Source organism: Paenibacillus sp. J31P13 (genome assembly GCF_056269295.1).
In genome coordinates this window covers 346028-461370 of sequence record NZ_JBWDNR010000005.1, presented here as the reverse complement: position 1 = coordinate 461370, position 115343 = coordinate 346028, and the positions used below count along the sequence as shown (strand labels likewise).

The 115343-nt window shown below is 45.1% G+C and carries 105 protein-coding genes, 1 tRNA gene and 2 other annotated features (2 of these 108 running past the window's edge); of the genes, 13 read left to right on the top strand and 93 right to left on the bottom strand.

Features of this window, described 5'->3' with window-relative positions; genetic code table 11:
- Positions 1 to 813, bottom strand: partial view of a polysaccharide deacetylase family protein gene (locus AC0YOD_RS19350; RefSeq protein WP_475800962.1) — the 5' portion only. It extends 591 nt beyond the left edge of the window; only the first 813 of its 1404 coding nucleotides appear in the window; its start codon is at positions 811 to 813; its stop codon lies beyond the left edge, outside the window.
- A gap of 164 nt (positions 814 to 977) precedes the next feature.
- On the opposite strand from AC0YOD_RS19350, the gene AC0YOD_RS19345 reads away from it, so the two are divergent.
- The gene (locus tag AC0YOD_RS19345; protein WP_475800961.1) at positions 978 to 2141 is read left to right on the top strand and encodes an AI-2E family transporter; all 1164 of its coding nucleotides are present in this window, start codon (positions 978 to 980) and stop codon (positions 2139 to 2141) included.
- Between the two features lie 63 nt (positions 2142 to 2204).
- Here the strand turns inward: AC0YOD_RS19345 and AC0YOD_RS19340 are convergent, their stop codons facing one another.
- The 15 genes from AC0YOD_RS19340 to cymR all read right to left on the bottom strand — a co-directional run bounded on the left by AC0YOD_RS19340 (position 2205) and on the right by cymR (position 18298).
- A complete protein-coding gene (locus AC0YOD_RS19340; protein WP_475800960.1) occupies positions 2205 to 4259 on the bottom strand; it encodes a peptidoglycan D,D-transpeptidase FtsI family protein in 2055 nt (684 codons plus the stop codon).
- A 176-nt stretch (positions 4260 to 4435) separates the two neighbouring features.
- Entirely contained in the window at positions 4436 to 6640 is a 2205-nt protein-coding gene (locus tag AC0YOD_RS19335) for a methyl-accepting chemotaxis protein (RefSeq protein ID WP_475800959.1), read from the bottom strand.
- Between the two features lie 185 nt (positions 6641 to 6825).
- Positions 6826 to 8088, bottom strand: a complete 1263-nt coding sequence (locus tag AC0YOD_RS19330; protein ID WP_475800958.1) for a peptidase U32 family protein — start codon at positions 8086 to 8088, stop codon at positions 6826 to 6828.
- Positions 8089 to 8110: 22 nt separating this feature from the next.
- A complete protein-coding gene (locus AC0YOD_RS19325; protein ID WP_475800957.1) occupies positions 8111 to 9043 on the bottom strand; it encodes a peptidase U32 family protein in 933 nt (310 codons plus the stop codon).
- A 41-nt stretch (positions 9044 to 9084) separates the two neighbouring features.
- Positions 9085 to 10188: an endolytic transglycosylase MltG gene (mltG, locus tag AC0YOD_RS19320; RefSeq protein ID WP_475800956.1), complete on the bottom strand. Its 1104-nt coding sequence runs from the start codon at positions 10186 to 10188 to the stop codon at positions 9085 to 9087.
- A gap of 177 nt (positions 10189 to 10365) precedes the next feature.
- Complete coding sequence (locus tag AC0YOD_RS19315) at positions 10366 to 10677, bottom strand: DUF1292 domain-containing protein (protein ID WP_475800955.1); 312 nt, start codon at positions 10675 to 10677, stop codon at positions 10366 to 10368.
- On the bottom strand, positions 10677 to 10973 hold the full coding sequence (locus AC0YOD_RS19310) for a DUF1292 domain-containing protein (protein WP_475800954.1): 297 nt from the start codon (positions 10971 to 10973) through the stop codon (positions 10677 to 10679). The genes AC0YOD_RS19315 and AC0YOD_RS19310 overlap by 1 nt, the downstream gene beginning before the upstream one ends.
- A gap of 8 nt (positions 10974 to 10981) precedes the next feature.
- On the bottom strand, positions 10982 to 11398 hold the full coding sequence (gene ruvX / locus AC0YOD_RS19305; RefSeq protein WP_475800953.1) for a Holliday junction resolvase RuvX: 417 nt from the start codon (positions 11396 to 11398) through the stop codon (positions 10982 to 10984).
- Positions 11399 to 11424: 26 nt separating this feature from the next.
- Positions 11425 to 11685: an IreB family regulatory phosphoprotein gene (locus AC0YOD_RS19300; RefSeq protein WP_053377682.1), complete on the bottom strand. Its 261-nt coding sequence runs from the start codon at positions 11683 to 11685 to the stop codon at positions 11425 to 11427.
- A gap of 38 nt (positions 11686 to 11723) precedes the next feature.
- Positions 11724 to 14357 (bottom strand): alanine--tRNA ligase, encoded by a 2634-nt coding sequence (alaS, locus tag AC0YOD_RS19295; protein ID WP_475800952.1) that lies wholly within the window; start codon positions 14355 to 14357, stop codon positions 11724 to 11726.
- 350 nt (positions 14358 to 14707) lie between these two features.
- Complete coding sequence (locus AC0YOD_RS19290; RefSeq protein ID WP_475800951.1) at positions 14708 to 15778, bottom strand: AI-2E family transporter; 1071 nt, start codon at positions 15776 to 15778, stop codon at positions 14708 to 14710.
- Between the two features lie 158 nt (positions 15779 to 15936).
- Positions 15937 to 16143, bottom strand: coding sequence for a hypothetical protein (locus tag AC0YOD_RS19285; RefSeq protein WP_475800950.1), 207 nt, complete (start codon positions 16141 to 16143; stop codon positions 15937 to 15939).
- Positions 16144 to 16156: 13 nt separating this feature from the next.
- On the bottom strand, positions 16157 to 16693 hold the full coding sequence (locus AC0YOD_RS19280; RefSeq protein ID WP_475800949.1) for a PRC-barrel domain-containing protein: 537 nt from the start codon (positions 16691 to 16693) through the stop codon (positions 16157 to 16159).
- A gap of 17 nt (positions 16694 to 16710) precedes the next feature.
- Entirely contained in the window at positions 16711 to 17865 is a 1155-nt protein-coding gene (locus tag AC0YOD_RS19275; protein ID WP_475800948.1) for a cysteine desulfurase family protein, read from the bottom strand.
- A gap of 13 nt (positions 17866 to 17878) precedes the next feature.
- The gene (gene cymR / locus AC0YOD_RS19270) at positions 17879 to 18298 is read right to left on the bottom strand and encodes a cysteine metabolism transcriptional regulator CymR (protein ID WP_475800947.1); all 420 of its coding nucleotides are present in this window, start codon (positions 18296 to 18298) and stop codon (positions 17879 to 17881) included.
- Positions 18299 to 18494: 196 nt separating this feature from the next.
- Here cymR and mnmA point away from each other — a divergent pair, with 196 nt between their 5' ends.
- A complete protein-coding gene (gene mnmA, locus AC0YOD_RS19265) occupies positions 18495 to 19628 on the top strand; it encodes a tRNA 2-thiouridine(34) synthase MnmA (RefSeq protein WP_475800946.1) in 1134 nt (377 codons plus the stop codon).
- Between the two features lie 97 nt (positions 19629 to 19725).
- Here mnmA and AC0YOD_RS19260 read toward each other — a convergent pair whose 3' ends face one another.
- Entirely contained in the window at positions 19726 to 21090 is a 1365-nt protein-coding gene (locus AC0YOD_RS19260; RefSeq protein WP_475800945.1) for a hemolysin family protein, read from the bottom strand.
- Between the two features lie 394 nt (positions 21091 to 21484).
- On the opposite strand from AC0YOD_RS19260, the gene AC0YOD_RS19255 reads away from it, so the two are divergent.
- Together AC0YOD_RS19255 and AC0YOD_RS19250 are read left to right on the top strand one after the other, a co-directional pair.
- Positions 21485 to 22066, top strand: a complete 582-nt coding sequence (locus AC0YOD_RS19255; protein ID WP_475800944.1) for a copper resistance CopC family protein — start codon at positions 21485 to 21487, stop codon at positions 22064 to 22066.
- A complete protein-coding gene (locus AC0YOD_RS19250; RefSeq protein ID WP_475800943.1) occupies positions 22066 to 23154 on the top strand; it encodes a copper resistance D family protein in 1089 nt (362 codons plus the stop codon). The genes AC0YOD_RS19255 and AC0YOD_RS19250 overlap by 1 nt, the downstream gene beginning before the upstream one ends.
- Positions 23155 to 23234: 80 nt before the next feature.
- Here the strand turns inward: AC0YOD_RS19250 and AC0YOD_RS19245 are convergent, their stop codons facing one another.
- Complete coding sequence (locus AC0YOD_RS19245) at positions 23235 to 24545, bottom strand: replication-associated recombination protein A (RefSeq protein WP_475800942.1); 1311 nt, start codon at positions 24543 to 24545, stop codon at positions 23235 to 23237.
- Positions 24546 to 24761: 216 nt separating this feature from the next.
- Here AC0YOD_RS19245 and AC0YOD_RS19240 point away from each other — a divergent pair, with 216 nt between their 5' ends.
- Positions 24762 to 25295, top strand: a complete 534-nt coding sequence (locus AC0YOD_RS19240) for a GNAT family N-acetyltransferase (protein WP_475800941.1) — start codon at positions 24762 to 24764, stop codon at positions 25293 to 25295.
- A gap of 132 nt (positions 25296 to 25427) precedes the next feature.
- Here AC0YOD_RS19240 and AC0YOD_RS19235 read toward each other — a convergent pair whose 3' ends face one another.
- The 12 genes from AC0YOD_RS19235 to AC0YOD_RS19180 all read right to left on the bottom strand — a co-directional run bounded on the left by AC0YOD_RS19235 (position 25428) and on the right by AC0YOD_RS19180 (position 39373).
- Positions 25428 to 26183: a tRNA threonylcarbamoyladenosine dehydratase gene (locus AC0YOD_RS19235; RefSeq protein ID WP_475800940.1), complete on the bottom strand. Its 756-nt coding sequence runs from the start codon at positions 26181 to 26183 to the stop codon at positions 25428 to 25430.
- A 29-nt stretch (positions 26184 to 26212) separates the two neighbouring features.
- A complete protein-coding gene (gene aspS / locus AC0YOD_RS19230) occupies positions 26213 to 28033 on the bottom strand; it encodes an aspartate--tRNA ligase (RefSeq protein ID WP_475800939.1) in 1821 nt (606 codons plus the stop codon).
- Between the two features lie 27 nt (positions 28034 to 28060).
- Positions 28061 to 29326 carry a histidine--tRNA ligase gene (hisS, locus tag AC0YOD_RS19225; protein WP_475800938.1) on the bottom strand — a complete coding sequence of 422 codons (1266 nt, stop codon included), beginning with the start codon at positions 29324 to 29326 and terminating at the stop codon, positions 28061 to 28063.
- 691 nt (positions 29327 to 30017) lie between these two features.
- The gene (locus AC0YOD_RS19220) at positions 30018 to 30188 is read right to left on the bottom strand and encodes a hypothetical protein (RefSeq protein ID WP_475800937.1); all 171 of its coding nucleotides are present in this window, start codon (positions 30186 to 30188) and stop codon (positions 30018 to 30020) included.
- A gap of 92 nt (positions 30189 to 30280) precedes the next feature.
- Entirely contained in the window at positions 30281 to 30724 is a 444-nt protein-coding gene (gene dtd, locus AC0YOD_RS19215) for a D-aminoacyl-tRNA deacylase (protein WP_475800936.1), read from the bottom strand.
- Positions 30725 to 30797: 73 nt separating this feature from the next.
- Positions 30798 to 32978: a RelA/SpoT family protein gene (locus AC0YOD_RS19210; RefSeq protein WP_475800935.1), complete on the bottom strand. Its 2181-nt coding sequence runs from the start codon at positions 32976 to 32978 to the stop codon at positions 30798 to 30800.
- Between the two features lie 199 nt (positions 32979 to 33177).
- On the bottom strand, positions 33178 to 33708 hold the full coding sequence (locus AC0YOD_RS19205; protein WP_475800934.1) for an adenine phosphoribosyltransferase: 531 nt from the start codon (positions 33706 to 33708) through the stop codon (positions 33178 to 33180).
- 50 nt (positions 33709 to 33758) lie between these two features.
- A complete protein-coding gene (gene recJ / locus AC0YOD_RS19200; protein ID WP_475800933.1) occupies positions 33759 to 35774 on the bottom strand; it encodes a single-stranded-DNA-specific exonuclease RecJ in 2016 nt (671 codons plus the stop codon).
- 32 nt (positions 35775 to 35806) lie between these two features.
- The gene (locus tag AC0YOD_RS19195; RefSeq protein ID WP_475800932.1) at positions 35807 to 36724 is read right to left on the bottom strand and encodes a cation diffusion facilitator family transporter; all 918 of its coding nucleotides are present in this window, start codon (positions 36722 to 36724) and stop codon (positions 35807 to 35809) included.
- A gap of 99 nt (positions 36725 to 36823) precedes the next feature.
- Entirely contained in the window at positions 36824 to 37747 is a 924-nt protein-coding gene (gene secF, locus AC0YOD_RS19190; protein ID WP_475800931.1) for a protein translocase subunit SecF, read from the bottom strand.
- Entirely contained in the window at positions 37737 to 38969 is a 1233-nt protein-coding gene (secD, locus tag AC0YOD_RS19185; RefSeq protein ID WP_475800930.1) for a protein translocase subunit SecD, read from the bottom strand. The genes secF and secD overlap by 11 nt, the downstream gene beginning before the upstream one ends.
- 158 nt (positions 38970 to 39127) lie before the next feature.
- The gene (locus AC0YOD_RS19180) at positions 39128 to 39373 is read right to left on the bottom strand and encodes a post-transcriptional regulator (protein WP_475800929.1); all 246 of its coding nucleotides are present in this window, start codon (positions 39371 to 39373) and stop codon (positions 39128 to 39130) included.
- A gap of 228 nt (positions 39374 to 39601) precedes the next feature.
- On the opposite strand from AC0YOD_RS19180, the gene spoVB reads away from it, so the two are divergent.
- Positions 39602 to 41164: a stage V sporulation protein B gene (spoVB, locus tag AC0YOD_RS19175; protein ID WP_475801033.1), complete on the top strand. Its 1563-nt coding sequence runs from the start codon at positions 39602 to 39604 to the stop codon at positions 41162 to 41164.
- 57 nt (positions 41165 to 41221) lie between these two features.
- Here spoVB and AC0YOD_RS19170 read toward each other — a convergent pair whose 3' ends face one another.
- Complete coding sequence (locus AC0YOD_RS19170) at positions 41222 to 41992, bottom strand: YetF domain-containing protein (protein WP_475800928.1); 771 nt, start codon at positions 41990 to 41992, stop codon at positions 41222 to 41224.
- 221 nt (positions 41993 to 42213) lie between these two features.
- Here AC0YOD_RS19170 and AC0YOD_RS19165 point away from each other — a divergent pair, with 221 nt between their 5' ends.
- Positions 42214 to 42612, top strand: coding sequence for a TIGR04086 family membrane protein (locus AC0YOD_RS19165; RefSeq protein ID WP_475800927.1), 399 nt, complete (start codon positions 42214 to 42216; stop codon positions 42610 to 42612).
- Positions 42613 to 42687: 75 nt separating this feature from the next.
- On the opposite strand, the gene yajC is transcribed toward AC0YOD_RS19165, so the two are convergent.
- The 54 genes from yajC to AC0YOD_RS18895 form a co-directional block, all read right to left on the bottom strand.
- Positions 42688 to 43002 carry a preprotein translocase subunit YajC gene (gene yajC / locus AC0YOD_RS19160; protein ID WP_475800926.1) on the bottom strand — a complete coding sequence of 105 codons (315 nt, stop codon included), beginning with the start codon at positions 43000 to 43002 and terminating at the stop codon, positions 42688 to 42690.
- Positions 43003 to 43016: 14 nt separating this feature from the next.
- A complete protein-coding gene (gene tgt / locus AC0YOD_RS19155) occupies positions 43017 to 44150 on the bottom strand; it encodes a tRNA guanosine(34) transglycosylase Tgt (RefSeq protein WP_475800925.1) in 1134 nt (377 codons plus the stop codon).
- Positions 44151 to 44171: 21 nt separating this feature from the next.
- Positions 44172 to 45218, bottom strand: a complete 1047-nt coding sequence (gene queA, locus AC0YOD_RS19150) for a tRNA preQ1(34) S-adenosylmethionine ribosyltransferase-isomerase QueA (RefSeq protein WP_475800924.1) — start codon at positions 45216 to 45218, stop codon at positions 44172 to 44174.
- 10 nt (positions 45219 to 45228) lie between these two features.
- On the bottom strand, positions 45229 to 47340 hold the full coding sequence (locus tag AC0YOD_RS19145) for a SpoIID/LytB domain-containing protein (RefSeq protein WP_475801032.1): 2112 nt from the start codon (positions 47338 to 47340) through the stop codon (positions 45229 to 45231).
- An 89-nt stretch (positions 47341 to 47429) separates the two neighbouring features.
- Positions 47430 to 48431 carry a Holliday junction branch migration DNA helicase RuvB gene (gene ruvB, locus AC0YOD_RS19140; protein ID WP_475800923.1) on the bottom strand — a complete coding sequence of 334 codons (1002 nt, stop codon included), beginning with the start codon at positions 48429 to 48431 and terminating at the stop codon, positions 47430 to 47432.
- A gap of 20 nt (positions 48432 to 48451) precedes the next feature.
- A complete protein-coding gene (ruvA, locus tag AC0YOD_RS19135; protein ID WP_475800922.1) occupies positions 48452 to 49087 on the bottom strand; it encodes a Holliday junction branch migration protein RuvA in 636 nt (211 codons plus the stop codon).
- Between the two features lies 1 nt (position 49088).
- Entirely contained in the window at positions 49089 to 49586 is a 498-nt protein-coding gene (ruvC, locus tag AC0YOD_RS19130) for a crossover junction endodeoxyribonuclease RuvC (RefSeq protein ID WP_475800921.1), read from the bottom strand.
- 193 nt (positions 49587 to 49779) lie between these two features.
- Positions 49780 to 50418, bottom strand: coding sequence for a BofC C-terminal domain-containing protein (locus AC0YOD_RS19125; RefSeq protein WP_475800920.1), 639 nt, complete (start codon positions 50416 to 50418; stop codon positions 49780 to 49782).
- A gap of 157 nt (positions 50419 to 50575) precedes the next feature.
- Complete coding sequence (locus AC0YOD_RS19120) at positions 50576 to 52675, bottom strand: LysM peptidoglycan-binding domain-containing protein (protein ID WP_475800919.1); 2100 nt, start codon at positions 52673 to 52675, stop codon at positions 50576 to 50578.
- Between the two features lie 171 nt (positions 52676 to 52846).
- A complete protein-coding gene (gene pheA / locus AC0YOD_RS19115) occupies positions 52847 to 53719 on the bottom strand; it encodes a prephenate dehydratase (protein WP_475800918.1) in 873 nt (290 codons plus the stop codon).
- A complete protein-coding gene (gene thrB, locus AC0YOD_RS19110; RefSeq protein ID WP_475800917.1) occupies positions 53716 to 54693 on the bottom strand; it encodes a homoserine kinase in 978 nt (325 codons plus the stop codon). The genes pheA and thrB overlap by 4 nt, the downstream gene beginning before the upstream one ends.
- A gap of 5 nt (positions 54694 to 54698) precedes the next feature.
- Entirely contained in the window at positions 54699 to 55985 is a 1287-nt protein-coding gene (locus tag AC0YOD_RS19105; RefSeq protein ID WP_475800916.1) for a homoserine dehydrogenase, read from the bottom strand.
- 27 nt (positions 55986 to 56012) lie between these two features.
- Positions 56013 to 56450 (bottom strand): ACT domain-containing protein, encoded by a 438-nt coding sequence (locus tag AC0YOD_RS19100; RefSeq protein ID WP_475800915.1) that lies wholly within the window; start codon positions 56448 to 56450, stop codon positions 56013 to 56015.
- Between the two features lie 132 nt (positions 56451 to 56582).
- The gene (gene obgE / locus AC0YOD_RS19095; RefSeq protein ID WP_475800914.1) at positions 56583 to 57908 is read right to left on the bottom strand and encodes a GTPase ObgE; all 1326 of its coding nucleotides are present in this window, start codon (positions 57906 to 57908) and stop codon (positions 56583 to 56585) included.
- A 13-nt stretch (positions 57909 to 57921) separates the two neighbouring features.
- Positions 57922 to 58659, bottom strand: coding sequence for a Spo0B domain-containing protein (locus tag AC0YOD_RS19090; protein ID WP_475800913.1), 738 nt, complete (start codon positions 58657 to 58659; stop codon positions 57922 to 57924).
- Between the two features lie 134 nt (positions 58660 to 58793).
- Positions 58794 to 59105, bottom strand: coding sequence for a 50S ribosomal protein L27 (gene rpmA / locus AC0YOD_RS19085; RefSeq protein ID WP_475800912.1), 312 nt, complete (start codon positions 59103 to 59105; stop codon positions 58794 to 58796).
- Positions 59106 to 59237: 132 nt separating this feature from the next.
- Complete coding sequence (locus tag AC0YOD_RS19080; protein WP_475800911.1) at positions 59238 to 59573, bottom strand: ribosomal-processing cysteine protease Prp; 336 nt, start codon at positions 59571 to 59573, stop codon at positions 59238 to 59240.
- Between the two features lie 11 nt (positions 59574 to 59584).
- Positions 59585 to 59896: a 50S ribosomal protein L21 gene (rplU, locus tag AC0YOD_RS19075; RefSeq protein ID WP_102713660.1), complete on the bottom strand. Its 312-nt coding sequence runs from the start codon at positions 59894 to 59896 to the stop codon at positions 59585 to 59587.
- A gap of 15 nt (positions 59897 to 59911) precedes the next feature.
- Positions 59912 to 60000: a sequence feature (ribosomal protein L21 leader region), on the bottom strand.
- Positions 60001 to 60084: 84 nt separating this feature from the next.
- Positions 60085 to 61335, bottom strand: coding sequence for an Rne/Rng family ribonuclease (locus AC0YOD_RS19070; protein ID WP_475800910.1), 1251 nt, complete (start codon positions 61333 to 61335; stop codon positions 60085 to 60087).
- Between the two features lie 37 nt (positions 61336 to 61372).
- Complete coding sequence (locus AC0YOD_RS19065) at positions 61373 to 62254, bottom strand: M50 family metallopeptidase (RefSeq protein WP_475800909.1); 882 nt, start codon at positions 62252 to 62254, stop codon at positions 61373 to 61375.
- Positions 62247 to 63206 (bottom strand): peptidoglycan DD-metalloendopeptidase family protein, encoded by a 960-nt coding sequence (locus AC0YOD_RS19060; protein WP_475800908.1) that lies wholly within the window; start codon positions 63204 to 63206, stop codon positions 62247 to 62249. The genes AC0YOD_RS19065 and AC0YOD_RS19060 overlap by 8 nt, the downstream gene beginning before the upstream one ends.
- Positions 63207 to 63366: 160 nt before the next feature.
- The gene (locus AC0YOD_RS19055) at positions 63367 to 64512 is read right to left on the bottom strand and encodes an FtsW/RodA/SpoVE family cell cycle protein (protein WP_475800907.1); all 1146 of its coding nucleotides are present in this window, start codon (positions 64510 to 64512) and stop codon (positions 63367 to 63369) included.
- Between the two features lie 7 nt (positions 64513 to 64519).
- Complete coding sequence (gene minD / locus AC0YOD_RS19050) at positions 64520 to 65311, bottom strand: septum site-determining protein MinD (RefSeq protein ID WP_475800906.1); 792 nt, start codon at positions 65309 to 65311, stop codon at positions 64520 to 64522.
- A gap of 3 nt (positions 65312 to 65314) precedes the next feature.
- Positions 65315 to 65980 (bottom strand): septum site-determining protein MinC, encoded by a 666-nt coding sequence (locus tag AC0YOD_RS19045; protein ID WP_475800905.1) that lies wholly within the window; start codon positions 65978 to 65980, stop codon positions 65315 to 65317.
- A 66-nt stretch (positions 65981 to 66046) separates the two neighbouring features.
- Positions 66047 to 66571 carry a rod shape-determining protein MreD gene (gene mreD / locus AC0YOD_RS19040; protein ID WP_475800904.1) on the bottom strand — a complete coding sequence of 175 codons (525 nt, stop codon included), beginning with the start codon at positions 66569 to 66571 and terminating at the stop codon, positions 66047 to 66049.
- On the bottom strand, positions 66568 to 67431 hold the full coding sequence (gene mreC, locus AC0YOD_RS19035; RefSeq protein WP_475800903.1) for a rod shape-determining protein MreC: 864 nt from the start codon (positions 67429 to 67431) through the stop codon (positions 66568 to 66570). The genes mreD and mreC overlap by 4 nt, the downstream gene beginning before the upstream one ends.
- A gap of 53 nt (positions 67432 to 67484) precedes the next feature.
- Complete coding sequence (locus tag AC0YOD_RS19030; protein WP_475800902.1) at positions 67485 to 68513, bottom strand: rod shape-determining protein; 1029 nt, start codon at positions 68511 to 68513, stop codon at positions 67485 to 67487.
- Positions 68514 to 68555: 42 nt separating this feature from the next.
- Positions 68556 to 69245: a RadC family protein gene (radC, locus tag AC0YOD_RS19025; RefSeq protein WP_475800901.1), complete on the bottom strand. Its 690-nt coding sequence runs from the start codon at positions 69243 to 69245 to the stop codon at positions 68556 to 68558.
- 53 nt (positions 69246 to 69298) lie between these two features.
- Complete coding sequence (locus AC0YOD_RS19020; RefSeq protein WP_475800900.1) at positions 69299 to 69928, bottom strand: Maf family protein; 630 nt, start codon at positions 69926 to 69928, stop codon at positions 69299 to 69301.
- 59 nt (positions 69929 to 69987) lie between these two features.
- Complete coding sequence (locus tag AC0YOD_RS19015; RefSeq protein ID WP_475800899.1) at positions 69988 to 70230, bottom strand: DUF4321 domain-containing protein; 243 nt, start codon at positions 70228 to 70230, stop codon at positions 69988 to 69990.
- A 61-nt stretch (positions 70231 to 70291) separates the two neighbouring features.
- Positions 70292 to 71743, bottom strand: coding sequence for an SPOR domain-containing protein (locus AC0YOD_RS19010; protein WP_475800898.1), 1452 nt, complete (start codon positions 71741 to 71743; stop codon positions 70292 to 70294).
- Positions 71744 to 73369: 1626 nt separating this feature from the next.
- Positions 73370 to 74764 (bottom strand): UDP-N-acetylmuramate--L-alanine ligase, encoded by a 1395-nt coding sequence (gene murC, locus AC0YOD_RS19005; RefSeq protein ID WP_475800897.1) that lies wholly within the window; start codon positions 74762 to 74764, stop codon positions 73370 to 73372.
- Between the two features lie 7 nt (positions 74765 to 74771).
- Positions 74772 to 76157 carry a bifunctional folylpolyglutamate synthase/dihydrofolate synthase gene (locus tag AC0YOD_RS19000; RefSeq protein ID WP_475800896.1) on the bottom strand — a complete coding sequence of 462 codons (1386 nt, stop codon included), beginning with the start codon at positions 76155 to 76157 and terminating at the stop codon, positions 74772 to 74774.
- Positions 76158 to 76188: 31 nt separating this feature from the next.
- The gene (locus tag AC0YOD_RS18995) at positions 76189 to 78831 is read right to left on the bottom strand and encodes a valine--tRNA ligase (RefSeq protein ID WP_475800895.1); all 2643 of its coding nucleotides are present in this window, start codon (positions 78829 to 78831) and stop codon (positions 76189 to 76191) included.
- 57 nt (positions 78832 to 78888) lie between these two features.
- Positions 78889 to 79129, bottom strand: a binding site (T-box leader).
- Between the two features lie 225 nt (positions 79130 to 79354).
- Positions 79355 to 80749 (bottom strand): LysM peptidoglycan-binding domain-containing protein, encoded by a 1395-nt coding sequence (locus tag AC0YOD_RS18990; RefSeq protein ID WP_475800894.1) that lies wholly within the window; start codon positions 80747 to 80749, stop codon positions 79355 to 79357.
- 90 nt (positions 80750 to 80839) lie between these two features.
- Positions 80840 to 81844 (bottom strand): RluA family pseudouridine synthase, encoded by a 1005-nt coding sequence (locus tag AC0YOD_RS18985; RefSeq protein WP_475800893.1) that lies wholly within the window; start codon positions 81842 to 81844, stop codon positions 80840 to 80842.
- A 14-nt stretch (positions 81845 to 81858) separates the two neighbouring features.
- Complete coding sequence (hemL, locus tag AC0YOD_RS18980; RefSeq protein ID WP_475800892.1) at positions 81859 to 83160, bottom strand: glutamate-1-semialdehyde 2,1-aminomutase; 1302 nt, start codon at positions 83158 to 83160, stop codon at positions 81859 to 81861.
- A gap of 4 nt (positions 83161 to 83164) precedes the next feature.
- A complete protein-coding gene (gene hemB, locus AC0YOD_RS18975) occupies positions 83165 to 84163 on the bottom strand; it encodes a porphobilinogen synthase (RefSeq protein WP_475800891.1) in 999 nt (332 codons plus the stop codon).
- Between the two features lie 17 nt (positions 84164 to 84180).
- Positions 84181 to 85734 (bottom strand): uroporphyrinogen-III C-methyltransferase, encoded by a 1554-nt coding sequence (gene cobA / locus AC0YOD_RS18970; RefSeq protein ID WP_475800890.1) that lies wholly within the window; start codon positions 85732 to 85734, stop codon positions 84181 to 84183.
- A gap of 4 nt (positions 85735 to 85738) precedes the next feature.
- Entirely contained in the window at positions 85739 to 86713 is a 975-nt protein-coding gene (gene hemC / locus AC0YOD_RS18965; protein WP_475800889.1) for a hydroxymethylbilane synthase, read from the bottom strand.
- Positions 86713 to 87357: a precorrin-2 dehydrogenase/sirohydrochlorin ferrochelatase family protein gene (locus AC0YOD_RS18960; protein ID WP_475800888.1), complete on the bottom strand. Its 645-nt coding sequence runs from the start codon at positions 87355 to 87357 to the stop codon at positions 86713 to 86715. The genes hemC and AC0YOD_RS18960 overlap by 1 nt, the downstream gene beginning before the upstream one ends.
- Before the next feature lie 36 nt (positions 87358 to 87393).
- Complete coding sequence (locus AC0YOD_RS18955; protein WP_475800887.1) at positions 87394 to 88200, bottom strand: cytochrome C assembly family protein; 807 nt, start codon at positions 88198 to 88200, stop codon at positions 87394 to 87396.
- Between the two features lie 27 nt (positions 88201 to 88227).
- A complete protein-coding gene (gene hemA, locus AC0YOD_RS18950) occupies positions 88228 to 89610 on the bottom strand; it encodes a glutamyl-tRNA reductase (RefSeq protein ID WP_475800886.1) in 1383 nt (460 codons plus the stop codon).
- Between the two features lie 199 nt (positions 89611 to 89809).
- Positions 89810 to 90208, bottom strand: a complete 399-nt coding sequence (gene speD, locus AC0YOD_RS18945) for an adenosylmethionine decarboxylase (RefSeq protein ID WP_076339082.1) — start codon at positions 90206 to 90208, stop codon at positions 89810 to 89812.
- Positions 90209 to 90534: 326 nt separating this feature from the next.
- Complete coding sequence (locus AC0YOD_RS18940; RefSeq protein WP_475800885.1) at positions 90535 to 91203, bottom strand: YjgB family protein; 669 nt, start codon at positions 91201 to 91203, stop codon at positions 90535 to 90537.
- A 188-nt stretch (positions 91204 to 91391) separates the two neighbouring features.
- On the bottom strand, positions 91392 to 91982 hold the full coding sequence (locus AC0YOD_RS18935) for a non-ribosomal peptide synthetase module (protein WP_475800884.1): 591 nt from the start codon (positions 91980 to 91982) through the stop codon (positions 91392 to 91394).
- A gap of 272 nt (positions 91983 to 92254) precedes the next feature.
- Positions 92255 to 92842 carry a ribosome biogenesis GTP-binding protein YihA/YsxC gene (gene yihA, locus AC0YOD_RS18930; protein WP_475800883.1) on the bottom strand — a complete coding sequence of 196 codons (588 nt, stop codon included), beginning with the start codon at positions 92840 to 92842 and terminating at the stop codon, positions 92255 to 92257.
- A gap of 23 nt (positions 92843 to 92865) precedes the next feature.
- Positions 92866 to 95208, bottom strand: coding sequence for an endopeptidase La (gene lon / locus AC0YOD_RS18925; protein WP_475800882.1), 2343 nt, complete (start codon positions 95206 to 95208; stop codon positions 92866 to 92868).
- 37 nt (positions 95209 to 95245) lie between these two features.
- Entirely contained in the window at positions 95246 to 96949 is a 1704-nt protein-coding gene (gene lonB, locus AC0YOD_RS18920; RefSeq protein ID WP_475800881.1) for an ATP-dependent protease LonB, read from the bottom strand.
- Positions 96950 to 97240: 291 nt separating this feature from the next.
- A complete protein-coding gene (ispG, locus tag AC0YOD_RS18915) occupies positions 97241 to 98350 on the bottom strand; it encodes a flavodoxin-dependent (E)-4-hydroxy-3-methylbut-2-enyl-diphosphate synthase (protein WP_475800880.1) in 1110 nt (369 codons plus the stop codon).
- A gap of 141 nt (positions 98351 to 98491) precedes the next feature.
- Positions 98492 to 99748, bottom strand: a complete 1257-nt coding sequence (clpX, locus tag AC0YOD_RS18910) for an ATP-dependent protease ATP-binding subunit ClpX (RefSeq protein WP_102713723.1) — start codon at positions 99746 to 99748, stop codon at positions 98492 to 98494.
- 16 nt (positions 99749 to 99764) lie between these two features.
- A complete protein-coding gene (clpP, locus tag AC0YOD_RS18905) occupies positions 99765 to 100358 on the bottom strand; it encodes an ATP-dependent Clp endopeptidase proteolytic subunit ClpP (RefSeq protein ID WP_475800879.1) in 594 nt (197 codons plus the stop codon).
- A gap of 251 nt (positions 100359 to 100609) precedes the next feature.
- Positions 100610 to 101899: a trigger factor gene (gene tig / locus AC0YOD_RS18900; RefSeq protein ID WP_475800878.1), complete on the bottom strand. Its 1290-nt coding sequence runs from the start codon at positions 101897 to 101899 to the stop codon at positions 100610 to 100612.
- 89 nt (positions 101900 to 101988) lie between these two features.
- Positions 101989 to 102882, bottom strand: a complete 894-nt coding sequence (locus AC0YOD_RS18895; protein ID WP_475800877.1) for a hypothetical protein — start codon at positions 102880 to 102882, stop codon at positions 101989 to 101991.
- Positions 102883 to 103130: 248 nt separating this feature from the next.
- Between AC0YOD_RS18895 and AC0YOD_RS18890 the strand changes: the two genes are divergently transcribed.
- Positions 103131 to 103207 (top strand) — tRNA-Arg (locus AC0YOD_RS18890).
- Between the two features lie 166 nt (positions 103208 to 103373).
- Here the strand turns inward: AC0YOD_RS18890 and AC0YOD_RS18885 are convergent.
- Together AC0YOD_RS18885 and AC0YOD_RS18880 are read right to left on the bottom strand one after the other, a co-directional pair.
- On the bottom strand, positions 103374 to 103655 hold the full coding sequence (locus AC0YOD_RS18885; RefSeq protein WP_475800876.1) for a hypothetical protein: 282 nt from the start codon (positions 103653 to 103655) through the stop codon (positions 103374 to 103376).
- A gap of 219 nt (positions 103656 to 103874) precedes the next feature.
- Positions 103875 to 104345 carry an HPP family protein gene (locus AC0YOD_RS18880; RefSeq protein WP_475800875.1) on the bottom strand — a complete coding sequence of 157 codons (471 nt, stop codon included), beginning with the start codon at positions 104343 to 104345 and terminating at the stop codon, positions 103875 to 103877.
- Positions 104346 to 104461: 116 nt separating this feature from the next.
- Between AC0YOD_RS18880 and AC0YOD_RS18875 the strand changes: the two genes are divergently transcribed.
- Complete coding sequence (locus AC0YOD_RS18875) at positions 104462 to 105352, top strand: LysR family transcriptional regulator (RefSeq protein WP_475800874.1); 891 nt, start codon at positions 104462 to 104464, stop codon at positions 105350 to 105352.
- Between the two features lie 53 nt (positions 105353 to 105405).
- Here AC0YOD_RS18875 and AC0YOD_RS18870 read toward each other — a convergent pair whose 3' ends face one another.
- Positions 105406 to 106014, bottom strand: a complete 609-nt coding sequence (locus tag AC0YOD_RS18870; protein WP_475800873.1) for a P-loop nucleotide/nucleoside kinase family protein — start codon at positions 106012 to 106014, stop codon at positions 105406 to 105408.
- A gap of 203 nt (positions 106015 to 106217) precedes the next feature.
- Between AC0YOD_RS18870 and AC0YOD_RS18865 the strand changes: the two genes are divergently transcribed.
- Entirely contained in the window at positions 106218 to 107747 is a 1530-nt protein-coding gene (locus AC0YOD_RS18865; protein ID WP_475800872.1) for a methyl-accepting chemotaxis protein, read from the top strand.
- A gap of 75 nt (positions 107748 to 107822) precedes the next feature.
- Here AC0YOD_RS18865 and AC0YOD_RS18860 read toward each other — a convergent pair whose 3' ends face one another.
- Positions 107823 to 108155: a hypothetical protein gene (locus AC0YOD_RS18860; protein WP_475800871.1), complete on the bottom strand. Its 333-nt coding sequence runs from the start codon at positions 108153 to 108155 to the stop codon at positions 107823 to 107825.
- A gap of 141 nt (positions 108156 to 108296) precedes the next feature.
- On the opposite strand from AC0YOD_RS18860, the gene asnB reads away from it, so the two are divergent.
- Positions 108297 to 110141, top strand: coding sequence for an asparagine synthase (glutamine-hydrolyzing) (gene asnB / locus AC0YOD_RS18855; protein WP_475800870.1), 1845 nt, complete (start codon positions 108297 to 108299; stop codon positions 110139 to 110141).
- Positions 110142 to 110276: 135 nt separating this feature from the next.
- Here the strand turns inward: asnB and rdgB are convergent, their stop codons facing one another.
- From rdgB to AC0YOD_RS18840, 3 genes are all read right to left on the bottom strand, one after another.
- The gene (gene rdgB, locus AC0YOD_RS18850; protein ID WP_475800869.1) at positions 110277 to 110939 is read right to left on the bottom strand and encodes an RdgB/HAM1 family non-canonical purine NTP pyrophosphatase; all 663 of its coding nucleotides are present in this window, start codon (positions 110937 to 110939) and stop codon (positions 110277 to 110279) included.
- A 4-nt stretch (positions 110940 to 110943) separates the two neighbouring features.
- Positions 110944 to 111681: a ribonuclease PH gene (gene rph, locus AC0YOD_RS18845; protein ID WP_475800868.1), complete on the bottom strand. Its 738-nt coding sequence runs from the start codon at positions 111679 to 111681 to the stop codon at positions 110944 to 110946.
- A gap of 249 nt (positions 111682 to 111930) precedes the next feature.
- Complete coding sequence (locus tag AC0YOD_RS18840) at positions 111931 to 112986, bottom strand: GerMN domain-containing protein (RefSeq protein ID WP_475800867.1); 1056 nt, start codon at positions 112984 to 112986, stop codon at positions 111931 to 111933.
- Between the two features lie 131 nt (positions 112987 to 113117).
- Between AC0YOD_RS18840 and AC0YOD_RS18835 the strand changes: the two genes are divergently transcribed.
- Together AC0YOD_RS18835 and AC0YOD_RS18830 are read left to right on the top strand one after the other, a co-directional pair.
- Positions 113118 to 113657, top strand: a complete 540-nt coding sequence (locus tag AC0YOD_RS18835) for a phosphatidylglycerophosphatase A family protein (protein WP_475800866.1) — start codon at positions 113118 to 113120, stop codon at positions 113655 to 113657.
- 41 nt (positions 113658 to 113698) lie between these two features.
- Positions 113699 to 114379 carry a TIGR00266 family protein gene (locus AC0YOD_RS18830; RefSeq protein ID WP_475800865.1) on the top strand — a complete coding sequence of 227 codons (681 nt, stop codon included), beginning with the start codon at positions 113699 to 113701 and terminating at the stop codon, positions 114377 to 114379.
- Positions 114380 to 114523: 144 nt separating this feature from the next.
- Here AC0YOD_RS18830 and glpX read toward each other — a convergent pair whose 3' ends face one another.
- On the bottom strand, positions 114524 to 115343 hold the 3' portion of the coding sequence (gene glpX, locus AC0YOD_RS18825) for a class II fructose-bisphosphatase (protein WP_475800864.1). It continues 152 nt past the right edge of the window; only the last 820 of its 972 coding nucleotides appear in the window; its start codon lies beyond the right edge, outside the window — the gene reads right to left on this strand; it ends in the stop codon at positions 114524 to 114526.

Below are 115343 nucleotides of genomic sequence, written 5' to 3'. Positions count from 1 at the left end.
GGAATCACCAACTGTTTTTAATCGGAAAGCGACATGGAAGGCTTTTTCCCACAACAACCAAAGTGAAATCATTCCCCGCTTCCATATTGGTGTATGGAGAGCTTTTGCAGCATCGGTAAGTTTGAGCATTTCATCAATACCGATAAAACGGTAACCGCGTTTCGTTCCTTCTTCTAAGTAAGCCTCTAATGCTATAAGCATATTTTTGGGTGCGTCCATATCAGCTCCAAGCGTATTGCCGCAGTCATGCAGCAGCAATACTTCGCCTGGCTTAAGCTTCTTGAACATCCTTTTCTTAAGCCGCTCCGCACCTACACGAATCCGCCAATCGCTAAACATGGCAGACCATAAAATAATTTGCAAATAACCTAAGTTCGCATAATCGAATACGTTTACGATACCCCAAGGCGGCCGATAATAAGTTGAGCGTTCGCCTGTAGCATTTTCAATAATATCGATCGTGCGCTCTATTTGACGTTTAACCGTCCGGGGACGCATAACCCAATTGGATTTATGAACGTAATTATGAACGCCAATTATGTGTCCTTCCGCCTTCATTCGCTGCAGTATTTCAGGCTGCGCCTCGGCATGTATGCCCACGACAAAAAAGGTCGCTTTCGCGTTGTAGCGAGCGAGTAAATCAAGCAGCTGCGGCGTATAAACAGGATCCGGTCCATCATCGAAGGTCAGACAAATCTCATTGTCTACGCGGCCTTTTTTGAAAACACGGAAACCAAAGGTGCGGCTAATAAGACCAGGGAGAAAGGCATAAAACGTAACGACATAAAGTCCCCACATCAGTAAATTTTCCATTTTGTTTTCCCCACCGTATATGATTTATTCGACGATTAAATAGCGGTACAAAACAACAACGATAACTCTAATTGTAACATATCATAATAAAAAATAGGCATCTTTTTAAAAACTATAGTACAATCTTTATGGAAATATGATTATGGAAATAGAAGGAGTATGACATGCTGCCATTTTACAAAAAATATTGGAGAACCGCATTCGACATCGCGCTAATTGCACTCACTGTATACTTAATTATGTTTGCTTTCAGCTATGTGTACCGAATTGCAACCCCCATATTCTTTTCATTCGTCATTTTTTTATGTATCGAGCCATTGGCAAGACGATTGAATAAATGGGGAATAAAAAAATCAATTGCTTCCGGCATATCAGTTCTTCTATTTACACTGCTTATTCTTGCTGCATTTTCGGGAGCGGCTTACCTTCTTACAAAACAAGGAAAAGAACTAATAACCAACTTCCCAGTCTACCAAGATATGCTTGCGATACAAATTGCGAACATTACGGAACAGTTTCAGCAGCGCTTTGACTCTGTCCCTTCTGACTTAGAGCTGGTCGAACGCGCTCAGGATCTTATCCAAGGAGCTGGAGCCACCATTCAAGTCTTTGCGAAATCGGTGCTGATGAACCTAGTAGGCTATGTCTCCTCTTTCTCCACGTTCGTCATCAATTTTGCAATCGGAATTATACTAGCTTATTTCTTAAGTATTGAAATTACGACATGGAAACAAACAGCCGAGGACAAAACACCAAGAACATTTAAAACGGCGTTCTTTTTCCTTCGCAATAATGTTTTTAAAGGTATAGCTATTTACATAAAGGCTCAAGCTAAAATGATCAGTATTACGTTTGTCGTAATATTAATCGCTCTATTGCTGCTTCGGGTAGAAAATGCTTTTGTCATAGCAGTCGTGTCAGCTATATTCGATATTTTGCCGTTGCTGGGCGTAGGAACTGTGTTTATCCCTTGGATCATTTATTTGATTATTGTTGGAAAAATATCACTCGCGATCTGGCTGTCCGCATTGTTCCTAGTCGTCGTGCTCACACGTCAAATTCTCGAGCCGAAAATAACAGGTGATTCCTTAGGCGTATCCGCCTTCACCATGCTGGCTTTTATGATTATCTCATTATCGCTGTTCGGTATTGCCGGCGTAATCTTATCGCCAATCCTTATCATCCTGATTAAAGCGTTGTATGACCAAGGCTACTTCCATCGCTGGATTCATGCTCCGCTAGGCGAGTTCGATACGCCAGTTAGTAGTCCGCCGGCGAGTACTCCTGCCGGGGGTACTGTTCATCCAGACAGCAGCAAGGTGGATTAAAAAAGCAGACCATCTAAAGCAAAATAGTCCCATAAGGTACTCATGTACCTTATGGGACTATTTTTATTTGGATTTCCCTGCGGCGATATCCATAACGCCGCGAAAGAGCTTGGTCGCCTGATTCGCACTTCCAGGCGGCTGATTTTCGACGAGTACCGCAATAGCATAGCGAGGCTGCTTCACCGGGCCGTAGCCGGCAAACCACTGGTGGTTGCGGGCGATTCCGGCCCGCATCGTTTCGGCCGTGCCGGATTTCCCGGCAACCGGCCACAGCCCTTGGCGGATCGATCGACCAGTACCATGGTCGACGACCGCCTCCATGCCGCGCAGCAGCGCATGCGCAGTGGCCGGCTTGATCCGGCCACTGCTGACTTGCGCGCGCTGCGCGGGCAGCTTCGCCATCCGCTGGCCGTTGGCATAGCGGATTTCACTGACCAGGCGCGGCTCCATCACGCGCCCATTGTTCAGCAGCGTTACAATGAGATTTGCCGCCTGAAGCGGCGACATCCTGACATCACGCTGCCCAATTCCGCTCTGCGCGAGCACGCCGCCATCCACGGCTGCAAGGGCAGCCGCTCGCTCGCGCTGCTCCCGCAGGAGCGCTTCCTTGCCTCGCTGCTTCGCGCTCACTCCTTGCTCCGCACCGCCTCCTGCTCCTTCCCCAGTCTGCGCTTCCTTCCCTCGTTGCTTCCCGCTCACTCTTTGCTCCGCACCGCCTCCTGCTGTTCCTCCTGCCTGCACTTCCTTCCCTCGCTGCTTCGCGCTCTGTCCGTGCTCTGCACCCTCTTCAGCTGCTTTTACAGATGCGAATACTCTCCCTGCCTCTTCTTCCTCCAGCAGCCTTAGAGGGGCTGTAAACGGACCGAAGGCACTCTCGCGATGCCAGCCGATCCTTTGTCCTATACCAAGTGCTTCCGCCGTCCGTTGGAGCTGTGAAGCCTTTAGCCGCTCTGCAATCGTTGCAAACACGATATTGCATGATTGAGCCAGCCCCTCCTGCAAGGTCAACAGACCATGCCCTCCTTCCTTCCAGCAGGACAAGCCATATTTGCCATACTCGCCATCGCAAAAAAAAGTTTCGCGCCGATCCGCGACGCCCGCTTCCAATGCTGCTGCTTCGGTAACAAGCTTGAACACCGAGCCGGGAGCGACCGCCTTCAAAGCATGATTAGCCCATTCTGTACCGTCAGCAGATTGAAATTGTCCAATCTTCAGCTTCGGGCGAGAGACCATCGCGACAATATCCGCATTTTTGGCATCGAGCACAACAATCGCGCCTTCTTTCATCCCCATTCGATCCGCATAAGCCTCTATTTCATTTTGCAGCTCTAAATCCATAGTCGTCATAGTCTGCAAGGGATAGTACTTATTGCTAGGCTGTGTAATTCGCATATCCAGACCATGCAGGGGAGCATTCTGCCCATCAATAAAATAGGACACTGAAGTTGCGCCCACCCCATGCATCAGCTTATCCAGCGACTTCTCAAGTCCGGAGCCGCCTACTTGTTCTGTTAGCTTGCGTTTCCCGCTAGCGAGCTCTTTGGCATGCTGAGCTTGCAGCCACTCAGGATGCTGGCTTGTAAAGCCAATGATATGCTTCGCTTCAAACTGCTCCAGATAACGATTTCGGTAAGGAAGCACACGGATGCCGTTAAGCTTCAGCCCTTCAACGGCCTCCTTTTGCTCCGTTGTTAATCGCATGGGCAGTGCATTCCCTTCCAGCGTCCAAAAAATGGGCTCTCTCACCTTATCCCATGTCTGTAGAAGCATCTCCTTCGTGACACCAAGCAGCTTGCTAAGCTTAGTCAACGCTTGATCATCACCGCGTACATCCGCTCGAACAGGAAAAAAAGCAAGCGCTGAATAGGTTTCGCCCGTAATAGGAAGACCAAAGCGGTCATAGAAATCACCTCTGCCTGTATCTAGAACTAAATTACGCTGTCGCTGGATGACCGACAATCTTTGCCAGCTTCCACGTCCAGCGCCGCTGGAATAGATAGAAGTCGTCGTGCTGTTTGGCATGAGCTGGAGCCATGCTAATCGTAATATGTAAACCGCCATGACCACGCTGATAACCACAGCAGCTATCCCTATTCGTCTATACATACCGCTCTTCATAATAGTAATCCCCTTTTATCACGCCAAACCATTCTCTATTTATGACTCATCTGATCCATCTCAACCTTTCATTACCCATTATCTCCATCCTTGCCTCTCCATCAAACATCAGTATGCCACTCAAAAAAAAGAGCCCCTCAGCAATGATCCGCTGAGGAGCCCTATTTGAAAACAAATTAATTAATTTTAAATTTAGAAAGAGAATCTTGCAGCTCTCGAGATACCGTATCCAGCTTATCAGAAAGGACAACCATATTGTCACTGATGCTAAGCTGTTCAGAGCTTAGCGATGCCACTTCCTCAGATGTAGCGGATGATTCCTCTGCTACCGCGCTCACATTCGTCATCGCAGCTGCCAGCATCGATTGTGACTCATCAAGCTGACCGATTGAATCCGTAACCATATCAAGCTTCTCAACAAATTGTCCCATTTGGCCTTGTACGGTTAAGAAAATTTGATTCGCTTCTTTAACCGAACCAATTTGCTCTTGGAATAGCGGATAGGCGTCTGATAATACGAGTACGGTCTCATCAATTTCGCCTCTAATTTTTTCCGTGATTTGTCCAACCACATCAATCGACTGACGAGATTGATCGGCTAGCTTCCGAATTTCATCCGCTACGACCATAAAGCCCTTGCCGGCTGCGCCTGCACGTGCAGCCTCAATCGTCGCATTCAGTGATAAAATATTCGTTTGCTTCGTCAAACTATTGAGAACCTCTAATATTTTAACGATAGAGACTGTGCTTTCTTTTAGCTTATCAACCTTCTCTACCATGGAACGAGTCATCTCTTCTGTCATGCCTGTTTTCTGAATAAGGACGCCCATATAAGCGGTTCCTTGCTCACTTGCCTTCTCAACCTCGGTTGCTGAATGTACCATCAGCCCATTGGCTTCGATTACTTTTTGCATTTGAACATCGATATTCGAGGTCAAGTCTGTACCTTTCTCTGCCTCAACTGCGAGGCTTGTTGCTCCGCCTGCAATTTCTTCTGTAGCTACTGCAATCTCACGTGCGGACAGTGCTGTTTTCTTCGAAGCATCACTTAGATGCGATGCTGTGAGAAGCACGTCCTCAGCAGATCTTGTCGTTTGAAGCGCCAGCTCCTTAATTTGAGTCATCATGAGATTGAAGCTTTCGCTGAGCTCTCCGATTTCATCTGACCGCTTCCGCATCGTAGAACGAACCATCAGATTCCCGCTTGCTCCCTCATTCATCAAATTCCGCAGCTTCACCAAAGGCTGAGCAATTCTTAGAATTACTAATACCCCTATTGCAATTGCGATTAAAGCAGCAACAAACACCGTAATCCACGTCATGTTTTGAATCGATTTGGCGTCTCTCACAAGCTCTTGGACAGGCATTGTGCCTACCAGCTTCCAGTCTACTGTTTCAAAGGTTTTGTAGACGGCAAGAACCGACTGCCCTTTTTCATTTTTAGCTTTAGTAGATCCTTTCAAAGCTTTCTCGCCCTCAGTTGGAAGTGCAACCGTAATGGGCTGTCCAACTAATTCAGCATCCCCATTCGTAACATAATTGCCTTTTTCATCAATAATTGATAATTCACTGCCTTCGCCTAGCACAACATCCTGATAGCGGCTTTTTAAGCTTTCTAGATTAATTTCCAATAACATGACATAGGAAGCATTGCTAGTCGTGCTATCTTTAATAAGTCTGCTTATCGCTATCGTTGGCGTTGCCGCCGAACCTGCATAACCTTCTGGCGACGGTCTGAGCCAGCTTGTTTTACCGCTCTTCTCAACTACATCCTTATACCAGTCTGAAGCCATTAGCTTCTCTGCATTGGTTGCATTGGATAGTCCCGCCGTTACAACATCGAGCTTAGGGTCAACTGGCAATAAGATAACTCCCGTAATTGCATTGTTTCCCATAACAAAGGTTTGCATTTTATCACTTAGTTTACGTGTTGTCTCAAATTTAGAGAAGTCATCTACACTATCGAGTCTTTCTCTAACAATCTCATGGAAGCTTTTATCAATGATCATTTGAAGCGAAAGATCTTCATACGTTTGAAAAATGATATCTAGGTTATTTGAGACCTGAACGACCGTTTGATAGCTTGATTCCGATACTTTGCTTTCTATGATGGCTTTAGACTTTGAATATGCCATTAGTCCTACAGTCAAAACACATGCAATAATACTGCAAAAAATGATGAGAAATAGAACTAGTCCTACCGACTTGAATGGATTCGATATTCTTCTATCCGCTATGCTTCCAGCTGCTTGCTTGATCGCGTCCATCTTTGATTGCGCTTTCAAAATCGTGTTAGATTGTTCCCCTTTTATATCTCTCAGCCCCTTCTGATCCTTTTGCTGCTCTGGCATCTTTGTTTTTTTATTCTTTTCTTTGCTCATTAGAAGAGACACCGCCTTTACTTTTGTAAATCTAATATGGTTTATTAATAGCTAGCGAAATATGAGGAATTATGTATTCACATTCTATACTTTTATATCGGCATACCATTGTCAATTTGTAATAATAAATAAAAAAAAGAGTCTTATTTTTCTCAGAAAAATAAGACTCTTGCCCCATTACCTTTTTACTTCTTACCTATTTTTTTGCGCATCATGTCCATCGGTTTAACCGGTTTAAGGGTCCGAAGTCGGATATGCTGCAACGGATGACGCGCTGCATCAAGTGTCTGCCCCTCTACATCGGTCATTTCCGTTACGGTCTGTTTAAAGAACGTCCCTTGCGGTCCTACGAATTCAACCTCTTGCCCCAACTTGAAGTGATTGCGCTGCTGAATAACAGCAAAGCCTGATTTCGCATCATATTCTAGCACGATACCTGCAAAATCATAAGGAGCCGCCTTTTCCTCAGGCTCATAGATATGATCCTCAACGCCAGGCGTGTCCAGGAAGAACCCTGTGTTCAATGGGCGATTTGCAGCTTTATTGATCTCATCGACCCATTCACGCTTCAGTTCAAAATGCTCTGGATCAGCAAAATAGGCATCAATGGCTTGTCTGTACACATTAACAACAGTTGCCACATAATGAATGCTCTTCATTCTGCCTTCAATTTTGAAGCTGTCTACCCCAACCTCAATCAGCTCAGGCATATATTCGATCATACATAAGTCCTTGGAGCCCATCGTAAACTTATCTTCCTCTTCCGGATACATAGGAGAATCATCAGCAAACAGATCATACTTCCACCGACAGGACTGACAGCAGCCGCCGCGATTGGAATCTCTATCGGTAAAATGATTAGAAAGAACACAACGGCCAGAGAAGGAAGAACACATCGCGCCATGAATGAACGCCTCAATTTCGATATCAACATGCTTCTTGATCTCTGCGATATCTTTAAAGCTAGTTTCACGGCCTAGTACGACACGCGGCAAGCCCTCTTCCTTCCAGAATTGTACGGCCTGCCAGTTCAGCGTTGATTGCTGCGTACTCAAATGCACCTCTAGCTTTGGCGCAACACGCTGAGCTGTCTCAATAATTGCAGGGTCTGCCGCAATAATCGCCGCTATTCCAGCATTCTCTAATTGACGTAAATATTCTTCAATGCCTTCAATATCCTCATTATGCGCATAAATATTCGTCGCAACGAACACTTTAGCACCATAACGTTTCGCGAATTCTACGCCTTCCTTCATTTCCTCAAAGCTAAAGTTATCTGCATTTGAACGCAAGCCATATTTTTGGCCGCCAATATATACTGCATCCGCACCGTAATGAACCGCAAACTTCAGCTTCTCTAAATTTCCTGCAGGAGCTAGCAGCTCAGGTCTTTCAAGCCGATTTCTTTTTCCTTGGTAGCGCGGAGTCGTCTTCTCTGTCGTTGTCATTCTTTATTAAACCTCCTACTTCTCAATACACTTGCTCTTTGTAAAAGAAACCATAACTTAGCTCACGGCTGGGATCCTGCACAGCTTGAATCGCCTCTAACCATTCCTCTTGAAAGACATAACCCTGCGGATCTTTCGTATATTCATCAATCGCCTGACGATAAGCACGGATAACGATTTCGTTATATTCAATAGATTTCATAATACCTTCTACCTTCAAGCTGCTAATACCAACTTCCATCAGCTCATGCAGATTCTCTATCATACATAAATCATCAGAGCTCATCATATGCGTTCCGTTTGCATCCTCATAAATCGGATACCGCTCGTCCTGACGCTCTGCTTCCATTACATAGAGACCACGATCTTTATCCTTGTCCGACAAACGCTCAGTCTCTGATTGATGCTCTAAATAGTTCTCTACTAGCGAGCGCTTGGAGTGATAAATATTGGTCATTCCATGAACCTGTACTTGCAGCTCAAGCTCGGTTCCTGACGTTGTTTCAACTACCTGCTCCATATTAAGCTCGCGAGCGAGCACGTATCTTGTCGCCCCTCTGCGTCCCCAATAGTTTGCCGTTGCATAGTTAGTAGATGTCATTTCAGCGTTCCAGTGCAAGCTCATCCCTGGCGCATATGTTCTTGCTGTCATGAGAACGGCAGGATCACCGAATACGATGGCATCGACACCCGCTTCAGTAATAGCCGTTATATAGGAACCTAACGTTTCTACCGTATCATTATCCATCAAATTATTAAGAGAGACATAGATACGAACACCCTTTGGCTTCGCAATCTTCACTGCTTCGGCTATCATATCCACATTGAACTCTCCAGCTAAACGCATGCCATAACGTGCTTCACCGATGACAAAAGCATCTGCGCCTGCAGCAATAAGTCTCTGAAGCTCCTCTAATGAAGCGGCAGTTGCTAACAATTCCGGCTTGTACGCCATTTCAAATCCCCCTTTAACAACAGCTAGCTAAGCCAAGAAGCTTAACCAGCTGTCTCGTTGCTTTTTTCTATATTTCGTAGATGCTCTTTATAGGTTTTTGCAAACAAATGCGTTTGGCTGCCATCTTTTTTGGTCACATAAAAGAAATATTCCGATTTCTCCGGATACAGAGCTGCTTGAATGGAATCTAGACTTGGACTCGCAATCGGTCCAGGCGGCAATCCCTTAATCTTGTATGTGTTATAAGGAGAATCTATCAATAGATCCTTTTCATACAATCTTTCCTTCGGTTTATCTAAAGAGTACTGCACGGTTGCATCAATTTGAAGCGGCATGCCATCGGCAATTCGGTTATAAATAACACCTGCAACGAGCGCCCTCTCCTCATCAACAACCACCTCTCGCTCAACAAGAGATGCGATGGTCAGCAATTCATGCAAGGATAATCCTTTTTCTTCAAGCACATCTTGCCAGCCCTCAGGCAGTGTAGCTAGCTTCAGGTCAAGCTCCGCGAGCATACGCTTAATAATGCTCTCTTCTGTGCTTCCCTTTTTCATCTCATATGTTTCAGGGAACAAGTAGCCCTCTAGTCGTTGGTGCAAGTTATCCACCTCAGGAATAGAGAGAACAGACTCGACATCGCCCCATTTTTTTTGAGTCGTTGCAAGCGCCATAAACTTTGCTTTATCAATCAGTTTATCAGCAGCAAGCTTGTCCGCAATTTGCAGCAACGTAAAACCTTCCGGTATCGTGAAGCGAATCGTCTCGGCTGCCACCGTTTCTCCGGCGTTTAGCTTAGCGATAATCGCGTCGTTGTCCATGCCAGGGTTAAGCTCGTACACTCCCGCTTGAAATCGAGCGCCTTGATCATTGAATTTCATATAATATTTAAAAATAAATGCATTTTTAATAATGCCTTGATCTTCTAGTAAATCTGCAATTTTATTAGCAGACGTCCCCGAAGGGATCTCAATCTTCTGAACTTCGCCTGCGGCTGTCGGCTTTAAGCTGCTCCATATATACAAAGCTACGCTTCCTGCTCCTACAATCATAATGCCAAGTAAGCTTAAAATAACCCATAGCGTAATGCGGCTTCGCTTCGGACCGTGGTCGCGATGCTCTGGCTGCTGAAATGAATGATCCAATCTTAGACCTCCTCTTTATGATGTATACTTTCGATTTAAGCAAGCGAAAATGCTGAGACCATCCTTTGGCGGCTCAGCTTATGTTTTACATAAAAAAATATAAATCCCAACCTGCATGCACCATAATTTGAACAAAAGGGCGACTAGCAGCCGCCCTTTTGTCTATTCTTTAGACGCTTACGGTTGTTCATTGTCCGCAAACAATAAATCATCGTATGCTTCTGAAGCTGCTTCCCATTCTTCATCATCTTCGATCGTTTCAAGTTGAGGCTCGCCGTCCGCTTGTGTAACACGGAACAATTCAACCTCATCCTCTCCACGCATAGAATCAGATTGAAGTGCTGCATAAATACGATCTCCTAGCTGGAATTCAGCTTTGATGTCATACACTTCAACGCTGCCGTCTTCCGCTTCTAGCTCTACCTCATTGCCGAACGCTTTTTTCAAGCTGTCCAGCGTTTTTGGCGCTTGTTGATCATTGCCTGACATTAGTCTTGTTCCTCCATCTCGCCGAGCAACGTATTAAACGTTTCTTCGACCATGTTCCACTCTTCTTCATCTTCAATGGTGTATAGCTTAAGGTCGTCGCCCTCTTCTTCATAACGGAAAGCATATACTTCATCTTCCTCGTCATTTTCGCTGTGCAAAGGAACAACCATCATATATTTCTGATCGGAACCGTCTACTTCGAATTTCATAATAACTTCGAATTCTTCCTCATTGCCTTCTTCATCGGGAATATAGATAATTTCCGGCTCTTCGTATTCCAAGTTTTCGTTTGTCATTTTAACCCTCACCTTTTCGTTTTAGAATCGAGATAGTTTTGCAAAATCAGCGTTGCCGCCATTTTGTCTATTACAAGCTTTCGCTTCTTCCGGCTGACGTCCGCTTCAATCAGCGTCCGTTCGGCAGCAACTGTCGTCAGCCTTTCATCCCAAAGGTGAACAGGTATGTTTAGTTTCTGCTTTATTTCTTCTGCAAATACTTTTGAAATCTCGCCTCGCGGACCGACAGTACCGTTCATGTTTTTTGGCAGACCAATAACAATTTCACTGACTTCATGTTCTTTCACGAGTTCAGCTATGCGGTCCATTTCCCCGCCATCGCGTCTGCGGTCAATGACTTCGGTGCCTTGTGCGGTCCAGCGAAACGCATCGCTGACGGCTACACCAATCCTGCGATCGCCGTAATCCAGTCCCATTACTCTCATGTCTTGTCCGGCTCCTGCCTACTGTATTATTGTTTCTTGTGGTTTAAATAAAACCGGACAAGCTCTTCAATCAATTCGTCTCTTTCCTTCTTGCGAATTAGACTTCTGGCGTTGTTATGCCGCGGGATATACGCGGGATCTCCGGACAGCAAATATCCAACGATCTGGTTAATCGGATTATACTCTTTCTCTAGAAGTGCTTCATGCACTGACAGCAAAATGTCCTGAGAAGATTCAACCCCCTCCGCCTTCACGTTAAATTTCATAGTATTGTCCATGGAACTCATCGCCAGCACCTCACTTTCTAAACCGCTATTCCTTCTTATCATACCACAGTTGTTTGTTCCAAAACTAGTTTTTCCGCAAGTTTCAGCGCTTCATCTAACTTGGACGTATCTTTACCGCCGGCTTGTGCCATGTCAGGTCTTCCGCCGCCGCTTCCGCCGCAATGTACAGCAGCTTCTTTCACGATTTTTCCAGCATGGAAGCCTTTCTTAACCAAATCAGGCGAAACGGCTGCTGCTAGGTTAACTTTGCCGTCTGCAACAGCACCAAGCACGATTACACTAGTTTCAAGCTTCAGCTTAAGCTCATCCACGATACCGCGGAGCGCATCCATCGAAGGAGCATTCACGTTTGCGCATAAGATCGTTACGCCATTTACCGTTTTCGCATTTTCTTCTAGGGAGCCTGCTTCAATATGGCTAAGCTTCGCTTGCAAGGATTCATTTTCACGTGTAAGTTCTTTGGTTTGACCAAATAATGCTTCAATTCGTTTCGGCACGTCAGCTGTATTCGATTTTAGCAATGCAGCCGATTGTTTAAGAAGATCAAGCTGGCCTTCTAAATACTGATACGCATGTTTGCCTGTAACAGCTTCAATTCTTCGCACGCCAGAGCCGATTCCACTCTCGCTCAGAAGCTTAAACAGTCCGATTTGCGAAGTATTGCCAACATGACAGCCTCCGCACAGCTCTAAGCTGTAGCTGCCAACCTGTACGACGCGAACCTCATCGCCATATTTTTCGCCGAAGAGTGCCATAGCACCCATAGCTTTTGCCTCATTAAGTGATTTCGTATCAATCACTACTGGAATACCGAGCCAAATTTGCTCATTTACACGGCGCTCGATTTCTACAAGCTCTTCTGCTGTAATGCTGCCGAAGTGAGAGAAGTCAAACCGCAGACGTTCTCCTTCAACAAGAGAGCCAGCTTGATTAACGTGATCGCCAAGCACCTCTTTTAATGCTTTATGAAGCAAATGCGTAGCCGTGTGGTTTTTGATGACATCATCGCGAACCGATCTTGCTACTGTTGCTTTCACAGTCTGTCCTGTACGTACTGTTCCTTCCGTTACGGTAACATGATGTACACTTTGACCATGCGGTGCTTTCGTAACATCCTCTACCTGCAAGGTGAAACCATTTCCTGCGATGATTCCGCGATCGCCAATTTGTCCGCCGCTCTCTGCATAGAACGGTGTACGATCAAGAATAACAAGCGCTTTGCTGCCAATTCCAGCAGATTCCACTGACAATTCATCATGAACAATAGCAATGATTTGCGATTCTGTTTCCAGTTCATTATAGCCAATAAATTGGCTTTTAACCGTAAAATCACCCAGTGGACCGCCTTGAACCTTCATGCTTCCTGTATCTTGACGAGCTGAACGAGCCCGATCACGCTGCGCTTCCATAGCAGCATCAAAGCCTGCACGATCAACAGTCATTCCGTTCTCAGAGGCAAAATCCTCCGTTAAATCGAATGGGAAGCCATACGTATCATACAAGCGGAATGCGTCATCGCCGTTGATCTCTTTGTTTCCTGCCTTGCCCGCTGCTGCGACAAGATCTGACAGCATTGCTAGACCATCAGAAAGCGTCTCATGGAAACGTTCTTCCTCCGTACGGATAACACGCTCAATAAACTGGCGTTTCTCTACTACCTCTGGGTAGTATACGCCCATTACTTCACCAACCACAGAAGTCAGCTCATGCAAGAAAGGACGATCTATACCGATTGTTTTTCCGTAACGAACCGCACGGCGAAGCAAACGGCGAATAATGTAGCCGCGGCCTTCATTAGACGGCATAACGCCATCGCCAACAGCAAATGCAACGGTACGAATATGGTCAGCAATAACTTTTAACGCCACGTCATATTCTGCATTCGTTTTGTAGCTTACCTTTGCAATTTGACAAGTACGCTCAATAATAGGCATAAACAGATCCGTATCGAAGTTTGAATCAACATCCTGCAAAATCGATGTAAAACGCTCAAGTCCAGCGCCTGTATCAATATTTTTGTTAGGAAGCGGCGTGTAGCTGCCATCTTTGTTATGGTTGAATTCCGAGAATACGATATTCCATACTTCTAGGAAACGTTCGTTCTCTCCGCCCGGCCAGCACTCAGGATCAGACAAGTCGCCGTATTTATCACCGCGGTCATAAAAAATTTCTGTACAAGGACCGCATGGACCCTCGCCGATATCCCAGAAGTTTTCTTCCAGCTTGTAAATACGCTCTGCAGGAAGACCGATTTTTTTATTCCAGTAGTTAAAAGCTTCTTCATCCTCAGGATATACCGTAACCGACAAGCGTTCTGGATCAAAGCCGATCCACTTCGAATCAGTTAGGAACTCCCAGCCCCATGTAATAGCATCCTCTTTAAAATAATCCCCGATTGAGAAATTGCCCAGCATCTCAAAGAACGTATGATGTCTGCGTGTTTTACCGACATTCTCAATATCATTTGTACGGATGCATTTTTGAGAATTCGTAATACGCGGGTTTTCAGGAACGACACGACCATCGAAATATGGTTTCAATGGCGCCATACCTGCATTGATCCAAAGCAATGACGGATCATTATGAGGTACAAGCGATGCGCTTGGTTCAATTTTATGGCCTTTGCTTTCAAAAAAAGCAAGCCATTTTGCACGAATTTCACTAGCTTTCATTATTAGGAGCCCCCTTTAGCTTATAAAACACAAAAAACGCCCCTGTCATAGACAGGGACGAATAAATTCGCGGTACCACCCTGGTTATTGCGTCTCTCTTGGAGCATGCGCAATCGCCTTCATTAGACGATAACGAGTCCAACCGGTGAAGTTCATTCACACTCCGAAAAGAGCTTTCGGCCACCCTTCGTCATAAAAGCTTTCTCAACCAACGCTGCACTCCCCAATAGGAGCTGCAGTGAAGAAGCTTTCTCTCTGGCTAACGGGCAATGGCTTACTTCAATTCGTCAACGTTTTAATCAGATGTATACAAGACTATTCCAAAATTATAGCTAGAGCCTTGTCACCTGTCAAATAATCTTTCTCCTTACATAATAAGCGAACATATGCTGAACAATGACCTTGCATACGGCGAAGATCGGGACTGCCAAGATCATGCCGACTATACCTGCTATTTCGCCGCCAACCAGCAATGCGAAAATAATAGAAAGCGGATGCATGTGCAATGTTCGACCCACTACTTGCGGCGATATGACATTCCCTTCCAGTATTTGGCACAACGCATTAATAATCGCAACCAGAACGACCATTTTCAAAGAAACCGTGGAAGCCATCAAGAGCGCAGGCGCAGCACCGAAGAATGGTCCCATGTAAGGTATGACATTCGTAATCGCGACAATGCCGGCGAGAAGCAAGGCATAAGGCATCCCTACAATTAAGTAACCGAAATAGGCAAGAACACCGACAATGACACAAACCAGAAATTGCCCTCGGATATAGCTGCCAAGCGCAGAATCAATGTCCTTCAGGAGCCGGACCGTATTTTTCCGATGCGACTTCGGTACATAGGTGATAACGGTACGCTCAAATACATCAAAATCTTTTAATATATAGAAAGCAAGAAACGGAATGATAAACGCGATAAAAACAGCGTTAAGCATAGATCCGATATTATTAACAAAGTTAAACAAGCTCTCTGACAGCATTTTCTCAATATTCACTAATGCTTTATTCAACCCGCTTCGAATACTATCCGGTAAAAACGATGTATTGTTAATATCCGTCACAATATTTTGCGCACGCATGGACAGCTCTGGAACATGTCGATTGAGCTCCTGCACCTGTTCAACAAACATGGGAATCATATTTACGAGCAAAACGGTTATGACCGCACAGAACACGGCATAAATCAATAATACCGCAATCGTTCTCGGCACTTTCCGCTCATGCAGCATAGTAACGATCGGATTGAGGACATATGAGATAATCATAGCGATGATGAAAGGAGCAAGAACAGCCCTCAAAAATACATACACATTTACGATCAATGGCTTAATCTGCAGCAGCAATAAGATCGCGATTAAGCTTAATATAATGTAAATGAGCCATACGAATAGACGGCTCTTCGTAAATCTCTCCACCGTCCCCACCTCCGAACTAGCTATTTCACTTATTTGCCACGGGCAAAAGAGAACTAGTTCAGTATATGTACAAGCGGTCCATTTCATCCTTATATAAACAAAAAAAGACGGTCAAAGACGACCGTCTCTTGATTTCGCATATTTATAGAAAAGTCACGTCAGTTTACGTGTATTTCATGAACGTCAGCTATTTCCTCTTCAAAGAACAAATCGTCAAGCGAGCTTAACGTACCGTCCTCTTCCACTTGATAAACCGACATTTTCTCGCCGTTCACTGTTAATTCGATGAAGCAACCCCAGCAATAAAACTGATGGGAACCAATCTTTCCGATATCTTTGGAATTACAATTCGGACATCTCATCATATTTAATTTCTCCCTATCCTTTGAAATTGGAAACTGCGACAGGCTCCAATTCCGCTTCACTGACAGCAGGAACAATAATCGCATCTTCCCCTAGTAATACGGCATCCGGATCACTAGGCGCTCTCAGCCATTTACGCCCTTCCATCAAATCCGAAACAAAACCGTCCGTAAGCTCGTAGCCTATTATTTGTGTACCCTCATTTGGGTAAAAATATACATCTGATATGCGTCCGAGCTGTAAACCTTGAACAGTTACAACGGGTAAATCTTTTAATTTCACCAATCCTGTGTAAAAAGAGCGCAGCAATTGCTTTGACTTCATCCGAGTGATCGCTTCTTCACTTGCAATGATGACGGTGTCCTCTCCACAAGCTAATACATCGGACCACGCCACAATTTTCACAGATGAAGCAAACCATTTCGTATACTCCAGTATGAGACCATTTAATTTCCAATGCTCATCAAACCAAGCATCCTTTACCGTTCCGACCAGCTTGCCGGAATGGATCACAATAACGGGAAGTCCAATAAGCTGTTGAAGTTTAATCACGCTTAACCGGGGCCCTCCTAGTAGTTATTACGAATACGCCTCACGATCGTTCCAATTTTCTGTGCGGCTTCTTCTAATTCCTCTAGAGTATTCCCCAAACCGAAGCTAAATCTTACAGCCGAATGAATTTGTTCCTCCGGAAGCTCCATGGCACGTAAAACATGAGAACGTTCCAGCGCACCAGATGTACAGGCAGAGCCGCTTGCTGCCGCAATGCCTTCCATATCCAAATTCATCAGCATCGTTTCGGTATCAATCCCGATAAAGCTGATATTTACGATATGCGGCAAATGGTGATGCTCATTTCCATTCACAATAATGGGTGTTTGAACATGTTCTTGTAATAACTCTACCCATCTCTTACGAAGCTCAATCATAAAAAGTTGCTTCTTTTCCCGCTCGTTCACAGAAATTTCAACAGCTTCTGCAAAACCGACAATTCCGGCTATGTTTTCTGTGCCGGCACGGCGTTTCCGCTCCTGTGAGCCCCCGTGCTGTATAGATTCAAGCAGTGTTCCATTCGCTACGTATAATGCACCGACACCTTGAGGTCCGTTAATTTTATGAGCAGAAAAGCTCATCAAATCAACAGGCAGCTCATTTAGCCGATAATTTACCGACCCGAGCGTCTGTACAGCATCAACATGATAAAACGCACCGCCGCTTTGGGCTATGCGTCCTATTTCCTCAATCGGCTGCAAAGTACCTATTTCATTATTCCCGTGCATAATACTGACTAGACCTGTTTCCGGCGTCATCGCTTCTTCAACAAGCTCTGGCGCAGTTATTCCAGTACTATCAATTGGCAAAACAGTCAGACTAAAGCCTTCTTCCTTGCTGAGCCATTGGCATGTATGCAAAACGGCGTGATGCTCACCTGCTGATGTAATAATATGGTTTTTCCCTAGCTTGCGCTGCGCTCTAGCAGCGCCAATTATAGCGGTATTATCGCTTTCCGTGCCGCCTGAGGTGAACATAAGCTCTGTGGGTTTACAACCGAGGACAGCTGAAATACGATCTCTCGAACGATTTAGCTGCTGCTTTGCAGTTCTTCCAAATGAGTGCATACTCGACGAGTTGCCGCCGGGCCCTTGCATTTGCGCCAGCATTGCTTTCGCAACATTGGGATGCATGGGCGTCGTGGCAGCATGATCAAAATAATAGGTTTTCATCGGTCAACATCCTTTAAATATAGAACATATAGCTGTCAGGTTTTCCTTCTTCTTCAAAGGAGATGAGATTAGCTAACGTTGTAGAATCAAGTACCTCTGCAATGCTGTCACGGATTCTGAGCCATAAATTACGTTTTGCCGGATCATCCTCTTCTGTAAAATCGACAGGTGAAATCGGCCCTTCAAGAATACGGATAATGTCACCCGCAGTGATGCTTTCCGGATCTTTTGACAAAATATAGCCGCCGTAAGCGCCCCGAATACTTTTCACTAGACCTGCGTTGCGAAGCGGTGCTACCAATTGCTCCAAATAGTGCTCGGAAAGGTTATTTCGTTCAGCGATACTCTTGAGCGAAGTTGGCCCTTCACCAAATTTAGCCGCTAGCTCCATCATAATAGTTAAGCCGTAACGGCCTTTCGTCGATATTTTCAAATTGGCACCTCTTTTATATATTATTTGAGTTTTATATGTCTCTTACTAATGATTCTCTAAATCACTGTATTCCCATATCCCTTATATGTTAACATATCAAACTGGCATCGTGTGTAAAAAGGTTGACATCTTCATGAAAAAGTTTTCCGCGTATGTTACAATGATACGTGTTTGATTCAACAAGGTGGTGTTTATGATGGAAAAACCAATTTCTTCGACAAGAGTCGTCGTCGGCATGTCCGGTGGCGTGGATTCCTCCGTCACTGCGCTGCTGCTCAAGCAGCAAGGCTATGACGTTGTCGGCATATTTATGAAAAACTGGGATGATACCGATGAATTCGGTCATTGCACGGCGGAAGAAGATTCAGAAGATGTTCGCCGCGTCTGTGAACAAATCGGCATCCCCTATTATACCGTTAATTTTGAACGGCAATATTTTGACAAGGTCTTTACTTATTTTCTAGATGAATACAAACGCGGACGGACGCCTAATCCCGATGTCATGTGCAATCGTGAAATTAAGTTTGGCGATTTCTTGCAGCGTGCAATGGAACTTGGCGCTGATTATTTGGCGACTGGGCATTATGCACGGGTTGAACGTTCAGAGGATGGCGAGACCAAGCTGCTTCGAGGGATTGACTCCAACAAGGACCAGACTTATTTTTTAAGTGCCCTTAACCAAAAGCAATTGGAAAAGGCTATGTTCCCAATCGGTCATCTTCCTAAACCGGAGGTGCGCCGCATTGCTGAAGAAGCTGGTTTATATACGGCTAAGAAGAAGGATAGCACCGGCGTTTGCTTTATTGGCGAGCGGAACTTCAAAACCTTCCTGAGCGGCTACTTGCCAGCACAATCAGGCGATATGATTGATATTCATACGGGTGAGAAAAAAGGCCGTCATGACGGCTTGATGTATTACACGCTGGGTCAGCGTCAAGGGCTTGGCATCGGTGGATCCGGCTCAGGCGAGCCTTGGTTTGTAGCTGACAAGGATTTAGAGCGCAATATTTTGTATGTTGTTCAAGGCGATCAGCATCCTAGCTTATATTCCGTAAGCTTAACGGCTAGCGGCATGAATTGGATTCTGCCTATTAACAGCGACGCACCGCTCCGCTGCACAGCAAAATTCCGTTACCGTCAACCGGATCAAGGCGTATCCGTTACGATCCAAGAGGATGGCACAGCGCAAATTGTATTTGATAAGCCTCAAAAGGCGATTACACCTGGACAAGCAGTCGTGCTCTATGATGGTGAGGTTTGTCTCGGAGGCGGAACAATCGATGCGGTTCAGAAGATTGATTCTGACGCTTTTCTAGCTATGCAAGCTTAATTACACGATTCAAATAATAAGGCTGTCCCGTCGCGTAATGCGATAGGACAGCCTTATTTCATTTATTTTGAAATAACAATTATCCAAAATGCAGGTCTCACCCCTCCGCCCGCTTCTCCACAGATCTGGAACCTTCCGTTCTTTCGCCATGCTTCCTAATGATAAGACGTGTGATTCTTAAATGATCCGTTTCCTCGATAATGAATTCATACCCGCCAGGGTAAGTTATTTTTTGATTAACGACAGGCGGAATATCTATTTTCGAATAAATCCACCCCCCAATCGTATCGCAATCATCCGTTTCGATATCAAGACCAAAAAAGCTGTTTACCGCCTCAATAAGCATCAATCCGCTAATGGAATAGGAGTCATCATCTTTTTTTTCGAGCGGATCTCTCTCCTCATCAAATTCATCTTGAATTTCTCCGACTATTTCCTCCATGATGTCCTCCAGCGTTACCAATCCAGATGTCCCGCCGTATTCATCAATCAAAATGGCAATTTGCGATTTACGTTTCTGCATAAGCTTCAATAAGGTGCTGATTTGCATAGATTCCGGCACAGTCGTTATGGGTCTCGTTATTTGCCTTATATCACGCAGGCTGTGTGACGTATCCTTCAGCAAATCCTTAATATGAACAAAGCCAATGATATTGTCTTTATCGTTTTCACACACAGGATAGCGAGTCAGCAATTGCTCCAATGCGATTTTTTTATTTTCATCCAGTGCAAGACTCGTATTTAAGCAAATCATTTCTGTTCGCGGTATCATAATCTCGCGTGCATTTGTTTCCGTAAATTCGAAGATATTATCTACAAGCGTGAGCTCTGTATTGTCTATGAGTCCATTTTTGTGGCTTTCTTTCATCAAAATCCGAATCTCATCCTCGGTATGAGCAGCATCCTTCTCCGTGACCGGCTCTATACCTATTAACTGAAGAAGTCGATTTGCAAAAACGTTTAGCAGCCATAAGAAGGGATACATCAGCTTGTAAAATAGAACAAGCGGCGCAGCCGTTAGCAGTGAAATGGCATCCGATTTGCGAATAGCAATCGTTTTCGGCGCTAATTCTCCTATTACGATATGGAGCACCGTAATAAAACCAAATGCAAGGATATAAGAAACGATGTGAATGGAGGTTTCGTTCTGTATACCAATCCAAACAAACAAAGGCTCCATCATTTTCACAATAATCGGTTCACCGATCCAACCAAGACCTAGGGAAGCCAGCGTAATGCCGAGCTGGCAAGCGGATAAATAAGCATCCAAATTACTTGATAATTGCATAGATAGCTTTGCTAAGTAATTTCCTTCGGCGGCAAGCATCTGTATTCGGCTTCCGCGGACTTTTACCATCGCAAATTCCGCAGCTACAAAAAAACCGTTCAGCAGGACTAAAATCAGAATGAGAATTAATGATAAAGCAAGCGGTAAAGGGTCACTCAACGATTCCCTGTCCATCACTCTATGGCGAGAGCGATAACAGGTGCACCTCCTTTGGAAACAAAGATACGGCAATCTTTGTTTAATGTGTGAACGCTTCTTGCTGCTAAGCGCCGAATCATACGATCCAATCATCGCACTAGCCGTTTTCATGACTGTAGTTATGTGTATTCGACATAGGCTATCCAATATACATAATTTGGAGGCGTATTTCCTTCATTTTGGAAGCATTCCTTGAAGTCATCCGAAAAGTTCATAAAGCCGATACGAATTGTCCCCTTATGATGCAGATTACACACCTCTGAATCTGCTATAATGCAATCAGCATGGGATGAAAATTGCTTCACAAATCTTTTAGTGGCTGCTTACGGAGCAAGTTTTGCTTCACAAAACTTTTTAGGAGGAATACATGATGAAAAGAATTTTATTTATTTGCCTTGCTGCTTTGTGGCTCATACCCGGTGTTGCCTTGGCGCACTCGAAAATAGAAGTATCTGCGCCCGCAAAAGATGCGACGGTCAATGTCTCGCCAGAGCAAATTGAAATGACCTTTAACACAAAAATTGAAAAGCTAAGCAATTTCAAGCTCTATAACGCAGCTGGTGAAGAAGTGACCACTGAAAAAACGAAGGTCAGCGGATCCACACTGAGCGGCGCTGTTCCAGCCGAACTGCCTAATGGTGTTTATACCGTAAAATGGACGATTATTGGTGCGGATGGACATTCCGTAGAAGGAGATTATGCCTTTACAGTTGAAGCACCTGTGACTACGCCTTCTACAGAGCCTACAACTGAGCCGACAGCAGAAACGCCAGCTGAAACAGCAACGCCTGCTCCTGAAGTCAGCACACCGACAGACAATTCTGCGAATAATAACGGAGATACTGAGGCAACTGCTGGAGACAAAGAAGATACAAACTATACACCTGCTGTCGTAATCGGCGTTATTATTGTTGCAGCTGCAGTCGTATTGCTGCTCCGGAGGCGTAAATAATGATATACGTTAGCGAAGGCCTTCTTTATATTTGCTTCGCTATATTGACAGGAGCCCTATTGCTCCGGCTTGTGCCGGAGCAAAAAAGGCCCACAGTAGACGTTCCGAACGGCATACTGCTAGCCTGTGTGATAGCCATTCCCATTTTATCCTACGTGCCGATTCATCAAAATGCTTTATTATTTGCAAAAGACTTTGATATGTCATACAACGCAGTGTTAAAAAGTATTTTGCTTGATATCAATATGGGTAAAGCTTGGCTTTGGACAGCGATTGGAGCTGGCGGCCTTGCTTTCTTACTCGGTCTCAAATCATTTCGCAATGACAAGCACATGCCTAAAGTAGCTTTATTTGTTACGTTTCTCTTAATCGTATGGCTCGGTTACGCCAGCCATGCATCAGCGTTATACGGATTTAAAGGCTTAGTAACACACTCAGCGCATTTCCTTGCTGTGAGCATATGGATCGGGATCTTATTCGTTGTAAGCTGGTTTTCCAAAGATGACGCGAACTGGTCACCCTTCTTAAAATGGTTTTCTCCAGTAGCTATCGTCTGTGTCGTTGTGACGCTGGTAGCCGGTTTGTTGCTCATGACATTTACGACCTCCAACTATGTAGAGGCTTGGATGCTTCCATACGGTCAAATGCTCCTTATGAAGCATTTGCTCATCATTCCTTTGCTGCTGTTTGCATACACAAATGGATTCCTATTCAAAAAGCTGAATGGAATCCATTCATCCTTCAATCCGAAACGATGGATGCGCGCAGAAAGCTTGTTCGCGCTTCTTGTGCTCGCAGCAACTGCAGTACTTGGGCAGCAAGCGCCACCGCATAATGTCAAGGAAACACTTCAAACCGTTTCTCCTTCACCGTTGTTTACAGCACTTTACAAGGGGCCGTTCAGCCCAGATATTACCTTGCATTTCACGCTGCATTTGGAGAGTATTCTCATGTTTGCAGCTGCTGTATTAATGGGTGCCGGTCTGATCATGATGTATCGCGCTAACCGCATACTGCCTGCATTGATTATGGGTATTTTCGTTGCGGTCTTCGGTTATTTCGCACTGATGTTCTCCATCGCTATTTAAATGTGATACTACATAAATAGGCTGCCCTGCTAGTCTTCGGACTAAGGGCAGCCTATTTTTTCACAAAAACATGTTCAAGATCAATGATTGTTTTTTCGTTTCTGCTGATTTTGTTTAATCTTATCCTCCATGCCTTGCTCGGTTGCCTTATAAAAAGTCATGCCTCCCAGCGTATCCGGCAAATACTGCTGCTTCACAAAGTGATTCGGGTAATCATGCGGATATTTATATCCCTCATGACCAAGCTGTGACGCGCCGCGGTAATGGGTGTCCCGCAGATGAAGCGGCACCTCCGCTCCCCCTGCCCGCTCTATTGCCGCTTCTGCATTGCCGATAGCAATTGCTGTAGCATTCGATTTTGGGCTCTCCACAGCGAATAGAATCGCTTGTGATATGTTGTATTTGGCTTCTGGCCAGCCAATCTTATGATAAGCATCCATTGCCGTTACCGATTGAATCATAGCTTGCGGATTGGCAAGACCGATATCCTCGCTGCAGGCAACAATAAGCCTCCTAAGGAAGGTCATAGGGTCCATTCCTAACTTCTCCACTGCATAAAAAAACCAGAATAAAGCCGCATCGCTTGAGCCGCGAATGCTTTTGTGAAAGGCTGAGAGCACATCGTATTGCGTCGACTGATCTGCACGCATGCTCGGCTTCCTTATGGATTCCTGCGCTACCTCCAGTGTTAAATGAACGGAGCCATCCATCTCTGAGGGTGTTGTCACCGCTGCAATCTCCAAGGCGTTAAGCGCACGACGAATATCTCCGCCTGCCATAGTCGAAATATGGCGAAGCGCCTCTTCATCCGCATGCAAATCCATAAAGCCTAGACCGCGGTCAGCATCGGCTATCGCTCTCTTCATCGCTTGATAGGCATGCTCTTCGTCGAGCGGTTGAAGCTGGAAGAGCGTAGAACGTGACAATAAAGCCCCATTCACATGATGAAATGGATTTTCTGTCGTAGCACCAATAAAGATAATAATTCCCTGCTCTACAGCAGGCAAGAGTGCATCCTGTCTTGCTGTATTAAATCGATGAACCTCATCTAAGAATAGGATCGTTTTTTTCCCGTACATGGATTTATTAGTCCGAGCACGATCAATCACCTCTCGCACGTCTTTAACGGATGCATCAACTGCATTAAGCTTCACAAATTCGCCTGCGGTACGCAGTGAAATAATATGTGCCAGCGTCGTTTTGCCGCAGCCAGGAGGTCCATATAACAAAATAGACGAAACCTGATCACCCTCAATCGCTCTCCGAAGCAGCTTCCCACTGCCTACTATATGTTCTTGCCCAATATATTCATCCAAAGTTTGCGGCCGCATCCGGTCAGCCAGCAGCCGTGCACGCGGCGCTTCTTCCTCCTGATAATTAAATAAATCCATTTGCGCTCCCCAACCTTCTTTCCTCTGTTACCTCGATCATAGCATACAAGCACATTTGTTCGCCAGATTCATAAAAAGGACATTATTAATTCACAAAAAAAACGGTTTACAAAAATTGGTATAATGAGTATAATATCGCTGTCGAACATTATTTTTTTGTCATATAAGGTTATTATTTGCAATTAATGAGTCGAAAGTCATGGGGGTTGAAGTATTTTGTTTAAACGTGTCGAAAATACAAGAGAAACCGCATTATTTAATGATATTTGGACTAGTGTATGGAAGGAAAAGGGTTATGAATTAGAATATAGTGAATGCTCGCTTGCTAGGTATCTGATTGTCACCCCAGAAGGCGATCATATAGGCACCGCTGAAATTAACCTTTTTGACAAAAAAAACAGCTCGGTCTTGCATGTGACTACTCTTCCAAAGCATATCCTTGCCGCGGCTGATAAGGGTTTAGTCGCCGAAATCGACAAAATCGCTCTATTGAAATCTTTTCGCGGCGGCTATATCTCCGACCTCCTCTCCTCCATCATCTTTTTTGCAGATAAGCATGATTATCGCTACTTCGTCTCCTTGTTAGAGCCTGTTTTTTATCGCGCGCTTCGTGTCAGCTTTCAGATCCCCATGGAGAAGATAGGCAAAGAGACCTATTATAAAGGCGACTACGTCGTGCCCGTTTTATTCGATACCCAACAAATGTATCAGCGTATGTCCTCATTTAACTGGCTCAAGTATCCGAGTTGATGAGACGACACTGATCATTGCTCATAAAAAATAGCCGTTTTGAGCTGAAGAGCATATGCTCTCTTGGCTCGAAACGGCTATTTTCAAATAAAAGTATACGTTTGAGAGGTTATTCTACCTCTTGTATTTCAGCTAGAGCTCAATGCCGCCTGTCTCAAGCAAGTCCTTCACAACGACACTGACCATAATAAGGCCAGCGACAGGAGGAACGAATGCATTGCTCGCAGGAGGTTGTTTCGCTTTACGAATTTCCGGCGCATTTTCAGGAACGATCCGCTTCGTTACATCCTCACGGGGTTTCATCGGCAGCTCGGTTGAGAACACAACCTTTACTCCCTTATTAATTCCTTCTTTACGCAGCTTTGTGCGAATAACTCTCGCCAAAGGATCCGTATGCGTCTTTGAAATATCAACCACTTGAAACTTCGTTGGATCCATTTTGTTCGCAGCACCCATGCTGGATATGATCGGAATTTTCCGCTCCAAGCATTGCTTGATCAAATGAATTTTGTACGAAATCGTGTCTGAAGCATCAACAACATAATCGAGTGGATACTCGAAAAATTGTTCATACGTTTCCTCTGTGTAGAACATCCGTAGCGCGATCACATCGCATTCCGGATTAATAAGCTTAATCCGGTCGCGCATAAGTTCTGCTTTCACTTGTCCTACCGTTGTCGTAAGCGCGTGGACCTGACGATTGACGTTCGTTATATCCACAACGTCCTTATCGACCAGGATGATCCGTCCAACGCCAGTTCGCGCCAACGCTTCAGCAGCAATGCCGCCGACTCCGCCAATGCCGAGCACGGCAACCGTGCTCCCCTTCATTAGCGCAAGTCCCTCTGGTCCAATAGCCAGTTCAGTTCGTGAAAATTGGTGAAGCATCAGGCTGCCGCCCCTTTCGCATTGATGTTTTATTTTTCGTTTGATTCAGAAGCAGCAGCTGCTGCAGTTGCAGCGGCAACCGGTTTTGGTTTAAGCACAGTACGAATATGAAGCTGCTCCAGCTGAGAGAGTTCAACCTCAGACGGCGCATCGCAAAGCAGATCCGTTGCACTTGCTGTTTTCGGGAATGCAATCGTCTCACGAAGGTTCGTACGGCCAGTAAGAAGCATAACTAGACGATCAAAACCAAAAGCAATACCGCCGTGTGGAGGCGTTCCGTATTCGAATGCATCGAGCAAGAAGCCAAACTTCTCTTGCGCTTCTTCCATGCTGAAACCAAGCGCTTTGAACATTTGTTCTTGCACTTCACGTTTGTAAATACGCATGGAGCCGCCGCCTACTTCATAACCGTTCAGTACTAGGTCATACGCTTGTGCGCGAATTTGACCTGGATCTGTATCGAAGAAGTGAAGATCTTCTTCATTTGGACGAGTGAACGGATGATGTTCAGCAACATAACGTTTGGAATCTTCGTCCCAACCAAGAAGTGGGAAATCTACAACCCAAGCAAATTTGAATTTAGATTGGTCAATTAGACCCAGATCTTTACCCAATTTTGAACGAAGGTTGCCAAGCACATCTGCAGCTACCTTCTTCTTATCAGCAGAGAAAGTGAGCAAATCGCCATCTTCTACTTGCAAGCGCTCAGTCAGAGCAGCAATTTCTTCTGGTTTAAGGAATTTAACGATCGGACCGCGCCATTCGCCATCCTTCACCGTAATCCAAGCCAAGCCTTTACCGCCGTAACGGACAGCAAACGGCTGCAATTCATCAAGTTCTTTGCGGCTCCAGCTTGCACAGCCCTTAGCATTCAACGCTTTAACAACGCCGCCGCCAGCAGCAACGCTTGCGAACACTTTTACGTCGCTAGTGGATACGATGTCAGTAATGTCTTCGATTTCAAGACCGAAACGCAGATCCGGTTTGTCTGAGCCGTATTTGTTCATAGCATCTGCATACGTAATGCGTTGGAACGGAAGCTCAAGCTCAACGCCAACCGTCTCACGAAGCAGTTTAGCAGTCAGTTCTTCCATCATAGCAAGCAATTGATCTTGTGAGAGGAATGAAGTCTCAATGTCGACTTGTGTGAATTCCGGTTGACGGTCTGCACGAAGATCCTCATCGCGGAAACAACGAGCGATTTGATAGTAACGCTCAATACCGCCTACCATAAGCAGCTGTTTGAAAATTTGCGGTGATTGCGGCAATGCGAAGAACTCGCCTTCATGCACACGGCTTGGCACCAAATAGTCACGAGCGCCTTCTGGCGTGCTTTTCGTAAGGATCGGCGTTTCTACATCGATAAAGCCTTCTCCGTCAAGGAAATCACGGAATACTTTAGCTGCTTTCGAACGAAGGAAAAGAGTTTTTTGCATTTCCGGACGACGAAGGTCAAGATAACGGTATTTCAAACGCAGCGACTCATCCACTTCAACGCCGTCTTCAATTGGGAATGGAGGTGTTTTTGCAGCATTCAAAACTTCGATTTTTGTAACACGAACTTCTATCTCGCCTGTTGCAAGGTTAGCATTATAAGTTTCAGCGTCACGTTCTACGACTGTACCTTGAATCGCAAGAACGAACTCGTTCCGAGCGCGATCAGCGATAGCAAGCGCATCACCGGAGAAATCTGGATTGAATACCGTTTGTACGATACCTGAACGATCGCGTAAATCAATAAATAGGACGCCCCCAAGATCGCGACGACGTTGTACCCAGCCGTTAAGGATGACGCTTTGACCTACGTCCGCTTTTGTTAAGCGGCCGCAGTGATGTGTTTTTAACAACATAATTTTCATGCTCCTCATTTAGTTAGTTTAGTTATGATTTGAATCTGAACCGCTAATTTCATCAGCGAGCTTCTCTAGAGCTACTTTCCTTTGCTCGCCATTGCTCATATCCTTCAAAGCAATCTCACCGCGTTCAAGCTCATCATCACCAAGAATCGCTGTAAAACGAGCCTGAAGCCGATCTGCTGACTTCATTTGCGCTTTCATCTTACGACCAAGGTAATCACGTTCTGCACGAATGCCGCGCGCTCTAAGCTGATACACAAGCTTCGTAACCTCACGATCAGCTGCATCTCCAAGTGCTACGAGATAAACGTCCACTCCGCTTGTTACAGGCAGCTCAGTTTGCTGATGCTGAAGCAGAAGTATCGTTCTCTCAAGACCGAGTCCAAAACCAACTCCTGGCTGATCTGGCCCGCCGATTTCTGCTACGAGCCCGTTATAACGGCCGCCGCCGCCAATGGTATCAATGGCGCCGATGCCTTCCGCTTTATATTCGAAAGCGGTATGCGTGTAATAATCCAATCCGCGAACAAGCCGGTGATTGATTTCATATGGAATGCCCATATCCGTCAAGTACATTTTCACCTTATCGAAATGAAGCTGACATTCCTCATCCAAGCTGTCCAAGATAGATGGCGCATCCGTAAAATGCTCTTGATCCACTTTACAGTCCAGCACGCGCAGCGGATTGCGATCCATCCGAGATTGGCAGTCCTTGCAAAGCAAGGAGCGCTTCGGTTCAAGGAATGCAAGCAGACGCTCCCGGAACACCGCTCGCACCTCTGGCGTGCCTACGGAATTGATCTCGACACGAACACCCTTCAAACCAACCTCGGTATAGAAGGTATAGCCTAAAGCAATAACCTCTGCATCAATAGCCGGATCGACTGAACCTATTGCTTCAACACCGAACTGATGCAGCTGGCGATAACGACCTGCTTGCGGACGCTCATAACGAAACATCGGTCCAATGTAATAAAGCTTAGATACATCGGGTTCTCCGTATAATTTGTTTTCTACATAGGATCTTACAACGCCCGCTGTTCCCTCAGGGCGAAGCGTTAGACTGCGATCGCCTCGATCGATGAAGGTATACATCTCTTTCTCCACGATATCCGTTGTCTCACCCACGCCGCGCTGGAATAGCTCAGTCGATTCAAACATCGGCGTCCGAATTTCACGGAAATTATAACGTCCGCAAATATCACGCGCTTTTTGCTCTACGAATTGCCATCTCTCAACGGCACCAGGCAGTATATCCTGTGTTCCCGGTGATTTTTGAAATGCCATATGCAAACCCCTCCTGACCCCTTATTTCTGCTTAGAATAAACCTCAGAAAACACAAAAAACTCCCGTTCCTAACGGCATATGCCGTAAGGGACGAGAGTGTAGCTCCCGTGGTACCACCCACATTCCGAGTATGCATGAGATGCATAAGCTCGCTTCAAGACGGTTAACGCCCGTCACTCGCATTACAGCTACTGAGTACTCGTACAAGCTTAATGCTTTACGCTCACCTGTTCACCGTATGTTCTCCGGGAGGTCTATTCATTCCACCGATATAAGGACGCTTGCAGCCAATTGACGTCCCTCTCTGAGTATAGCGTGAAGAATTACTTTGTCCCATCAACGAATCAAATCATACAATCATTATTGTTTATTAATTCTACCCTTCGCAATGCTTAAAGTCAAGATTCATCTGCCTAGAGGGGTTGTCACATCTCAGGCTTCGGAAAAAAGGGCAGAAAAAAACCTACAAAACCAGTTTGTAGGTCCATAAGTAATATATTTTTAAAAAGGGGGTCGAGTTCTATTATAGGTTAACGATGTTAAAGGAAAGTTAGAAAATGATTACAGTAATATTACAATTTCGAAAGCGTTTTTATATTATGAGCTTTATTAGAAAGTTGGCTGCGCTAATTTTTGTCCTGAAAACAGAGACACCGTCCAAGCGAATGCTTAGACGGTGTTTTCCTTGAGCTATAGATGACCTTGATTATCGCGTCGGGGCTGCTGAGGAAAACCTGCCCATTCTTCAGCAGCTTCAATATCATCCTCAAGCTCTGAGAAAACCTTTGCCTCTCTGCGATCGGGATGGAGCAGTCTTCTAGAAGCTCTCTCCATTCCTTGTTCCTTGCGAGATTGATGCATCCGTGGAATACCTCCCATACAGCATAAGGCTCGCATCAGCTAAGTCATAGCTCAGCGCAGCTTACTGTATATTGTTTCCCACGAAGTCATTCTTAAGCGCCGCTCTCCAAAATTAACGTTACTGGACCTGAATTAACCAGCTCAACACTCATCATGGCACCAAAGCGCCCCGTTTCAACGACTAGTCCAAGCGCGCGAAGAGCCTCGTTAAACTTGTCGTATAGCTCCTCTGCTTGCTCAGGTCTAGCTGCCTTCATAAAGTTCGGCCTTCTGCCCTTGCGGCAATCCCCATAAAGGGTGAATTGCGATATCGACAACAGCTGACCGCCTATATCGGTGACAGAGTGGTTCATTTTACCGGATTCATCTTCAAAAATACGCAGGTTAGCTACTTTATCCGCCATCCAGGCAATATCCGACTCCGTGTCCTCATGCGTTAATCCTACAAGAAGCACGAGTCCGAAATCTATAGAACCAACAGTATCACCGTCGACGATGACCTTTGCCTCTTTACTGCGCTGCACAACAACCTTCACTACTATAGACCTCCGTTATTGAGGACATTTACAACTGCATGAAGCAGCCATTATTACATGCGATTGCAAATTTTTACTGCATAATACGCTGCACGGTATAAATGTCCTGAACACGTTTTATTTTTTCTACAACAGACGACAAATGATCAATATTGCTGATGAGCACTGTCATATGGATTAAAGTCATTTTATTTTTTACAGAACGAGCCGAAACGGTAGATATGTTCGTTTTGCTTTCAGAAACCGCCTGAAGCACCTCGTTAAGAATCCCTCTGCGATCACTGCCCGTAATTTCAATATCTACGCTGTAATTCGCCTCAATGGAATCTTCCCACTCTACCTCAATAACGCGTTCTCCCTCTTCACCCTGATCGCCAAAAGGAATGTTCTGACAATCCATGCGGTGAACAGAAACGCCTCGCCCGCGGGTGATATAGCCGATAATCTCATCGCCAGGCACTGGGTTACAGCAACGAGCAAATCTAACAAGCAGATTATCTATGCCCCTCACGGTAACGCCTTGATTCGGTCTCGTTCTCCGATTGCCCGGTGATTTAATTTCTTTCACTTCATTCGTTAACTCGATCTGGCTTGCTAGCTCAGCTTCTCTGCGCATTTTCTCGGTAAGCTTCGAACAAACCTGAGGTGCCGTAATGCCGCCAAAACCTATAGCCGACATCATATCCTCGATATCATTAAAAGCAAACTTTGCTGCAGCCTCCTGGAGCTTATCCTCAGTCAGCCAGGCTGATGCCTCCAGGCCAAGACGCTTAAGCTCACGCTCTAACGATTCTCTGCCCTTCGCTACATTTTCCTCGCGTCTTTCTTTTTTGAACCATTGACGTATTTTGCTCCGCGCATGAGAGGACTGTGTGATTTTAATCCAATCTTGGCTTGGACCGTAGGAATGCTTAGATGTCAAAATCTCAACAATATCACCGGTCTTCAGCTTATGATCAAGCGGTACAATTCTACCGTTCACCTTCGCGCCGATCGTACGATTACCAACCTCTGTATGGATTCGGTATGCAAAATCAAGCGGAACAGATCCGGCAGGCAGCTCAATAACCTCACCGCTTGGGGTAAATACGAACACCAAATCAGCAAAAAAGTCCATTTTGAGCGATTCCATAAACTCTGAAGCATCGCGAGCTTCATGCTGAAGCTCCAATATTTCACGGAACCAGGACATTTTGTCTTCAAAGTTGCCGTTTGGCACAAGAGTACCTTCCTTGTAAGCCCAGTGAGCTGCAATGCCGTACTCCGAAGTTCTGTGCATTTCACTTGTTCGAATCTGAACCTCTGTAGGCTCTCCATTTGGTCCTATGACCGTCGTATGAAGCGACTGGTACATATTTGCCTTAGGCATCGCTATATAGTCCTTAAAGCGGCCTGGCATCGGTTTCCAGAGCGTATGAATAATGCCGAGCGTCGCATAGCAATCTTTAATGTTTTCTACAATGATGCGAATAGCAAGCAAATCGTAGATCTCCGTGAACTGCTTGTTACGATCGGTCATTTTTTTGTAAATACTGTATAGATGCTTAGGACGTCCTGAAATATCGCCTTCGATACCCATTTCTTCCATCTTCTCTGTAATACGAGAAATGACATCTTCAATGAACTGCTCGCGCTCCGCACGCTTCTTCTTCATCAGGTTCGCGATGCGATAGTATTGCTGCGGGTTCAAATAACGAAGAGCGATATCTTCCATTTCCCATTTGATCGCAGATATACCAAGACGATGAGCAATCGGACAAAAAATTTCCAGCGTCTCATAAGCGATACGACGCTGCGCTTCCTCTGATTGAAATTTGAGTGTCCGCATATTATGCAGACGATCCGCTAATTTAATCAAAATAACGCGAATATCCTGCGCCATCGCGACAAACATTTTACGATAATTTTCGTTCTGCTGCTCTTCTTTAGAACGAAATTGAATTTTTTCGAGCTTTGTCAGACCGTCTACCAACATCGCACAGGTTTCGCCAAATTTTGCACGAACCATCTTCAGATCCACCGTCGTATCCTCGACGACATCATGAAGCAATGCCGCAATAATCGACAGCACGTCCATTTGCATATCAACAAGTATATCAGCAACCGCAACGGGGTGTAATATATACGGCTCTCCCGATTTCCTCACTTGTCCGTGATGGGCTTGTTCCGCAAAGTCATAGGCTTCCTGGATGCGTATAAGGTCCTGCTCTTTCATATAGGCGGATGCCTTCTCTAGTAAATGCTCAATGCCCATGAAACGTCCCTTTCTGAATACACTCCTGGCGGATCCCATTCATGCGTTTTCCGAGTTTTTATAATATTATGCCTGTAATAACGGTACTACGTCAACTGCTGGAGCCCTTCATCAATAAAATAAAACCGCCATTCCCCCACGCAGATAGCGTAAAAGGCGAAAGGCGGTCTTTTTTATGAGTCGGATTTCGCCGAACTTCTTATTTGTAAGTCATCAACGAGAATACTTCTATACCATCTAGTTTATCACGGCCAGTCAGATAAGCAAGCTCGATTAAGAAAGCTGCACCAACAATTTCTCCGCCAAGCTGACGAATTAGGTTAATGGATGTTGCAATGGTTCCGCCTGTTGCCAGCAAATCATCGGCAATCAGTACGCGTTGACCAGGTGCAATGGCATCTTTATGCATAGCAAGCTGATCATTACCGTATTCCAAATCATAAGATGCTGTAATCGTCTCGCCTGGCAGCTTGCCAGTCTTGCGAATGGGAACGAAGCCCACACCTAATGCTAATGCCAAAGGTGCTCCTACTACGAAGCCGCGAGCCTCTGGTCCGGCAATAATATCAATTTTCAGATGTTGAACGGCTGCGCGCATCTCTTCGATAGCTGCGCGATAAGCTCCTCCGTCCTTCAACAGTGTAGTGATATCTTTGAAACGGATGCCTGGCTGCGGGAAATCATGGATAACCCGGATGTAATCTTTATAATTGTATGTTGTGTTCGACATAATTTGTCTGTCAACCCTTTCCATTTCAACATTTCGTTTTGTTTTTTGTGCTACATTCCTATTCGCGACAGCTCAGACTGTTGCTTCGCCAGCTGATAGCGTTGTGAAGATTGCAGATCTCTTTTTTGCGGCGCAGCCGCTGCGATCATGATGCCGTTTGAACGTTCGATAAATTGCAGCTCCTCGAATACATCCAGCATAAGCTGTACCATCTCCAGAGGTAAACCACTATTTTGCGATAAACGTTCTTCTAAGCCTTGAAGCGGCGCTTCCCCAAGCTTCTTCAATTGCTGATAGACCCCGCCAAATTGCTCACGCTTTGGAAAAAGATCTTCCGCCGCAGGATCATAATGAAGGTCATGGAGCTGAAGCTGCGGCTTGCGCTGACCATTCCATTCATTTATCGACAACTCACCAATAGCGTCAATTTTGATTCCCGGTTGAAGCTGTTTTGACAGCATGCCCATACTGAAGCCTATTCCGTCCAGCAATCGGCGACCGCTGCCCAGTGAAAGCTTCAAATGCTTGAATTCTTTACCGATTGCTCGGCGATCAGCAAGCTCTGCTCCTTGAAACAGAAGACGCGGTGAAGGATTACCCATCCCAAATGGTTCTAGCTGTGACAGCTCCGTAATGGTTTCTAGAGTTGCTTCGCTTACAGAGCACATAAGATCAACCGAAGTTTTGGGAATCCAATCTTCAGGTGTCAGCCACTCTTCAGCCAATTCGCAAAGCCTTGCTTCAAACAACGCAAGCTGCTCTCGATGAAGACTCATTCCTGCCGCTGCCTGATGGCCTCCATAATGAGCGAGAAGCTCCTCACAAGCAGTAAGAGCAGCATGAAGATCAAAGCCCTCTATGGAACGGGCAGAGCCTTTGCACATGCTCGTCTCCTCATTGATGCCAAGAATAATAACAGGCTTATAATTCCTCTCCAGCAGCTTTGAAGCGACAATGCCAATTACACCTACATTCCAGCCTTCACCCGCCAAAACAATGACGGAAGGTGATGCCTTCCCGGCTTCTTCAGCCTGCGTGCATTTGAGTGCCCACTGTTCTTCAGCTTCCTTAACGATGCTTTCCACAATGCGCTGCCGTTCTTTATTCAAGTTGTCTAAGCCTGCTGCAGCCAGAATAGCATTATCATAGTCTTCTGTTGTCAGCAGTTCAACCGCTCGCTTGGCATGATCTAATCGACCTGCCGCATTAATCTTCGGCGCCATTCCAAAAGCTACTCCAGAAGCGGTTAACCCTTCGATTTCAATTCCGCTGGCTTCGGCTAATGCACGGAATCCAGTTCGTGTATTGCTGTGCAGCTGCTCCAAACCGTAACGAACCAATATTCGATTCTCATCAACAAGCGGCATAAGATCGGCAATCGTTCCCAGACTCACAATATCCGTCCATTCGAGAGGCGGACGATCAAGCATAGCATGCGCCAGCTTAAATGCAACCCCTACGCCAGCTAATCCTTTAAATGGATATGTGCAGTCCTTTTGCTTGGGATTTACAATTGCATAGGCACTGGGAAGTTGTTCAGGAGGCTCGTGATGATCCGTAACGACCACATCGATGCCTAATTCATTCGCATAAGCGATCTCATCTACTGCGCTGATTCCTGTATCCACTGTAACAATTAAAGCTATGCCTTCTTCTGCAGCAAGCTCAATTGCTTTGCGATTTAAGCCATAGCCCTCGATAGAGCGATGAGGAATATAATAATCAAAATCATAGCCAAGAGAACGAAACAAAAATACAAGCAACGATGTGCTGGATACACCGTCAGCATCATAATCGCCATATATCCTTATTTTCTCATGGTTAGCTCCGGCAAGTCGGATACGATCGACTGCTTCCTTCATGCCTAACAATAAATAAGGATCATGGAATAGCTCATGGCCTCCGCGTAAAAATTGTTCTGCCGCTTCTTCCTCGACAAATCCGCGTTGTACGAGTAACCGGGATACGAGCGGCGGAAGGTTTAGCTTCGATGCTAAATTTTTCGCAATGTCTTCATTGTTAGGAGACCAAGGCGCCAGCGCCCAGCGCGTTTTTCTTTTAATCATGGTGCATTCTCCTCTCCTGCTGTTTGCAGTTCTTATTGCAGCAGTGTCGGCATCTGCTCCTGATTAGGATCATGATTGGACTTATACGGATAACCAGGATCGTAGGGCTCAACATAAATGGATACGTCTGTCACATGTATAAATCTTTTCATCACAAGAAATTTTACACGCTTAGCTATTTCATGACCCTCCAGCACAGACAAGCGCGGATTGACACTAATAACGATCTCAGCAATGACATAGTGGCCATGCTCTTTTGCCCGTAATGATTGAACGGTTATTACACCCTCCACGCGCTGTATAAGCTGCATCAGCTCATCCGAGTCTTCCTCTTCTGCTGATTCCTTCCCCACTTTGAGCGTGGAGCCTGTTGCTATGCGGAAACCGTTGAACAACACGATAACCGCTATGACGAGTGCTGCTGCTGGATCAAAATAATAAAGAGCGGGTATCGTTAATATTTTCCCAATAATCGCGACTCCTGCACCAATTAGTGAAGCCAAAGCACAATACAGTCCGCTTAATCGATCCTTGGACGGAAAAAAAAGCTGCTGCAAAAGCAACGCTCCTACAATGACAGCTACTGAGCTCCAGTGAGGGGCTTCTGTAACATGATCTGAAATGTCTCTGATTGCTGAAATTCCGATTTCAAGTCCAATGATGAGAAGGACGACTGACAACATAATCGTTGTCGCCGTCTCTCCTTGTCTATCATCATTCTCTGCAACGGCATTATGTTTAACCGATTTGTGGCGACGGCTCGCTCGCAGTCCTGATACGGCAGCCATTGCGCCCGCAACCTCTGCCGCCGTACGAAATGCATCTGCAAGCAGTGCCTTGCTACCTGACAACCAACCTATCAAACCTTTAAATAGTGCCAGCAGCATGTTTCCCCATAAGCCGGCCCAGCTTGCGGACTCTGCTTTTGCATATCGCTGTGTGGTTGACATTTGTACCTCCTACAAGGTTTTGCGAATGCAAAACCTACTTCGTAAGCATATCCTTAGGTTTTGCGAATGCAAAACCTACTTCGTAAGCATTGCTAACCATTAAGTTGTTGATGATTTAACGGATACTTTTGATTTTGGCTTTTGTTTGCCCTTAAGCATAAGCCAAAGCGGACTTGCGATACAGATGGAAGAGTAAGCACCGCTTGATAGACCAATAATTTTCGCAAGTGCGAACAGTTTGATTGATTCGCTTCCGAATACAAACAAACTTACTGCTACTACCAATACGGCTAACACGGTATAAATATTACGCTCCATCGTTTGCCAAATACTCGCATTAACCATTTCAGAAAGCTGCTCTTTATTTTTGTATTGACCAAAACGAAGGTTCTCCCGAATCCGGTCAAAAATAACGATTTTATCATTGATGGAATAACCAATTGTCGTCAATACAGCCGCGATGAACGGAAGATCAACCTCCAGTCGGAAGATGGAGAACACTGCTACTACTACGAATGCGTCATAAAGAATCGCGATATTCGCAGCTAACGCAAACCGCCATTCAAAACGAATCATGACATAAAGCATAATAGCAACGCTGGCAATAAGAATCGCCCAGATTGTTTTTATCCCAAGCTCCTGCGCCATATCTGGGGATACAACGTTAACCTCAGCCGATACTTGGTCGCCGAATTCCGCTTTAAATGCATTTTGAATTTCTACAATTTTCGGTTGAGCTAGAACCTCATCGAAACGAGCAGAGACACGTTTATTGCCTTCACCGCCTACAGTTGGTGTGATGCCTTCGATACCTGCTTTTGCGAGAATCTCTTTTGCTTGCTGTTGCGTTACTGATTTACCTACTGAAATATCCATATTCGTGCCGGCCTTGAAATCAACGCCGAAATTAAGATTGAAAATAAGCAAGGATAAAATACCTGCTACGGTCAACGCAATTGAGAACAGAAAGAACTTATTGCGGTTTCCTACGAAGTCATAACGAATTTTTGTATTAAAGTTCACGGATTTCTGCCTCCTTTACGCCGTAGTAGCTAGGTTTGGTGAACAAGTTACTCTTAATAATCAACATAATTAAGAAACGAGAGAAGAAAATATTCGTCACCATACTGATGAGAACACTGAAGATCATCGTCAAGGCAAAGCCACGGATTGCTCCGTTACCGATATAATACAATACCGCACTCGCGATAATATTTGTAATATTGGCATCCATGATTGTACGGATGGAGTTTTTCGATCCAGCTTTCAAAGAGGATAGTAAGCTTTTTCCGCTTCGAATTTCTTCCTTAATCCGTTCATACATAATGATGTTGGCATCTACGGCCATACCGATACCAAGAACAAAGGCGGCAATACCCGGCAGCGTCAGCGTAGCATTCATTAAATTAAATACAATGAGCAACAGCCATACATACGTAATGACCGTAATTCCTGCGATAACACCTGGAATACGGAACAAAATAACGAGAAACACCAAAATAATAACAGAACCGATAACGCCCGCTTCAACTGTATCCTTCAAGGATGCAAGTCCAAGGCTGGCGCCAACGCTTTGGGTATACTTTTCAACTAGCTTTAGAGGCAAAGATCCAAGGTTAATCGTATCTCTTAATTCTTTTGCTTCGTCATTCGTATAGTTACCAGTTATCGTTGCAGATCCGCCTGGAATCGCATTTTCAACGCCTGGTCTCGACAGCTCTTCATCATCCAAATAAATAGCCAAATATTGGCCTACAAGTCTTCCAGTCACTTCTTCGAACTTATCGGCATTTTTCAATTTTATGCTAACGAATGGCTTTCCTAGATTGTCATAGCCAACGCCTGCGCCATTTTGAACAAAATCGCTTCCGTCCAGCTCAATAGTGCCGTCGGGGGCACGGAAAGTTAGGTTGATTGGCTTAGCCAGCAACTCTCTAACTTCATCCTCATTTGTAACGCCAGCCAATCTCAAGCGAATACGATTTGTTCCTTCAGTTGTAATTTCCGGCTCTACGATACCGAGTTCATCGATACGTGATGCCAAACTTCTTGCTGTTTCCTTCAAGGTTTCAGGTGTTACAGCTTGTCCGCCCTCAAGCGGCTCTGCTTCGTACAGAACTTCAAATCCACCTTTTAAATCTAGACCTAGCCGAACATCTTTTACTAGTGCAGGGCTTGTCCAAGCGATAACGCCAAACAAAATGACCACGATCGCAAGGAAGGCAAATATTCTCTTCCCAAACATACGTCTGAATCCCCCTTATGATCTCAATATTCATATTATACAGATGGCACAAAATCGAGTCAAAAAAAATATAGCGTCATTTATTCTAGTTGACTCAATATATCGGATTCATTTGCCGCATTTATTGATTTGAACATACAAAAAAAGGAACCCATCCATTAAAATTGGGTTCCTTTGTATGCGCTTATCGTCATAAAATTCATAAATCTCATGGTTTTAAGCGATAAAATATCGTTCACTAACTGGTGCAGCTCCGGCTGACCGGTTTTGGGATATTTTTCACTGACACATTCCCAAACTTCTTTGCCTGTAACATGCTCATATCCGATGAGATGAAACTCTTCTGCCTTGCTATTGCATAGCTCCTCGATCATACGGCTAAACGCTTCGTCTTCATCTGCCATGCTGTGCCTCCTGAAAGTGTTACAGAATAAAACATATTGTCTACGTACAACTATTCGCTATCGTTACGTTAATTTCCTGCCCCTTTCTGTAGATTATTAAAAATGACTGACATGGAACAGGACATGCCACGCATAAAGATGATAGTAACAGCCTGTCTTCCAACTTCTAAATATGTATTCAAAACAGGAGCGGTTCAGCTATTTTATGAAAGAGATGAGGATATCCCTATGACGAAGCAAACCTTTATAAAGGGTGCAATGATCTTGCTCGCTGCCGGTATTATTAATCGGTTGCTTGGTTTTGTGCCCCGTATTGCTCTACCACGCATTATTGGTGCCGAAGGTGTTGGTTTATACCAGCTTAGTTATCCTTTTCTAATTGTGATGTTGACGATTATTACAGGAGGCATTCCCCTTGCCGTTGCTAAATGGGTTGCCGAAGCAGAGTCACAGGGGGATACTGCTCGAGTAAAAAATATTTTCCGAGCTGCCATGAGTTTTGTTGTTGCTATTGGGATTATTATGACCTCATTAATGCTCCTGTTTGCACCTTGGATCATTAAGCATTTATTACCTGATGCCCGAGTTTATCAGACCTTTCTTGTCATGTCGCCTCTTCTGGTCATTAACGGTGTTGCATCTGTTTATCGCGGATATTTTCAGGGAAAGCAAAATATGATACCTAGTGCTGTATCTCAAACGGTTGAGACCGTGATTAGAATTATCGCCTCACTCACCTTCTCTTACTTACTCTTGCCCTACGGACTTGCATGGGCTGCTGCTGGAGCCATGCTGGGTGTCGTAATCGGAGAAATTGGCGGCTTAGCCGTAATCATGTGGAAATATTACCGGGATAAGGACAAGAATCATAGTAAACATGCTTCCTCTCCAGCCTCTAAACCTGCGGGAAAACGAATTCCAGTACTTCGGCGACTATTAAGCATATCCATTCCGGTAACAGGAAGTCGTCTTGTCGGTTCTCTTTCCTATTTGCTTGAAACCATTTTTACAGCACGCAGCTTAGCGGTCGCAGGAATAGCATCTGGCGTTGCAACAGCTCAGTATGGCATGCTCCAAGGCATGATCATTCCGCTGCTGCTTCTGCCAACAGCACTGACCTATTCACTTGCTGTATCCTTAGTGCCTTCTTTAGCGGAAGCCGCCGCCAGCGGCGATACCCCGCTTATCCATAAACGGATGCATCAATCCATGCGGCTTGCACTCGTTTCAGGCGCACCTTTCGTTGTCGTGATGACCTTGTTTGCAGAACCATTGTGCCGTATTTTATATAACCATAGTGACATTGCTCCTATGCTTCAACTGATGGCACCCATTGGAATATTCATCTATTTGCAAGCTCCGCTGCAAGCTGCTTTACAAGCATTGAATAAGCCTGGCACCGCTTTGATCAACACGTTAATCGGAGCAATTGTCAAGCTTGTCATTATTATTATTCTTGCCTCTAATCCTGATTTTGGCATATACGGCGCACTCATTGCTATTAACGTCAATATCGCGCTTGTCACCATTTTGCATGGCATTAGTGTCCTTCGATTTATTGGATTTCGTATGAAATTTCTTGATTTCGTTAAGGTTGGCGCTGCCATGGTTATCATGGGCGCAGCCGCACGTTTCACAATGAATCAGCAGCCTCTTCCTCAAGAATGGATTAATTTAATTATTGCTTGTGCAGCAAGTCTCATCCTTTATTTACTACTTATGATTATCATGAAAATCATTGATCGGCATGATATCAAACGTATCCCACTGTTTGGTCAATGGTTTAAATAATAAGATTCTCTCCTGTATACAAAAAAACCGCTGCCAAGAAAGGGGATATTCCCCTTCCTAGGTACGCGGTTTTCTTTCATGTAAATCAACAAATAGCTTCCCCTTGTGATCCACTGTACAAAAGAATACATCTTTAAAATCAGTAACGCCTTCGCCTTGAAGTACATTTTTGAGCCAAAATCTTGTTTTTTCTAACTTTTCCAAATTATTATCCTGAACCTTACCATCCATAATAAGTGGAATCGGTAAAATTTCAAACCGATATTTGGGAGGGATAATTCTGGTATGACTAAATTGTTTAAGCCTTTGTCCTGGCGCATCATCCTGTGCCTCCATATTCTCGACACTCGAGTCCTCGTCTGAGTCACTGGAGCCCGACTCCTCTTTAAGGATGACAGATAGCTTGCCGCTTGTTTCCAAAATAGCAAACTCTACGTCAGATACTGCACTGACTTTATTTTCTCTAAGCTGAAGCATCAAATCATCTAGATTGTAACGTTGCTTTTTCATGACATCACTATTTAATTTTCCTTTGTCGATAATAACACTGGGCTTACCGTCAAATAGCAGCCTTAGCTTACGGCTTTTCATTGTCATAAAAGCACTGCCGACTTGAATCAGCAATAATATGACCATTGGCATAATACCGCTCCACATCGATCGTTCCATATCTTCAATCACGATAACCGCAATTTCAGCAATCATTACGGAAATAACAAGATCAAATACGGAAAGCTTACCGATCTCTCGCTTGCCCATAAAGCGCATGATCAGAAATACGACGAAATAAATGATCAATGTCCGGAACAACAGGCTCCAAAATTCCATGAAACCGCCTCCTCGACTTAGTCACAGCAATGTTGTCATCTGCTTTTGTGCGTAAAGCTATTCTGACCTATGTCAACGAACATCATACGAAATGCTCTACCCGAATTTATGGCAATGTATTTAGAAGAATAAATTTCCTTACTGTTCTTCTATAGTTGTACTATTCTAACTAGCTTGACCATATGGTTAAGTAATACGCACCTAACATTGGGGGGAAATTGATGAGTTCGGTAAAACAAGCTCCTAAACCGCCATTAATCGCATCACCTTTGCTTGCTGGTATTTTATTTTCGATTGTATGGCTCGCAGCTGGCGCCCTGCTGCTTTCACTGCTCCTGCATTTTACGGAAATGAAGGAAAGTAGCCTTCCCACAGCTGCATTCCTCGTTCATGGTATGGCTTCATTGGCAGGCGGCTTTACTGCTGGCAAGCGCTCTGAAAGCAAAGGCTGGTATAACGGCTCCTTACTCGGAATTCTGTATGGCATCACCATAATTCTTGTCAGTTTCTTAGCGTCAAACGCCTCACTGACATTACACAGCGTATGGCTATTGGTTATAGCTCTGCTAATCGGTGCCTTTGGCGGTATGATCGGTGTAAATATGAAGCGAAAATCTTAATTGATCCTACTCCGAGGATCTAAAAAGCATAAAAAAACGGCTGACATGGAAACATGTCAGCCGTTTTCTATCTTATTATTCTTTTTCTAATGCTACAGTTGGTGAAGATGTAAGGATTTGATTGATTGCGCTGCGTTCGAAAGTCATTTTTGTTGTATCATTGACACGAAGCACAACAGTATCATCAGTCAGTTCCACAACTGTACCGTGCAAACCGCCAATTGTTGAAATTTTATCGCCTTTCTTCAATTGACTAAGCATGTTAGTACGTTGTTTTTGTTTCTTTTGTTGCGGACGAATCAGTAAGAAGTAAAAAACCGCAAACATAAGAACAAAAGGCCAAATCATTCCAAAAATTCCATTACCCGTTGTTTCTGCTGCTAGCCACATAGAGACCCCTCCTTTTAAAATCCTTTCTCATTATCGTAAAGGCCGTAGCTTGTGAAGAAAGAATCCCGGAAATCGAGCAGCCGGTCATCCATAATCGCTTGCCGAACGTCCTTCATGAGCTGAATCAAGAAATGCAGATTGTGATAAGTCGTCAGCCTCATGCCAAACGTCTCATCTGCTTTTATTAAGTGCCGTATGTAGGCTCTTGAATAATTCGTGCAAGTGTAGCATGTGCACTCAGGGTCCAGTGGACCAAAATCTTCGGCATATTTCGCATTGCGAATAACGAGTCTGCCTTGGCTTGTCATCGTTGTCCCATTCCGAGCAATACGGGTAGGAAGAACGCAGTCAAACATATCAATACCACGGATAGAGCCTTCAATCAGCGCATCCGGTGAACCGACTCCCATTAAATAACGGGGTTTATTCGCAGGTAAGATGGGAACGGTATAATCAAGCACATCATACATCAAATGCTTAGGCTCTCCTACACTCAGTCCTCCAATAGCATACCCCGGGAAATCCATGGAAGTCAAATCGTTTGCGCTCTGAATGCGCAAATCTTTGTACATTCCGCCTTGAACAATCGCAAATAGTCCTTGATCATGAGGTCTTGCATGCGCTTCTAAGCATCTTTCCGCCCAACGAGTCGTACGCTCCAGTGATTTCTTCACATAGTCATGATCAGCAGGAAATGGTGGACATTCATCAAACGCCATCATAATATCGGAGCCTAGCGCATTTTGAATTTCCATCGCCACTTCTGGTGAAAGAAATTTTTTGTCTCCATTTAGGTGGGAGCGAAAATGTACGCCCTCTTCCGTTATTTTACGCATCTCACTGAGACTGAACACTTGAAAGCCGCCGCTGTCTGTCAGAATGGGTCTATCCCAGTTCATGAACTTATGAAGTCCGCCAGCGTTTCTTACGATTTCATGTCCAGGGCGTAGAAACAGATGATACGTATTGCTCAAAATGATTTGGGCATTCATTGCTTTAAGCTCTTCAGGACTCATAGTCTTTACGGTAGCTTGCGTTCCAACAGGCATAAAAGTTGGTGTATCAATAATACCGTGTGGAGTATGAATACGTCCAAGACGTGCTCCCGATTGCTTACATTGTTTAATAAATTCGTATTTAATTGCCACAATTCACGCTTCCATTCCTAATTAGTAAATAAACATTGCATCGCCGAAGCTAAAGAATCTATATTCGTTAGCAATCGCTTCCCCATATGCCTTCATGACAGCATCACGTCCGGCAAGTGCGCTCACGAGCATAACGAGCGTTGATTTCGGTAAATGAAAATTGGTAAGCAGCGCATCAACAAGCTTGAACGTATAGCCAGGGAAAATAAAAATGGACGTCCAACCGTTGCATGCCTGAAGCGGCATTCCCTCAAAACGAGCAGCCAATGTTTCTAATGTTCGCGAAGAAGTAGTCCCCACAGCTATAATACGTGCTCCGCTTGCTTTGGCTTCATTTATTATTTTAGCATTCGTCTCATTCAACTCATAATACTCCGAATGCATGTCATGATCTTCAACGAGATCGACGGACATAGGACGGAAGGTTCCGAGTCCAACATGCAAGGTAACGTAAGCTAGCTGCACGCCTTTTGCTTGAAGCCTCTTCAGAAATTCATCGGTAAAATGAAGACCGGCAGTAGGTGCAGCTGCCGAACCGGCATGCTTCGAGTAAACGGTTTGATAGCGCTCCCGCTCCTCTAGTCTTTCTTTAATGTAGGGCGGTAATGGCATTTCGCCTAATCGGTCTAGCAGTTCCTGGAATATGCCCTCGAACTGGAAGCTAATCGTTCTTCCGCCCATCTCTCCCTCTTCTTCAATAACAGCGCGCAGCAAAGGATTGCCCGCACCATCATCGCCGAAAGAGAGCTCTGTCCCCTTCTTCAACCGTTTGGCAGGCTTCCCAAGCGCCTCCCAGCGGTTGCCGTCCAGTTGATTTAAGAGAAGAAGCTCAATCTTAGCTCCTGTGTCACTCTTGATGCCAGTAAGTCTTGCAGGAATGACTCTTGTATCATTCAATACAAGCACATCGCCGGCTTTGACATACTGTTCTAAATCCGTAAACGTGTTATGCGTCAATTCACCTGTTTGCTTATTTAAAGCAAGCATTCTTGATGCTGTTCTATCCAACAATGGCGTCTGTGCAATTAATTGCTCCGGCAATTCAAAATCAAACCAATTTACATTCATATCGTATCAATCATTCCTTAGCGATGGTTACATCTTTATAGTAGTATTTCAAAATATATTGATAGTCATACCCTTGCTGTGCCAAGCTTAGCGCTCCGTATTGCGATAAGCCGCCGCCATGACCGTAGCCTGTACCTACAAAGCGGTATGAAGGCTCTTTTGTTGCTGCACGAAGCTGTCCTTTACCATCTAAGATAAAGAGGTTAGCATTGGCAGCTTCTGTCACTTTACCGCCTGCACCAATCGTATATACAGGGGCACTGTTAGACGGTTTTGTTCTTGTAGCGGAACCTCCGCCAACCATAACAACCTTTGCCGTCTCTTCAATTTGGAATAACGTGCTCGGCAATGAACCTTGTACACCTAGTGCTCCGCGCAATGCATCCGATTTAACATCCAGAATCTGACCGTTCGCCGTTACTTCAGTCGCACGGCCAGAGGCACCGCGTTGACTAACCACTAACGATGAAACAGCTGATCCAAGCTTCGCTTTCACCTTTGCATTAATAGCTGTTTGCATCTCGAGCGAAGAGAAAGGACCTCGCACCCACGACATAGGGTTCGATTCTATTGTCTTTTCTAGTTCGACTACCTGCGTTCCGCTATCTGCTTGCGCTACAACTGCCACTGTATCTTGAATAATAGGGTGCTTCCGTACCTTAGTACCATTCGTATTGACTTGTAAAATACGACTTCCAGCTTCCGTTTTGCGGCTGGTATCATCAAGTAAATCTTCTCGAATGTATCCAATAGCTCCGCTTGGCAGAACAACTCTATACCAATATTTCAATCCAACTTCAGATGAGCTGTCTGGGCTCTTTACAGGCTGCAAATAGGCAACCGAGTTATTCCAAATCTCTTTCGCATCAGCCGTCATTCCACCGCCGTTTGATGAAAAAATAGCTTCAATTACTTTCCCATTATACAATACGACCTCTCCAGCTGTATCCTCTACTGCGGCGATAGTCGATGGGCGTTCATAGCCTGTACCGTAATAAACTTGGCTTAATGTTGTATCTACAACATGAGCGATTTTAAATCCAAATCCTTTATTTAAAGCATAGGAACGTGCTGCAACAGCCTGTGCCTTAAGAGCCTCTGCCGGCCATGTCGTATACATCTCTGCACCGACAACGGAATATAAATATTGCTCAAAGGGAAGCTCATTGATTACAGCCATTTTTGCATTAAGAGCACTAAGCTCAAAGGATCCGCGATAAGTGCGATTGCTTCTTTCGTTAAACTTAATCGGTTCGCTGCTGCTAGGTGATACAGCCACTTTCACAGCAGTGCCTCCATAAAAGTACAGCTCGGAAGTTTTCTCAGCCGTTGTACTAACCGTATGATCATAACGAAGCTGCATATAACTGCCCTGCGTATCAGATTCAGCTAGATTACCGCCATTAGGCGCTTTTGCAGCTGCGGCCTTAACGATTTGCAATTCTGCAGCCGTTACAGCTGCACCAACCATTACGGAGTAGCTTGCTACACCCTTTTGCAGCTCGCGAACGGCTACATAAGCATCCAAACCAACTGCACCGAATGTACTGGCTTCAGCTACAGCAGCCTCTTTGCTTGCAAGAGGCGCGGTCTCAAGATGAAGAGGACCTTGCGCTACCGCTTTAAACCCAGCAACAAGCTTCGTTAATTCGCTGTCAGCCTGCCATTTATTTTGTGCTGCAGCAGCTTCAGCAGCTGTCCCATATGTACCTTCCGTTACCACATAAGTAATGGCTCCGTTCTTGGAAAGTGAAGTAAGGAACGCCGACCCTTTGGCCGCTTGTAATCTTTTCAAAACAGCTAATGCAGTAGAGAAGTTCGTAGACTCATAAACCTTCACCTTGTAATCGTCAAGAGTAAAACGAACTTGTGAATTCGCCGGTACGCTAATCAACTGACTTATTCCATCCGGCTGCCTGAATCCTATCCCTAAACCCCCAGCTGATGAGAATGTTGCCATAGGAGTTGTTTCGGTATAATAACCTGGTAACTGCATAAATAAAGCGATGCGTATGTCCTCCAATTTAGGAACGGCCGCTTGTGATGGAGAAGCTGTCCACGTTGACGCTAGCAGCAAAATGGCAATAGTCATGATCATTAGTCGCTTAATCGATTTCTTCACTTTCAACTCCGTACTCCCCCTTTAGATGATAACTGCGCTTATCTATTAATCAAAAACATAATCGAAAAATTTGATATAAGATTATAAACTTATCTTCCCGGAATAGGCAATCCGAGATGCTGATATGCGCTGTCAGTCGCTATTCGCCCACGCGGTGTGCGCTGTAAAAAGCCAATTTGCATTAAATAGGGCTCATACACATCTTCAATCGTCTGACTTTCTTCCCCGATTGTTGCAGCGATCGTATCAAGACCAACAGGACGTCCTGCAAAGGTAGTCATCATGGCTTGCAGCATTTTATAATCGATATTATCAAGACCTCTTGGATCTACCTGCAACAGCTCTAGCGCCGAACGAGCGATATCATGCGTGATGACCCCGTCGCCTCGTACCTGCGCAAAATCACGTACACGCTTCAGCAGCCTGTTCGCAATACGCGGGGTTCCGCGAGATCTCATCGCAATCTCTGATGCGGCTTCACCGACGATGCTGACATCCAAAATTTCAGCGGTTCTTGCCACGATAAAAGCAAGCTCGTCTATTGTATAAAACTCAAGACGGCTAACGACTCCAAAACGATCACGCAGCGGTGCGGATAATAATCCAGCACGCGTAGTAGCGCCTATCAAAGTAAAGGGCGGCAAATCGAGTCTAACTGAGCGTGCGCTTGGTCCTTTGCCTATCATGATATCGAGAGCAAAATCCTCCATTGCTGGATAGAGCACCTCTTCAACCGTACGATGCAAGCGATGAATCTCATCGATAAACAGCACATCGCCCTCTTGCAGATTCGTCAGTAAAGCAGCAAGATCACCAGGACGTTCAATTGCGGGTCCAGACGTTGTTCGCAAGCTTACACCAAGCTCGTTCGCAATAATGTTGGACAACGTCGTCTTGCCTAGTCCCGGCGGTCCATAAAGAAGCACATGATCCAGTGCTTCCTTGCGCATTTTCGCTGCTTCAATATATATTTTCAAATTTTCCTTGGCTTTGTTCTGCCCAATATATTCAGCCAAATAACGAGGACGCAAGCTAAGCTCTACCGCTTGATCCTCCATCATCAGGTTTGCGGAAATGATTCTATCATCCACCTGCGTTCATCTCCTTCCGATCAGCCTTTAAACAGCTGCTGCAAAGCCCGCTTCATTAGCGAATCGACCGTTTCCTCTGCTGTAACGCTATTCTGTAGACCGTTCCATGCCTTGTCCAGCTCTGCTGCTGTATAGCCGAGTGCGGCAAGCGCCTCACGTGCTTCCGACCATGCTGTTCCTGCTCCTTGACCGGAATGACGACTCGATGAAAGATCGAGTGCTACGCCTGCTGCTGTAAGCAATCCGCCGTCCAGCCCAGCGCCAATCAGCTTGTCCTTCAAATCCAGTATCATGCGCTGCGCAGTTTTCTTCCCGATTCCCGGCAGCTTCGTCAGGAATGCTATATTCTCTTGCTGTATCGCCGCTATAACAGCATCAGGCCGTCCGCCAGATAAAATGCCTAACGCAACACGAGGTCCAATTCCAGATACCTCAAGCAGCTTACGGAACAAGGTCTGTTCCTCCCTCGTCTCAAAGCCAAACAATAAAATAGCATCTTCACGGACATTATGATGAATATATACGGTAATTGGTTCTTCTTTTTTGGCGAATGCGTATGGATTGGGGGTGAAGACACGATAGCCTGTATCTCTTACATCCAAAACAATATATTCCGATTCAATATGAACAACAAGCCCTCTTAAAAAATCAATCATACTATTTCACCTCATTTATTTTCTGTGTCAGGACAGCAGAATGAGCATGGCATATGGCAACGGCAAGCGCATCTGCTACATCATCGGGCTTTGGAACGGCAGACAGCTTAAGAAACATTTTAACCATTTCTTGCACTTGTTTTTTCTCAGCCTTACCATAGCCGACAACCGCTTGCTTAACTTGGAGAGGTGTATATTCACCAATGGGCAAGCCCCGCTGTGCAGCAGCCAAAATAACGGCTCCTCTCGCTTGAGCCACATCAAAAGCAGTCGTTACATTTCGATTGAAAAACAGCTTCTCAATGCCAACTGAATCCGGCTTATATTTATCCATCAATGCGCACGTAGACTCATATACCTGCAGCAATCGCTGTTCAGGCGGCGTGTGAGCCTCCGTCTGAATCGCTCCATATTGAACAGGAATAAGCTTATGTCCGACTTTATCTATAAATCCAAAACCTACGATCGCAATACCAGGATCAATGCCAAGAACGCGCAAACCGCCAACTCCTTAAAAATTTACATGGTGAATCTTGCTTCGAAAAGGGTTAAATCGTTGCGCGAAGCAAAAGTTGCTTCAACCATTATAGCAAAAGTTGGCGGGAATGAGAACGCGCGTTTGATATTTTGGCAAATAGGCATAAAAAAGAGAACATGCTGCGACAGCATGTCCTCTTTTTTACAGTAACCTGTTAATAGGTTGGCTTCATAACCTTCTGATTAAGCTCCTTCGCATAGTCGCTATAAGTAGACAGGACGCTATTGTATTCATCCATGTCGCTAATGCGAATGCCTTTGGCAAGCCGATCTAGCTTTTCTTGCGGAAGACTGCTCTCCATGTAATCAACATCAAGCTGAAAGAAAGTCCGAACAACCTTTTCTTTCTTTGGCACGCCATCATACAGCGTTAAATTCCCTTCCTTATCTAAGCCCATATATGCGTTCGCTTTGCAATGCTCAGAGAGGTCCTCTACTTTTTCTTCTAAAAAAACAGTGTTGTTCTGAGCTCCCAGCATTGCCTTCCATTCTGGATGAACAACCATTAGCTCCAAAAGCTGGTCCGCCATCATGAAGCCCATCGGTTTATATTCATCTCCGCAGACGTAAACGCGATGAAGCTTCACAGACAATAGTTCCTTTTGATTTTTCAGCTCCTGTACCGTTAGGGATTGGCTCTCTTCGTCAGGTGAAGCAGCCATTGCCTTATAAGAATTGATTTGTAGCAGCCAAACAATCAGCAGACTTAATAACATACAACCGAGCATCCACATAGGTCGACGTTTGCGGCGTAGTCTTTTCCTTAGGTTTTTCCAAAGGCTGAATTCCATCATGAGGAAGACCCCTTCATTAGATTTTTTGATAGTATGCTCCAATGTTACATAAATATTCTATTTGTATGATTCATAGCATTTTCTCCATTTTTCTTCATAAAAAAAAGCTTCTGTACCTCCATATAGGAGAGTGCAGAAGCTTTTGTACAAAGCTGGATTAGCGATTAATCCACGGATTATTACCGCGCTTCTTCGTACTTGGACGAGAAGCCACCGTGCGGATAACTGCTTTCTTTGTATTTTTTTTCGGCGCTGCTAATTTAACCGCTTTAGACGTTTCTGCAACTGCTGGTTTAACGGGAGCAGGCTCTGAGCGATCACCTTTGCAGCCGCAATCGGATTTATTGCTTACGCCTGCCGTTTGCGGCCATGCAGGATATGGCGGGTATGGCGGATAAGGAGGAAAGCCTGCAGCTGCGGAAGTATAACCGTGGCCTTGACCATAACCATATTCATGCTGCATGTTGGCAGGGGATGCCATTCCTTGACCGTATCCATTTCCATAATAGCTATAATCATTCATATTGGCTGGTGAGAGCATGCTTTGGTTTGGCTCCGTTGCCAGCGGGGACACCCAGCCTTGATTCGGTTGCATACCCAATGTCGAACCCCAGCCTTGGTTCGGCTCATTGCTCATTGGCGATACCCAGCCTTGGTTCGGCTCATTGCTCATTGGCGATACCCAGCCTTGGTTCGGCATATTTGACATTGGCGACACCATGCCTTGGTTTGGCATATTTGATTCTGAAGACAACCAGCCTGAGTTCGGCATACTGGACATTGGCGATACCATGCCTGAGTTCGGCATGTTGGACATTGGTGATACCATACCTGAGTTCGGCATACTGGACATCGGTGCTACCATGCCTGAGTTCGGCATGTTGGACATCGGTGATACCATGCCTGAGTTCGGCATGTTGGACATTGGTGATACCATGCCTGAGTTCGGCATGTTGGACATTGGCGATACCATGCCTTGGTTCGGTCCAGCTGCAAGCGGTGAAAGGTTGCTTGCATTTGAATTTGCCGAAAGCGGAGATATAGGACCTTGATTAGGAGATGCCGAAGTCCCTCCTAACATATTATTGTTCTCACTTTGGCCTTGAACTGGATTGCCCATAGGATATCCATAGCCCCAGCCTGCTCCTGCGCCAAGCGGCATAACGGATGGAGTAGAATAACTGCCTACATATACCGTTCCGGGAGGACAATCATACGGTGATTCATTTCCAGTGTTCTGCGGACTAACCATATTGCCAAAAGGAGTTGGCTGCTGCCATCCGCCATAACCATGGCCCGTTTGAGCAGGCAATGTCATAGGTTGATGGTGTCCGTAACCCATTTGAGCTGGCATTGCCATTGGCTGACCATAACCATAGCCGGCATTAGACTGCTGTGCAATTGGAGCATTCACCTCAGGTGTCTTAGGCAAATCATACAAGGACAAAACCTCTGTTGCAGGAATACCGTATTGCTTAAATAGATCAACGTTAGGCTTATATTCAGAATGAATCGGATTAAGCTTCTTCTCAACGGGCTTTTCGATCGGCAGCGCTTTTTTCGCTGGTTCTACAGCGGCTGCCTTTGGAGCAGGCAACGGTGCTGGTGCTACAGGCTTAACAATTGGTGCATTAGGTTTTTTCTCTTGGATAGGTGCAACTGGTTTTGTGATCGGTGCAGTTGGTTTTTTCTCTTGAATAGGAGCAACTGGCTTCTCGATCGGTGCAGTCGGTTTTTTCTCTTCAACAGGTGCAACTGGAGCTACAGGCGCCGTATTCGATTTACCGATAATCGGAGCTGTAGATAGCTTTCCTACCCAACCCTGCACCCCTTGCATAATGGATGTAGGATGTAGGGCGTGATGTTGTCCAGCAGTTCCCGGCTGAGACTGCGTTACTGGAATCTCACTGCCAGCCTTAGGTATGTTCACTATTTCGCCAGTAAGCAGCACGTTTGGATTTTTAAGCTGCGGATTTGCTTTAATCATATCCGCAAGCGGCACTCCCCACGCTTTGGATAGCTTCCAAAGCGTATCTCCTTGCTTCACAATATGCTGATGCATGATGTCCATTCCACCGCCACCGCCACCATGTGAACCTCCTGAGTGGTTTGATGGGATTTTGAGCTTTGTGCCAACTTCGATGACATCCGGATTCGTAATTCCCGGATTCAGCTTCAAAATTTCTTCCAACGATACGTTATACTTTTGCCCGATAAAGTATAGTGAATCGCCTTTTTTGACAATATGGATTTTCACTCGCTGATACCCTCCTGTCACGTTCTGAATAACTCGGCACGGCATGTGCCTGCTATCAATCCTTACATCTTATGCAGAACATAGGCAGGTGTCTCCTATTTCACAAAAAAAATAGTAAAAACCGAGCACACTTTGGAGTGAACTCGGCTTTTACTCTGCTGTAAGACCATTTTATAAGGTTTTGTAATCTTCAAAGCTAGGATAGCTGCCCAAAATGCGTACCTGGCAGCCAATAGCTTCAATTTCTTGAATAGCTGAAGGCAGCAGCACGGTATCCAGCGCCATTTCAATATCAATGTAAAAATAATAATTGCCAAGCTTCTTCTTCGTTGGGCGTGATTCGATTCGAGACAAGTTGATTTTGCGCCAAGCGAAAGCAGAAAGCACCTGATGCAGCGCACCTGGAAAATCTTCAGGCAACGTAATTAATATACTTGTTTTTATTTTATCCGATTGACGAGCTGTATATGGCTTCATACCTACTAACAGGAAACGCGTATAATTGTTGTCGTGGTCTGTAATGCCATTTGCCAACACATCCAGCTTTTCATTTGTAGCAGCCGTCATCGTACCGATCGCAGCGAGGCCGGTATTGGGATTATTTCGCACAATCCGAACGCCTTCAGCTGTACTGCTCACATGCTCCGTTTCCGCATGCGGGAGATGAGTTCGCAAAAACTGCAAGCATTGAGCAATTGCTACCGGATGACTGATTACTTTAGTAATACCAGAGTAATCCAACTCGCCTGAGTCATTTAAAAACTCAGATTGTCTGCCAATAAGGTTTTGAATAGAGGGATAAATCCACTCCGCTTGAATGGGAAGATCTACCTCATGTACAAGCCAGTCCATATGCAGACTAACAGAGCCCTCAATCGTATTCTCAATGGGAATAACGCTGTAGTCGCTTATTCCGTTAACCGTTGACAAGAAGACATCTGAAATCAGCCGGTGATGCTTCCAATTTATTTCTTCTCCCTGAAACAGACGTCTAGCTGCCTCATCTGAAACAGAGCCGGCTGGTAATACTGCTACCGTATTCATGCCTTAACGTCCCCTTTAATTCTATCCATCAACGATAATGCCGGTTGATCTGTCATGTCCTCGACAATCACTTGCGGACCTTGAGCACATGGCGACAGCCATAACGTCTCGGCTTCGATGCCCTCTTTCTTCAACGTCTGAACCAAGAACTGTTCCAGCTCTTGTTTCGTAGTGCAATCCGCATCAACAAAAGCAATCAGCGTCGGTCCAGCTCCGCTGAGTGCAGCGCCAAGCGCGCCATATTCGACTGCGCTCTCCAGAATCGTTGTCATGCCGGGAATCAAGGCTGCACGGTAAGGCTGGTGCAGCCGATCCTTCATGGCATGGCGAATGATACCCAGCTCACCGCTGGCAAGCGCTGCGACGAGCAAAGAGCTGCGTCCGACGTTAAATACAGCGTCTGCCATACTAATTTGCGTCGGCAAAGCATGTCTCGCCTTCTCTGTAGAGAGCTGGAACGCTGGTATGGCAACCAGCGTCTCCAGCTTGATGTGCGGTTGTATGCGGACATAATCCGCTTGTTCACCATCCCAAGCCGAAACGACAATTCCGCCAAACAGCGAAGCGCCTACATTGTCTGGATGCCCTTCAAGTGCCGTTGCCATTTGGAATAGCTTGTTATCAGAGAGCGGGCTGCCAATAAGTGCGTTTGCTGCTACTAGAGCTCCTACAATGGCAGACGCACTGCTGCCTAATCCACGTGTTAACGGAATAGTGCTGTGCATGGAAATAGAAAGCTCTGGCACCGATACGCCAGCTTCTTTAAAAACAAGCTGAGCGACCTTATAGATCAGATTCGATTTGTCACGAGGCAAGCCTTTCATCTGATCGCCATAGAGATGAAATTCCGTTTGTTCCGCCTCGCTCATTTCGATCCACGCATATAACGAGAGTGCCATCCCAAGCGTATCAAAGCCTGGACCTAAATTTGCTGTGCTTGCTGGTATTTTAACGATAATTCTTCGATTATTCATACCGATTAACCTTCTACGCGATAGACGCTCTTCACTTGATGAACGACATCCAATGATTCGAATGTTTGAAGTACCTTTTGAATAGCAGCTTTATTCGCATCATGTGTAATGACGATAATCTCTGCTTCTGGATTAGTCGGATTTGGCTGCTGAAGCACGGATTCCAAGCTAACCTCGAAATTAGCGAACACTTGTGTAATGCGGGCAAGAACACCAGCACGATCCGCTACTTGAAGCAGCAAGAAATATTTAGAAGAAATTTGCTCGTCTGTCTTCAATTTTTTCTCTTTGTAAGCCAAGCTTCCCTGCATGCCGTTAACGCCCAACTTCAGGTTTTTCACTACAGCAACAAGATCGGATACAATTGAAGTAGCTGTTGGAAGCTCACCAGCGCCTGCGCCGTAGAACATGGTCTCACCTACAGCTTCACCATACACATAAACCGCGTTAAACACGCCGTTAACCGATGCGATTGGATGAGACTTCTTCACCATCGTAGGCTGTACGCTAATGCTTATGAGGTCATCCTGACGCTCTGCAATGCCAAGCAGCTTCAATTCATAGCCAAGGCGGTTCGCATAAAGGATATCTTCTTTGCTAACTGCAGAAATACCTTGTGTAGAAACATCCTCAAGCGCTACGTTGGCACGGAAGCCAATTGTAGCAAGAATAGTCATTTTGCGAGCAGCATCAAGCCCTTCAACATCAGAAGTTGGATCTGATTCCGCATAGCCTAGATCCTGTGCTTCCTTCAAAACGTCCAAATAGGATGCGCCTTCTTGGCTCATTTTTGTCAAAATATAGTTAGTTGTGCCGTTGACGATACCCATGATCTTCGTAATGCGATCTGAAGAGAAACCTTCAACCAGTGTACGAATGATTGGGATACCGCCGGCAACACTTGCTTCATACATGACATCACAGCGATTTTCTTTTGCCTTTGTCAATATTTCTGGTCCATGCAAGGCCATTAAATCTTTGTTTGCTGTAACAACATGCTTGCCTAGAGCCAATGCTTCCATAATGTATTCCTTAGTAAGACCGATTCCGCCCATTACTTCTACAATCACATCAATTTCAGGGTGACGTATAATTTCCCAAGGATCCTCAGTCAACTTATTCGAATCGATCGCAATATTACGCGATTTATTTTTGTCTTGTACAAGAATCTTCTCAATAACGATAGGTGAACCGACTTGACTGACCAGATCCTCCTGATGACCCTCTACAATACGAACAACACCTGTTCCAACTGTTCCTAAACCCAATAGACCTACTTTAACCGGCTTCATATATACCCTCCATATCTTATGTTCACATTATCCTTGACCGATGACCGAAGCTTTTCTCACACCTGCTTGACTGCGAAGCAAATCTACAAGTGCTGACAATTCCCCTGCAAGCTGTGAAATATCGACAGAAATGACGACATTAGCAAAACCTTGAAGTGGAATACTTTGATTCATCGTAAGTACATTTCCATTCAAGCTGGCAACCATGCTGAGCACAGTCGACAACACGCCGGAACGATGATCCAAATCCATCGATATCGTAGCGATTCGTTCTCTTTCCAGCTCATTAAGCGCGAAGACGCCATCCTTATACTTGTAGAAGGCGCTTCTACTGATTCCCGCTCGTTCAACCGCCTCATGGACTGTTAACCCGTCGCCCCGACTGAGCATTTCCTTTACCTGCAGCGTCTTCATGATCGCTTCGGGTAAAATGTCCTCTCGAACGACAAAATAGCGTTTAGTCACTATTAGTCCTCCCTACAAAGACAATTGTTCATCTATAGTGGACATTATATACAAAATAACGAGTTGGAGCAATAGGCAAAACAAGAAAAGACGGCTTTCGCCGTCTTCTTATTAACTATTTGGGTTTGTTGTCTAGCCGTTAGGGTTATAGTCGCTTCCTTCAAAAAATTCGAAGGAGAAGTCGCCTATTTGAACGAGATCGCCGTCTTTGGCGCCCATTTTACGAAGCTCCGCATCTACACCCATTTTACGCATCGTACGCGCAAAACGCATGACTGCATCGTATGAAGTTAAATTCATGCGCTTCATGTATTTATCGATGCCTTCGCTGACGATAACATACACTTCATCTTCCTTATGAATAGCGAATGTTGTCTCATCGCGTTTCTCATAGGTATAGATTTTCCGTTCCGATACATCCTTCACGTCATTAATCTCAACTTGATCGGATACGGTATCAAGAACGTCAGCCGCTTTGTAAAGCAGCTCTTGAATACCCTGCTTCGTTAGAGAAGAAATTGGCATAATCTCGTATTGACGATCACCGCTTACTTCAGCCAGCTGCTGCTTGAATAACTCAAGCTGCTCCGCAGAGTCAGGCATGTCCATTTTGTTTGCGGCAATTATTTGCGGACGATCAGCCAGCTTCTCATTATAGAGTACCAGCTCCTCGTTAATCTTCTGCCAGTCATCGAAAGGATCACGTCCTTCAGATGCAGACATGTCGATCACATGGATAATAACCCGTGTCCGTTCAACATGACGCAAGAACTCATGTCCAAGTCCAACACCCTCATGCGCACCTTCGATCAGACCTGGCAAGTCAGCCATTACAAAGCTGCGGCTATCTCCTACATCAACTACACCAAGATTAGGTGTAATCGTTGTAAAATGATAAGCGCCAATCTTCGGCTTCGCGCCGGATACAACTGAAAGCAATGTGGATTTACCAACACTCGGGAAGCCTACAAGACCAACATCAGCCATAACCTTAAGCTCAAGCACGATCCAGCGCTCTTGTCCTTCTTCACCGTTCTCGGAGATGTAAGGAGCTGGATTGTTTTGCGTAGCGAAGCGAATGTTTCCACGTCCGCCACGTCCGCCTTTAGCAATAACGATCTTCTGACCGTGATGAGTCATGTCCGCAATAATTTCTTGTGTATCATCATCTACAATAATTGTGCCTGGAGGGATGCGTACGATTGTATCCTCTGCTCCTGCTCCATGCATGCTCTTCACTTTGCCGCGTTCTCCGCGGTCTGCTTTGAAATGCTTCTGATAGCGGAAATCCATTAATGTGCGAAGGCCTTCGTCCACTTGGAAAATCAAATCGCCGCCGCGACCGCCGTCGCCGCCAGCAGGACCACCCTGCTCTACATATTTCTCTCGGCGAAAGGATACGATACCATCGCCTCCGTCGCCGCCTTTTACAAATATCTTCGCTTTATCGACAAACATGTTTTGCCTCCGTTCACGCGCGCATTTCCGCCCTCAGCAGCATTTTTGAATACGGCTGCTCGAAGTTGATCGGCTGCATTAGCGCGCCTTCCAACTGCTGTTGTATTTTTTGTTTCCATTGCTGTTCATTCATCAGCTCACCTTCGCAATAAAAAGCAGCATAGAGCGCTTCATCATCCCGAGAAAGCTCTAGGGTAAGAACAGCAGCATTACCATAACCCGACTTCACCGCAAACCGATATGCGTTTATCGTATGAATGAGCGATTCAGCTATCCCATCGGCGTCTGCCGTCAATTCATTTATATGAATATCGCCTTTTATAACGACTTGCAGCTCCAGCGAATTCGAGATCGTGCGAAAAGATTGAATGTAACTAATTAATGAAGGAACACCCAGCTTAGAAATATTACTCTCCGCCTGCATTCTTTCACTTATTTTCTCCACATACTCGGCTGCTTTATCCAACTTCTTCAGTCGAATGTATCCAAAGACGACTTGCAAGTCGTTCATCCAGTCATGCCGATGATGATTGAGAGTTCGTATACTTGAAACTTGTAATGATTGAATCGTCCGGTCCGTACGCTGCGCATATTCTTTGCGTTCCGTTCCAATCCAGTAAATCGCAGCAGCAATAAGCCAAACGAGAAAGACAGCAGTTAACCACACTTTAGAAGGCCAAATAAGTACAGCAGCGCATGGCAGCAAAATAGTTGCCGCTGCATAATACTTCGCCGTTGTTAAGCGTCCCATCGATTGAACCTACTTTCTTCGTATTTCCTAGCTTATCCAGTATACCACGCGTCAATCCTATGGTCATCAGCCTTGAAACAAAAAAAACCGGCCTAGCAATGCAGGCCGGGGCTTGGTGCACATATAAGTTTGATTTAAGCTTCTACTGCAGCAGCTACCGGAGCCAAAACAGTTGGATATACGCTCACTTTTTTGCGGTCGCGTCCCCAACGTTCGAACTTCACAACGCCTTCTACTAAAGCAAAAAGCGTATCGTCTTTCCCGATGCCTACATTGGTGCCTGGGTGAATTTTTGTTCCGCGTTGGCGAAACAAAATGCTTCCTGCAGATACGGTTTGACCGTCAGCACGTTTCGCCCCAAGGCGTTTCGACTGCGAGTCACGTCCGTTCTTTGTGGAACCAACACCTTTCTTCGAAGCGAAAAGCTGAAGATTCAGTTTCAACATAGTTATTCCCTCCTTCTTAAGGTTTGTAAGCAAACCTGTTACGGAAGCATGATTTTAAGGTTTATGAAGCAAACCCACTACGAAAGCATGAGCAAAAGACCTGTGAAACAAGCCCGCTTCACTGGCATACGCTTAATGAAGCTGTTCATGTATAACGACATGCTTACCGTATGATTTTGCAATAGTGTCCAGCATAACCGCCATCGATTCAAGCAGCAGCTGCATCCTTCCATCCGAAGCATCGTCAGCAAGTATCGGAATATCCGATGAAAGCCAGCCGTTCTTCATCACGTAAGGCAGCTCTTCTCCTGCAAGCGCCTCGATGGCATTAACGGTGCCGACCGATATAGCCGACACACCCGCGCAAACAATATCTTTGCCGAGCTTCGCATATTTAGCATGTCCTTCGACCGCAAATGATACGATTCGTCTGTCAGCGGCTCTCCGTACAAAGGTAACTGTTATCATAGAAATTCCTCTTACGCTTGGATTTTCTCGATAGTTACTTTTGTGAACGGTTGACGATGACCTTGCTTACGACGATAGTTCTTTTTGGCTTTGTATTTGTAAACGATGATCTTTTGGCCTTTACCTTGTTTTTCGACTTTACCAGTTACAGTAGCGCCGGAAACAACCGGAGTTCCAGTCACAAGACCGTCACCCTTGGATACTGCCAAAACACGATCAAACGTTACGCTCTCGCCTGCTTCTGTGTCCAGTTTTTCGATGTAGATAACATCGCCTTCCTGAACTTTGTATTGCTTACCGCCAGTTACAATGATTGCGAACATAGTTGGTGCACCTCCTTATTTTCGAAGACTCGCCTAATTCAGGTGGCCTACGGCCAAGCCGCAAACGCTTATTTACCCAATCGGAGCGGTACTTGTACATCTCATTCCTCACGAGGTACGAGACACACACCCAATGAGTTTACCATACTATGCAAGCTATATCAATTCATTATGCTAAAAAAAGAAAACTATTTCATCTCAGATAAGCTTCGCTTCCCAGTAGCACCACAGCTCGCACAACGATCCGTAAGTTTCTGAACAGCATTTTCACGAGCTTTCTTGCGAGTCAGCTCAAGCAAGCCCAGTCTTGTCCAACCTAAAATCGTACTCTTGGTTTGATCATTGCGAGCCTTTTCCGTCAGTCTCTGCATCACCTGATCACGGTGCGTTTCTTCGCCCATATCAATAAAATCAATAATAATAATGCCACCGACATCCCGAACTCGCAGCAGCCTTGCTATCTCATCGGCAGCCTCCATATTCGTCCGAAAAACAGTATCCTCCAGATCCAATGAGCCCGTAAATTTTCCGGTATTCACATCGATTACCGTTAAAGCCTCCGTCTCCTCCCAAATCAAATGCCCTCCGCAGTTAAGTGGAATACGGCGCTCAAAATCTCTCTCTATCTGTTCCCTTACACGATAAGCGTCAAATAAAGGAATGCCTTTCTTTGGTTCATATGATTTTAATCGCTTCACAAGCAGAGGAGTCATCTCCTCAAGCAAAGCAGAGGCCTCAACAAATCTTGAGGCATCATCAATCCAAATTTCGTCCATATCCATCGTTAATGTATCACGTACCGCTCGTCTCATAAGACCTGCTTCTCTATGGAGCTCTACCGGGGCTTCAGCAACAGCAATCTTATCGCTTATTAACTCCCATAGCTCCCTCAATTGAGAGACGTCGCTATTTAAGGCGAGCTCGGTCTCGCCAGCAGCTGCTGTCCTCAAAATAATACCTTCTTCGCCTTTACGCAGCTTCTCTCCTATATTTCGGAGGCGCGTCCGTTCACTCTCAGCACCGATCTTCTTGGAGACGCCAACATAATCTGCGTTCGGCATATACACAAGCCAGCGACCAGGAAGAGAGAAATGTGTGGTTACACGCGCTCCTTTGCCGCCTAACGGCTCTTTCATTACTTGTACAAGCAGTTCTTGTCCAGGCGTTACAAGATCCTGTATAGACGGCTTCTGCTTAGGCTGCTTCTCTAAGTGAGGATTTAACAGCTCATCAATATACAAAAAAGCATTTTTGGATAAGCCAATATCAACGAATGCTGCTTGCATACCAGGCAGCACGTTTACGACGCGACCTTTATAGACATTCCCGACCAGACTGCTGGCGTTCGATGTCTCCATAAAAAATTCAACCAACCGTCCATTTTCCAGTACTGCGGTTTGCAGCATTTCACCTTGAACGTGAAGTAGCATCTGCTTCATCTTCTGCTCTCACCTGCCAGTAAGCTTTTTATCTATTTTACCTGAAAAGCTCCGATACTGCACGGCCAGGATTTCTTTCCGACAAACATCCCTCCACTATTTTCTGCTCAGGCAGGACCTTCACTTCATTCGTCCCCGGCTCAACCATATAGATAAGATGATATCGTTCCCTAAGAAAAAGCTTAGCAACGGATAGAATGGACTGTCTGCTGCTGACAATTAAAGGACTCGCAATTTGACCCATTAACAGCACATGCTTGCTGACTCGTTCGCGATACATCAAAAAACGATAAAATAAAAAAGGAACATTTCGATAATACGTCCAGTTCGTCATGAAGAGAAAAACACCTACGATAAGCAGATTGAGCTGTACACCATCTCGATAAAAAAACAGAGGAATAAGAGAGGAAATGATCATAAGCACGCTAAATAGAAGACTGATTCTTGCAGACCAAATGAGCATTTTATAGTAATTAACATGATAACTCAAAGCCGCCTGAAGCAGCTTGCCGCCATCAAGCGGATGAATAGGCAATAAATTAAATAAACCAATGATAAGATTGGCTTTCCACACATACTCCGACCAGTCTGAATCCCAAAGTCCAAGTTGACCTAGGGCAAAAGCAGCAAGTCCCATCCATACGTTTTGCAACGGACCAGCTATTGCAACGAGTGCTTCCTCTTTGGCGGGAACGCCGCCTGCCTCTTCCACCTCAACAACACCGCCAAAAGGAAGCAGCTTAACCTCCCTTACCGTCCACCCAAAGCTTCTTGCAACAAGAACATGACCAAGCTCATGAACGAATACGAGAAGAAACAAAGTAAATAGCTCGGCGAAATAGCCGGTTATCGCAGACCCTAGCATAATGATAACGAACAACGGATGGATCGACCAGCTAATCCCCTTCCATTTAATCAATCGGTATCACACCCACTGGATCGATATAAATGTCATTTTGCTTCACAGCGAAATAGAGCAAACTTGGCTGTGTGCCTTCCGATGGAAGCAGGCTTCCTATCTCATCACCCGATTCAACCCAATCATTTACCTTAACCTCTGTTTTTCCAAGGAGCCCGTAGATGGACACACGTTTATTGGCATGCTGAATAACGACGGTTGAACCTTCTTTCTCCTGACTAGTAACGACCAGTACACGACCCGTTTCCACTGCCGTTACATGCTGCTCCGATTCACCAGCCAGTTCAACCCCGTTCAACAGCTCGGCGAAGGTGCGTATAAGTGAAGCACTCTCTAATGGCGTTACAATGGGAAGCTTGACCGTACCGTCTGCTCCTACCGCATTCTGGGATTCATTTTGAAAAATAGGAATAAACGAAGGAGCGCCTGCAAACGTCTCCTTATACCAGGCTGCAGCTGCTGCAAAGTTGATTTCATCAGTCAATGCACCCTTTATCACAGCCTGTCCGCCCTGCGTCCATTCATTATCGTAACGGAACATAGCCCAAACGACTGCGAATATCAATAAAGCAACTGCAAACTTCCATTGCAGCTCTCGTCGAAGAGTATGCTTCTTTTGGTTGAAGGATGGATCTCTGTCAAAAGAAAGCTCTGGTCCTTTCACATAGCTGCGCTTATCTCCGAAGCTTTTGTTCTCACTCCAGCCTGCCCAAGGATTAGGATTCTTTTTCCAAGCAGCCTCTGGGTCGAGTTCCTCTCGTTCTAACTCATAGATAAATTCCTCATGCTGCGGTCGACCAGGCTCAAGTGATTCCGATATTGGTAAAGATATTGGTGTATAGACGTTCTCCGTTTCTGTCGTTGCCGATTGCCTCTCCAGCAATTGTTTAATTTTTTGTTGTCTTCGCTGCTTTACGCTGTCCTTCATTTCCTTATCATTCCTATTATTCATTCTCGTTCCCCCGCTTCCATCGGCGCTGTCGATAGCTTGTTCCTTTATACATGAATATGTAGCGAGTAAGACAAGTATGCGGGAGAGGCTCCATCAAAAAAAGAAGCCCTCTCCAAGACGGATACGATCCGTCTTGGAGAGGGCTTCTCGACTGCTGCGCTTACTCAGCCATTTCATATACTTCTTGATGAGCCTTAATACTAAATACGAGTCCAATCGACAACATATTAAGCAGGAGCGAAGTTCCGCCATAACTTATAAAGGGCAAAGTAATTCCTGTAATTGGCATTACGCCGATCATCATTCCAATATTCTGGAATATTTGGAACACGTACATGGAGACTATACCGATGACTATATACGAGGCTCGCATATCATAACATTTGAAAGCAATCATGATCATGCGGTATATCAGCAAAAAGTATAGCAGCAGCAAGATTGCAGACCCCTGAAAACCAAATTCCTCTCCGATAACAACAAATACGGAATCAGAATACGGATAGGGAATAAAGCCGCCGTTCTTCATCTCACCCTGCATATAGCCGTCTCCGCTCAATCCGCCCGAGCCAATAGCAATTTGCGCATTTTCGGATTGCAGCCTTGCATCAGAGGAAGCATCTTCAGGATTGATAAACGTATTGATCCTTGTATGCCAATGTCCCATTCCATTCTCATCCAAGAAATCATAAATTTCTTGATTAAAGGTATTGAACAGCGAAACAAAAAGGATCAGTCCGCCAGCGACGACTGTTAAACCTGCGATAACGTGCGTATATTTCACGTTCCCAATCCACAGCATGCCAATTACGATAACGACATAAATAATTGCATTACCGAGATCGGGCTGAATCATGACAAGTAAAAAGGGTAAAAAAGAGAAAGCGCCTATCGGAAGCAAATCCTGAGTAAAGGTCAAGCGTTCTCCACGCCGACGTCCCATTAAGAAAGCAATCCCGATAATGAGAAAGATTTTGACTATTTCCGCCGGTTGAAAGGACAAAGGACCTATAACAAACCAGCCTCTGGCGCCATTAATGAGTGCACCAAAGAAATAAACGAGAATTAACATGATAATCCCAATACCATAAAGGACATACCAGCTCTTTAATACGATCCGATAATCAAACAGAGTTGCAGCAATAGCAATAAAAAAACCTATGCCATAAAACATCATCTGGCGCGTATCAGAGCTTGCATATTTAGGGAAATTGGCTGTGGCACTATGAAGAACAACGATGCTGATTACCATGAGGAATAATAAAATAATTAATATTCCCCAGTCCAGCTTTTTTATTTTGTTAAGCAAATCGCATTCATCCTATTCCCAGGAACTTACGAAAACGTTTGAACGCTCCCGCCTTCTCGTCAAGCAGCATCAAGGGAACCATATCACCCAAAATTCTGCGTGCGATGTTTCTGTAGGCGATAGCCGCGCGCGAGGATGGATTCATAACCGTTGGTTCCCCACTGTTTGCCGCAGAAATAACCTTCTCGTCATCAGGTACAATTCCAATTAAATCAACAGCGAGCACTTGACAAATTTCATCAATATCCAGCATTTCGCCGCTTTTCATCATATTTTGACGAATGCGATTAATGATAAGCTTTGAAGGAATTTTCTCTTGCTCCAGCAAGCCAATGACGCGGTCTGCATCCCGCACTGCTGCATTTTCCGGCGTCGTAATGACAATAGCACGATCTGCCCCTGCAATCGCGTTGCGGAATCCGTGCTCTATCCCTGCTGGACAATCGATAATGACATAATCATGATCCTTCTTAAGCTCCAATATCATATCACGCACTTGTTCAGGCTTAACGGAATCCTTATCTTTTGTCTGAGCAGCTGGGAGCATGTAAAGCTCGTCGAATCGTTTATCCTTTACTAATGCTTGATTCAAACGGCAGCGCCCCTCCGCTACATCAACCAAATCATATATGATTCGATTTTCTAGACCCATAACAACGTCCAGATTTCGAAGTCCGATATCCGTATCCACCATACAAACTTTTTTACCTAGTAAGGCTAGCGCAGTGCCTAGGTTTGCTGAGGTCGTCGTTTTGCCGACGCCTCCTTTGCCCGATGTCACAACTATCGCTTCTCCCATGTTCTACACTCCTTTAAACATAATAGGATTATGACGTATGCGGAATAATTGCGCTAGCTTGTCGATCTGCATTCTACCTTCACTCAAGAAAGCAAACTCCATTGCAGCATCGCCGCTCATCCATTCCTCTGGCGGCCTGCTAATGACATCCGCAATTCGAAGTTGAGTAGGCCGCATGAGTGATGTAGCAATAATGACGTCCGTTCGTCCTCCTATGCCAGCATGCGCAACACCGCGCAACGCTCCGAGGACATAAATATCCCCCGTACATAGAATTGTACCACCTGGATTTAAATCGCCAATTAATAGTATATCTCCATCATGCTCGTACGTTTGTCCCGAGCGAATAATTGACGTTAGCACTTGCAGATTGGACTGCTGTTGCTGAAGAGAATCTATCGGCGGCGGGTCCGATTCTACGGACTGCACCATTAAGTTGCCCTGTGATCTAATCACACTCTTAATCCGGTCTTTATCCTCATCCTCTAGAAGTCTGGATCCAAGCTTCACTTGGACATGAACAAGCGGTCCAGTCAGCAGCTGCTGATGCGTTTTCTCTAGCTTATACTGAAGCTCGTCCAGCAGCGTCGCGAATTCACACTTATCGTCGAGAAGGAACACGAGACCTTCTTTAACGCCTTTAATAATAATATGCTGCCTCTCGGTCACGTTCGTCCCTCCCCAACCTATTGAATTCTTTCTCAGTCTGACATATTCCTGCCTGAACCTGTTATTTTATTCCTCTTGCTTCTCTGGACTCGCTTTCGACTGTGATTCGAACCAGCGTCTAAGAGGAACATAACATAGCAGTGCGAACGCGAGCTGTAGGAACAAACTCGGAAGAATATAATCAATCAAAGCCCAAGCGTAGGTTTCATTCGTTATCCGAAATACTTTATAAATAAAAAATATGAAGCTATCGTAAAGTATACAAGCGAATCCGATAATCGATATTGCCATCATAAGCGTTGAACGTCGACGTTCCATCAGTACACCTGTATAATAGCCGATTAATCCCATTACAAATGAGTGCACGCCAAGCAAATGACCAAAGTAAACAATATCCTGTAGAAGACCAAAACTTACACCGAGAAATAAAGCTCTATGACGACCGCTGTAGAGCGCAGAGAAAATGATCATTACGAACATAAAATGCGGAATGATTCGACTGCCGAAGCCAGCTGGAATAACCCACGGCATGACCGCTCCTTCAATCACGAATAAAAGCAGCATAATCGCAATGATCCGGTTCATACTCATTGCCCTGCTTCCTCCAATTCAGGAACTTGTACCACAAACACCTCAGTTAAGTGATCAAAACTTGCAGCCAGCTTCACCGTTGCTGTTGAAGTAAGTCCAAAATCACCGACTTGAATGGTTTCTACCGTTCCGATAACGAGTCCTCGCGGATAAATATTGGTGAGACCCGATGTAATAACAGTATCGTAAGCCTGCATCTTATCATTCTCCGGAATTCTCGTCATAAGAATTCTTGATGTTTCTTTGTCATAGCTGCTTAAAATACCAAATGAATCATCTTCACGACCCATTATCGTAGCTGCTATTAAATTGAAAGTCGGTGATGCTTCATTCAATTCTGTTATAGGCGTTACCGTTGCTGAAAAAGGAGTTACGGAAGTTACAAGTCCAATTAATCCGTCAATAGTCGTTACAGCCATATTAGGTTTAATGCCGTTTTTTGAACCCAAATTAATGTTCAGTGAGTGATTGTTAGCATCATTACTCACGGAAACAACCTGAGCGATTAAGTAATTATAATTATACATTTCCTTCTGCCGCTCTGTGAAGGACAGTTCTTCTTTCAATCGTTTATTCTCTTTTTCAATAAAGTTATACGCCATTTTATCACGTGCGTAAGCTGCTGCTGTAATACGAAGCTGCTCATTTTCCTCATGAATAGTACGTAAATTGCCAATATCTTCAAAGAAACCCGCTATATAGCCAGCGGGCTTGTAGAACCATTGTTGCACGTATGCGGACGTATCTTTTAAAAACTTTTCGGGCCAAGTCAATTCTTTGCGGTTACTGAGTGAGAAGCCGATAACCGCAATGCAAAGTATAAACCCGATCATAAGCATAAACATTCGCTTATTTCGCATTAGCTTTAACAGCTAGATCACCTGCCCATTCCTATCCTATTCCCGTATTTCTCTTAGCGTCTCGAACGAGATGTGCCTCTCGCTTTAAACAAATGAATGTGATCCAAAGAGCGGCCTGTTCCGATCGCTACACAATCAAGTGGGTTTTCTGCCACGATGACAGGCATTCCAGTCTCACGCTGCAATAGCTTGTCCATGTTGCGGAGCAACGCTCCTCCGCCAGTAAGCACGATTCCACGATCCATAATGTCAGCTGACAGCTCCGGCGGACATTTCTCGAGTGTAACTTTAACAGCATCAACGATAGCATTTACCGTATCTGTCAAAGCATCTGTAATTTCGTGAGAAGAAATAGATAATGTTTTCGGCAAGCCAGATACAAGATCACGGCCGCGAATTTCGATTTTTTCTGGAGGATCAAGCGGCAACGCTGAACCGATTTCCATTTTTAATTGCTCAGAGGTTCTTTCGCCAATCATCAGATTGTATTGACGTTTGATGTACTGAATGACTGCTTCATCCATCTCATCGCCAGCTACACGAATAGAACGAGCTGTAACGATACCGCCAAGTGAGATGACTGCAACTTCAGTTGTACCGCCGCCGATATCAACTACCATGCTGCCTGTAGGCTCCCATACTGGCAAATCAGCACCAATTGCTGCTGCAAATGGTTCTTCAATGGTATAAGCCTCACGCGCGCCTGCTTGCTTAGTCGCATCCTCAACGGCACGCTTCTCTACCGCCGTAATGCCGGATGGTACGCATACCATAACATTGGGATGATGTGGGAATAATGACCGTTGCTTTTGCGCTTGGCGAATAAAATATTTAATCATTGTCGCAGTGGTTTCGAAGTCAGCAATAACGCCATCCTTCATCGGACGAACAGCACGAATGTTACCAGGTGTTCTACCGATCATTTTCTTAGCTTGCTCACCAACTGCTTCAATTGTTTTTGTATCTGTGCGAATAGCCACCACTGAAGGTTCCCTCACTACAATACCTTTACCTTTTACGAATACCAGCGTATTCGCTGTCCCTAAGTCAATTCCAAGATCCTTTGAAAAACTACCAAACATGTTCTTGCTCCCTTCTAATTGCCACAATACCTTTATATTATATTACATATATCCTTGTTCCTTCAAACTGACGAAACATCCGTCTCCGATAACCAAATGATCTAATACTTCAATACCAACCAATTGCCCGGCTTCCGCCAACCTTTTCGTGAGCGAAATATCCTCCGGGCTAGGCGTAGGATCACCACTCGGGTGATTATGAACACAAATAATAGATGCACTGCTTCGCTGAATCGCAGCGCGAAATACTTCGCGAGGATGCACCAAGGACGCATTAAGCGTGCCCATTGACAATGTTTCCCGGGCAATAATGTGATTTTTAGTGTTTAAAAACAGACACATAAAGTGCTCCTTCTTCAAATATCGAAGCTCCTCCATCACAAAATCCGCTGCATCCTGCGGCTTGCGAACGGTAACCGTTTCACCTAATCGGCTCCTCGTAATCCGTCTCCCAAGCTCGATCCCAGCATGAAGCTGAATCGCTTTTGCTGGCCCTATTCCTCGAATGGCTGTCAGTTCTTCCATGCTCATGTCCATTAAATTACGCAGGCTGCCGCATTGCTTTAATACTGCTCCAGCTAAATGAACGGCAGATTGCCGCTGTGTTCCAGTACGTAACAATATTGCAAGCAGCTCAGCGTGACTGAGTGCTTCTGCCCCATATTTCATCATGCGCTCTCTTGGACGTTCTTCATGGGGGACATCACGCAAAACCATATATTGCGGCTCCATGTCCCAATCCCGCCTTTTCGAAATTTCATCGTTTTCTTATACTTCCTCATTTTTCAAAAAACATGAATGTCATATTGGCTTAGCATGTCCGAAAGAAGTGACAGCGGCAGTCCAACAACAGTGAAATAGCAACCGTCTATACGCTCGACAAGTGTCGAGCCAAGTCCCTGTATTCCATATGAACCTGCTTTATCAAGCGGTTCCCCTGTCGCAACATACCTAGCAATTTGATCTTCGCTTAACGACTTCATTTGTACCTTCGTCATCCGATGAGCTACAGTGGCTTCTCCATTTGTTGATTGTATACAGGCTACGCCCGTATATACCTCATGGTTTCTTCCTTGCAAACGTCTCAGCATACTTTTCGCATCTTCAGCGTCAGAGGGCTTACCGAGCACCTCTCCATCCAATACAACGATCGTGTCTGAACCAATAATAAGCGACGGCTCTATATCGTTCTGTTGCCTCAGCAGGTTTAAAGCTGCTGTTGCTTTGCGGACACTAAGCTGTTCAACGATTTGCAGAGGCGACCAGCCTTCTTCCGTAGACTCATCTGTGTCTGTGGACAAAATATAAACCGGCAAGGAAAGGTCAAGAGATGCGACCAGTTCCTTCCGGCGCGGTGACGAAGAAGCCAGAACGAGCCGGCTTATCGTTTCAATGCGTGCTTTTAGCGGTTCCATATATGATTTACTGTGCTCCTTCATGCTTAACGAACGTCTGTCTGTTAACGACAAACGATCTACATTTTACGGTACAACCATATCGCGATAATTGCGCCAATCAAGCTAAACAAACTAACTTGGAGATGAAGCGACATATTGAAGCTCAACACATATAAATCAATGGCAGGAGACCATGAAGCTTCAATGGGTTTAGTCAAAAAAGAAATACCTGGTATTGGAGTAAGCCATCGCGCTACTAGAGCGCCAGCCAATAATCCCAATATGATAAAAATGAGAAGAAACCAGCCGTTTTTCTTCATCTTTCAACGCCTCTCGCCATGATATGACACCTGAATCTATTATACGCATGATACTATTCGTTTACAATGCGCTTAACGGCTCAAACCAGTTTTTTTGAATAACAATAGCTTCCATTAATTTAGATTGCGTCTTCCAAAGATGAGCACTAGACGGATTTTTGTCATATTCTTGCATGGATTTAGCCGCTGCGTTAATAGATTGTACAAGCTTGTCAAATTGGTCTTTACCGCTCGCCTCTAAACCTATTCGCACCGTAGCTGCCTTTTCAGTCCACTTTTGATATTTCTCACCCCATGCAGTCGCAGCTGCCTCACTAAGTGCTGACAATGCAGGACCCTCTAGCTGTGCCAACGTCAACTCATCAAGCATTTGAACAAGCTCCCCTGTCCCTTCGAAAAAGGCTTGTGCATCCTTCACATCTCCGCTGTAAGAGAGCTTGCTTGGTGCGGCAATCGTTACTTCCTTAATATATAGATCTATATCGGGTAGAAGCACCTTGAGCGCCTGTGCCTTGCTTCGATCACTTCCCATGCCTGCATAGACACGATAATCCTTAGCACCATTTAATGCAGCGGCAGCAAGCCCCTTATCCGCAAGCTGAGCGATCGCTGCATCTCTACCCTCTGTATTGCTAAATACTCCAAATTGTAGAAAATAATAGGTTTTATCAATTCCCGTAAGAGCAACGGTCGGCGTATTAGGATTCGGTTCTGATTTCCCATTATTTACATCATCCACTTGCACCGATTGACCCTTTCCGTTTTCATTTGCATTAGCACCTGTTTCATTATTATCGGTTATAGAACCCCCTATGACAGGCAATGAATCGGATTTATCCTTCGACCCGCTCGGAAAGATAGACGCTCCTGTAAATAGGGATAAAAGCAAATAACCAAACAAAGCGCCTGTAGCCAGTGCGCCTGTAACTGACAAAAACACATTAAACCATGAGGCGCCACCTCTAGCTGAAGTTTTTCTTCTCATCGGCTGATAACGATTCTTTTGTGGTTCCTCGCTATACTCATCTTCAATTTCATAGGTATGATCCGAGGTCGGATCAACATTTGGCAAATAATCTATTTTGAAGCGCTCTTCTTTGCTCCATTTATGATCCTCGATTTGAATAAGCGGACTTCTCTTCTTGTTAGAATTGGAAGGGATAGAATAAGGCTCCTCTACTGCAGTTGTTTCCTTTGGAAGGGAATCATTTGTTTTGATGGTGTCTGTTTTGACGGTGTCTGTATTCCGAATAAGCTGCTCTAAAGCACCTATATCTTCTTGAAATGGACTATTCCATGGGTTTACATCACTTATAATGTTCTGTTCTTTAACCGGATAAAGAGGAATCACATTTTGTTTTGCGGCATTATTAGAGGTGTTACTATTATCTTTTGCATGAGAATCAGCTGTATTCCAATCAATTTCCTGCTGATTATCAGAAGTAGGCTTGTTTTCAGGAATGGACTGTCCTTTTCGGTCAAAACGATAAGTAATTCGATTTTTTTGGTTCATATCAATCTCTCCTTGTCCCATTCTTCTAGTCTTAATCTATGAGACATTTAAGAGATTTAGACCGGGTTGCCCTAAGAGGGCTTGCTACCAAACCTTCAAAGGCTTCTCGTTAAACCTTTAAAGGCTTTTCGTATCAAACCTTTAAAGGCTTTTCGAACCCACCCAAACCCTCCCTTCCTAGGGAGGGCTCCAAGGGTTGCACCCTCTGGACTCCCACAATTGGACTAACGTTGAAGTTAGACGCGGGGTTTAAGCAGCCTTTTGCTAGGGACCGCTGCATCCCTGCGGGATTACGCTTAACGGTTGTAAACTAGTTACCAAACCTTCAAAGGCTTTTCGAACCCACCCAAACCCTCCCTTCCTAGGGAGGGCTCCAAGGGTTGCACCCTCTGGACTCCCACAATTGGACTAACGTTGAAGTTAGACGCAGGGTTTAAGCAGCCTTTTGCTGGGGATCGCTGCATCCCTGTGGGATTACGCTTAACGTTTGTATATTAGTTACCAATCCTTCAAAGGCTTTTCGAACCCACCCATACCCTCCCTTCCTAGGGAGGGCTCCAAGGGTTGCACCCTCTGGACTCCCACAATTGGACTAACGTTGAAGTTAAACGCAGGGTTTAAGCAGCCTTTTGCAAGGGACCGCTGCATCCCTGCGGGATTACGCTTAACGTTTATATATTAGTTACCAAACCTTCAAAGGCTTTTCGAACCCACCTAAACCCTCCCTTCCTAAGGAAGGCACCAAAGGTTGCACCCTCTGGACTCCCACAGTTGGACTAACTTTGAAGTTAGACGTAGGGTTTAAGCAGCCTTTTGCTAGGGATCGCTGCAACACTGTGGGATTACGCTTAACGTTTGTATATTAGTTACCAAACCTTCAAAGGCTTTTCGAACCCACCCATACCCTCCCTTCCAAGAGGGGGCTCCAAGGGTTGCACCCTCTGGACTCCCACAATTGGACTAACGTTGAAGTTAGACGCGGGGTTTAAGCAGCCTTTTGCTAGGGACCGCTGCATCCCTTCGGGATTACGCTTAACGTTTATATATTAGTTACTGGGCGCATGAGAGTAGGTGGGGGTTGCCGGTGGCGGTGACGGTTGGCGGATGGTGGTTGGCGGTTGATGTTTGTTGTTATGAGTGGTTGGGATTAAAGTATTAAGGTTAGTTTTATGGAATTACTGTTTTGTGTACATTGTGGTTGGTTAGTTGGTTAGTTGGTTATAGGTAGCTGGGGACATTATTAGTTTCATTTTTTGAAGATAAATCCTTAGAACGAGGCGGATGTTCAGGTTTAGTTTCATTGTTTGGAGTTAATTGGTCATTTTTATGGGGAGCGTTCTGTATTCTTCACTGTTAGTTTCATAAATTGAATCTGCGTTAGTTTAGGAACCCCATTAGAGTCGTTTAGTTTCATAATGTGAAGTTATTTGAACTTGTAGCACGTAGCACTTTTCACTCTGCTCTCTGCTCTCTGCTCTCTGCTCTCTGCTCTCTGCACTTATCTTCAGGACAGAATAATACCAATCTCATCCATTCCTCCTCAATCCAATCAAACAAAATGCCCGACGATTCCATGTGGGAATCATCGGGCATTTTGGTATTACGGATTTCGGGTATTTCTTTATTTTATTGATTTGACTTTAAGGATTTGGCGAGTGAATCGGCTACTTTCCAAATGTCGCCTGCGCCCATTGTGATCACGAGATCGCCTGGTGCTACATGCTCGGTCAAGTAGGCCAGCACTTCTTCCTTAGTCGGAATATACGTCGTATTGGTGTTGCTGTTATTTTTGATTAGCTCCACCAATTTGCCGGAGTTGATTCCTTCTATTTGCAGCTCGCCTGCGGGCGAATAGATATCGGTTATAATAACCTCATCCGCCTCTGGAAATGCACGACTGAACTGGTCAAATAAGAAAAATGTGCGTGTATAGCGCTGCGGCTGGAATACCGCAATAATGCGTTTTCCTGTCGCTTTGGCAGCACTAATCGTCGCTTTGATTTCCGTTGGGTGATGAGCATAATCATCAATAACTAAAATATCATTGATTTCACCAAGCACTTGGAACCGACGCTTAGCTCCTCTAAACAGCTTAATCGCATCTTGAATCTTTTCAATGGATAAGCCGGACTCTAGACAAGTAATGACTGTAGCCATAGCGTTATACACATTATGAAGGCCTGGAACCGAAAGCTCCAGTTCACCTAACAATGAGCCTTTATACGTCATGGTGAAGGATACTTTGCGGTCACCAAGCACAATATTCTCTGCTTTATAATCCGCATCGCCATCAATTCCGTACGTAACAAGCTGTGACAAATCGATATTTCCTTTGTACACTTGTGGAATCAGCTCGCGAACCGTCTCATCATCCGCGCACACAATCGCTTTCCCGCCCGCTTTTACCTGTTGTAGAAATTGCACATATGCTGCTTTAAGCTTGCCGAAATCGCCGTCATAATTTTCGAGATGGTCCGGTTCAATATTCGTAACAATAGCAAGCGTTGGATGGTAATGAAGGAAAGAACCATCGCTTTCATCTGCTTCTGCTACGACATACTCACCTTTCCCCGCTTTTGCATTTGTTCCTACATTAACAATTTCTCCACCGATAATGTAAGTGGGATCTGCATCGCAGGATTCCATGACAAGAGCAATCATTGAAGAGGTCGTTGTTTTGCCATGAGCACCAGCAACCGCGATTCCTTTGCCATTATTCATTAGCCTAGCCAGCATTTGCGAGCGATGAAGTACAGGAATGTTAAGCTCCTCAGCTGCCTTACGCTCAACATTATCCTTAGATAGTGCCGTAGAGTAAACAACCAAATCGGCACCCTTCACATGCTCTGGCTGATGACCAATGAAAATACTAGCTCCATTAGCTGCAAGCTTCTCTGTTAATTCTTGACGAGCGACATCGGACCCCGTTACTTTATAGCCCATTTCCAGCATTACGCGGGCAATGGCACTCATTCCGTAACCGCCGATTCCGATGAAATGAACGTGTTCTGCCGTATTCAAAGACGGTTCACCAACCTTTTTCAGAATCCGAGTTATACAAAATACGAGAGCGAACATCCGCTATCAAATATAGCGTTCCTGTCACAACTCCAAGATCCGTATCCCCGGTTAACTGTTGTAGTTTTTTTAACGCTGTATGCCAATCCTGCTCCACTATCAGCTCGAAAGAATACTCATCAGGCTGCTGCTGACGCATTTCCCGTACCAAATCAGCCATAGCGTTTGCTTCTTTTTTCATCCGAAAATCAGGCTCGGTCACAATTAGCGTATCCACTATTGGTAGTATATGCTTGAGCACATCCTGATGATTCTTATTCTCCAGCATACCCATCATTAGATGTAAACGATCATACTTGTATGTGTTTTTAAGCGCAGCCACTAATGTTTCCGCACCTTCTGGGTTATGGGCGCCATCCAGTAGAATACGTGGTGTTTGCGAGACCATTTCCAGTCTGCCAGGCCATGCTGCAAGCCGAAGTCCCTCTTCCAAAGCTTCATCTTCAACTACAAGAGCATTGTATTGACGAAGCACCTCAAGCGTCATGACGGCAACAGCCGCATTCGTGCGCTGATGTGCACCGTTTAACGTAATCGTTAACGGCTCGATAGTGCGAAACAAGTTATCAAAACGGAAGCTTTGTTCATCCTCGCGAACTGATAATTCTGTTTCATGGAACTGCTCGCCTAGCAAATAAAGCGAGCTTTTCTTGTCCGCAGCCGTTTGTTTAATAACCTCAACCGCTTCGGGCTGTGTTACTCCGCTTACTACCGGAATGCCAGCCTTAATAATACCAGCTTTCTCGCTTGCAACGGCAGCAATCGTATTTCCAAGACGATCCATATGATCATGTCCGATATTCGTAATAACCGATACAACGGGATGAATGATATTCGTTACATCAAGACGCCCGCCAAGCCCTGTCTCCCAAACCACATAATCGGGATAGGTAACCGTCGCATAAAATAGTATCGCCAGCGCTGTTGATACTTCAAACATCGTTGGTGATCCCAAATCTGTTGCAGCTACTTCATCCACATATGGCTTAAGCTCATTTGCAAGCTTCAGCAGTGTCTCTTCTTCAATATCAGCACCGTTATATTGAAAGCGATTCGTAAATTTCGTAATGTATGGTGAGGTAAACGTTCCTACATCATAACCGCTGCGAAGCAGCACGCTTGTTAGAAACGCACAAGTAGAGCCTTTTCCATTCGTGCCTGCAACATGAATAAACTTCAGTCTGCGATGAGGATTGTTCATAAGCTCCATCAGCTTTTCCATACGTTCAAGTCCTGGGCGAATGCCAAATGGGATAAGCCCCGTAATCCAATCAACCGCTTCTGCGTAAGAATGCAGCGGCTCAAGTGGCCGCTGCTCTATTGTTTGATCCGTCATTCTTATCGATCCTTCTTCCGTTTTCTCTATGCTAGCCGCGCAATTCCGCAATTCTAGCAAGAACTTTATCACGTTTATCAGCGTAGTCATTCATTTTGCTGCGTTCCTCTTCAATAACCTTGGCAGGTGCCTTTGCAACGAAGCCTTGATTGCTAAGCTTCTTCTCTACACGCTCAACCTCTGTGTTTAGATGTTGATGCTCCTTCTCCAAACGCATAATTTCCTGTGCGATATCGATAAGGCCAGCAAGCGGCAAGTATAGATCCGCTCCTGTTACGATTGCTGTCATTGCTTTTTCAGGAGCGCTGATATGCATCCCCGTTTCTAGAAGTGAGGTTCCACAGAAACGTTTGATGAACTCTTCATTTCGTGACAAAATGGCTGCTTCTGCTTCACTAGAAGGCTTAATAAGCAATTCGATTTTTTTGCTCATCGGCACATTCACTTCAGCACGGATATTACGAACGGAGCGAATAATCTCCATTAGCAATTCCATTTCCTTAACCGCTTTAGGCGCTTCTAGAGCGGTATCGTATACCGGCCATGCAGCAAGTGTAACGGTATCGCCTTCATGCGGCAAATGCTGCCAAATTTCTTCACTGATATACGGCATGAATGGATGAATAAGACGCTGCGTCCGGTCAAGCACATAAGCCAGTACCGATTGTGTCGCTTTCTTCGCTGCTTCATCTGTACCATAAAGGCTAAGCTTCGCGAATTCAATGTACCAATCACAAAGATCATCCCAGATGAAGTTATAGAGTACACGTCCCGTTTCACCAAATTCATAGCCGTCTATTAGACGAGTTACATCGCGAACGGTCTCATTCAAACGATGCAAAATCCAGCGGTCAGCTGTGCCCAGCTCAACGTTGATATTAACATCTTTGGCTTCAACGCCTTCGAGATTCATAAGAGCGAAACGCGACGCATTCCATATTTTATTGGCAAAGTTACGAGCTTGCTCAACCTTCTCCCAGCGGAAACGCAAATCTTGCCCTGGCGTGCTGCTCGTCGAAATCATATAACGCATGGCATCCGCGCCGTATTTCTCGATAACTTCAAGCGGATCAACACCGTTACCTAATGACTTAGACATTTTCTGTCCTTCTGAATCACGAACAAGCCCATGCATAAGCACATCTTTAAACGGAGGCTCTTCCGTAAATTCTAGCGCCGTAAAGATCATGCGCGCAACCCAGAAGTAAATAATGTCATAACCCGTAACGAGTACATCCGTTGGATAGTAGCGTTTCAAATCCTCAGTCTGATCCGGCCAGCCAAGTGTAGAGAATGGCCATAGCGCAGAGCTGAACCAAGTATCGAGCACGTCATTATCTTGATGAAGATTATCCCCTGTCATATCCTCACGAGAAATATGCATTTCACCAGTAGCATCGTCATACCACGCTGGAATACGATGACCCCACCATAGCTGCCTGGAGATACACCAATCATGAACATTTTCAATCCAGTTCAAATACGTTTTCTCAAAGCGCTCCGGCACAAAATTAACGCCTTTGCCTGCTTTCTGTGCGGCAATCGCAGCTTCGGCAAGCGGCTTCATGGCTACAAACCATTGCGTTGACAAGTAAGGCTCAACAATAGCACCGCTTCGCTCACTATGACCAACCTGATGTACATGGTCTTCAATGCGAATGCAAACACCCTGCTCTTGCAAATCCTTCACCAGCTGCTTGCGGCAATCAGCGCGATCAAGTCCTTGGTATGGACCTGCTTCAGCGTTCATCGTTCCCGTCTCATCCATGACGATGATTTGAGGAAGATTATGTCTTTGTCCTACTTCAAAGTCATTCGGATCATGAGCCGGTGTTATTTTCACAGCGCCTGATCCAAATTCCTTCTCCACATACTCATCAGCAATAATCGGAATCTCACGTCCAACAACCGGCAAAACAATCATTTTTCCGATCAAGTGACTATAGCGTTCATCCTCAGGATGAACAGCTACTGCGGAATCTCCCAGCATCGTTTCCGGACGAGTTGTCGCTACCGTAATGGAACCAGATCCATCCTTAAGCTGATATTGCAAATGATAGAGATGACCGTTAATTTCCTTATGCTCAACTTCAATATCCGAGAGTGCAGTACGTGCTGCTGGATCCCAGTTAATTATTTTTTTACCGCGATAAATGAGCCCTTTCTCGTAAAGACGAACGAACACCTCGCGTACAGCTTTAGACATACCTTCATCTAATGTGAAACGCTCCCTTGAATAATCCAAAGAGAGGCCCATTTTGGCCCATTGCTGGCGGATTGTATTCGCATATTCATCCTTCCACTCCCAAACCTTCTCAAGGAATGCTTCACGCCCAAGATCATAACGAGTAATCCCCTGCTCGCGCAGCTTCTGCTCAACCTTCGTTTGTGTTGCAATACCAGCGTGATCCGAACCCGGAAGCCAAAGCGCATCAAAGCCTTGCATCCGTTTTGTACGAATCAAAATATCCTGCAGCGTAAAATCAAGCGCATGCCCGATATGCAGCATGCCCGTTACATTCGGCGGCGGAATAACAATTGTATACGGCTTTGCTTCTGGGCGTTTTCCTGCCTCAAAATATTTGCCCTGCATCCAGTAATCGTACCATTTCTGCTCAGCTGCCTTAGGATCATAAGTCGTCGGCATTGCCGTTGTCGTTTGATTTTCTGACATGATTTCCATCCTCCATAGATCGATCTACAAAAACAAAAAAAACCTATCGCCCTTATCATAAAGGACGAAAGGTTTAGCTTCCGTGGTACCACCTTTGTTCCATGCGAAAAGCATTCGCATGACACTCAAACAGATAACGGCTGCGGCCGGCCTAAATTGGGCGGAGCACAGGTTGCTCCTACTTGGTTCAGGCAACTCCGGGGCGACTCGTAGCAGTCACATCCTGCAGAACCTCTCAGCGTAACGGTTCCACTCTCTGAAGGCTTCGCTGCGTACTATTCCCCTTCAACGTCGTTAAAACACATATATGCTTAATCATACAATTGTTGCACGGCTTAGTCAACCTAAGTTGCATGCTCTAATAAGCATTATGGTCAGTATTTTCCATCATTATCCTTAATAATGGAAATGACTGTGTGTTTCATACAACTGTAAAGCTAAAATCCCTGCTTATAAAAAAAGATCCCAAAGCCAACGAGGCTTTAGGACCTTTTCCAATAACAATAATGAAGCTGGTTTGCTTCTATGGAATATAAAGCAATTGACCTTCAGATACAGTTGATTCCTGCAAGCGGTTATGAGATATGATCTCTCTTGGATTTAAGCTGTAGCGTAAGGCAATGAGATCAAGCGTCTCGTCTCTTTGCACGATGCACATCCTAATTTTCTTAAATTCATTATCCTCGGACCGTTTTCCAAGAAAAAGATTTTTCCACTCAATCTCATCACCCGATGCTTGTACTCGCGCTTCCTCGGCTGCAAGCTGCTGGGCTATAACGACATCCTCCGCTGCTTGACGGGCAGCTTGCTCTCTCCTACTCGTCTGCAGCAGTGTTTGTATACCCACATTTGGTGCTGGCGTTCCGCTCTGTTCAGGCTGCTTGCTGGCAATCGCAATCCGAGGCTCTTGCTTCTCCACTACAGGTTCTTTTACCTGCAACCGTTCCTGCTCCTGTTCAAAGCTTTGACTCAGCTCTGCTTCTTGCAGCTGCGCTGCTTGCCTTTCCTGCTCTTGTCTCTCAAACGCAGCTCCATCCACTTCACTATCATCAGCCTGAGAGCTGAAAGATTCGGTCTGCACGGGTGATATATCGCCAAAGGAGCTGGATAACCACCCTTCATTGCTTGTTTGTTGTGAAGCTATTGTGATTTCACGGTCTGCCTCTTGAACGGCTTCCTCTTCTGGGAACTCAGCTTGCTCGATTTCCTCTTCAGTCGCCTCTTCTTCATTGTTTCGACCTGAATTTGAAGCAAACAAATTTGATGAGGACCAGCCAATTTCCGGTGATGCTGATGAAATCTTGACAATCGCCTCTGATTCATCCGACGGTTCCGGTTCTTGCTGATAAGAAAGCTCGGCTTCCTCTTCCTCAGCAATGTATAATTCCTCCGGTATGTAAGATTGTTCATTGTAGACGGTTTGTCTGTTGATTTCCTCTGCTTCTTCTGCTTCTTCTGCATCTTCTGAACCTTCAGCATCCTCATTCATTTCACGTTGATGCACCACAGTGAATGGTTCCTCGCGCCATGCCTCCTCCTGTTCTAGGACGGGTTGAGCCGAAATACCACGCAAGGACAAGACACCTGTTACGTTTAATGTACGAGATGATAATAAATCAACATCAAAATTATCGATTTCAATCGAAATATCGTCCAACCGAGTAATTCGATTCATAGGCAGCGTAATTTCGACGGGAATCCAGTGCTCCAGCGTAAGCGGTGCTTCTAAATCATTTTGACTTCTATATACTCCGCTTAAGAGCAGTTGCCCTTTCAGCACAGCATGATCTCCTTGATCGATGACTTGAATACGCGGAACTAGCTCAATCTCCTCCAACTCGTCGATTGCCGCAACATCATCGGGCAAATGGACGCGTTCATACACATCAAAGCGTAATCCGTTCGTTTGATCCGACACGTCTAAGTCCTCCCTTCTCATACTGAATGCTTGGGCTAACATTTACATTCACTACTTATCTATATGGCTGGAAGGGCAGGAGCATGACTATCAATTTGATCGGATATTAGCGTTTTGTGCAAGCTTTATCAACCAATCCGGCCATGGTGCTGAAGCTTCGATCATTTCATTCGTCCAAGGGTGGGGAAAAAGCAGTTTTTCACCATGCAGCGCTTGATGCGGAAGCAGACGAGAATCTCCTCCATACAAGGCATCACCAACGAGAGGATGTCCGATATGACTCATATGCACACGTATTTGATGGGTTCGTCCTGTCTCTAGCTTTACTCGAAGAAAAGTGAAGGCTGAACCTACTTCTACAACCTCATAATGGGTAACAGCCTGCTCGCCGCTCTCCGTTACACGACGCCTTGAACGATGATGCCTATCTTTACCAATGGGCAGATTAACCGTTCCTGAGGACTTCATACCTTTGCCATGTACGACAGCTATATAATGTCTATCAATATTTTTAAATCGCATAGCCTCATCAAGCTTCCACTGAGCCAAATCGTTTTTGGCGTATAAAACAGGACCTGACGTATCATCATCCAGCCTATGGATATGTCGAACCGTTAAGGGATCGCCAATCTGAAGCTGATGTCTTGCAGCAGCTTCATCCAAAGTCCCAAGCTCCCCAGGGACTGATTCATGGACAGGCATCCCTGCGGGCTTAAAGAAGACGATGCAAAAATCATCCTCATACAGCACCTGAGGTGCCTCTAGCTTAGAGGGTATCAGCGCCTTGCGATACAGAGGATCCTTCTGCGGATCTACTGCTGGGAAAGCTAGTAATCGAAGAGTATCATCCTCGAGCTGAATGCCTCCAATTGAAAACAACCGATTGATCCATTTCTGCGGAAATAAAGAACGGGCCAGCAGCCACTGCCGCACAAGATGCGGATGACTGCCAGCCCGCGGCTGAGCAAGCTCCGGCGTATGAGCCGAAGCTTTTTCCGTATAAGGATCAATGGCTTTTGTATGGGACGAGAGAGCAAGACTTGACCATACTAGCTCAAGCCACTGCCCGTTCCGCTTTACTCCACCATTTATCATAACTAACAACCTTCCTACAAACGACTGAACGCTATATCATGCGCCGCTATTGTTGCTTCAATATCTTCATCCGTATGGACAGCTGAGACGAACATTCCTTCAAACTGTGAAGGCGCTATACTCACACCCAAATCAAGCATGGATGCAAAATAAGCCTTAAATCGCTCAAGATCCGATGTTTTTGCTGTCTCGAAGTTAATGACATACGTATCGGTGAAAAATGGGCAAACCATGGACCCAACACGGTTAATCGTGTTTGCAATGCCATGCTTGCGAGCATTTGCTTCAAAACCAAGCTGCAATTTAGTCGCTTGACGCTCCAATCCCTCATAAACCTGAGGTGTAAGCAGCTTCAAGGTTGTGTAACCCGCTACCATCGCAAGCGGATTGCCTGACAACGTGCCTGCTTGATAGATTGGACCGCTAGGTGCAATCTGCTCCATCAGCTCTCTCTTGCCGCCGTAAGCACCTACAGGTAAGCCTCCACCGATCACTTTACCAAAGCAAGTCAGATCTGGTGTTACGCCGTACAGACCCTGTGCACAGTTGTAACCAACGCGGAAGCCCGTCATGACCTCATCGAAAATAAGAATGGTTCCGTATTTCGTTGTGATGTCGCGCAGCCCTTGAAGAAAACCTGGCAATGGAGGCACAACGCCCATATTGCCTGCAATCGGCTCTACGATAACACATGCGATCTCTTCGCCAAATTTTTCAAATGCTAGCTTTACGGATTCGATATCATTGTAAGGCACAGTCAGCGTATGAGCAGCTACATGCTCTGGCACACCCGGACTGTCAGGCAAGCCAAGCGTGGCCACCCCTGATCCCGCTTTGATGAGCAAGCTGTCTGCATGTCCATGATAAGAACCTTCAAATTTTAAAATTTTGTTCCGTTTCGTATATCCGCGCGCCAAACGAAGTGCGCTCATCGTTGCTTCCGTACCGGAATTAACCATTCTTACGATATCAACAGAAGGGACACGCTCAACTACGAGCTCCGCCATTAATGTCTCCAGCTCGGTTGGAGCGCCAAAGCTTGTTCCCTTCTCTGCTGTCCGTTTGATCGCATCAATGACTTCAGGATGAGCATGGCCCATGATAAGCGGACCCCAAGAAGCAATATAATCAATATAGCTGTTGCCATCAATATCATAGATGCGACTGCCAATACCATGATCCATATATACGGGATTCAATCCAACTGATTTGAAAGCACGAACTGGACTGTTCACTCCGCCAGGCATTACTTTTTTGGCTCTCGCAAATGCCTCTACTGACCGTTCATCATTTCTAAGGGTAGACTTTTCACTCATTGGTTTACTCCTCTCCTTTGATCCAGCGAGCTGCATCCTTGGCATGGTACGTTATAATCAAATCTGCTCCGGCGCGCTTCATTCCAGTCAACGTTTCGAGCACGATATCACGCTCATTAATCCAGCCGTTCGCAGCTGCAGCCTTCACCATGGAGTATTCTGCACTCACGTTATAAGCGGCAACGGGCAAATTATATTTATCCTTAAGCAATCTTAAAATATCCAAATACGCTAGAGCCGGCTTTACCATAAGCATGTCAGCGCCTTCTGCGATATCTGATTCTGCTTCGCGAAGCGCTTCGCGAACGTTAGCAGGATCCATTTGATACGTCTTCCGGTCACCGAACTGAGGCGCTGAATGCGCTGCGTCACGGAATGGGCCATAGTAGGCCGAAGCGAATTTTACAGAATAGGACAAAATAGCAATATCGCTGTATCCAGCATCATCCAAACCTTGGCGGATAGCGAGTACGAAGCCATCCATCATATTGGATGGAGCGATAATATCTGCGCCGGCTTCCGCTTGAGAAACAGCCGTTTGCACTAACAAATCCAATGAGGAATCATTATCAATTTCAGCTGCTCCTGTCTCTTCATGCACATGAACGACTCCGCAATGGCCATGGTCCGTAAATTGACATAAGCAGGTATCTGCAATGACAACAAGCTCAGGAGCCCATTTTTTAATAGCTCTGATGGCTTGCTGCACAATGCCATTGGAATCGAAAGCAGAAGTTCCGATAGCATCCTTAGACTCAGGCAAGCCAAATACGAGAACGGACTGAATGCCTAATGCGACTACCTCACGGATTTCTTCTTCCAGCAAATCCATTGATAAATGATAAATTCCCGGCATGGAAGGAATCTCTTCCTTAACATTTTGACCATAGGTAACAAAGATCGGATAAATTAAATCATTTACACTCAAAACCGTTTCTCTTACTAGACTCCGAAGTGCTGCTGATCGGCGTAATCTACGATTTCTAACTGTTGGAAATTGCATGAAAATCTCTTCCTTCCTTACGATACATGGTTATTTGTTTGCTGAAATTGGACGAGTGATAGCAGTAAAGCATCCAGTGTAGAGTCCTCAGGTTCAATGCTTACAGATAAGCCAGCATCTCTTACAGTCTTAGACGTTAGCGGACCGATACTGGCGATAGGTATATCAGAGAGCAGCTCGACTGGATTTGCGATCCCTCTCCGTCTTAATACCTCAAGCAGATTCGTTACAGTAGATGAACTCGTAAATGTGATCATGTGAATTTCTTTCTCCCGCAGCCACTCCAGTGCAAATTCATCCTGATCCTCGGCTAGTACGGTTTCATAAACATCTATTTCAATAGGTATAAGTCCCTTGGCTTTCAGTTCACGCGGCAGCACTTCACGAGCTAGATCACCACGCGGCAGCAGTACACGTTCACCCTGTATGAGCTCGCTATCGAGCTTCTCCAGCAATCCCTCTGCGTGGAACTTAAGGGGAAGCTCTTCTATAGTCAAACCGCGCTGTATAAGCGCCTCTGCTGTCTTCGGACCCACAGCTGCAATTTTTGCGGAGTGAAATCTTCTAATATCAATTCCAAATTTACGCAGCCAGCGAAAAAAGTAATCTACGCCATTTACGCTTGTAAAAATGATCCATTGATAGGCTTCTGCTTCCTCAAGCTGCACTCGAAGATTTTCGACAGCCGCTGCCTCAGAAGGCTCCCTCGTTTCAATAACAGGGAATTCGCAAGGCTCGCCTCCAAGCGCTTCGATCTGGTCTGCTAGCTCGCTTGCCTGCGCTCTTGCGCGTGTAACAAGTATTCTTACACCAAAGAGCGGCTTGCGCTCATACCATTGCAGCTTCTCCCTCTGCAGGACAACTTCGCCTACAACGATAACGGCAGGCGGCTGAAAATTCGCTGCCTTAACGATTGCTTCAATTGTCTCAAGTGTGCCAACAATCGTCCGCTGCTCAACCCTTGTTCCCCAGCGGATTAACGCTACAGGTGTCTGAGGCGGCTTGCCATGTTTGATTAGCTGGTCCGCAATATAGCCAATTTTGGCCACACCCATTAAAAAAATAAGTGTACCCGTCGCATTCGTTACTTTATCCCAGTGAATAGAGCGATCAAGCTTGTCCGGACTTTCATGGCCGGTAATAATGGATAAGGAAGAGGCTAAGTCTCGGTGAGTAACCGGAATCCCTGCATAGGCCGGTACAGCGATTGCTGACGTTATGCCAGGTATGATTTCAAATTCAATGCCATTATCATACAAGAGCTCTGCTTCTTCACCAACTCGTCCAAAAATAGTTGGATCACCGCCTTTAAGACGGGTTACAGTCTTGCCCTCCAAAGCCAAATCTACAAGAAGCTGATTAATCTCCTCTTGCTTCATGGTGTGGCGATCAGGCAGCTTGCCCACGTAGATTTTCTCAGTACCCGGCTTAACATACCTTAGCAATCTAGGACTAGCTAACCGATCATATACAACCACATCGCATAGCTTTAAGCATTCCAGACCTCGCACGGTAATCAGCTTGGGATCACCGGGTCCTGCACCTACTAAGTATACTTTCCCCTTATCCAAGTGGTTAGCCCCCAATTTCCGCTAGAATACGATCCGCTCCGCGTGCAATCAGAGCATCCGCAACGTCACGTCCAAGCTGCTCAGGATCCGTTCCTTGCATCATTTCCTTCAGCAATACTGCTCCATCAGGAGAGCCAACCATACCAGTCATAATGAGCTGGCGCTCTTTATTTCCTGAAACTTCCTTCTCGTCCCCTAATACGCAGTACGCACCAATCGGAACCTGGCAGCCGCCATTTAGAGCACCTAGGAAGCTTCGTTCTGCACGTACAGTAAGAGCTGTATCCGTATCATTGAATAATGCAAGCAGCTCCCGAATCCCCTCATCACTCTCGCGGCACTCAATACCAAGCGCACCTTGACCGACAGCAGGCAAACATACATCTACCGGAATAAGTGCGGATATCCGATCTTCCCAGCCCATACGAGTAAGCCCTGCCGCTGCAAGTACAACCGCATCAAAGCCCTCTGTCTCAAGCTTGCGAATGCGTGAATCGATGTTGCCCCTTATCGACTCAAGCTTAAGATCAGGTCTTGCATGCTTGATTTGGCAAGAACGACGCAAGCTGCTTGTTCCAACGCGTGCGCCAAGCGGTAGATCTCCCAAGCTTCCCCCATCGCGCGTGACTAAGCAATCTCTAGGATCAACACGTTTGGGAATCGCGCCGTTTATTAAACCTTCCGGCAGTACAAAAGGCATATCCTTCATACTGTGTACAGCCATATCAATATCGCCATCAACCAGTGCTTGTTCGATTTCTTTTACAAACAGCCCTTTTCCGCCTACTTTTGACAATGTAACATCAAGGATACGATCACCCTTTGTTACGATCTTTTTCACTTCAAACGTATAATCAAAGCCATGCTTCTCACTGATGCGTTTCAATTCATCAATCACTTGTCCCGTTTGCGTTAATGCCAATGCGCTTTGTCTTGTTCCTACTACGATTACTCGTTGCCCATTATTTGTTGCCGCCATTATGCACGCCCCCTATGTATACGATGCTGCAGGCTTTGAAGCCATTCATCGATATCAAAATTAGTTCGAGTCAGCTCTTCGGACTCTTCTGCCGCCAGCCTCAACACCAATTGCCGTTCTTCATCATCCAACATGCTTGCCATTACAAGCTGACGTAGTTTTCGCAGACGTGCCGTTATTTCCTCATAGCGATGTGGATATTGTGCTTCGAGCTCCTGCTTAATCCGCTTAGACAACGCTGGACTTGCTCCGGATGCCGTAACCGCAAGCAGCAAGTCACCTCTTCGTACGACAGAAGGCGATATAAAGCTGCTCCTGTCCATCTCATCTGCGGTATTAACCAATGTGCCAAATCGCTCTGCATGACTTGCAATTGCTTCATTGACCAACTTGTCATCCGTAGCCGCGAAAATCAACCATGCGTCGCGTGCATCCTCTTCCATGTACTCACGTCGCTCTATGCTAATCTTTCCTTGCGCTTCAAGTTGAACCATCTTCGGAGTAACGGAAGGACTTATCACTAATACGTTATTCGCCCCTGCATCCAATAGGCCAAGCAGCTTGCGTTCTGCAATTTTTCCTCCACCAATTATGACACAAGCTTTGTCACGAATCTGTAAAATAATCGGATAATAGCCATTCATACGATCGGCTCCTCTGCAAATTGCCTTGTGCGTCCTTTAGTGAAAGGAAGAATAGTAATTAGATAATAAATTTAATATCAGCATACCAAAGGAAAAGATGTAGAGCCTAGCAATTTGCATGCCAGGACGTCGCAGCATGGCCCGCTGGTAGATATAGATGATGTACATAATTAAGGTCGCAAAGGAAGTAAGCACTTTCCAATCCAGCAGCAATGACAATCGGTCTTCAACAATCAAAGAAATAACAGCGATTGCCAGCGACATAGCCAGAAGCGGTACACCGATGATGACTGCTCGATCACCATAACGCTCAATCATGTCAAGGCTTGGCAATCTGCGTACAAAATTAGACCAGCGTTTCCGTTTCAATTGATTATGAAGGAATAAGTACATACCCGCAAATAGCGCTCCTATCGTAAGGGCAGCGTAGGCACATAGAACGAGACTAATGTGTATATATAATAGCTCTCTCGTCGTTTTCCATACGGCCAATGATTCGCCGCGGCCCTGATTGCTGTATAAATTGAGCGCTAACACTGCAAAACCAATTACATTTACAAAAAAGACGATAAATTCGATTTTAAAGAACCTGCTCAGCACCAAGGAAATCGTAACGAGGAGCCAAGAAAAACCTAGCCAATACTCAAAAGACGTAACGGATGTCAACTGTAAATGAGAAACAATCCTGAAAACCAAATAACCAGTCTGCAACATCCAAACAAAAATAAGCAGCCCTGTACCCATCCGTTTCGCTCTCTGACTCGCATTAATGAAGTCAGAGAAATAAAACAGCAGGCTCAGGGCGTAGATATAAATTATCGCATCATATAACCAGTTTTGCATTGCCATAGTTCCTCCACATTGCCGCCTCTATCTTGTAATGGGTGCTAACAACACCGCAGCTGCTTGGGATTGAACATTTTTCTTATGGGCTGCAACGGCAGTTTCTGTTGCCGCTTCAAGCTCTGCTTGACGCGTAGTAGCGAGTTGATCCTCCAGCGCAAACAGCTTCACAAACATATCCATCGCATCATCAGCTCGTTTCTCACCAGCCATTTCCTTAATGCGCAATATAGGATCCTGCATCATTTGGTTCACGATGCTCTTGGTTAGCTTCCGAATGACTTTGAGCTCATGCTCTCCAAGATCAGGAAGCTTATTCGTTAAGCTGTTCATCGTTTCCTCATGAACGTCTGCTGCTTTCGTTTGCAAGGCTCGAATTAATGGAACGACACCCAGTGTCTTGTACCATTGTTGGTATAAATCAATCTCTTCGGTAATCATGGCTTCGATCTTAGCAGCCTCCATCCGGCGATGCTCTAGATTGCTCTCCACAATACCCTCCAAATCATCAATATCATATAGGAACACGTTATCGACCGCCGCAATGGAAGGATCCAAATCACGTGGCACCGCGATATCAATCATAAACAAAGGTTTTGCTTTGCGCTTTTGCATAGCCGCAGCGACCTGTTGACGTTTCAGTACATATCCGTCTGAGCCTGTCGAGCTTATTATGATATCTGCTTCATGCAGTTTCTCAGCCGCTTCTTCCATCGACCAAGCAACGCCATTAAACTTGTCTGCAAGCTTCACTGCTCGGTCATACGTCCGATTCACGACAATGACGCGCTCCGCACCATTTGAATACAAATGCTTCGCTGTAAGCTCACTCGTTTCGCCTGCGCCTATTACCATAACGCTTTTTTTGTTGAATTGGCCAAATATCCGCTTGCCTAGCTCAACTGCCGCATAGCTGACAGAGACCGCTGACTCTCCGATGGACGTTTCGGTGTGGGCTCTCTTCGCCATCGTCACAGCCTGCTTAAATAACATATTGAACATCGTTCCAGTAGTCTTCTGCTGTTGTGCCAGCATGAAAGCATCCTTCACTTGTCCTAAAATTTGAGTTTCACCGATGACCATAGAATCAAGTCCGCTTGTTACACGAAATAGATGGTCAATCGCTTTCTCATCCTCATACATATATAAATGATTCGTAAATTCCTGTCTCGGCAATTTGAACCATTTCTCCATAAAGCTGCGAATATAATGCCCGCATAAGTGATGTCTGTCTACAACGGCGTATAATTCCGTGCGATTGCAGGTCGCTACTATAACACATTCCATTATGCTTTGTGTCTGTAAGAGCTGCTTTAGCGCTTCTGGTAGATCTCGCTCCGCGAACGCAAACTGTTCTCTTACTTCTACTGGAGCCGTTCGATAATTCAGTCCTACCGAAATAATGTGCATGCGCGGTCACCTGCCTCCTTCTCTAGTGTGTCTCAGCTACTAATGTCAACGATAAGTATAGCATAGTTAAACATTCAGATAATGTTCATTTATGAATAATGTTTGAAAAATACAATCTCATTATTCCCTATTTAAGCAAAGAAATAACCATGGATGTAATCCATGGTTATTTCTTTATGATTAATTAATTTTAAAGCTCTTAAACGAGCTCAGTTTGTTTCATTTTTGGTTCTTCTACTTGCAATTCGCCCATACCGCGTACAAGCTTCTTCGCGTAAGTTGCTTTTGGTTTCAGCACAGCTAGCATGTAATCGATCGCAAGCTGAGGATCAACAGTTTCACCGCAGGTATAACAGTCTAAAGCGGCAAAGCCTCTCTCTGGATACGTATGAATCGAGAGGTGACTCTCCGACAACAGCACGAGCACAGTTGCTCCTTGAGGATCGAATTGCTTTGCTTGAACCGACATTACAGTAGCTCCGCATGCTTCAGCAGCCTCTACCATGTGTGATTGCAAAAATTCAGCGCTGTTCAGTAGATCAAAGTCTACACCCCAAGTATCAACAGCAACGTGTCTTCCGAAAGTTGAGTATTCCATCTTCCGGTTCCCCCTTCCTAGGAATAAAATGTTTGAAAAATTTCATCCGCTAGGACCTACGTCATTCACTTCTCGAGGGATAAATCTCTCGCAACATAACTATGTCCTGAGTGAATCCTGGTTCCTATTATTGTTTTTAAGAATCATTTCAACGAGAATAAAAATAACATCTATCCGCAATAAATGCAATAGTTTTTTTTCAAATATTAGTAAACGAATCATACATGCTTATACTTTGGTTATTCTCAACAGAAACTCCAACCATTCCCTCATTTACCCCGTTCTCAATGTATGACAGGCGAGCTTATCCCGCTACAACTAGCGAACTAACCCGCCATATTATTTTTGGCGTCCTTTGGACTAAAGACTGAAATATGATCAACCTTGCCGCTCGATTGCGGAATAATAAATTTTAATTGAAATTGATCGTTAACCTCGTACATATAAATGTCATCTTTCCCATTAACCGTCTTCTCATCCCCTTTACCAAGCTGAGCTTCAATATCTTTCAGCGTTATTTTTTGAAGCTTGCTCTCGTATGACCTGACATCGAAAACAATTAAACCTTTGTTATAACCGAATGTAATTCCTTTATTTTCATATACCGCATAGATGCCTTTTCCTGCCGTTTCATTGGAGTCAGGCTTGCCCCAATTTTTCTCAATTTCGTCAAATAAAGCTGTTGATGCGGCATAACTACAGTTCGGAACCTTCCCTTTTTTCGCTAAATCATGAATGGAATCGATTAAAACGGCTGTCTCCGAACGCTCATCTTCTTTTTTATCATCATCTTTATCTTCTGCAGGCTCTTTAGTTGGCTCTATGGAAGGCTCGACGGTCGGTTCAGTGCTAGGTGCTGTCGGAGCTTCTGTAATCGCTGGCGGGGTTTGCTGAACAGCTGGGTCTTCATTATTGCTGCTGCACGCTGTCAATGACAAGGAAAGAGCAAACGTAATGCCTACTGCAAACTGCTTAAACCGCTGTTTTTGATTCATAATAAATCATCTCCCATTATTTTCTAAGGTGTCTCTCATCTAAGAAGGGCTCATCCATCCTACAACTTTATTAACTGCTAAAGGATTCAATTAGTTGCACTTTTTTCGAAAAGAGGAGATTTGACACACAAATGAAGTCCAAAAAAAAAGAGAAGCCATTTGGAATGGCTCCCCCTTTATTTCATTTTTTAAGCCTCGAGCACAAATAATTTATGCGTTAAGCCTTTCAACCGCAGGTCAATCTCTTCGATTTCTTTCGCATTTTTCATTTGGTTGCGAAGATCGAGAAGCTCATTGACAGCATTGTTTATCAGATTGATTTCTCTCTCAATCAATCGACTTTTGAATACACGTTCCAGCTGACCGAGCGTATCTTTAAATTCAAATACGATACGTTCACCTGTGTTGGAACTTTCAACAATTTTTAGAACGGAACCGTTCCTATAATGATAGATCATCGTATAATGACTGTAGATTCGGTTGACGATCGCGTTGCCTCGGAAAGCAGTAACTGCTTTGCGCATTGCATTGGTCAGCCTTGGTCCAACAAGACGGCAAGAAAGTTCGCATACATAATAAGCTTGATGACGTTCAAAGGTCAATCGGACTTCTTCCCTCCCTGCCACATCTTCGAGAACGAGCTCCTGGTTTCCATTGTCGAGCACTAATACCTGAAGGCATATTTGCTGCTCTTCAAACAGTCGGATAAACTCAGCCATCTCTTCATTCGTCAATTGCAGTTTGGCATTTACATACTCTGTGGCTAGCCGCTTAGCCATAAAAATCTCCTCAATTCTTTGAACTTGCACGCTTTAGATTTTAGATCTTTACAAGAGCGATCTTCAAGATTCACAAATGCCCTCATATTTCTCTTCTCAATGATTCCTCTACGTTTTGCTTAAGTATATTATACGTGATCTCAACATTTTATTCCTGTCGTCCGTTCCCGATATTCTCCCATATTCCACAAAATAACGGAGGAATTCACGAGGAAAGCCGACTATTTCACTGTATCCTCTGATTTATATAAGAACTTACAGCACTTGCTACCTTATGTTGCAATCGCTTCAGAGATTACAGTCCAAAGTTCTTCTCGGCCAAGACCTGTTTCAGATGAGAATAACACGATTGAATCTCTAGGATCCGCTTCAAGCGTCGTCTTAATCATCTTAATGTGTTTGTCCCATTTTGACCTCGGAATTTTATCTGCTTTCGTCATAACGATGCAGGTCGGTATTTCATAATGCTTCAGCCACTTGTACATGAGTTGATCCTGCTGCGACGGCTCATGACGGATATCAATGACAAGTAACTGGAGCTTCAAAGGCTCCCGATCGCGAATATATCTTTCGATCATTTCACCAAACTGTTCCCGCTGCGTTTTGGAAACCTTTGCATAGCCATATCCCGGAAAGTCAACAAAATAGATGATATCATTGACTCTGTAATAATTCAGCTGCTGCGTCTTACCTGGCTGCGAGCTGGTTCGAGCTAGGTTCTTTCGTAAAATCAGCTTATTAATTAAGGATGATTTCCCGACATTCGAACGCCCTGCCAGAGCTATCTCTGGCAAGGCGTCCTCTGGATATTGGTGAGGCTTTACTGCGCTAATAACGAATTCTGCTTGTGTAATTTTCATAAAATCGATGTACCTGCCTTCTTCTACGTTTGAACGGGGAGCAGCGCATGCTGGAGCACTTCATCCATATGACCTACTGGGATAAATTGCATATCATTGCGTACACTTTCAGGAATATCCCTTAAATCCCGCTCATTATCTTTCGGAAACAGCACCGTTCTTATGCCTGCTCGATGTGCCGCCAGCGATTTTTCCTTCAAGCCGCCAATCGGGAGCACACGGCCTCTTAACGTTATTTCACCTGTCATCGCTACTTCCTTGTTTACATAGCGATTCGTCAAAGCAGAAATAAGTGCTGTTGCCATCGTAATGCCTGCGGATGGACCATCTTTAGGAATGGCACCCTCCGGAATATGAATATGAATATCGTTTTTCTCATGAAAGCTAGGATCAAGACCTAACGCCACTGCCTTCGATCTCGTATAGCTGAAAGCTGCTTGCGCAGATTCCTTCATAACGTCGCCAAGCTTACCCGTTAAAGTAAGCTTACCACTTCCAGGCATGACAGTCACTTCAATTACGAGCGTATCACCGCCAACCTCAGTCCATGCAAGGCCCGTAACAGCCCCAATTTGGTTCTCGCTCTCAGCAAGTCCGTAACGGAATTTAGAAGGCCCAAGCCATTCCTTAAGCAGATCAGCTTGAAGCTCAAGCGGTTCTGGCGTCTCTATACCCTCCTGAGATACGAAATATTTGGCAGCCTTTCGGCAAACTGCTGCAATTTGCTGCTCTAAATTTCGAACCCCAGACTCGCGCGTATACTCACGTATCAACTTCAGCAGTACCTCTTCAGATACTTGAAGTTGCTCCACTGTTAAGCCGTGCTCCCGCTTTTGCTTAGGCAGTAGATAGCGATTTCCGATTTGGAGCTTCTCAAGCTCGGTATAGCCTGGAATATACAAGACTTCCATCCGGTCAAGCAGCGGACGAGGAATATTATGCATAGTATTTGCGGTTGTAACGAACATGACATTCGAAAGATCGAACGGAACTTCAACAAAATGATCACTAAACGTATTATTTTGCTCCGGATCGAGTACCTCGAGCAAAGCTGAAGCTGGGTCTCCCCGGAAATCCATAGCCATTTTGTCGATTTCATCAAGCAGGAATACCGGATTGGAAGAGCCAGCCGTTTTCATACCTTGAATGATTCTACCTGGCATTGCTCCTACATAAGTTCGACGATGCCCTCGGATCTCAGCCTCATCACGCACGCCTCCCAGCGATACTCGCACAAACTTGCGTCCGAGCGATTTAGCGATCGAACGAGCTAGTGAAGTTTTACCAACCCCCGGGGGTCCTACCAAGCATAAAATAGGGCCCTTAAGCTTTTTCACGAGCTGCTGAACCGCTAAATACTCAAGCACCCGTTCCTTAGGCTTCTCTAGTCCATAATGATCTTCATCAAGAATAGCCTCTGCTTTGCTCAAGCTTAGGTCATCTTCTGTCAGCTTATTCCAAGGCAATACGAGCAGCCAGTCAATGTAATTGCGTATGACTCCGCCTTCCGCAGAGGTGGATGGCATTTTCTCCAGACGATCGATTTCCTTCTCGATCTTCTCCTTTACTTGCTCTGGAACCTTCGCTTCAGCAAGCTGATTTCTGAGCTCTTCCACTTCGCCGGCGCGTCCTTCTTTCTCGCCAAGCTCCTTTTGAATAGCCTTCATTTGCTCGCGTAAATAATATTCCTTTTGCGTTTTTTCCATTTGTTTTTTGACGCGCTGGTTTATTTTTTTCTCTAGCTCCAGCACTTCACGCTCATTGTTCAAAATATCAAGAAGCTTCTCTAGGCGCTTCCCAACATCAACCGTCTCAAGAATATCCTGCTTATCCTTGATTTTGAGCGACAAATGACTTGTAATAACGTCTGCAAGACGACCTGCATCATCGATATCAGACACAGCTGCGTACGTCTCTGGCGTTACCTTCTTGGATAAAGAAATGTAATGCTCGAATTGATTAAGCACAGAGCGCATAAGTGCGTCTACTTCAGGATCATCCGTCTCTTGCTCTGGCAATTCTTTGACCGACACCTCATAAAATTCATCGTTTGGCAAATAGTCCAAAATTTCTGCTCGAACAACACCCTCCACCAACACGCGGATTGTGCCGTTCGGCAGCTTCAGCATTTGCCTTACTTTCGCAATGGTTCCGACTTTATATATATCTTCCTCAGTCGGCTCCTCAATGTTCACTTCAGACTGTGAACAAAGCAATATCATATGATCTTCGACCATCGAGCGCTCAAGCGCTCGAACCGATTTGTCCCTACCCACATCAAGGTGGAGCACCATGCTGGGATAAACGAGTAGCCCTCTTAGCGGAAGCAAGGGCAGCCGACGACCTTTCGATTTACTAGGTCCCATACCAGCACCTCCAAATATTAACGTCTACCCTAGTTTATCATTCTACGGAATCAGCCTGCAAATACGGAACGCTGGATGCAATAAAAAGATCTGCGCTAAGCGGTGCATTTACATGGCTCGGGGCAACTTCTGCGCCTGGAAATACGTAGCTGAAAACTTCTTCGACACGATCCATTGGAATAACCTTAAGTCCCTCAAGATCAGCGAAAATCGCTTGCCAATTCTCTCTTGGTATAATAACCTGTGTTGCACCAGCTTGAAAGGCAGCCTCCACTTTAGCTAAAACACCGCCAACAGGTTTTACGTTACCATGGATGCCAACCTCTCCGGTCATGGCTAACTTATTGTCGATCGGAATGCCTTTAATAGCAGATGTGATAGCCGTAGCCATTGCGATTCCCGCTGACGGACCATCGATAGGCGTACCGCCCGGAAAATTAATGTGCAGATCGAAATCCTGAGGGTTGAGACCGATCCGGCGAAGCACGGTGAGTACATTCTCTACAGATCCCTTCGCCATGCTCTTCCTTCTAAGCGTTCTAGATCCTCCGCCCAGCTCTTCTTCATCTACAACACCAGTAATCGTAAACAAACCTCTTCCTGCCTCTGCAGGAATGGCGCTCACCTCTATCTCAAGCAACGTTCCCATATTGGGGCCATATACAGCTAGACCGTTGACGAATCCAATCTGAGGTGCCTCAGGTATTTTGCGATCTGGACGCGGAGGTATTTGACTGCTGTTCACGACCCATTCTATGTCTCCTGGCGCTATGCTGTCTCTTTTCTCAGACAATGCAACCCCAGCAGCAAGCTGAATGACATTAACAGCCTCACGTCCATTGGTCGCATAGCGTTTCACGACGTCTATTGCTTCTGGGCATGGCGCAAAACCAATTTTTTTCACTGCATTTTCTGCTACCAATCCAATCTCTTCAGCAAGCAGCGGACGGAAGAACACTTCCATGCAGCGTGAGCGAATAGCAGGAGGTATTTCCTGCGGCGAACGTGTCGTAGCGCCAACAAGTCGAAAATCAGCTGGCAAGCCATTTTGGAAAATATCATGAATATAAACAGGAATGTTGGCATCCTCTGAATTATAATAGGCGCTCTCCAAAAACACCTTGCGATCCTCAAGCACCTTTAACAATTTATTCATTTGTATGGGATGCAATTCACCTATTTCATCAATAAACAATATTCCGCCATGCGCTTTCGTGACTGCACCAGGCTTCGGCTGCGGGATGCCTGCCACACCCATCGCTCCTGCACCTTGATAAATAGGGTCATGTACGGAACCGATCAGTGGATCGGCGATTCCTCGCTCATCAAATCTAGCCGTTGTTGCATCGATTTCTGTAAATTTAGCCTCTTGTAGAAATGGAGAAGAAGGATTTTTCTTCGCTTCCTCTAGAACGACGCGTGCAGCCGCTGTCTTCCCTACGCCTGGAGGTCCATATATAATGACATGCTGAGGGTTTGCACTGCACAGCGCCGCCTTCAGCGCACGCAAACCGTCACGTTGCCCTACAATGTCTCCCATCGCCTGAGGTCTTGTTTTCTCAGAGAGAGGTTTCGTTAACGATACACTCCTAAGCTTACGCAGCTTATCCATCTCTTTGCGCGACTCACGGTCAACAGCTGAGCGGTTCGTCTTCTGATTGCGAAGTAGGTTCCAGAAATACAAGCCAATAACAACAGCAAAAAACACTTGAATCAACATTAATACAACACTCAAACTCATTCTAAACCGCTCCTTTCAAGCGTAAACGATAGCAGTCTCCACTTTGCAGCAATAGTCGTTTCGCGTAGAAATATAAGCTTTGTCTAGATGCAGAGCTTATAACTTCTTATATTTCAAGCGTAAACGATTGCTGATTATATGAGACAGCAATACTTGATCAACCTATCCGTCTTTTTGCATGCGTATTTGATAGTATTGCCTCTAGGAACTGGGAATAACCGCATCTTTTGTTATTCTTTTTCGCATAAAAAAATGCCCTTATCCGTCTAAGACGGATAAGGGCATTTCTAATTATGCTGGTGTATGATGCTTTCGACCAGGTATTTCTCCTGTAGCTTCAAACACACGAACAATTTCATCTATTTCTTTTTTCAATTCATTTAGAAGCTCAGCTTCCGGTACTTTACGTACCAGCTCTCCATAACGGAACAGCATGCCTTCGCCGCGAGCGCCTGCAATGCCGATATCCGCCTCACGAGCTTCACCGGGACCATTAACCGCACAGCCTAGTACAGACACTTTAATCGGAACCTTGATTTTTGAAATGTATTCCTCTACCTCGTTGGCTATGGAAAACAGATCAATATCTAGACGACCGCATGTTGGACATGAAACGAGCGTTGCCGCATTCGTAATAAGTCCAAAAGTTTTCAACAGCTCACGAGCTACCTTAACCTCTTCAACCGTGTCAGCACTGAGACTAATACGAAGCGTATTCCCGATACCAAGTGCCAGAAGCGCACCAATACCCGCAGAGCTTTTGATTGTGCCCGTATGCAGTGTACCTGCTTCTGTAATGCCGAGATGCAAAGGATACTTGATTACTTTGGCAGCCATGGTGTAAGCAGCAATAGCCATTGGTACATCGGATGCTTTCAATGACACGATAATATCGTGGAAATCTAGCTCCTCCAAAATACCGATATGGTATAGCGCGCTCTCAACCATTGCTTCAGGCGTAGGATAGCCATACTTCTCAAGCAAATGATTTTCAAGCGAGCCTGCGTTTACACCAATTCGAATCGGAATGCCTTTTTCCTTACAAGCCTTCACTACCGCTTCAACCTTTTCACGTCGGCCGATGTTACCCGGATTAATCCGAACCTTGTCGACTCCGTTCTCAATAGCAAGGAGAGCCAATCGATAATCAAAATGAATATCCGCAACAAGCGGAATATGAATGCGCTTTTTAATTTCTTTTATTGCTTCAGCAGCTTCTTTATTGTTTACGGTAACGCGCACAATTTGACAGCCAGCTTCCTCTAGACCCAATATTTCAGCAACCGTTGCATCTACATCAGCTGTTTTTGTCGTACACATGCTCTGAATAATAACTTCGTTACTGCCGCCAATCGTTAGATCGCCGACTTTAACCGCCACCGTGTCTTGACGTAAGTACATAAGCATATCTCTCCCATGAACGTCAAAGTCCACCCTTTGACTGGCGGTCAAAAACCGCGCGGCTGGGTGGAAACAATGACGGTAGTCAAGCGTTAACGACTCTAGCCTGTTATGGCTGCAAACGCTCGTTTGAAAACAGTTTTATGCGCTCTCTTCCTTCTTCTTACTCTTCTTAGCAGTAAGTTCTGGCATAATTTTCTCTTGTACAGTCTGCTCAGTAATTAAGCAGGTGCTTAGATCATCACGTGAAGGCACCTCATACATCACTTCAAGCATGATGCTCTCAATGATTGCACGCAAGCCACGAGCTCCCGTGTTGCGCTTGATTGCTTCCTTCGCGATAGCATCTAGTGCAGCCGGCTCAAAATCAAGCTTGACATTGTCCATCTCAAGCAGCTTTTGGTACTGCTTCACGAGTGCGTTCTTCGGTTCCGATAGGATCCGAACAAGGGCAGGCTCATCAAGCGGCTCCAAAGTTGAAATGATTGGCAAACGTCCAACAAACTCTGGAATAAGACCAAATTTCAAAAGATCCTCAGGCAATACCATCGTTAGGTATTCGCCAGCTTTCAAATCCTTCTGCAATTCGCCTGCAGAGCTGAAGCCGATAACTTTCTTACCGATACGACGTTTGATTAGAGACTCAAGCCCGTCGAATGCGCCGCCGCAAATGAACAGGATGTTCGTCGTATCAATTTGGATAAACTCTTGGTGAGGATGCTTGCGTCCGCCTTGTGGTGGTACAGAAGCAACTGTGCCTTCCAAGATTTTCAGAAGCGCTTGCTGTACGCCTTCACCGGAAACATCACGCGTAATAGACGGATTTTCCGATTTGCGGGCTACTTTATCAATTTCATCGATGTAGATAATGCCGCGTTCAGCTTTTTCAACATCGTAATCAGCTGCTTGAATGAGCTTAAGCAAAATGTTCTCAACATCTTCACCAACATAACCTGCTTCAGTTAGTGAAGTTGCATCTGCAATTGCAAAAGGAACGTTCAATATTTTCGCCATTGTTTGAGCAAGCAAGGTTTTACCGGAGCCTGTTGGTCCTAGTAGAAGAATATTACTCTTCTGCAATTCAACATCTTCGATCTTGCTTCCGGAATTAATCCGTTTGTAATGGTTATATACGGCTACCGACAAAGATTTTTTCGCAAATTCCTGACCGATGACATAAGAGTCCAGTATGGCACGGATATCTTTCGGCTTTGGAATGTCCTTAAGATCAAGCTCTTCCTCATTGCCGAGTTCTTCCTCAACAATTTCGGTACACAGCTCAATACACTCATCGCATATATAGACGCCGGGTCCGGCAACCAGTTTACGAACTTGATCTTGTGATTTCCCACAGAACGAGCATTTCAACTGGCCTTTTTCGTCGTTGAATTTAAACATGTAATCACCCCTTTGATTAAATCGTGGATACCGGTGCAGTAATTACCTTGTCAATCAAACCGTAGGAAAGAGCTTCTTCCGCGCTCATAAAATAGTCACGGTCGGTATCGCGGTCGATTTTTTCATAAGGCTGTCCGGTGCGATCTACTAAAATTTGGTTAAGCTTTTGTTTGGTTTTCAAAATCCAGTCCGCATGGATCTTGATGTCAGTCGCTTGGCCGCGTACGCCGCCAAGAGGTTGGTGAATCATAACCTCAGCGTTAGGAAGCGCAAAACGTTTGCCCTTCGCACCTGCTGTAAGTAGCAGCGATCCCATACTTGCTGCCATACCCATACAAATTGTAGATACCTCGGGCTTAATATATTGCATCGTATCATAAATACCCATACCCGCCGTTACGGAGCCGCCGGGAGAGTTAATGTACAGATGAATGTCTTTCTCTGGATCGTCGGCCGCCAGAAACAGCAGCTGTGCAATGATGGAATTTGCCACATCATCATCAATTGCGCTCCCTAGAAAGATAATGCGGTCCTTTAGCAAACGAGAGTAAATATCGTAAGAACGTTCTCCACGGTTTGTTTGTTCGACTACGACCGGTACTAGATTCATGCGACCAACCTCTTTTCGTTTATGACTTTCGTTACTTACTTATTGTAACACGCCATCGTGATGATGTCATTTTTCCAATAATACAGTATACGACGACAACCGTTCGTTATGTACGGAGATTAGTCTCCTATTCAAGCACAATTTCATATGTAGGGTCAAAATAAGGCACGTATCAACGACGTGCCTTATCCTGAGTGAAGCCTTTTATTCAATTTGTTCTATGTGGTCTTTTAAACCATTCAGCTGGTATATTAAACAGTTTTGCTGTTTTCAACCAAGAATTTAATTGTTTTGCGAAGTGTAACATCTTCTTTAATTGTGCTCATGCTGCCGTTTTGCGTGAAGATTTCAACAAGCTCTTCAGCAGGACGGTTGTATTGTTTGGAAAGAGTAGCGAATTCTTCAGCCAACTCTTCTTCTGAGATCGTGATGTTCTCAGCTTTTGAAATAGCGTCAAGAACAAGGTTGTTGCGAACGCGTTTCTCAGCATCAGAGCGCATTTGCTCACGAAGCACAGTTTCGTTTTGACCGGAGAACTGGAAGTAAAGATCCATGTTCATACCTTGCATTTTAAGACGGTTTTCAAAATCCTTGATCATGAAATCAATTTCAGATACGATCATTGGCTCAGGGATTTCTACTTCTGCTGATTTGGCAGCTTGCTCGATCACTGCTGCTTCTTTAGCTTGCTCGCCTTCTTTTTCTTTGCGCTCTTTAAGTTTTGCTACAAGGTCAGCCTTGTACTCTTCAAGAGTATCGAACTCACTTACGTCTTTAGCAAACTCATCATCAAGAGCTGGAAGCGTTTTGCGTTTGATTTCTTGAAGCTTCACTTTGAATACAGCAGGTTTACCAGCTAGGTGCTCTGCATGGTAAGCTTCAGGGAATGTTACTTCAACATCCTTGAAATCGCCGATTTGCATGCCAACTACTTGCTCTTCGAAGCCAGGAATAAAGGAGTTTGAACCAAGCTCTAGTGAATAACGCTCGCCTGCTCCGCCTTCAAATGCTTCGCCGTCTACATAACCGTCGAAATCGATAATGGTGATATCACCGTTCTCAGCTGCGCCTTCTTCAACTACTGAAAGCTCAGCATGACGTTGTTGCAAGCGCTCAAGCTCAGCCGCTGTTTCTTCTTCTGTAACTTCAGATTCAACAGCTGCGATTTCCAAGCCTTTGTAGTCGCCAAGCACAACTTCCGGCTTAACGATAACTTTTGCTTTGAATTTGAACGTTTCGCCTTTTGCGAATTGCTCAACTTCGATTTCTGGACGATCTACTGGTTGAAGATTGTGTTCGTTTACTGCATCGGAATAAGCGTCTGGCAACAGGATATCAATTGCATCCTGATAAAGACTTTCAATTCCAAAACGAGATTCGAACATGCCGCGAGGCACTTTACCTTTACGGAATCCAGGTACATTTACTTTTTGAACGACTTTCTTAAACGCTTGATCAAGAGCATCAGCGACTTTCTCCGCTTCTACCTCCACGTCGATTGACACGATGTTCTTGTCTATTTTTTCCCAAGTTGCTTTCATTTTATGCCTTCCCCTCCGAAAATGCTCATGCATCTATAGTTTTTCACGTATCATAAACCATTCTATTATAAACAAGCTGGGCGATATTATCAAGACTCAGGATCATCTTCCCCGATTTGCTGCAATAGTGCAACCTGTCTCAAAGCCTTGCAAGCTTGTTCATAACGAAATCTAAGCCCTTCAGTAATGCCATATGTATCACGAATATCGTCATCATTTGCTGAGCCGTATACGGTGAGAAGCAGCGTTAAATGCAGCGCAGCAGCGAAATAATCAACCGTATCCTCATCTTCTCTCAGCATCCAATGGTAGGCAGCCGTTCCATACAAAAATTGCAAACTTTCCTTCCAAAGCTCTCTGGCAAAATGCGGCAAAGTGGGATCGTTAATTTCTGCCACCTGCTCCGTACGCTCGACAATACGATTGACCTGCGATGGAAAATCATCCATAGACAGCGGTGTAGCCTCTAGATCAAGCTCTACAGACTCTCCAAGCCTTTCCAGTGTCAGCGTTCCTGTTGCGCCTCTCTTACGAAGGCATTGGAGCGCTTTAAACTGAACGACGGGGTGAACCTGCTCCGTTTGCAGCCACTGCTTAATGGATAATTCCACATCAGCCGATTTAATGTATGCCGCACGCTCCAGCGCCAGTATTTGCTGGTCGATCATCGGGTGATGCTGCATAATATACAGCACCTGATTCACATATGCCTCATCCTGGTCAGGAGGATTAAGAAGCTGCTCGCGAATGATCGCCTCATCTTCTTCTTCGTCTCTCTTGTCCATAATAAAAGAAGAGCCATTCTCGCCGATTCCGTCCTCGGGAAACGCCATGTCGAGCCAAGTCAGAAGACTATTCCACTCTTCATAATGACGAGCATCCTCGCCCTGACATTGCAGCAAGAAGCGAAGCAACGCCTTGGCCTCCCCATATTGCTCCGCTTCTAACATACGCGTTAACTGAACCTGATAATGGTCAAGCATGCTAGGGAACAAATAAACGTTATCCTTGTTGTCGTCTTGTGTGTCATTGGGAGTCGTTATGATAACACCGCCTTATGGTCACTCCGTTTAATCATTCATCCAATCTTGCGTACGATTATACCATGTACGGACAAAAGAAAAAACTAATGCGATTCAGTTCCTTAATTTAGGTGAAAAATGGATTGATTTTATTAAATAAAAAAAATAGCTTGCAAAAACAATCAACTATATGCTATATTATTTCTTGTGTCCTGGTAGCTCAGCTGGATAGAGCAACGCCCTTCTAAGGCGTCGGTCGGGGGTTCGAATCCCTCCCAGGACGCCATAATATTTAAACCAAATCATACCAATGATTAACATAACCCGCTAAATTCTTGTTATAACAGGAATTCAGCGGGTTTTTCTTATGTATGGTAAATGGTATAAGAAAAGCCCGCGGAGTACTCCGAGAGCTTATGTTGCCATGCTTTATTCACCTTGCCTACTATTTCTTATGACCCTTGAAGAGGATTATTTTGAAGAGTCGTTGCAGCGGCTTGTGACTGTTGCAGTATTTGCTGCGCCGCTTGAACATCTTGCTGTTCTTGCTTCACTTGCTGCTGTGCTTGTAATACTTGCTGGATTTCAGCTTGCAGCTTTTGTTCTGCATCTAGTAATTCTTGACTTTCTGCCTGCAATAATTGATGCGCAGCTTGAACCTCTTGTTGAGCTTGCTGTAATTGTTGATTGGCCTGAAGATCAGCAGTTTCCTGTTGTATATTCCGATTCACCATAAAGCGAGCCCCCTATAATGATTGTTTTAGTCCGATGTTGACCAATAATTATAGTGCGCTTAATAACATTTTTTATGCTGAATCTTAATATCGCTCAGTTATGCAATAAATCTTGCTCTCATAATCTTCAACTTTTCTGTGATCCATGTTAAAACAAAAAAATGACTGCCTTCGACAATGACTGCCTTCGACAATCATAATGTCGAAGGCAGTCATTTTCTATTGTTCTAATTTCGCTTTCTCTCTCCTTAATGAAATGACTCTTCTATACAAATACGCAGACGCCGCGATGATCAGAGCACCAATCAACACGGGAGTTACAAAAAAGGACCAGCTTGCACCGCTCAAAATCACGACAAGCGGATCTGCGCCTGCAGGAGGATGAACGGTACGCGTATAGCTCATTACAAGTATCGCTAAACCAACTGAAAGCGATAGTGACCATAGCGATGTACCTGCAAAATGCAGCATCATCAATCCTATGAACGTACTAATCAAATGACCGCCAATGATGCTCCGAGGCTTGGCTAACGGACTATCTGGCAGCAAAAATGCAATAACACAGCTTGCACCAAAAGGAGCCATCAATAAGCTTGTTGACATTGCATCACCAATTGTCATCAGAAGTGCTATAGCCACAGTGCCCCCGCCAGCAGCCAACAACGCACTACTATTTACTTTTTGAAACAAGCGCTCACCTCTTCTCGTTTATTCTTGCTGATGGTATCATGAGAATTGGTATTTTAAAATTGAATGTTTAGAATATCATCCATTTCATTTATCAATACCTAGGAGGTGGACTTTCCATGCTTGAGCAATGGGAAGGGCGTTTTTTTGTTACCTTTACCGTCGTTTTGGAGGAAAAAAGCTTTAGCCGTGCAGCTGACAGGCTTGGCTACGTTCAATCTACGGTTACATCGCATATTCGGCATTTGGAAATGACGAGCGGGAAGAAGCTGTTTCACCGCTTGCCGCGAGGCGTTGAACCGACTGAGGCTGGCCTGCAGTTCGCACCTTATGCTTATCAATTCATCAAATTGGGACAATCGCTGCAAGACGCCATGGTGGAAACGGATACGCCGACAGGCATGGTGCGCTTATGCTCTCTTGAGTCTTTTTCAGTCTCTCATTTCCCTGCATTTTTAACCCAGTTTCTTAAACAGTACACCAAAGTAAAGCTGCATCTCATGTCTGGGCTTAATGGGGATATTATCTCGCAAGTCGCTAATCATCGCGCTGATCTAGGTATCGTACCGCAAGATCCTCAGCGTGATGATCTGCAATTCACACCGCTTTTAGAGGAAAAGCTTGCTCTTATCTGCGCTCCTGCTCTAAGAGAAAGGTTGAATAAAGAGAGCTGGGGCGCATTAAATGATGCCGCATTTATCAGCTTTGGCGAAGGTTGTGTCTACCACACATACGGTCTTGATGTGCTGCAGGCTGTTTCGATTAAACCTGAGGACCAGCTCTCATTCTCCAGCATGGAGCTCATTAAACATACTGTCAGCTGCGGGATGGGTATCGCATTCGTTCCAGAATCAAATGTAAGAGCCGAGGTTGCAGCAGGAAAGCTGTTGTCGCTACCTTACGAACGAGAGCTCACACTTACACACGGGATCATCACACATCATGCGCGAGAACCAAAGGCAGCTGCAAGAGCTTTTATTGAAAACCTAACAGACTATTATACAAAATAAATCATAGCTTAAAATAAAAAAACGTCCCTGCAATGCAGGGACGTTCATAAATGCTATGCCAATAAGCTAGGCTGCTTGTCATTTACAAATTGAAATAATTGCTCTGACTTCTCTTCAATCAACTCGCCGCTGTTATCAAACACAAGAATAGAGGAAGAAGGAATATCCCAATTAATTTGAGGTACGAATGCAACACGCTTCTCGAAATCGCCCCAGTTATCCAATTTCCATTGGTCGCGTTCCGTCTGACGTCCGATAATCCGATCTCTCTGAAGCTCCATATCTTGCAGCGTTACGACAATAACTCTAACGTCCACTTCCTGCTTCGTTAATCCCGCTGCGGAGATAACCTCTTCAATCCACTCCCTGTTTTTCAGCTCTGCTGTAAATGGGGAAATCATAAATACGTTTTGACCCGCTGCTAAATTCTCAATGCAAACGTCCTTTGCCGTATCATATTCCAAATCACGTAAATGTCTTTTGTAAAAATCCGAATCACGATCCCGCTTATCCAAGCCCTTCAGTTCCAAAATCGCTTCTACGAATCTACCGCCTATCGTATCCCGATCTAGAAAAGCTGCTGGAATACGTTTAGCCAGCTTTCTAGCCACCGTTGTTTTGCCTGTTCCTGCTACGCCTACGAAAAAAACTAACTTCTGCAAAAGGTAAACCCTCCACTATATTTTTGTTGAATTATATCATCATTTCGTTCTTTTTAATAGAATCCCAAGCTCATTATGACAATAAATAAAAAGAGTATACAAAGTTTGTAAAATGTTTATATAATGTTTGTAATGTCATTAACAAAAAAAATGAAAGACTCAAAAATACGATTAACACTATTTGTGTTGAAGGCGGTCATTTTATGGTTCAGAAAAACAAGCTTATGCTGCAAATGAGCAGCGGAGCAGTCGTTCTAGCTTTGCTCATCCATCTATTAACTCGTGTGTTCCATCTGAATTTGAATAGCCATTCCAGCTACAGCGGAATGATGACCATGATGGAAACGAGTGATTCTGTATTAAATCTTCTCTTATTTATTCCGATCCTTACCCTTTTTTGGGGAATAATGATCTACCGGAAGGCTCCAACAAAAAGCAGCATAGCCATTTTGAACACCTTAACATTAACCTTTTCAAGCATTACCGTCATCTCAGGTGCTGGGGGTTCTGTGGAGTTCCACTTTTCCATCTTTATGATTGTCGCCATTGTGGCCTATTATGAGCAAATCAAGCTGATTCTTCTGACAACAGCCCTATTTGCAGTTCAACATCTCATCGGGTTTTTCCTATTCCCTCTTTACGTTTTCGGAACAATGGATTATGGCTTTGGCATGTTGTTAATCCATGCCGTGTTCTTGCTCCTTACTTCCTTTGCTACCTCTTTGCAAATTGCCCATAAACTGAAATATACAAGAACGCTTGAACACCAACAGAAAAACAGTCAGTCGCTTTTTCAAACCATCGTTTCACAATTGACTGATACCTCGCAATTATTAAAGCTGCTCTCTGGTCAACTCACACGCAATAGCGATCAGAGCGTGAACTCGACCAAGCAAATTGCTGCAGCTGTCGAGCAGTTAGCTAGCGGACTCGCTCAGCAGACGAATGCTTCAAACCGCAGTGTTGCCGACTTGGGTTTCATCACTGCAGATATTGTCGGTCTGAATGGCTCCTTTCAGACGACAGCCGAAAATGCACGAGAATCAAGCCTACTTGCAGATAAGGGAAGCGGTCTTATTCATAATTCCGTTCAGCAAATGGATCATATAACAGAAAATCTGCAAGAAATGAACAAAAGCATAGATGAGCTGAATATGAAATCCGATCAAATCGGTACCATCGCAATACTCATTGCCGAAATGTCAGGTCAGACTAAACTGCTCGCATTAAACGCTTCCATTGAAGCTGCAAGAGCTGGAGAATATGGAAGAGGATTTGCTGTCGTAGCTAATGAAATAAGAAAATTATCTGAGTTGTCCAATCAAGCTGCTTCACAAATAAAAAATATTATTGATGATATGCAGTTGTCTGTACAGCATTCTACAGCTTTGATGGCATCAGGGACGCAGGAAACGGAAGTGGGCATGACCCTTATGGGACAAACAGGTGATGCCTTTGCTCAAATCGTCAATCAAGTACGCATCGTTGACATTCAAACGGAGGAAGCCTCAGCTATTACGGAACAAGTCGCCGCTGGTACGCAGCTCATCTCTTCTACCATGAATAAGATTGTGCAATTCTCGACGGCGTCTTTGACGGAAACAAAAAAAATTGAGCATTTAACGGAGCAGCAAGTAGAACTTACGGTAGAGCTTTCCCGCGCGATAGGACAGCTGGAACAGCTATCCATACAAATTGACGGACTCGTACATGATATAAAGGCGATTCAATAAACCTATTCAATAACACAAGAAAAGACTGTTCCTCCAAGGCCTCTTACACAGCCGGTAGAAACAGTCTTTTTTCTCCTAAAAAAGCTGCATGGATTCAATATGCGACTTCGTCGTATCTGTTCCCAAATCATAGAGACGCTTATAAATTCGCTGAATGAGCCCATCGTACCCAACGTTTATTTGCTCATCGCTTGCTGAGCCGAATGGACTTTGGGCGAAATGGAACATTTCTGCTTCATCCATGCTGGAAAGCTCATCAAACAGTTCTCGCAGCTTCTCATGTTCTTCCTCGTTCATTATAATTTCAAGCTCATATGCCGCCGCCTGCGGATCCTCCAATATCTGTCCTGCTTGAACCGAAACATAATAGTGCTTGCGTTCCTTGCTCTCAAACTCGTTATCCATCATTTCGTGCACACTCCTTCCCTTTATCTCATACTTTTGCAGTCCCGCTTAGCATCCCCCTTTGGACAGACATTTTATCCCTTTTTTCAGCATATAACGGATATTATCGCTACTTTGAGAACAGAAAAGAGAGGAATGAGATCAATGTGTGGAATTACCGGCTGGATCGATTGGAACCGTGATCTGACTAAGCAGAATGAAAGCTTAGAGAAGATGACCGAAACACTTGCACCGCGCGGTCCCGACGCTTCCGGCACATGGATATCGGCGCATTGCGCTTTGGGCCACCGACGTTTATCTGTTATTGATCCGGAAAACGGCGCACAGCCCATGATCCGACATACTGGCGATGATAAATACGTCGTTGTCTACAACGGTGAATTATATAATGCGCCTGAGCTTCGTAAGGAATTAGAGGGCAGAGGAAGAACATTCACAACGAATTGCGATACTGAAGTGCTGCTCGTCGCTTTTATGGAATGGGGCAAATCCTGTGTTGAGCGATTCAATGGCATATTTGCTTTTGCCATTTGGAATGTTGAGGAGCAGGAGCTCTTTCTAGCGCGTGATCGACTTGGAGTAAAGCCGCTATTTTATAGCACACAGGATGGCTTGTTTATATTTGGCTCAGAGCAAAAATGCATTTTGGCTCATCCGGCAGTTAAGCCTGAGGTTGGCGCAGAGGGTCTAGCAGAAATATTCATTCTCGGCCCTGCTCGTACGCCTGGACACGGTGTATACAAAGCGATCAGCGAGCTGCGGCCAGGGCGATGCATGATTGTGAACCACGCCGGGGTCAAGACGATCACGTATTGGAAGCTGGAGAGCAAGCAGCATGAGCAAAATGTAGAGGAAACAGCTGAACATGTAAAAGAGCTGCTCAAGGACACTGTTGAAAGACAGCTAGTTTCGGACGTGCCCGTATGCACACTTCTCTCTGGCGGTCTTGATTCCAGTGCGTTAACGACGCTTGCCGTCAATTATTACAACCAAAATGGGCAAGGAAATGTGCATACCTATTCCGTTGATTACACAGATAATGATAAACATTTTAAAGCACATGCTTTTCAGCCCAACAGCGATGCGCCTTGGATCGAAAGAATGACATCGCATCTAGGCACCGTTCATCATCCCATACAATTTGACACGCCTGAGCTGGTAGGGGCATTAAAAGCCGCCACCTTAGCTCGCGATCTCCCTGGAATGGCTGACGTCGATGCGTCCTTGCTGTTGTTCTGTCATGAGATTAAGAAGGACGCCACAGTCGCTTTATCTGGTGAAGCTGCCGATGAAATATTTGGCGGATATCCTTGGTTTCATCGTGAAGAAGCGCTTAATGCGAATACCTTTCCTTGGTCGCTTGCCTCTGCGATGCGCGCTGACTTATTAGCGCCTGACGTCGCTGCATGGATTAAACCGCTTGATTATATCGGTGATCGGTACTCGCAGGCCATAGGAGAGGTTCCTCATCTTGATGGAGAGACTGATTTGCTGCAGAAAATGCGTCAAATGTCTTATTTGAACATTACTCGCTTTATGCCGACGCTTCTAGATCGGAAGGATAGAATGAGTATGGCGGCAGGCTTGGAGGTGCGTGTACCTTTTTGCGATCATCGTTTAGTGGAATATGTATGGAATATACCTTGGGAAATTAAATCCTCCGGCGATCGTGAGAAAGGTATTTTACGCAAGGCGCTGCGCGGCGTACTGCCTGAAGATGTGCTTACCCGCAAAAAAAGTCCTTATCCAAAAACGCATAATCCTAATTATTTATCTGCTGTAAAAGGTCTGCTGCTGGACGTTCTAAACGATCCGACCTCTCCGCTTCTTTCCCTCATCAATGTGCAGAAGGTTCGAGAGCTCGCAGAGTCCGATTCAGCAAAATCAAATATTCCATGGTTCGGTCAGCTTATGTCCGGTCCTCAGCTGTTCGCTTACTTGTATCAGGTTAATTTATGGCTGAAGCAATATAAAGTCGTCATTGGTTAATTAAGGAGCTAACACCACAGGTCTGTATCAGAGCAAGTCTATCCACAAAATAAAACACCCCCGGCTACTGCATCGCTTCTGCTCGGCAGATTCGATGCGGACGGGGGTGTTTTATTAGTCATTAGCTCGGCAGAACTATACCTGCTGAAGTTGTGGAAGCAGGTTTCTTAGCGCATCTCCGCGATGACTAATCTCTTGCTTCTCATCTTTTGTCAGTTCAGCCATTCCTCTATTCAGAGCTGGCAGCCAGAAGAGCGGATCATATCCAAAACCGCCTGATCCATGTGCTCGGTCTGAAATATAGCCATCTACCCTGCCCTCGGCTTCCAGAAACTTGCCGCTGGCTGGATCATATAGAGCTAACGCACAAACAAACTGCGCCTTGCTAAGCAAGCGCGAACCGTCAGGAAGCTTCTCCAAGGCCGATTCAGCACCTTCACCAATAAGCTTGTCCAGCTGCTCCAGCAGCTTCGTATTGTTATCACTGTCCGTTGCGCCCTCCCCAGCGTACCGTGCGGAATACACACCAGGATCACCATTCAAGCGTTCAACACATAAACCAGAATCATCAGCCAGCACGGGAACGCCAAGCGCATCACCCGTCGTCTTGGCTTTAATTCGCGCATTAGCAGCGAATGTATCTCCATCCTCGATAATATCCGGAATCTCTGGATAATCAAGTAGGCTTTTCGTTGTTTTGCCTAGCTTTTGAAGCGCATGAGCAAATTCCTTTACCTTGCCCCCATTTTTGGTTGCGACAACGATAACGTCGCCTGTCAGAATAGGATGGTTGGTCATGCTGCTAACCTCCGATACGCGCCGCCAGCGGTCCAAGCACCTCGCGCTGCTTGCTGATCAGCTCATTAATTCCCGCTTCGCCAAGTGCCAGAAGCTGATTAAGCTCATCACGAGTGAAAGGAGCATCCTCGCCAGTACCCTGTACTTCAACGAATTTGCCGCTGCCAGTCATGACGACGTTCATATCAACCTTCGCTTTGGAATCCTCTTCGTAATTCAGATCAAGCAAAGCTCTTTCCTGAATAACGCCAACGCTTACCGAAGCTAGAAAATCTGTAATCGGATATCGAACAAATTGCACTTTCTCAGTCAGCTTATTAATTGCGATTGAAAGAGCGATGAACGCGCCTGTAATCGATGTTGTACGAGTCCCGCCATCAGCTTGAATAACGTCACAGTCAAGCGTAATCGTTCTCTCGCCAAGTGCCTGCAGATCAATAACAGAACGTAAAGCACGGCCGATTAAGCGTTGAATCTCCATCGTCCGGCCTGTCAATTTTCCTTTTGCCGCTTCGCGAATGTTACGGGTATGAGTAGCGCGGGGCAGCATGGAGTATTCTGCTGTGATCCAGCCTTTGCCTTGTCCCTTCATGAAGGGCGGAACACGTTCCTCAACGCTTGCCGTACAAATAACCTTCGTATCTCCAAATTCAATGAGGACCGAGCCCTCTGCATGTTTATTTACACCTGTTGTTATGGTTATCGGTCGAAGCTGGTTCGTTTCCCGGCCATCGTTTCTCATGCTTTTCCTCCTGAGTGTTCCTTTATTTATGCATTTATATTGGATTACAGCTCCCTTGAGCATCCTCAAGGAAAACCTCACAATCCTTCCTATCTTACCAAAGTAGGGAACGAATTGCATCTTCCAGGCTTTAAAAATACGAATTGCAGCTAAATGCTATTCTGCTCCACAAAGGAAAAAATATAAAAAAGGTTGTCTCAAAGGCGCTTGACCTTTAAGACAACCTCTTCTTATGACCAGCTTATCTCATTATGATTTGATTGCGTTAACGTAAGTAGGTCTGCCCACCGGCTCGCTGTAGGATTTATCAGCGTCATCCATTACGTTTGTTTCTCCGTTAAGCGAGATTTTCACTGTCGTAGCGCCCGTATTTTCAGTGATGGACAGAACGAGTGCTTGCAGCATTTCTGCTGGAACCTTCTGTCCTGTCTCATAAGCCTCATCCTTCAAATCAACCGAGACGACATCGCCTTCTTGGAGTACGTTACTGACTTCAACATCCGGCAGCATGACAGCTGTCAGCTCCTTTTTATTGAGCGGGCCGGAAATGAGCTGCTCAAGGGCAGCCTTTGCAGGAGCATCAGAGCGGGCAATAAGACGAGTTACCGGCACGTAATATTGCTCATCACTCGCAGTTTGAGCTGAGAAATAGAGCGTAACAGGAGTAGATTGCGAATAGTTGACTCCATCTGCAGCTTCTATGTTGATGCCTACTGCTGCTCTTGTCAGTTTGTTATCAAGCGGGAAAGCATCCTGAGGCATTTCTGTAAGCTTGGTACCTTCATGCCAAATCTCTACCCCTTGAATGCCTGGAATTGCCGTTAAAGTCCATGTGATAGCTTCGACGATCTTCCGCTCGTCCGATGCATTATAATCGGTGAATGATTCTGAGAAGTCAACAATTGCAAGCTTTTGTTCACTGTCGTATTTATACGATTTGATTTGAGTGCCTTGCGGAATGAGAGCACGGAAATCCTTTGGAAGCTGACTCGCATACGTTCCGTTTTCCACCATCATCTCTAATGCTTTTTGACCAGCGACTTCGTTTGCTGCCAGCGTTGTTTGAATAGAGATAGGCGCCAAATAACCGTTGTAGTCTTCAAGATAAACAGTCATTTTTGAATCCAAGCCTTGCTTGCCAGCCTGTCCAGTCTTAGGGTCGGTTACTCCATCCTTAATCTCTACTTGAGGCGGATCGATCGACTTGGAAGACTCCTTCGAAAATAGGCCGCAGCCCGCTGTCATAATTGGAATAACTAAAACACCACTAAGTACTGCACCCCTAATCCATCTTTTTTGAATCATATTGACCTTTCCTCCCTAATCAAGTTTTGCCTGACGGCTTTGTACAACTCCTTATTTGTAGTACTATGTATACGAGCCCTAACCTGTTTTAGACCAGTTTTGTCCAGAAATTCATAAAGGGGATAAAAAACATGTCCAATCCAGAAATTTACAGCCTGAATAGCCGTAAAGTAGCTGATGCCACTGATGAATGGCTTAAGAAACGCGGAGTAACAAGAGCCGCGATTGCTGATCTCACACATTTTTTGCAAAAAGACTATTTCCCCGGGTTAACGCCAGAGGACTGCTTGCCGCATGTTGATGCGGTACTATCCAAGCGTGAGGTGCAGAATGCTGTATTAACCGGTATTCAGCTCGATATTCTTGCGGAAGAGGGTAAGCTTATGGCTCCCCTGCAGGATATGATCAAGCATGATGAAAGTCTTTACGGCTGTGATGAAATTTTGGCGCTATCCATCGTAAATGTTTATGGCAGCATCGGATTTACTAACTTTGGTTATATCGATAAGCTGAAACCAGGCATATTGGTAAGGCTGAATGACAAAAAAAGCGGTGAAGTACATACTTTCCTAGATGACATCGTAGGTGCTATTGCCGCATCGGCAGCTAGTCGAATTGCACACCGGAAACAAGCTGAACGTGAGGGCGTTACGCAGCCCCCGCTCGATTAAAGAAAGCTTTTGCTTAACCTTAAACTTTAGGAGGACATGCCATGAACTATGAAATTTTTTATAAAGGCGCGTTTGCAATGCTTAAAGTAAATCTCAATCCCGGAGAGACCATTAAGGGAGAAAGTGGCGCGATGGTGTCCATGTCTCCTAACATTGATCTTAAAGGAACTGCAGATGGTGGAATCATGCGCGGACTAGGCAGAATGCTCAGCGGGGAAACGTTTTTTTTCCAAGAGCTGACCGCTACTCGGGGGCAAGGGGAAGTTCTCCTTGCTCCACCCTCTCTAGGAGACATAGAGGCTGTAGAGCTTGACGGCTCTTTTAAGCTTTATGTACAAAAGGATGGATTCCTAGCTGGTACAAGCGGTATAGAAGTGAATACGAAGATGCAAAATCTCGGTAGAGGCTTATTGTCTGGCGAAGGCTTCTTTATCGTAGAAATAAGTGGACGAGGCACCGTTTTTCTTTCCTCTTATGGCGCGATTCACGCTATTAATCTTGGGGCTGGCGAAGAGGTTATCGTTGATAACGGTCACTTGGTGGCTTGGCCGGGCTATATGAATTATACGATTGAAAAAGCTTCTAAGGGCTGGTTGTCCAGCATCACAAGCGGAGAAGGCTTAGTCTGCAGATTCCGCGGAGAAGGCGTTGTTCTAGTACAATCTCGAAATCCAAAAAGCTTTGCAACCTGGTTGAAAAAGTTCATCCCTGGCGGCAGCTAGCTGCCAAGTGATTTGAGATGAATGTGATCGCTTTTCGGACTCATATAACGTTAACACACATTTTCAATCCATTGTACGTGTAAAAATAATGGGGCTGCTTCCTTATCGGTCTTTACGACCTTTAAGCGCAGCCCCATTTTCTTCTTAGTTGTTACTATTCAGAAACGTCTTATTCGGTAAATAGTGAAGAGCACGGACGAAACGAACGGTCTTGGTCTTTGCCCTCATGACAATGGAGTGAGTCTCAGCCCTCTGATCTGGGAAGTATTGCACCCCGCCCAAAAACTCTCCTGGTGTTACTCCTGTTGCTGCGAAATAAACATCGCCTGTACCGATCATATCTTCCATTGTAAGCACCCGGTAAGGATCTTCAATTCCCATTCCCACACAACGGTTGTATTCATTGCCATCGGCTGGCATTAAGCGCGCCTGCAGCTCTCCGCCTAAGCACTTTAAAGCTGCTGCAGCTATAACGCCCTCCGGCGCTCCGCCAGAGCCTACATAGAGATCAATGCCAGCCTCTGGGAATGCCGGTGCCATCGCCCCTGCAACATCACCATCCGACAAAAACTTTATACGGACGCCTACTTTGCGCAGCACTTTAACAATGGCTTCATGACGCGTCCGGTCCAATATCATAACCGTTAAATCTGATACATTCTTATTTAAAGCATCCGCTGCTTTTCGAAGGGTAACATCCATAGGGTCAGTAATGGAGAGCTTGCCAACAAGCGCGGGACCGAAAGCCAGCTTCTCCATATACATATCGGGTGCATGCAGGAGTTGTCCTTTGCCAGCGACTGCTAGAACTGACATCGCATTATTTAATCCTTTTGCTACAATTTCCGTTCCCTCAAGCGGATCAACCGCAACATCAACTTCAGGACCATTCAGGCTGCCAACTTCCTCACCAATGTACAGCATTGGAGCCTCATCCATTTCCCCTTCACCAATGACGACTGTT

Bases quoted from the DNA above. Each gene is read 5' to 3' on its own strand.
- AC0YOD_RS19345 (WP_475800961.1), top strand. From the start codon at position 978: ATGCTGCCATTTTACAAAAAATATTGGAGAACCGCATTCGACATCGCG.
- AC0YOD_RS19340 (WP_475800960.1), bottom strand. From the start codon at position 4,259: ATGAAGAGCGGTATGTATAGACGAATAGGGATAGCTGCTGTGGTTATC.
- AC0YOD_RS19335 (WP_475800959.1), bottom strand. From the start codon at position 6,640: ATGAGCAAAGAAAAGAATAAAAAAACAAAGATGCCAGAGCAGCAAAAG.
- AC0YOD_RS19330 (WP_475800958.1), bottom strand. From the start codon at position 8,088: ATGACAACGACAGAGAAGACGACTCCGCGCTACCAAGGAAAAAGAAAT.
- AC0YOD_RS19325 (WP_475800957.1), bottom strand. From the start codon at position 9,043: ATGGCGTACAAGCCGGAATTGTTAGCAACTGCCGCTTCATTAGAGGAG.
- AC0YOD_RS19315 (WP_475800955.1), bottom strand. From the start codon at position 10,677: ATGTCAGGCAATGATCAACAAGCGCCAAAAACGCTGGACAGCTTGAAA.
- AC0YOD_RS19310 (WP_475800954.1), bottom strand. From the start codon at position 10,973: ATGACAAACGAAAACTTGGAATACGAAGAGCCGGAAATTATCTATATT.
- ruvX (WP_475800953.1), bottom strand. From the start codon at position 11,398: ATGAGAGTAATGGGACTGGATTACGGCGATCGCAGGATTGGTGTAGCC.
- AC0YOD_RS19300 (WP_053377682.1), bottom strand. From the start codon at position 11,685: ATGAGTTCCATGGACAATACTATGAAATTTAACGTGAAGGCGGAGGGG.
- alaS (WP_475800952.1), bottom strand. From the start codon at position 14,357: ATGAAAGCTAGTGAAATTCGTGCAAAATGGCTTGCTTTTTTTGAAAGC.
- AC0YOD_RS19285 (WP_475800950.1), bottom strand. From the start codon at position 16,143: ATGATGAGATGTCCGAATTGTAATTCCAAAGATATCGGAAAGATTGGT.
- AC0YOD_RS19275 (WP_475800948.1), bottom strand. From the start codon at position 17,865: ATGAAAACCTATTATTTTGATCATGCTGCCACGACGCCCATGCATCCC.
- mnmA (WP_475800946.1), top strand. From the start codon at position 18,495: ATGGAAAAACCAATTTCTTCGACAAGAGTCGTCGTCGGCATGTCCGGT.
- AC0YOD_RS19260 (WP_475800945.1), bottom strand. From the start codon at position 21,090: ATGGACAGGGAATCGTTGAGTGACCCTTTACCGCTTGCTTTATCATTA.
- AC0YOD_RS19255 (WP_475800944.1), top strand. From the start codon at position 21,485: ATGAAAAGAATTTTATTTATTTGCCTTGCTGCTTTGTGGCTCATACCC.
- AC0YOD_RS19250 (WP_475800943.1), top strand. From the start codon at position 22,066: ATGATATACGTTAGCGAAGGCCTTCTTTATATTTGCTTCGCTATATTG.
- AC0YOD_RS19245 (WP_475800942.1), bottom strand. From the start codon at position 24,545: ATGGATTTATTTAATTATCAGGAGGAAGAAGCGCCGCGTGCACGGCTG.
- AC0YOD_RS19235 (WP_475800940.1), bottom strand. From the start codon at position 26,183: ATGCTTCACCAATTTTCACGAACTGAACTGGCTATTGGACCAGAGGGA.
- aspS (WP_475800939.1), bottom strand. From the start codon at position 28,033: ATGTTGTTAAAAACACATCACTGCGGCCGCTTAACAAAAGCGGACGTA.
- hisS (WP_475800938.1), bottom strand. From the start codon at position 29,326: ATGGCATTTCAAAAATCACCGGGAACACAGGATATACTGCCTGGTGCC.
- AC0YOD_RS19220 (WP_475800937.1), bottom strand. From the start codon at position 30,188: ATGCATCAATCTCGCAAGGAACAAGGAATGGAGAGAGCTTCTAGAAGA.
- AC0YOD_RS19210 (WP_475800935.1), bottom strand. From the start codon at position 32,978: ATGGGCATTGAGCATTTACTAGAGAAGGCATCCGCCTATATGAAAGAG.
- AC0YOD_RS19205 (WP_475800934.1), bottom strand. From the start codon at position 33,708: ATGTCGAACACAACATACAATTATAAAGATTACATCCGGGTTATCCAT.
- recJ (WP_475800933.1), bottom strand. From the start codon at position 35,774: ATGATTAAAAGAAAAACGCGCTGGGCGCTGGCGCCTTGGTCTCCTAAC.
- AC0YOD_RS19195 (WP_475800932.1), bottom strand. From the start codon at position 36,724: ATGTCAACCACACAGCGATATGCAAAAGCAGAGTCCGCAAGCTGGGCC.
- secD (WP_475800930.1), bottom strand. From the start codon at position 38,969: ATGTTTGGGAAGAGAATATTTGCCTTCCTTGCGATCGTGGTCATTTTG.
- AC0YOD_RS19180 (WP_475800929.1), bottom strand. From the start codon at position 39,373: ATGGCAGATGAAGACGAAGCGTTTAGCCGTATGATCGAGGAGCTATGC.
- spoVB (WP_475801033.1), top strand. From the start codon at position 39,602: ATGACGAAGCAAACCTTTATAAAGGGTGCAATGATCTTGCTCGCTGCC.
- AC0YOD_RS19170 (WP_475800928.1), bottom strand. From the start codon at position 41,992: ATGGAATTTTGGAGCCTGTTGTTCCGGACATTGATCATTTATTTCGTC.
- AC0YOD_RS19165 (WP_475800927.1), top strand. From the start codon at position 42,214: ATGAGTTCGGTAAAACAAGCTCCTAAACCGCCATTAATCGCATCACCT.
- yajC (WP_475800926.1), bottom strand. From the start codon at position 43,002: ATGTGGCTAGCAGCAGAAACAACGGGTAATGGAATTTTTGGAATGATT.
- queA (WP_475800924.1), bottom strand. From the start codon at position 45,218: ATGAATGTAAATTGGTTTGATTTTGAATTGCCGGAGCAATTAATTGCA.
- ruvA (WP_475800922.1), bottom strand. From the start codon at position 49,087: ATGATTGATTTTTTAAGAGGGCTTGTTGTTCATATTGAATCGGAATAT.
- AC0YOD_RS19125 (WP_475800920.1), bottom strand. From the start codon at position 50,418: ATGATGGAATTCAGCCTTTGGAAAAACCTAAGGAAAAGACTACGCCGC.
- pheA (WP_475800918.1), bottom strand. From the start codon at position 53,719: ATGAATACGGTAGCAGTATTACCAGCCGGCTCTGTTTCAGATGAGGCA.
- thrB (WP_475800917.1), bottom strand. From the start codon at position 54,693: ATGAATAATCGAAGAATTATCGTTAAAATACCAGCAAGCACAGCAAAT.
- AC0YOD_RS19105 (WP_475800916.1), bottom strand. From the start codon at position 55,985: ATGAAGCCGGTTAAAGTAGGTCTATTGGGTTTAGGAACAGTTGGAACA.
- obgE (WP_475800914.1), bottom strand. From the start codon at position 57,908: ATGTTTGTCGATAAAGCGAAGATATTTGTAAAAGGCGGCGACGGAGGC.
- AC0YOD_RS19090 (WP_475800913.1), bottom strand. From the start codon at position 58,659: ATGGGACGCTTAACAACGGCGAAGTATTATGCAGCGGCAACTATTTTG.
- rpmA (WP_475800912.1), bottom strand. From the start codon at position 59,105: ATGTTGAAACTGAATCTTCAGCTTTTCGCTTCGAAGAAAGGTGTTGGT.
- AC0YOD_RS19080 (WP_475800911.1), bottom strand. From the start codon at position 59,573: ATGATAACAGTTACCTTTGTACGGAGAGCCGCTGACAGACGAATCGTA.
- rplU (WP_102713660.1), bottom strand. From the start codon at position 59,896: ATGTTCGCAATCATTGTAACTGGCGGTAAGCAATACAAAGTTCAGGAA.
- AC0YOD_RS19070 (WP_475800910.1), bottom strand. From the start codon at position 61,335: ATGAAGCAGATGCTACTTCACGTTCAAGGTGAAATGCTGCAAACCGCA.
- AC0YOD_RS19060 (WP_475800908.1), bottom strand. From the start codon at position 63,206: ATGAATAATAGGAATGATAAGGAAATGAAGGACAGCGTAAAGCAGCGA.
- minD (WP_475800906.1), bottom strand. From the start codon at position 65,311: ATGGGAGAAGCGATAGTTGTGACATCGGGCAAAGGAGGCGTCGGCAAA.
- mreD (WP_475800904.1), bottom strand. From the start codon at position 66,571: ATGAGTATGAACCGGATCATTGCGATTATGCTGCTTTTATTCGTGATT.
- mreC (WP_475800903.1), bottom strand. From the start codon at position 67,431: ATGCGAAATAAGCGAATGTTTATGCTTATGATCGGGTTTATACTTTGC.
- AC0YOD_RS19030 (WP_475800902.1), bottom strand. From the start codon at position 68,513: ATGTTTGGTAGTTTTTCAAAGGATCTTGGAATTGACTTAGGGACAGCG.
- radC (WP_475800901.1), bottom strand. From the start codon at position 69,245: ATGGAGCCGCAATATATGGTTTTGCGTGATGTCCCCCATGAAGAACGT.
- AC0YOD_RS19020 (WP_475800900.1), bottom strand. From the start codon at position 69,928: ATGGAACCGCTAAAAGCACGCATTGAAACGATAAGCCGGCTCGTTCTG.
- AC0YOD_RS19015 (WP_475800899.1), bottom strand. From the start codon at position 70,230: ATGAAGAAAAACGGCTGGTTTCTTCTCATTTTTATCATATTGGGATTA.
- AC0YOD_RS19010 (WP_475800898.1), bottom strand. From the start codon at position 71,743: ATGAACCAAAAAAATCGAATTACTTATCGTTTTGACCGAAAAGGACAG.
- AC0YOD_RS19000 (WP_475800896.1), bottom strand. From the start codon at position 76,157: ATGACGGATCAAACAATAGAGCAGCGGCCACTTGAGCCGCTGCATTCT.
- AC0YOD_RS18995 (WP_475800895.1), bottom strand. From the start codon at position 78,831: ATGTCAGAAAATCAAACGACAACGGCAATGCCGACGACTTATGATCCT.
- AC0YOD_RS18985 (WP_475800893.1), bottom strand. From the start codon at position 81,844: ATGATAAATGGTGGAGTAAAGCGGAACGGGCAGTGGCTTGAGCTAGTA.
- hemL (WP_475800892.1), bottom strand. From the start codon at position 83,160: ATGAGTGAAAAGTCTACCCTTAGAAATGATGAACGGTCAGTAGAGGCA.
- hemB (WP_475800891.1), bottom strand. From the start codon at position 84,163: ATGCAATTTCCAACAGTTAGAAATCGTAGATTACGCCGATCAGCAGCA.
- hemC (WP_475800889.1), bottom strand. From the start codon at position 86,713: ATGGCGGCAACAAATAATGGGCAACGAGTAATCGTAGTAGGAACAAGA.
- AC0YOD_RS18960 (WP_475800888.1), bottom strand. From the start codon at position 87,357: ATGAATGGCTATTATCCGATTATTTTACAGATTCGTGACAAAGCTTGT.
- AC0YOD_RS18955 (WP_475800887.1), bottom strand. From the start codon at position 88,200: ATGCAAAACTGGTTATATGATGCGATAATTTATATCTACGCCCTGAGC.
- hemA (WP_475800886.1), bottom strand. From the start codon at position 89,610: ATGCACATTATTTCGGTAGGACTGAATTATCGAACGGCTCCAGTAGAA.
- speD (WP_076339082.1), bottom strand. From the start codon at position 90,208: ATGGAATACTCAACTTTCGGAAGACACGTTGCTGTTGATACTTGGGGT.
- AC0YOD_RS18940 (WP_475800885.1), bottom strand. From the start codon at position 91,203: ATGAATCAAAAACAGCGGTTTAAGCAGTTTGCAGTAGGCATTACGTTT.
- AC0YOD_RS18935 (WP_475800884.1), bottom strand. From the start codon at position 91,982: ATGGCTAAGCGGCTAGCCACAGAGTATGTAAATGCCAAACTGCAATTG.
- yihA (WP_475800883.1), bottom strand. From the start codon at position 92,842: ATGAAAATTACACAAGCAGAATTCGTTATTAGCGCAGTAAAGCCTCAC.
- lon (WP_475800882.1), bottom strand. From the start codon at position 95,208: ATGGGACCTAGTAAATCGAAAGGTCGTCGGCTGCCCTTGCTTCCGCTA.
- lonB (WP_475800881.1), bottom strand. From the start codon at position 96,949: ATGAGTTTGAGTGTTGTATTAATGTTGATTCAAGTGTTTTTTGCTGTT.
- ispG (WP_475800880.1), bottom strand. From the start codon at position 98,350: ATGTACTTACGTCAAGACACGGTGGCGGTTAAAGTCGGCGATCTAACG.
- clpX (WP_102713723.1), bottom strand. From the start codon at position 99,748: ATGTTTAAATTCAACGACGAAAAAGGCCAGTTGAAATGCTCGTTCTGT.
- clpP (WP_475800879.1), bottom strand. From the start codon at position 100,358: ATGAATCTAGTACCGGTCGTAGTCGAACAAACAAACCGTGGAGAACGT.
- tig (WP_475800878.1), bottom strand. From the start codon at position 101,899: ATGAAAGCAACTTGGGAAAAAATAGACAAGAACATCGTGTCAATCGAC.
- AC0YOD_RS18895 (WP_475800877.1), bottom strand. From the start codon at position 102,882: ATGCTTGACCATTATCAGGTTCAGTTAACGCGTATGTTAGAAGCGGAG.
- AC0YOD_RS18885 (WP_475800876.1), bottom strand. From the start codon at position 103,655: ATGGTGAATCGGAATATACAACAGGAAACTGCTGATCTTCAGGCCAAT.
- AC0YOD_RS18875 (WP_475800874.1), top strand. From the start codon at position 104,462: ATGCTTGAGCAATGGGAAGGGCGTTTTTTTGTTACCTTTACCGTCGTT.
- AC0YOD_RS18865 (WP_475800872.1), top strand. From the start codon at position 106,218: ATGGTTCAGAAAAACAAGCTTATGCTGCAAATGAGCAGCGGAGCAGTC.
- AC0YOD_RS18860 (WP_475800871.1), bottom strand. From the start codon at position 108,155: ATGATGGATAACGAGTTTGAGAGCAAGGAACGCAAGCACTATTATGTT.
- asnB (WP_475800870.1), top strand. From the start codon at position 108,297: ATGTGTGGAATTACCGGCTGGATCGATTGGAACCGTGATCTGACTAAG.
- rdgB (WP_475800869.1), bottom strand. From the start codon at position 110,939: ATGACCAACCATCCTATTCTGACAGGCGACGTTATCGTTGTCGCAACC.
- rph (WP_475800868.1), bottom strand. From the start codon at position 111,681: ATGAGAAACGATGGCCGGGAAACGAACCAGCTTCGACCGATAACCATA.
- AC0YOD_RS18840 (WP_475800867.1), bottom strand. From the start codon at position 112,986: ATGATTCAAAAAAGATGGATTAGGGGTGCAGTACTTAGTGGTGTTTTA.
- AC0YOD_RS18835 (WP_475800866.1), top strand. From the start codon at position 113,118: ATGTCCAATCCAGAAATTTACAGCCTGAATAGCCGTAAAGTAGCTGAT.
- AC0YOD_RS18830 (WP_475800865.1), top strand. From the start codon at position 113,699: ATGAACTATGAAATTTTTTATAAAGGCGCGTTTGCAATGCTTAAAGTA.